Origin of the sequence: Bacillus massiliglaciei (genome assembly GCF_900098925.1) — a bacterium.
Taxonomy (GTDB): Bacteria; Bacillota; Bacilli; order Bacillales; family DSM-1321; genus Peribacillus; species Peribacillus massiliglaciei.
The window spans coordinates 323,950-439,292 of sequence record NZ_LT622358.1 but is presented as its reverse complement, the minus strand read 5'-3'; the positions used below and the strand labels follow the sequence as shown (position 1 = coordinate 439,292).

96 protein-coding genes, 10 pseudogenes, 2 riboswitches and 1 other annotated feature (1 of these 109 running past the window's edge) are annotated in these 115,343 nt (G+C 37.3%); of the genes and pseudogenes, 26 read left to right on the top strand and 80 right to left on the bottom strand.

Features of this window, described 5'->3' with window-relative positions; genetic code table 11:
- Positions 1-31: 31 nt before the first annotated feature.
- The 5 genes from BQ4305_RS10545 to BQ4305_RS10525 form a co-directional block, all read right to left on the bottom strand.
- Complete coding sequence (locus BQ4305_RS10545) at positions 32-1,162, bottom strand: conserved virulence factor C family protein (RefSeq protein WP_110927744.1); 1,131 nt, start codon at positions 1,160-1,162, stop codon at positions 32-34.
- Between the two features lie 84 nt (positions 1,163-1,246).
- Entirely contained in the window at positions 1,247-3,133 is a 1,887-nt protein-coding gene (locus tag BQ4305_RS10540) for an ABC-F family ATP-binding cassette domain-containing protein (RefSeq protein WP_110927743.1), read from the bottom strand.
- Positions 3,130-3,774 (bottom strand): HD domain-containing protein, encoded by a 645-nt coding sequence (locus tag BQ4305_RS10535; protein ID WP_110927742.1) that lies wholly within the window; start codon positions 3,772-3,774, stop codon positions 3,130-3,132. The genes BQ4305_RS10540 and BQ4305_RS10535 overlap by 4 nt, the downstream gene beginning before the upstream one ends.
- Positions 3,775-3,950: 176 nt before the next feature.
- Positions 3,951-4,427, bottom strand: a complete 477-nt coding sequence (locus BQ4305_RS10530; protein ID WP_110927741.1) for a glutathione peroxidase — start codon at positions 4,425-4,427, stop codon at positions 3,951-3,953.
- A 74-nt stretch (positions 4,428-4,501) separates the two neighbouring features.
- On the bottom strand, positions 4,502-5,050 hold the full coding sequence (locus BQ4305_RS10525) for a hypothetical protein (protein WP_110927740.1): 549 nt from the start codon (positions 5,048-5,050) through the stop codon (positions 4,502-4,504).
- A gap of 213 nt (positions 5,051-5,263) precedes the next feature.
- Here BQ4305_RS10525 and metA point away from each other — a divergent pair, with 213 nt between their 5' ends.
- A complete protein-coding gene (gene metA / locus BQ4305_RS10520) occupies positions 5,264-6,172 on the top strand; it encodes a homoserine O-acetyltransferase MetA (protein ID WP_110927739.1) in 909 nt (302 codons plus the stop codon).
- An 81-nt stretch (positions 6,173-6,253) separates the two neighbouring features.
- Here metA and BQ4305_RS10515 read toward each other — a convergent pair whose 3' ends face one another.
- Positions 6,254-6,952, bottom strand: coding sequence for a class I SAM-dependent methyltransferase (locus tag BQ4305_RS10515; protein ID WP_110927738.1), 699 nt, complete (start codon positions 6,950-6,952; stop codon positions 6,254-6,256).
- A gap of 121 nt (positions 6,953-7,073) precedes the next feature.
- A riboswitch (TPP riboswitch) is annotated at positions 7,074-7,178 on the top strand.
- A gap of 71 nt (positions 7,179-7,249) precedes the next feature.
- On the opposite strand from BQ4305_RS10515, the gene BQ4305_RS10510 reads away from it, so the two are divergent.
- Positions 7,250-8,014: a 3-oxoacyl-ACP reductase gene (locus BQ4305_RS10510; protein ID WP_110927737.1), complete on the top strand. Its 765-nt coding sequence runs from the start codon at positions 7,250-7,252 to the stop codon at positions 8,012-8,014.
- Positions 8,015-8,180: 166 nt separating this feature from the next.
- On the opposite strand, the gene ltrA (BQ4305_RS10505) is transcribed toward BQ4305_RS10510, so the two are convergent.
- The 13 genes and pseudogenes from ltrA (BQ4305_RS10505) to istA (BQ4305_RS10440) all read right to left on the bottom strand — a co-directional run bounded on the left by ltrA (BQ4305_RS10505) (position 8,181) and on the right by istA (BQ4305_RS10440) (position 20,804).
- Complete coding sequence (ltrA, locus tag BQ4305_RS10505; RefSeq protein WP_110926455.1) at positions 8,181-9,440, bottom strand: group II intron reverse transcriptase/maturase; 1,260 nt, start codon at positions 9,438-9,440, stop codon at positions 8,181-8,183.
- 158 nt (positions 9,441-9,598) lie between these two features.
- Complete coding sequence (locus BQ4305_RS21450) at positions 9,599-9,769, bottom strand: hypothetical protein (protein WP_199880500.1); 171 nt, start codon at positions 9,767-9,769, stop codon at positions 9,599-9,601.
- 296 nt (positions 9,770-10,065) lie between these two features.
- On the bottom strand, positions 10,066-11,325 hold the full coding sequence (gene ltrA / locus BQ4305_RS10495; RefSeq protein ID WP_110926455.1) for a group II intron reverse transcriptase/maturase: 1,260 nt from the start codon (positions 11,323-11,325) through the stop codon (positions 10,066-10,068).
- A gap of 158 nt (positions 11,326-11,483) precedes the next feature.
- Entirely contained in the window at positions 11,484-11,654 is a 171-nt protein-coding gene (locus BQ4305_RS21445) for a hypothetical protein (protein WP_199880500.1), read from the bottom strand.
- A gap of 292 nt (positions 11,655-11,946) precedes the next feature.
- A complete protein-coding gene (gene mntR / locus BQ4305_RS10485; RefSeq protein ID WP_110927736.1) occupies positions 11,947-12,375 on the bottom strand; it encodes a transcriptional regulator MntR in 429 nt (142 codons plus the stop codon).
- A 106-nt stretch (positions 12,376-12,481) separates the two neighbouring features.
- Positions 12,482-13,693 (bottom strand): annotated as a pseudogene (locus BQ4305_RS10480) (DNA topoisomerase); the annotation flags it as partial.
- Between the two features lie 924 nt (positions 13,694-14,617).
- Positions 14,618-14,803: a hypothetical protein gene (locus tag BQ4305_RS10475; RefSeq protein ID WP_110927734.1), complete on the bottom strand. Its 186-nt coding sequence runs from the start codon at positions 14,801-14,803 to the stop codon at positions 14,618-14,620.
- A 427-nt stretch (positions 14,804-15,230) separates the two neighbouring features.
- Positions 15,231-15,827, bottom strand: a complete 597-nt coding sequence (locus BQ4305_RS10470; RefSeq protein ID WP_110927733.1) for a cupin domain-containing protein — start codon at positions 15,825-15,827, stop codon at positions 15,231-15,233.
- Between the two features lie 119 nt (positions 15,828-15,946).
- A complete protein-coding gene (locus BQ4305_RS10465; protein WP_110927732.1) occupies positions 15,947-16,396 on the bottom strand; it encodes a YhcN/YlaJ family sporulation lipoprotein in 450 nt (149 codons plus the stop codon).
- A gap of 79 nt (positions 16,397-16,475) precedes the next feature.
- On the bottom strand, positions 16,476-16,682 hold the full coding sequence (locus BQ4305_RS10460; RefSeq protein ID WP_031537037.1) for a DUF1657 domain-containing protein: 207 nt from the start codon (positions 16,680-16,682) through the stop codon (positions 16,476-16,478).
- Positions 16,683-16,892: 210 nt separating this feature from the next.
- A complete protein-coding gene (locus BQ4305_RS10455) occupies positions 16,893-17,111 on the bottom strand; it encodes a hypothetical protein (protein ID WP_035416354.1) in 219 nt (72 codons plus the stop codon).
- 1,471 nt (positions 17,112-18,582) lie between these two features.
- The gene (gene istB, locus BQ4305_RS10445; protein WP_110927730.1) at positions 18,583-19,302 is read right to left on the bottom strand and encodes an IS21-like element helper ATPase IstB; all 720 of its coding nucleotides are present in this window, start codon (positions 19,300-19,302) and stop codon (positions 18,583-18,585) included.
- The gene (istA, locus tag BQ4305_RS10440; RefSeq protein ID WP_110927729.1) at positions 19,302-20,804 is read right to left on the bottom strand and encodes an IS21 family transposase; all 1,503 of its coding nucleotides are present in this window, start codon (positions 20,802-20,804) and stop codon (positions 19,302-19,304) included. Before istA (BQ4305_RS10440) ends, istB (BQ4305_RS10445) begins: the two co-directional genes overlap by 1 nt.
- A 339-nt stretch (positions 20,805-21,143) precedes the next feature.
- On the opposite strand from istA (BQ4305_RS10440), the gene BQ4305_RS10435 reads away from it, so the two are divergent.
- A complete protein-coding gene (locus BQ4305_RS10435; protein ID WP_224428600.1) occupies positions 21,144-21,713 on the top strand; it encodes a YitT family protein in 570 nt (189 codons plus the stop codon).
- Between the two features lie 163 nt (positions 21,714-21,876).
- Positions 21,877-22,626: a polysaccharide deacetylase family protein gene (locus BQ4305_RS10430; RefSeq protein WP_110928011.1), complete on the top strand. Its 750-nt coding sequence runs from the start codon at positions 21,877-21,879 to the stop codon at positions 22,624-22,626.
- A gap of 129 nt (positions 22,627-22,755) precedes the next feature.
- Here the strand turns inward: BQ4305_RS10430 and BQ4305_RS10425 are convergent, their stop codons facing one another.
- Positions 22,756-23,199 (bottom strand): cell wall hydrolase, encoded by a 444-nt coding sequence (locus tag BQ4305_RS10425; RefSeq protein ID WP_110927728.1) that lies wholly within the window; start codon positions 23,197-23,199, stop codon positions 22,756-22,758.
- A 265-nt stretch (positions 23,200-23,464) separates the two neighbouring features.
- Between BQ4305_RS10425 and BQ4305_RS10420 the strand changes: the two are divergent.
- A pseudogene (locus tag BQ4305_RS10420) lies at positions 23,465-26,126 on the top strand (Tn3 family transposase); the annotation flags it as partial.
- 45 nt (positions 26,127-26,171) lie between these two features.
- Here BQ4305_RS10420 and istB (BQ4305_RS10415) read toward each other — a convergent pair.
- Both istB (BQ4305_RS10415) and istA (BQ4305_RS10410) read right to left on the bottom strand, forming a co-directional pair.
- Positions 26,172-26,936 carry an IS21-like element IS643 family helper ATPase IstB gene (gene istB / locus BQ4305_RS10415; RefSeq protein ID WP_110927727.1) on the bottom strand — a complete coding sequence of 255 codons (765 nt, stop codon included), beginning with the start codon at positions 26,934-26,936 and terminating at the stop codon, positions 26,172-26,174.
- The gene (gene istA / locus BQ4305_RS10410; RefSeq protein ID WP_110928010.1) at positions 26,936-28,480 is read right to left on the bottom strand and encodes an IS21 family transposase; all 1,545 of its coding nucleotides are present in this window, start codon (positions 28,478-28,480) and stop codon (positions 26,936-26,938) included. Before istA (BQ4305_RS10410) ends, istB (BQ4305_RS10415) begins: the two co-directional genes overlap by 1 nt.
- Before the next feature lie 136 nt (positions 28,481-28,616).
- Between istA (BQ4305_RS10410) and BQ4305_RS22270 the strand changes: the two are divergent.
- Positions 28,617-28,844, top strand: a pseudogene (locus BQ4305_RS22270) (Tn3 family transposase); the annotation flags it as partial.
- Between the two features lie 204 nt (positions 28,845-29,048).
- Here the strand turns inward: BQ4305_RS22270 and BQ4305_RS10400 are convergent.
- The 7 genes from BQ4305_RS10400 to BQ4305_RS10365 all read right to left on the bottom strand — a co-directional run bounded on the left by BQ4305_RS10400 (position 29,049) and on the right by BQ4305_RS10365 (position 36,630).
- Positions 29,049-29,444, bottom strand: a complete 396-nt coding sequence (locus BQ4305_RS10400) for a VOC family protein (RefSeq protein WP_110927726.1) — start codon at positions 29,442-29,444, stop codon at positions 29,049-29,051.
- Between the two features lie 158 nt (positions 29,445-29,602).
- Positions 29,603-30,136, bottom strand: coding sequence for a GNAT family N-acetyltransferase (locus tag BQ4305_RS10395; protein WP_110927725.1), 534 nt, complete (start codon positions 30,134-30,136; stop codon positions 29,603-29,605).
- A 197-nt stretch (positions 30,137-30,333) separates the two neighbouring features.
- Positions 30,334-31,014 (bottom strand): Type 1 glutamine amidotransferase-like domain-containing protein, encoded by a 681-nt coding sequence (locus BQ4305_RS10390; RefSeq protein ID WP_110928009.1) that lies wholly within the window; start codon positions 31,012-31,014, stop codon positions 30,334-30,336.
- Between the two features lie 628 nt (positions 31,015-31,642).
- A complete protein-coding gene (locus BQ4305_RS10385) occupies positions 31,643-32,179 on the bottom strand; it encodes a cupin domain-containing protein (RefSeq protein ID WP_407640155.1) in 537 nt (178 codons plus the stop codon).
- Between the two features lie 169 nt (positions 32,180-32,348).
- Positions 32,349-32,954, bottom strand: coding sequence for a hypothetical protein (locus BQ4305_RS10380; RefSeq protein ID WP_110927724.1), 606 nt, complete (start codon positions 32,952-32,954; stop codon positions 32,349-32,351).
- A gap of 402 nt (positions 32,955-33,356) precedes the next feature.
- On the bottom strand, positions 33,357-34,601 hold the full coding sequence (locus tag BQ4305_RS10370) for a site-specific integrase (RefSeq protein WP_110927722.1): 1,245 nt from the start codon (positions 34,599-34,601) through the stop codon (positions 33,357-33,359).
- Positions 34,579-36,630, bottom strand: a complete 2,052-nt coding sequence (locus BQ4305_RS10365; RefSeq protein WP_199880646.1) for a MerR family transcriptional regulator — start codon at positions 36,628-36,630, stop codon at positions 34,579-34,581. The genes BQ4305_RS10370 and BQ4305_RS10365 overlap by 23 nt, the downstream gene beginning before the upstream one ends.
- Before the next feature lie 248 nt (positions 36,631-36,878).
- Here BQ4305_RS10365 and istA (BQ4305_RS10355) point away from each other — a divergent pair, with 248 nt between their 5' ends.
- Positions 36,879-38,402 carry an IS21 family transposase gene (gene istA / locus BQ4305_RS10355; protein WP_234396927.1) on the top strand — a complete coding sequence of 508 codons (1,524 nt, stop codon included), beginning with the start codon at positions 36,879-36,881 and terminating at the stop codon, positions 38,400-38,402.
- The gene (istB, locus tag BQ4305_RS10350) at positions 38,399-39,157 is read left to right on the top strand and encodes an IS21-like element helper ATPase IstB (protein WP_110927700.1); all 759 of its coding nucleotides are present in this window, start codon (positions 38,399-38,401) and stop codon (positions 39,155-39,157) included. The genes istA (BQ4305_RS10355) and istB (BQ4305_RS10350) overlap by 4 nt, the downstream gene beginning before the upstream one ends.
- A gap of 355 nt (positions 39,158-39,512) precedes the next feature.
- Here the strand turns inward: istB (BQ4305_RS10350) and tnpC (BQ4305_RS10345) are convergent, their stop codons facing one another.
- The 8 genes and pseudogenes from tnpC (BQ4305_RS10345) to BQ4305_RS10310 all read right to left on the bottom strand — a co-directional run.
- Positions 39,513-41,075, bottom strand: coding sequence for an IS66 family transposase (gene tnpC, locus BQ4305_RS10345; protein WP_110927720.1), 1,563 nt, complete (start codon positions 41,073-41,075; stop codon positions 39,513-39,515).
- Between the two features lie 53 nt (positions 41,076-41,128).
- Positions 41,129-41,485 carry an IS66 family insertion sequence element accessory protein TnpB gene (tnpB, locus tag BQ4305_RS10340; RefSeq protein ID WP_061794403.1) on the bottom strand — a complete coding sequence of 119 codons (357 nt, stop codon included), beginning with the start codon at positions 41,483-41,485 and terminating at the stop codon, positions 41,129-41,131.
- Positions 41,482-41,799 carry an IS66 family insertion sequence element accessory protein TnpA gene (tnpA, locus tag BQ4305_RS10335; RefSeq protein WP_061794402.1) on the bottom strand — a complete coding sequence of 106 codons (318 nt, stop codon included), beginning with the start codon at positions 41,797-41,799 and terminating at the stop codon, positions 41,482-41,484. Before tnpA (BQ4305_RS10335) ends, tnpB (BQ4305_RS10340) begins: the two co-directional genes overlap by 4 nt.
- A 36-nt stretch (positions 41,800-41,835) precedes the next feature.
- Complete coding sequence (locus tag BQ4305_RS10330; RefSeq protein ID WP_110927719.1) at positions 41,836-42,366, bottom strand: helix-turn-helix domain-containing protein; 531 nt, start codon at positions 42,364-42,366, stop codon at positions 41,836-41,838.
- A 15-nt stretch (positions 42,367-42,381) separates the two neighbouring features.
- Positions 42,382-43,563, bottom strand: coding sequence for a site-specific integrase (locus BQ4305_RS10325; RefSeq protein ID WP_110927718.1), 1,182 nt, complete (start codon positions 43,561-43,563; stop codon positions 42,382-42,384).
- A complete protein-coding gene (locus BQ4305_RS10320; protein ID WP_186324245.1) occupies positions 43,535-44,470 on the bottom strand; it encodes a tyrosine-type recombinase/integrase in 936 nt (311 codons plus the stop codon). The genes BQ4305_RS10325 and BQ4305_RS10320 overlap by 29 nt, the downstream gene beginning before the upstream one ends.
- A 132-nt stretch (positions 44,471-44,602) precedes the next feature.
- On the bottom strand, positions 44,603-46,762 hold the full coding sequence (locus tag BQ4305_RS10315; protein ID WP_110927716.1) for a type IA DNA topoisomerase: 2,160 nt from the start codon (positions 46,760-46,762) through the stop codon (positions 44,603-44,605).
- A gap of 444 nt (positions 46,763-47,206) precedes the next feature.
- Positions 47,207-47,884, bottom strand: a pseudogene (locus BQ4305_RS10310) (DNA topoisomerase); the annotation flags it as partial.
- A 177-nt stretch (positions 47,885-48,061) separates the two neighbouring features.
- Here BQ4305_RS10310 and BQ4305_RS10305 point away from each other — a divergent pair.
- From BQ4305_RS10305 to BQ4305_RS10290, 4 genes are read left to right on the top strand one after another with little or no spacing between them, the layout of a single operon-like run.
- A complete protein-coding gene (locus BQ4305_RS10305; RefSeq protein WP_110927714.1) occupies positions 48,062-49,345 on the top strand; it encodes a tyrosine-type recombinase/integrase in 1,284 nt (427 codons plus the stop codon).
- Positions 49,338-52,871: a helix-turn-helix domain-containing protein gene (locus BQ4305_RS10300; protein WP_110927713.1), complete on the top strand. Its 3,534-nt coding sequence runs from the start codon at positions 49,338-49,340 to the stop codon at positions 52,869-52,871. Before BQ4305_RS10305 ends, BQ4305_RS10300 begins: the two co-directional genes overlap by 8 nt.
- 16 nt (positions 52,872-52,887) lie before the next feature.
- Positions 52,888-54,537 carry a site-specific integrase gene (locus tag BQ4305_RS10295; protein WP_110927712.1) on the top strand — a complete coding sequence of 550 codons (1,650 nt, stop codon included), beginning with the start codon at positions 52,888-52,890 and terminating at the stop codon, positions 54,535-54,537.
- A complete protein-coding gene (locus tag BQ4305_RS10290; protein WP_110927711.1) occupies positions 54,515-55,228 on the top strand; it encodes a hypothetical protein in 714 nt (237 codons plus the stop codon). The genes BQ4305_RS10295 and BQ4305_RS10290 overlap by 23 nt, the downstream gene beginning before the upstream one ends.
- Before the next feature lie 195 nt (positions 55,229-55,423).
- Here BQ4305_RS10290 and BQ4305_RS10285 read toward each other — a convergent pair.
- The 4 genes and pseudogenes from BQ4305_RS10285 to BQ4305_RS10270 all read right to left on the bottom strand — a co-directional run bounded on the left by BQ4305_RS10285 (position 55,424) and on the right by BQ4305_RS10270 (position 59,341).
- Positions 55,424-56,577, bottom strand: a protein-coding gene (locus tag BQ4305_RS10285) for an IS3 family transposase (RefSeq protein WP_110927710.1) whose coding sequence is annotated in 2 segments (ribosomal slippage) — positions 55,424-56,325 and positions 56,325-56,577 — 1,155 coding nt in all. Because the reading frame shifts where the segments join, the coding sequence is not laid out codon by codon here.
- Between the two features lie 26 nt (positions 56,578-56,603).
- Positions 56,604-56,810 carry a PhzF family phenazine biosynthesis protein gene (locus BQ4305_RS10280; RefSeq protein ID WP_110927709.1) on the bottom strand — a complete coding sequence of 69 codons (207 nt, stop codon included), beginning with the start codon at positions 56,808-56,810 and terminating at the stop codon, positions 56,604-56,606.
- 273 nt (positions 56,811-57,083) lie between these two features.
- Positions 57,084-57,812, bottom strand: a complete 729-nt coding sequence (locus BQ4305_RS10275; protein ID WP_110927708.1) for an MOSC domain-containing protein — start codon at positions 57,810-57,812, stop codon at positions 57,084-57,086.
- Positions 57,813-57,929: 117 nt separating this feature from the next.
- Positions 57,930-59,341: pseudogene (locus tag BQ4305_RS10270) on the bottom strand (aminotransferase-like domain-containing protein).
- Between the two features lie 141 nt (positions 59,342-59,482).
- Between BQ4305_RS10270 and BQ4305_RS10265 the strand changes: the two are divergent.
- Positions 59,483-60,403 carry a DMT family transporter gene (locus tag BQ4305_RS10265; protein WP_110927707.1) on the top strand — a complete coding sequence of 307 codons (921 nt, stop codon included), beginning with the start codon at positions 59,483-59,485 and terminating at the stop codon, positions 60,401-60,403.
- A 150-nt stretch (positions 60,404-60,553) separates the two neighbouring features.
- Here the strand turns inward: BQ4305_RS10265 and BQ4305_RS10260 are convergent, their stop codons facing one another.
- From BQ4305_RS10260 to BQ4305_RS10240, 5 genes are all read right to left on the bottom strand, one after another.
- Positions 60,554-61,087 carry an aminotransferase class V-fold PLP-dependent enzyme gene (locus BQ4305_RS10260; protein ID WP_234396928.1) on the bottom strand — a complete coding sequence of 178 codons (534 nt, stop codon included), beginning with the start codon at positions 61,085-61,087 and terminating at the stop codon, positions 60,554-60,556.
- A 2-nt stretch (positions 61,088-61,089) separates the two neighbouring features.
- Positions 61,090-61,809, bottom strand: a complete 720-nt coding sequence (gene istB, locus BQ4305_RS10255; RefSeq protein ID WP_110927706.1) for an IS21-like element helper ATPase IstB — start codon at positions 61,807-61,809, stop codon at positions 61,090-61,092.
- Entirely contained in the window at positions 61,809-63,311 is a 1,503-nt protein-coding gene (gene istA, locus BQ4305_RS10250; RefSeq protein ID WP_110927705.1) for an IS21 family transposase, read from the bottom strand. Before istA (BQ4305_RS10250) ends, istB (BQ4305_RS10255) begins: the two co-directional genes overlap by 1 nt.
- Before the next feature lie 125 nt (positions 63,312-63,436).
- Positions 63,437-63,946, bottom strand: coding sequence for an aminotransferase class V-fold PLP-dependent enzyme (locus BQ4305_RS10245; protein ID WP_324611574.1), 510 nt, complete (start codon positions 63,944-63,946; stop codon positions 63,437-63,439).
- Between the two features lie 265 nt (positions 63,947-64,211).
- On the bottom strand, positions 64,212-65,171 hold the full coding sequence (locus tag BQ4305_RS10240) for a proline dehydrogenase family protein (protein ID WP_110927704.1): 960 nt from the start codon (positions 65,169-65,171) through the stop codon (positions 64,212-64,214).
- A 120-nt stretch (positions 65,172-65,291) separates the two neighbouring features.
- Here BQ4305_RS10240 and pdxR point away from each other — a divergent pair, with 120 nt between their 5' ends.
- The 3 genes from pdxR to BQ4305_RS10225 all read left to right on the top strand — a co-directional run bounded on the left by pdxR (position 65,292) and on the right by BQ4305_RS10225 (position 68,111).
- Positions 65,292-66,707, top strand: coding sequence for a MocR-like pyridoxine biosynthesis transcription factor PdxR (pdxR, locus tag BQ4305_RS10235; protein ID WP_110927703.1), 1,416 nt, complete (start codon positions 65,292-65,294; stop codon positions 66,705-66,707).
- A gap of 309 nt (positions 66,708-67,016) precedes the next feature.
- Positions 67,017-67,436, top strand: a complete 420-nt coding sequence (locus tag BQ4305_RS10230; protein ID WP_110927702.1) for a hypothetical protein — start codon at positions 67,017-67,019, stop codon at positions 67,434-67,436.
- Between the two features lie 210 nt (positions 67,437-67,646).
- Positions 67,647-68,111 carry a hypothetical protein gene (locus BQ4305_RS10225; protein WP_110927701.1) on the top strand — a complete coding sequence of 155 codons (465 nt, stop codon included), beginning with the start codon at positions 67,647-67,649 and terminating at the stop codon, positions 68,109-68,111.
- A 37-nt stretch (positions 68,112-68,148) separates the two neighbouring features.
- Here the strand turns inward: BQ4305_RS10225 and istB (BQ4305_RS10220) are convergent, their stop codons facing one another.
- From istB (BQ4305_RS10220) to BQ4305_RS10190, 6 genes and pseudogenes are all read right to left on the bottom strand, one after another.
- Positions 68,149-68,913, bottom strand: coding sequence for an IS21-like element helper ATPase IstB (istB, locus tag BQ4305_RS10220; RefSeq protein ID WP_039230572.1), 765 nt, complete (start codon positions 68,911-68,913; stop codon positions 68,149-68,151).
- Positions 68,910-70,481: an IS21 family transposase gene (gene istA, locus BQ4305_RS10215; RefSeq protein ID WP_052725839.1), complete on the bottom strand. Its 1,572-nt coding sequence runs from the start codon at positions 70,479-70,481 to the stop codon at positions 68,910-68,912. The genes istB (BQ4305_RS10220) and istA (BQ4305_RS10215) overlap by 4 nt, the downstream gene beginning before the upstream one ends.
- Positions 70,482-70,773: 292 nt before the next feature.
- A pseudogene (locus BQ4305_RS10210) lies at positions 70,774-72,021 on the bottom strand (Tn3 family transposase); the annotation flags it as partial.
- 144 nt (positions 72,022-72,165) lie between these two features.
- On the bottom strand, positions 72,166-72,924 hold the full coding sequence (gene istB / locus BQ4305_RS10205) for an IS21-like element helper ATPase IstB (protein WP_110927700.1): 759 nt from the start codon (positions 72,922-72,924) through the stop codon (positions 72,166-72,168).
- On the bottom strand, positions 72,921-74,444 hold the full coding sequence (gene istA, locus BQ4305_RS10200) for an IS21 family transposase (protein ID WP_234396927.1): 1,524 nt from the start codon (positions 74,442-74,444) through the stop codon (positions 72,921-72,923). The genes istB (BQ4305_RS10205) and istA (BQ4305_RS10200) overlap by 4 nt, the downstream gene beginning before the upstream one ends.
- A 148-nt stretch (positions 74,445-74,592) precedes the next feature.
- A pseudogene (locus tag BQ4305_RS10190) lies at positions 74,593-76,317 on the bottom strand (DUF4158 domain-containing protein); the annotation flags it as partial.
- Between the two features lie 147 nt (positions 76,318-76,464).
- Between BQ4305_RS10190 and BQ4305_RS10185 the strand changes: the two are divergent.
- Entirely contained in the window at positions 76,465-77,040 is a 576-nt protein-coding gene (locus tag BQ4305_RS10185) for a recombinase family protein (protein ID WP_110927698.1), read from the top strand.
- Positions 77,041-77,194: 154 nt separating this feature from the next.
- Here the strand turns inward: BQ4305_RS10185 and BQ4305_RS10180 are convergent, their stop codons facing one another.
- Positions 77,195-77,362, bottom strand: a complete 168-nt coding sequence (locus BQ4305_RS10180) for a serine protease (RefSeq protein WP_110927697.1) — start codon at positions 77,360-77,362, stop codon at positions 77,195-77,197.
- A gap of 23 nt (positions 77,363-77,385) precedes the next feature.
- A complete protein-coding gene (thiC, locus tag BQ4305_RS10175; protein ID WP_110927696.1) occupies positions 77,386-79,170 on the bottom strand; it encodes a phosphomethylpyrimidine synthase ThiC in 1,785 nt (594 codons plus the stop codon).
- Positions 79,171-79,309: 139 nt separating this feature from the next.
- A riboswitch (TPP riboswitch) is annotated at positions 79,310-79,424 on the bottom strand.
- A 174-nt stretch (positions 79,425-79,598) separates the two neighbouring features.
- Between thiC and BQ4305_RS22265 the strand changes: the two genes are divergently transcribed.
- The 6 genes and pseudogenes from BQ4305_RS22265 to tnpC (BQ4305_RS10150) all read left to right on the top strand — a co-directional run bounded on the left by BQ4305_RS22265 (position 79,599) and on the right by tnpC (BQ4305_RS10150) (position 84,545).
- Positions 79,599-79,928: a hypothetical protein gene (locus BQ4305_RS22265; RefSeq protein WP_110928850.1), complete on the top strand. Its 330-nt coding sequence runs from the start codon at positions 79,599-79,601 to the stop codon at positions 79,926-79,928.
- Positions 79,913-80,761 (top strand): IS3 family transposase, encoded by an 849-nt coding sequence (locus tag BQ4305_RS10170; RefSeq protein ID WP_407640154.1) that lies wholly within the window; start codon positions 79,913-79,915, stop codon positions 80,759-80,761. Before BQ4305_RS22265 ends, BQ4305_RS10170 begins: the two co-directional genes overlap by 16 nt.
- Positions 80,762-80,874: 113 nt before the next feature.
- Positions 80,875-81,514 (top strand): annotated as a pseudogene (bluB, locus tag BQ4305_RS10165) (5,6-dimethylbenzimidazole synthase).
- Between the two features lie 744 nt (positions 81,515-82,258).
- The gene (gene tnpA, locus BQ4305_RS10160) at positions 82,259-82,576 is read left to right on the top strand and encodes an IS66 family insertion sequence element accessory protein TnpA (protein WP_061794402.1); all 318 of its coding nucleotides are present in this window, start codon (positions 82,259-82,261) and stop codon (positions 82,574-82,576) included.
- Entirely contained in the window at positions 82,573-82,929 is a 357-nt protein-coding gene (gene tnpB, locus BQ4305_RS10155; protein WP_061794403.1) for an IS66 family insertion sequence element accessory protein TnpB, read from the top strand. Before tnpA (BQ4305_RS10160) ends, tnpB (BQ4305_RS10155) begins: the two co-directional genes overlap by 4 nt.
- A gap of 53 nt (positions 82,930-82,982) precedes the next feature.
- The gene (tnpC, locus tag BQ4305_RS10150; protein WP_110927694.1) at positions 82,983-84,545 is read left to right on the top strand and encodes an IS66 family transposase; all 1,563 of its coding nucleotides are present in this window, start codon (positions 82,983-82,985) and stop codon (positions 84,543-84,545) included.
- A 378-nt stretch (positions 84,546-84,923) separates the two neighbouring features.
- Here the strand turns inward: tnpC (BQ4305_RS10150) and BQ4305_RS10145 are convergent, their stop codons facing one another.
- From BQ4305_RS10145 to BQ4305_RS10125, 5 genes are all read right to left on the bottom strand, one after another.
- Entirely contained in the window at positions 84,924-85,406 is a 483-nt protein-coding gene (locus BQ4305_RS10145) for a hypothetical protein (RefSeq protein ID WP_110927693.1), read from the bottom strand.
- A 74-nt stretch (positions 85,407-85,480) separates the two neighbouring features.
- Positions 85,481-85,735, bottom strand: coding sequence for a hypothetical protein (locus BQ4305_RS10140; RefSeq protein ID WP_110927692.1), 255 nt, complete (start codon positions 85,733-85,735; stop codon positions 85,481-85,483).
- A gap of 159 nt (positions 85,736-85,894) precedes the next feature.
- Positions 85,895-86,149 carry a hypothetical protein gene (locus BQ4305_RS10135; RefSeq protein WP_110927691.1) on the bottom strand — a complete coding sequence of 85 codons (255 nt, stop codon included), beginning with the start codon at positions 86,147-86,149 and terminating at the stop codon, positions 85,895-85,897.
- A gap of 70 nt (positions 86,150-86,219) precedes the next feature.
- The gene (locus BQ4305_RS10130; RefSeq protein WP_110927690.1) at positions 86,220-87,254 is read right to left on the bottom strand and encodes a DUF4179 domain-containing protein; all 1,035 of its coding nucleotides are present in this window, start codon (positions 87,252-87,254) and stop codon (positions 86,220-86,222) included.
- A complete protein-coding gene (locus tag BQ4305_RS10125) occupies positions 87,254-87,769 on the bottom strand; it encodes a sigma-70 family RNA polymerase sigma factor (RefSeq protein ID WP_110927689.1) in 516 nt (171 codons plus the stop codon). Before BQ4305_RS10125 ends, BQ4305_RS10130 begins: the two co-directional genes overlap by 1 nt.
- Before the next feature lie 346 nt (positions 87,770-88,115).
- Between BQ4305_RS10125 and BQ4305_RS10120 the strand changes: the two are divergent.
- Positions 88,116-88,460 (top strand): annotated as a pseudogene (locus BQ4305_RS10120) (recombinase family protein); the annotation flags it as partial.
- Positions 88,461-89,534: 1,074 nt separating this feature from the next.
- Here BQ4305_RS10120 and BQ4305_RS10110 read toward each other — a convergent pair.
- The 13 genes and pseudogenes from BQ4305_RS10110 to BQ4305_RS10050 form a co-directional block, all read right to left on the bottom strand.
- The gene (locus tag BQ4305_RS10110) at positions 89,535-89,975 is read right to left on the bottom strand and encodes an NUDIX domain-containing protein (RefSeq protein WP_110927688.1); all 441 of its coding nucleotides are present in this window, start codon (positions 89,973-89,975) and stop codon (positions 89,535-89,537) included.
- 264 nt (positions 89,976-90,239) lie between these two features.
- Positions 90,240-93,467 (bottom strand): hypothetical protein, encoded by a 3,228-nt coding sequence (locus BQ4305_RS10105; RefSeq protein WP_110927687.1) that lies wholly within the window; start codon positions 93,465-93,467, stop codon positions 90,240-90,242.
- Positions 93,468-93,571: 104 nt separating this feature from the next.
- On the bottom strand, positions 93,572-95,728 hold the full coding sequence (locus BQ4305_RS10100; RefSeq protein ID WP_110927686.1) for a type IA DNA topoisomerase: 2,157 nt from the start codon (positions 95,726-95,728) through the stop codon (positions 93,572-93,574).
- A gap of 175 nt (positions 95,729-95,903) precedes the next feature.
- Positions 95,904-98,432 (bottom strand): DEAD/DEAH box helicase, encoded by a 2,529-nt coding sequence (locus BQ4305_RS10095; protein ID WP_234396926.1) that lies wholly within the window; start codon positions 98,430-98,432, stop codon positions 95,904-95,906.
- 263 nt (positions 98,433-98,695) lie between these two features.
- Positions 98,696-99,022 (bottom strand): annotated as a pseudogene (locus BQ4305_RS10090) (toprim domain-containing protein); the annotation flags it as partial.
- Positions 99,023-99,206: 184 nt separating this feature from the next.
- Positions 99,207-99,626 (bottom strand): arsenate reductase (thioredoxin), encoded by a 420-nt coding sequence (gene arsC, locus BQ4305_RS10085; protein ID WP_110927683.1) that lies wholly within the window; start codon positions 99,624-99,626, stop codon positions 99,207-99,209.
- Between the two features lie 27 nt (positions 99,627-99,653).
- On the bottom strand, positions 99,654-100,946 hold the full coding sequence (locus BQ4305_RS10080) for an arsenic transporter (RefSeq protein WP_110927682.1): 1,293 nt from the start codon (positions 100,944-100,946) through the stop codon (positions 99,654-99,656).
- 17 nt (positions 100,947-100,963) lie between these two features.
- Positions 100,964-101,308 (bottom strand): ArsR/SmtB family transcription factor, encoded by a 345-nt coding sequence (locus BQ4305_RS10075; protein WP_110927681.1) that lies wholly within the window; start codon positions 101,306-101,308, stop codon positions 100,964-100,966.
- Between the two features lie 177 nt (positions 101,309-101,485).
- Entirely contained in the window at positions 101,486-101,914 is a 429-nt protein-coding gene (locus tag BQ4305_RS10070) for a general stress protein (protein ID WP_110927680.1), read from the bottom strand.
- Positions 101,915-102,106: 192 nt separating this feature from the next.
- Positions 102,107-103,354: a glutamate-5-semialdehyde dehydrogenase gene (locus BQ4305_RS10065; protein ID WP_110927679.1), complete on the bottom strand. Its 1,248-nt coding sequence runs from the start codon at positions 103,352-103,354 to the stop codon at positions 102,107-102,109.
- 20 nt (positions 103,355-103,374) lie between these two features.
- Positions 103,375-104,463, bottom strand: a complete 1,089-nt coding sequence (gene proB, locus BQ4305_RS10060) for a glutamate 5-kinase (RefSeq protein WP_110927678.1) — start codon at positions 104,461-104,463, stop codon at positions 103,375-103,377.
- Between the two features lie 83 nt (positions 104,464-104,546).
- Positions 104,547-104,758, bottom strand: a binding site (T-box leader).
- Between the two features lie 86 nt (positions 104,759-104,844).
- A complete protein-coding gene (locus BQ4305_RS10055; RefSeq protein WP_110927677.1) occupies positions 104,845-105,030 on the bottom strand; it encodes a zinc-finger domain-containing protein in 186 nt (61 codons plus the stop codon).
- 20 nt (positions 105,031-105,050) lie between these two features.
- The gene (locus BQ4305_RS10050; protein WP_110927676.1) at positions 105,051-105,707 is read right to left on the bottom strand and encodes a reverse transcriptase-like protein; all 657 of its coding nucleotides are present in this window, start codon (positions 105,705-105,707) and stop codon (positions 105,051-105,053) included.
- A gap of 303 nt (positions 105,708-106,010) precedes the next feature.
- On the opposite strand from BQ4305_RS10050, the gene BQ4305_RS10045 reads away from it, so the two are divergent.
- Complete coding sequence (locus BQ4305_RS10045) at positions 106,011-106,427, top strand: reverse transcriptase-like protein (protein ID WP_110927675.1); 417 nt, start codon at positions 106,011-106,013, stop codon at positions 106,425-106,427.
- A complete protein-coding gene (locus BQ4305_RS10040; RefSeq protein WP_110927674.1) occupies positions 106,411-107,316 on the top strand; it encodes a DMT family transporter in 906 nt (301 codons plus the stop codon). The genes BQ4305_RS10045 and BQ4305_RS10040 overlap by 17 nt, the downstream gene beginning before the upstream one ends.
- 11 nt (positions 107,317-107,327) lie before the next feature.
- Here the strand turns inward: BQ4305_RS10040 and BQ4305_RS10035 are convergent, their stop codons facing one another.
- The 8 genes from BQ4305_RS10035 to BQ4305_RS10000 form a co-directional block, all read right to left on the bottom strand.
- The gene (locus BQ4305_RS10035; protein ID WP_199880645.1) at positions 107,328-107,612 is read right to left on the bottom strand and encodes a DUF6123 family protein; all 285 of its coding nucleotides are present in this window, start codon (positions 107,610-107,612) and stop codon (positions 107,328-107,330) included.
- A gap of 82 nt (positions 107,613-107,694) precedes the next feature.
- Positions 107,695-108,585: a 5'-3' exonuclease gene (locus tag BQ4305_RS10030; RefSeq protein WP_110927673.1), complete on the bottom strand. Its 891-nt coding sequence runs from the start codon at positions 108,583-108,585 to the stop codon at positions 107,695-107,697.
- A 425-nt stretch (positions 108,586-109,010) separates the two neighbouring features.
- Positions 109,011-109,238, bottom strand: a complete 228-nt coding sequence (locus BQ4305_RS10025; protein WP_110927672.1) for a sulfurtransferase TusA family protein — start codon at positions 109,236-109,238, stop codon at positions 109,011-109,013.
- A 23-nt stretch (positions 109,239-109,261) separates the two neighbouring features.
- Positions 109,262-110,389 carry an MBL fold metallo-hydrolase gene (locus BQ4305_RS10020; RefSeq protein ID WP_110927671.1) on the bottom strand — a complete coding sequence of 376 codons (1,128 nt, stop codon included), beginning with the start codon at positions 110,387-110,389 and terminating at the stop codon, positions 109,262-109,264.
- A 118-nt stretch (positions 110,390-110,507) separates the two neighbouring features.
- Positions 110,508-110,801: a rhodanese-like domain-containing protein gene (locus BQ4305_RS10015; protein WP_110927670.1), complete on the bottom strand. Its 294-nt coding sequence runs from the start codon at positions 110,799-110,801 to the stop codon at positions 110,508-110,510.
- Between the two features lie 209 nt (positions 110,802-111,010).
- Complete coding sequence (locus BQ4305_RS10010; RefSeq protein ID WP_110927669.1) at positions 111,011-111,490, bottom strand: DsrE/DsrF/DrsH-like family protein; 480 nt, start codon at positions 111,488-111,490, stop codon at positions 111,011-111,013.
- Between the two features lie 134 nt (positions 111,491-111,624).
- Positions 111,625-111,888: a metal-sensitive transcriptional regulator gene (locus tag BQ4305_RS10005; protein WP_110927668.1), complete on the bottom strand. Its 264-nt coding sequence runs from the start codon at positions 111,886-111,888 to the stop codon at positions 111,625-111,627.
- A 206-nt stretch (positions 111,889-112,094) separates the two neighbouring features.
- A protein-coding gene (locus BQ4305_RS10000; protein ID WP_199880644.1) for a dynamin family protein crosses the window boundary here: on the bottom strand, positions 112,095-115,343 show its 3' portion. It continues 450 nt past the right edge of the window; the window shows 3,249 of its 3,699 coding nt (coding positions 451-3,699); its start codon lies beyond the right edge, outside the window; its stop codon occupies positions 112,095-112,097.

The window sequence follows — 115,343 nt, the reverse complement described above, 5'->3', positions numbered from 1 at the left end:
CCTGAATGGGCCAGCTCCTTTTTGGCAGTATTTATTCTCCCTGTCTCGCCTCAGTCATTTGTTTCCATACCGAGCCTTTCGCTTCTTCCCCGTTCTCAATTCGGGCAATCGCCATTTTCACCTGGAGGGCAACTTCGAATTCTGGGTCGCTTTCCGCTTCTTTCAAGGCCTCAAGCACACTGCTGTCCCCGGATTCATATAGGAACATCGCAGCTCTCCAACGTACAAGCTTGCTCTTATCCTTCAGCGCCTTGGCCATTTCCTCCTTAGCTGCTTCAAATCCAAGATCCGACAGACAGTCTCCGGCTGTCCGGCGAACAGCGGCGCTCTTATCATTCAATCCCTTATAAAGAGATTCCAATACTCTTTCATCTTCAATCATGCCAAGGTAAACCACAGCCAGCCTGCGAATGGATACTTTAGGGTCAGCCAGCGCTTTCTCCAGCAATGGAATGTCCTCCACTGTTGGATCTTCCATTTGGTCAAGCGCCTGATAGCGTTTTTCCCAGTCCTCTTCTTCCAGCATAGCTGCTGTTAATTTCACGCGGGGTCTTCTGACGGCTGGATCTTTCTTTCCTTCTGTTTCCTTCGCTGCCTTTACCAGCTGCTCCAGACGCTCTTTCGGAAAAGCAGCTGACAATTCCTCACGTACCTCTTTTCCGATATCCTCCATATCACCGTACCGCACGCCATAGTCCTTCCACTTTCGAAGAAGGACAACATTATCCTCTTCTTTTTGAGCTTCAGCCACAGCCTTCACAAAATGTTCAGGCATAGCAAAGCGTTTTTCTGTCATACCGTCATTCAGCTTAATTTGCATCGGTATTCCTTTAAATTGCTGGATCAGAACTGAAACCTCACCGTAATGGTCGAGAAGTTCTGCATTGGAATCCACGTTTTCCGCTTCCTCGCCAAAAGTCTGGCGGATTTTAACTAGGATATCTTTCCAGTCATATTTCGCATTTCTTTCAACAGCCAGGAAATCGGCTACATGATATACCCCTTTCACTCCCTCAACCTCAAGGATATTTCGGATGATTTCAGGGGCGTGCTCTGCCTGTTCCTTTTTATAGTTGTTACTCTTACCGGAAGGAAGTTCCTCCGTAAGATTGATTTTCATTGTATTTGGACTTGGTGTTGGCTCAATCGATTTTATTTTCAAAACGCTCTCTCCTTTTTTTTAGTAAAGGGGTATTTTACCTGAATTCTACCATACAGTCAGGCAAGATTCATGGCCGCGGACTTGTTATTCTTCCTCTTCCAGTTTTTCGGCGAGATACGCCCAGCGTTCCATCATGTGCTCAAGCTGTTCGTTCAGCTCGCTTTCCTCTGTCAGAAGGAGGCGCACCACTTCATAGTCACTGCCTGCAGAAGCCATTTCAGCTGTAATTTGCTTCAGCCTCTCTTCTGCCTGTTCCATCTTCCCTTCAATTTCTTCCCATTCCTTAGTCTCAGCATAAGTCAGCTTCTTCTTTTTTCGTTCCTGGCGCTGTTTGGCCGGCTGAGCTTCCTTGACTGGCGGACTTGCTTCCTCCGTTTTAGCGGCATCAATGTATTCAGAATAGCTGCCAAAGAAAAACTCCAGGCTGCCTTTTTCCTTAAAAGCAATTAACTGTGTGCATACTTTATCAAGGAAATATCGATCATGAGAAACAGTAATGACAACCCCTGGGAAGGTCTCCAGATAATCCTCCAGAACCGTAAGCGTCTGCGTATCCAGATCATTAGTCGGCTCATCCAATAACAGAACATTCGGAGCGGACATTAAGATATTCAAGAGGAAAAGTCTTCGTTTTTCCCCGCCTGAAAGTTTCCTGATCGGTGTGCCGTGGGTGTGAAGCGGGAAGAGAAACCGTTCCAGCATTTGAGCGGCCGAAATATAGGAGCCATCTTTAAGCTGAATGGAGTCTGCTGTTTCCCGGATATATTCAATCATCCTCAAATTCCCGTCCATCTCTGTATTTTCCTGAGTATAATAGCCTATCTTCACGGTCTGCCCGATATCCATGCTCCCGCTGTCGATATCGATACGGCCGGCAAGAATATTCATTAAGGTCGATTTCCCGCTTCCGTTTGGACCGACGATTCCGATTCGGTCACCAGGTTTGAAGAGATATGAAAAAGAATCAATAATTTTTTCTCCGGCAAACGACTTATTTACACCTTTAAGCTCAAACACTTTTTTCCCAAGTCTTGTCCCGTTCATTTCCATTTCAAGACTTTCTTTGCTTTTCTTATCTTTTATATCTCCTTCGAGGTCTTCAAATCGCTTAATCCTTGCCTTTTGCTTGGTGCTTCGCGCCTTGGCCCCAGTTCGAATCCAGGCCAGTTCCTTCTTAAACAGGCTCTCTTTTTTGCCTCTTTCCGCCGATTCGTTTTCTTCTCTCACTGCTTTTGCTTCCAGGTAATCCGCATAATTGCCCTTGTACTCATGAAGACGCGAGTCAGACAGCTCCCAAATTTTGCTGGAAACCCGATCGAGGAAATAGCGGTCATGGGTTACGAACAGGACAGCGCCCTGAAACTTCTGCAAGTAGTCTTCCAGCCAGGAAATGCTGTCAAAATCCAGATGGTTCGTCGGTTCGTCTAAAATAAGCAGGTCAGGGTTCTCAATCAGTGTCTTCGCCAAGGCCGCTCTCTTCTTCTGGCCCCCTGAAAGCGAGCCGATCAATTTACTGAAATCAGGCAGTCCAAGCTTTGTCAAATAGATTTTGGCATTTGCACTTGTATCCCAGGCATTCAGGGCATCCATTTCCTGCTGTTCCTTGATTAGAAGAGCCTGTAGGTCCGAATCTTCAGGGTGTTGCTGAAGCTTGGCCAGTGTGTGCTCATATCTTTTCAGTAAACGGAACACCGGTGTATCTCCGTCAAACAGATAATCCATAATGGTAGACTCGCCGTCCATAGCAGGTTCTTGTTCTAAGTATGAAATGCGGTAGTCGTTTGGATGATCTTTAGTTCCAAAATCCGTTTCTTCTTTGCCTGCAATGATATTCAGAAGCGTGGACTTCCCCGTCCCATTAATGCCGACTATTCCAATCTTTTCTCCTTGCGGGACAGAAAATGAAATCTCTTTGAATAATAGCTTCTCCCCCTGGGTTTTAGTGACATGTTCCATACTGTATACTTTCATAGTTTTACATCCCATTCCTTATAAAATTGCTGTAAGAATTCTTCTATAAATGAATGCCTTTCCCCGGCTATTTTCTTTGCTGTATCCGTATGCAGCATTTCTTCAAGCTTCAGGATTTTTTCATAAAAATGATGGACGGAAGAACTCTTGCCATTTCTGTATTCTTCTTTGGACATCATCTCCCTTACCGGAAGATCAGGATCATACATTGGCTGTCCCTTTTTCCCCCCATAGGCAAATGTCCTGGCAATCCCGATCGCTCCGAGAGCATCCAGCCTGTCTGCATCCTGCACAATCTCAGCCTCTGCTGAAGGAAGTGCTGTGAACCCAGCGCTGAAGGAAATGGTATCTATAATCTCCTGGATCTTTGGAATCATGTCTTCAGAAAGTCCGATTCCCAGATATATGCTTTGAAGTTTAACCTGTCCTGCCTTTTCAGACCCGGCTATCTTGTCATCCGGAATATCATGCAGCAGAGCGGCCATTTCAATGATAAAAGCATCGCCGCGCTGTTCAGCTCCTGCTATATGTAAGGCAAGCTTCCGTACACGATCAATATGGAACCAATCATGTCCGCTTGCATCTGATTGCAATAGTTCCTTTACACGCACTTCGGTTTTTTCAATCCACTCTTTTTTCATCTAATCCCTCCGCAGCTATCCTTTATTCTACCATGGTTCTGTCTGTGCGGAAATTCTCCTGTCTTGGCGGCTTCTTCAGAAAAAAAGCCTGCCGGACTCCCGGCAGACTAAAAAGCAGCTGAATCTCTTATATCTCGGCGGCTCCCAGGCTGTCCTGCTTTTTGGATAAAGACTTTTTAGAGAAGTTTTTTTATGTCCTCTTCCATTTCATAAGGCTTTGTCTGCGGAGCATACCGATTGACGATGTTTCCTTCCCGGTCAATAAGGAACTTCGTGAAATTCCATTTTATTGATTTAGACCCCATCATCCCCGGGGCATTTTCAGATAAATAACGGAAAAGCGGATGTGCCTCCCTGCCTTTCACAAGTACTTTGGCAAACATCGGAAAAGTAACGCCGCGATTGAGCCGGCAATAAGCATCAATTTCTAAATTATCGCCTGGCTCTTGATTCAAAAACTGATTGCACGGAAAGCCCAAAATGACAAGACCTTCATCCATATACCGCTCATACAAGCCCTGGAGATCATCATATTGAGGGGCAAAGCCGCATTTGCTTGCCGTATTTACGATAACGATTACTTTGCCGCGGTATTCATCCAAAGATACAGCCTCACCATTAATTTTATCGACTTTGAACTCGTAGATCGACAAGAAAATCACTCCTCTGTTTTGCTCACTTTAGTTTACATCTCAGCTATCCTGTTTTCCATTCTTAGAATCTGTTTTTATCTGGAGACTATCTTTTCTGTCATTTCCAAAGACTGAATCAAGTATTCGGTCATATCCTCCAGATCGTCCATTTGATCTTCTGTCACCAAACGGCCAAACCTGATAGTCCAAGCCGATGAACAAGATGTTTCGGCCTGATTATTTTGATTTTCAGTCACCGTTAATTCAATCAGCCGCTTTGTTCCCCAAATTCGCTCGAGCTCCTGTTTCATGGCTGAAATCTCTTTTTCGCTTAAACGGATGTTTATCCAAATGGATATTTCAACAGAGCTTCCAGCTTCCTTTTCATTCACTTGGGATGTAAGGAGTTCTGCAGCCAAATTGGCAAGGGAAGCATTTAAGGTCAATGTTCCCCTTATTTTTTTCTCCATTGTCTGCTTCGTCTCATGCTTCAGCTCAAATTCTATTGAATAATTCCTTGATAGTTTTGAAAGATTTACGGTTTCTTCTCGGTCTGTTACTAAAATATCGCCTATTAAATCGCGGTCATAGACGGCCCCTTCTATGACGACTTTCATATTCTCAAATGCTGTTGGATCAAACAATTACCTCTCTCCTCTTTCTTGCAGCACAGCTGCGCCAATTCAATGAGTCCCGGCATGGTTTCTGCCCCTTCTCATTTTACACTTTATCCTCGCTGAAATCGTTCATTTCGTCTCAGGCAGTGTTAAAATTCCCTTTTTCCGGGCTCATGACTTTCATATTTTCAAAAATTCTATATAATAAGACTATTATGTTTACAATGAAGGAGGCCCATCATGCCAATCAGAATTCCTAAAAGACTTCCTGCAAAAGAAATACTGGAGGAGGAAAACATCTTTGTCATGGATGAAGAGCGGGCGGTCTCGCAAGACATCCGTCCCCTCAATATAGTAATCCTGAATTTAATGCCTGAGAAAGAAAAAGCCGAAGCGCAATTGCTGCGTTTTCTTGGAAATACGCCGCTGCAGGTGAATATTACCTTTCTGAGGCTTTCAACACACACTTCCAAAAACACTTCCAAATTGCATTTAGATCAGTTTTACAAATCGTTTGATGAAGTGAAGGATAAAAAATACGATGGCCTGATCATGACAGGAGCACCCATTGAAAAACTTCCTTTTCAAGAGGTAGATTACTGGGAAGAGTTAAAACAGATCATGGATTGGTCCCAGAAAAATGTCACATCCAACCTACATATATGCTGGGGAGCCCAGGCAGCTTTTTACCATCATTATGGCATTGAAAAGTTCGAGCTCCCCCAGAAATGCTTCGGCGTTTTCGAGCACGAAGTCCTTATACCAAATGAAGACCTCGTCCGCGGATTCGATGACTTCTTTTTTGCCCCTCATTCACGGCATACAGACATTGATTATGAAAAGCTAAAGGACCACCCTGAGTTAAAAGTGCTGGCAAAGTCGGAGGAGGCAGGTGTTTTAATGGCCGTGTCAAAAAATGGCCGCAACATCATGATCACCGGCCATTTTGAATATGACGCCTTTACCCTTGGGGAAGAATTTAAGCGTGATCGGCAGCGCGGACTGGATACTGCGCTTCCTTTGAATTATTATCCAAACAATGATCCAGAACAAATACCGATTTATCGCTGGAAGAGCCATTGCAGTCTCATGTTCTCCAACTGGCTGAACTACTATGTATATCAGCTTACTCCATATGAATGGTCCTGATGCAGAAAGCCGGTTTAAAAACCGGCTTTTCAGCTTTCCGCCCCTTCTCACCCACAAATCTGCATGCCAAAGTATATTCCATTATGATCTGTCCAATGCTGTTTGGAAAACAAACAGCCACATAAACGAAACGGCCATCTTCAGTTCCTCTGAAAAGTGACCAAGTTCAGCAAAATTCATTCCTCTTTTCGGCACTCCTTTTTCACCCTTAAGCTTCCAGCCCATCGTATCCGCCAGCTTTTTCAATTCCCAGGCCTGCATTGTATTCATGATCACTTTGTCGCCAAATAATCTGCGGAATGCATGCATCCTCGGTGCAGCAGTCGGTCCTAACAGCCCAATGCAGATGAACCCACCAGGTTTCACAATTCTTTCCATCTCAGCCAATGCGCGTACAGGAACTTCAGTCCATTCTAAAGAATTGACGGCAAGTGCTGCATCAAACATATTTGCTTCAAAAGGAAGCTCCATTAAATTCCCCGCCAAAAAGTTAAGTTCACTGATTTCTGGATCCATCGCTTTTTCCTTCGCAAGCTCTATCATATCTTTAGAAAAATCAATACCGGTTACTTTATATCCCTGTTTCGCCAGCTTCCATGACCCATAGCCATCACCGCAGCCCAAATCAGCTAATTCGATTTCTGGCGGAAGATATGTTTCCAGGAAAGGGATGATTTCTTTTCGGCTTCCGGACTCCCACATATTTCTGGAATTATCCGCCCAGTGTTCCGCCATTTCATCCCATTTCCCCTGCGCTGACACAGTCCATTCTTTATTCATATGTATATCTCCTTTTTATATTAACGGATTTATTATCTTTTAAATTCTGTACTTGTATATCGAGTTATTTTTTTGCAAGCAGTTTTTTTCGCCCGTTCTATCTTCTTCTGTTATACTTTGTTTGTATCACTAGGGGAGCACATTGCGGCTGAGAAGAGTGTTCAAGCTCTGACCCTTTGAACCTGATCCGATTAATATCGGCGGAGGGAAGTGACTGAAATAGAACTCTTTTCGGTATTTCAGGTCACTCATCAGAGTGGCCTTTTTTATTTATTTACATAAAAGGAGATGTATCACGTGGAATTGAAGGATCAAATCGTGTTAGTTACAGGAAGCAGCAAAGGACTTGGAGCCGCTATTGCCAAAGCGTTCGGAAGAGAAGGAGCACGCGTCGTCATCAATTACCTTCACAGTGAACAAGAAGCAAAAGAGGCAGCTGAAAGAATCGGCTCTGAACGGGCAATCGCGATTAAGGCTGACGTTAGAAATCAAGAAGAAATACAAGATTTATTCCGAATAGCGAAAAACCATTTCGGCGAACCGATCACAACTGTAGTGAACAATGCCTTAGTACATTTCAAATTCGATGCTGTAAATAAAAAAAACGCCAATACTATTTCATGGACTGATTATGAGACGCAGTTTGAAGGAAGCGTTAAAGCAGCCCTTCATACCGTTCAGGCAGCTCTTCCCGGCATGACCGAACGAAATTTTGGGCGTATCATTAATATTGGGACGAACCTCTTTCAAAACCCTGTTGTAGCCTATCATGACTACAACACAAGCAAAGCTGCTCTTCTTGGCTTTACTAGAAATATGGCAAGAGAATTAGGTGAAAAGGGAATCACTGTAAATATGGTGTCAGGAGGCTTATTAGAACAGACGGATGCAAGTTCTGCCACGCCGGAAGAGGTTTTCGAGCTCATACGTCAAAGCACACCTCTGAAAAAAGTGACAACACCAGAAGAAGCTGCGGATGCTGTTCTATTTTTTGCATCCCCATGGAGCCGTTCCGTAACCGGACAGAATCTTGTCGTAGACGGCGGACTCGTTATGGATTAAGTAATCATAGAGTACTCTCTCTATACTCTTCTACTAAAAACGGATAATTTCCTTTTTTAAGGCAGCGTTTTTCTTTGATGAATCCCTAATGCATCGAGTAGGAGGGGGTGATTAACCCCCGACCTCTCACACCACCGTACGTACCGTTCGGTATACGGCGGTTCCATTAAGTTTGACGCAGAAATTCATATCGATTATATAAACTTTTCAACCCTCGGTGACTCCAATACAAGTTATTGAGGGTTTTGTGTAAGATTGGACTACAGGCTATTCTCCAATATTTCTTTCTGGAGTTTCCCCATTCATATGCCTTTTGGTCAGGGACACCTAGACCTTTGAGTTTTCTTACTCTTGTCCTCGGTTTCTTCCATTGTTTCCATTCAAGCATACGGAGTCTCCGTCTAATCCACTCATCAAATTCTTTAAATTTACTTGGTGTATCAGCCAATGCAAAATATCCACACCATCCCGTTAGATATTGATTTAGTTTCTCGATTCTAACTTCCATAGGAATTTGTTTAGAACGGGAGGTTAACTCCCGTATTTTAGCCTTAAGCCTTTTAATACTTTCATTGGCTATTCGAACCTTCGGTTTCTTATTGACCGTAAAGCTAAAGCCAAGAAACTTTCGTTTCCACGGGCGATCAACTGCTGACTTTTCTCTATTTACTTTGAGCTTTAATTTCTGCTCAATAAAGCATGTAATTGAGTTCATCACTCGTTCTCCAGCTTTCTTCGATTTCATGTAAATATTACAATCATCGGCGTAGCGGACAAACTTGTGACCTCTCCTTTCTAACTCTTTATCAAGTTTATCCAAAAGGATATTCGAAAGAAGGGGGCTCAGTGGACCTCCTTGTGGTGTTCCTTCTTCTGCATCATAGACTACACCATTCATCATAATTCCTGCTTGGAGATATTTCCGTATAAGTTTCAAGACCAGCCGGTCTTGGATTCTACTTGCTAATATCCCCATTAACTTATCATGATTGACTCTATCAAAGAATTTCTCCAAGTCCATGTCAATCACCCATCTATAACCTTCACTTATATATTCCCTTGCTTTACGAACCGCATCATGACCTCTTCTATTTGGTCTAAACCCATAACTATGTTCTGAGAAGGTTGGGTCAAGAAGTGGGGTTAGAACTTGGGCGATAGCCTGTTGAATGAACCGGTCTGTCACGGTAGGTATTCCTAGTAATCTTACTCCACCGTTCGGTTTCGGGATTTCGACTCGACGGACTGGGTTAGGTTGATAGGTACCTTCCCTTAATGAATCACAAAGAGTTTCCCAGTTCTCATAGAGATGTCTTCGTAGGGATTTTACGGACATTCCATCTATGCCGTGACTCCCTTTGTTCTTCTCCACACGTTTAAGTGCTTCTATTAAGTTTTCCCGTGACAGAATCAGATCCATTAACATGTGATATTTCCTTTCGACGTGAACGTAGAAATCTAATTATGTTATTCCTGCTCCACCCTCATGAAGTCCCCTGTGGAATTCACCACTTCCTCCTTCAAGTAAGTCCTTTCGGATTGTCTGCTTCTATACAGGAATTATATGCCTAGTTCTCGTTCTTCCTAATAGTTCAGTCCTTCCCATTCCATCTCGAGTTGGAATGGTACTATGACCTCGGCTGACTTCTGATTGTTCAGCTGTCCATCGCTGGATAGGTTACCAAGGGAACTTGGCGTTCCAATCAGACCTCCCCGGGTAAGAGTACAGTCTTTCCCTCCATCTATCTGCTTCATTTACTCTGTACCACCTTCGGCAGTAAGGACTTCGTTTTGTTGTGCAAACTCATCCAATGGTACCTAGCCTTATATGAAGTTCGTGTTCCTCAGACCGGAGGTTTGCCGCTCGCTTCCTTCAGATTCTGCGTCACCACAGACACCCTTGCGTTAAGCTAACCATTACTACTGCCTTCATGGTTCGGGACTCTCACCCTATAGACTGCACCCATGCCGGGCNGCATCGAGTAGGAGGGGGTGATTAACCCCCGACCTCTCACACCACCGTACGTACCGTTCGGTATACGGCGGTTCCATTAAGTTTGACGCAGAAATTCATATCGATTATATAAACTTTTCAACCCTCGGTGACTCCAATACAAGTTATTGAGGGTTTTGTGTAAGATTGGACTACAGGCTATTCTCCAATATTTCTTTCTGGAGTTTCCCCATTCATATGCCTTTTGGTCAGGGACACCTAGACCTTTGAGTTTTCTTACTCTTGTCCTCGGTTTCTTCCATTGTTTCCATTCAAGCATACGGAGTCTCCGTCTAATCCACTCATCAAATTCTTTAAATTTACTTGGTGTATCAGCCAATGCAAAATATCCACACCATCCCGTTAGATATTGATTTAGTTTCTCGATTCTAACTTCCATAGGAATTTGTTTAGAACGGGAGGTTAACTCCCGTATTTTAGCCTTAAGCCTTTTAATACTTTCATTGGCTATTCGAACCTTCGGTTTCTTATTGACCGTAAAGCTAAAGCCAAGAAACTTTCGTTTCCACGGGCGATCAACTGCTGACTTTTCTCTATTTACTTTGAGCTTTAATTTCTGCTCAATAAAGCATGTAATTGAGTTCATCACTCGTTCTCCAGCTTTCTTCGATTTCATGTAAATATTACAATCATCGGCGTAGCGGACAAACTTGTGACCTCTCCTTTCTAACTCTTTATCAAGTTTATCCAAAAGGATATTCGAAAGAAGGGGGCTCAGTGGACCTCCTTGTGGTGTTCCTTCTTCTGCATCATAGACTACACCATTCATCATAATTCCTGCTTGGAGATATTTCCGTATAAGTTTCAAGACCAGCCGGTCTTGGATTCTACTTGCTAATATCCCCATTAACTTATCATGATTGACTCTATCAAAGAATTTCTCCAAGTCCATGTCAATCACCCATCTATAACCTTCACTTATATATTCCCTTGCTTTACGAACCGCATCATGACCTCTTCTATTTGGTCTAAACCCATAACTATGTTCTGAGAAGGTTGGGTCAAGAAGTGGGGTTAGAACTTGGGCGATAGCCTGTTGAATGAACCGGTCTGTCACGGTAGGTATTCCTAGTAATCTTACTCCACCGTTCGGTTTCGGGATTTCGACTCGACGGACTGGGTTAGGTTGATAGGTACCTTCCCTTAATGAATCACAAAGAGTTTCCCAGTTCTCATAGAGATGTCTTCGTAGGGATTTTACGGACATTCCATCTATGCCGTGACTCCCTTTGTTCTTCTCCACACGTTTAAGTGCTTCTATTAAGTTTTCCCGTGACAGAATCAGATCCATTAACATGTGATATTTCCTTTCGACGTGAACGTAGAAATCTAATTATGTTATTCCTGCTCCACCCTCATGAAGTCCCCTGTGGAATTCACCACTTCCTCCTTCAAGTAAGTCCTTTCGGATTGTCTGCTTCTATACAGGAATTATATGCCTAGTTCTCGTTCTTCCTAATAGTTCAGTCCTTCCCATTCCATCTCGAGTTGGAATGGTACTATGACCTCGGCTGACTTCTGATTGTTCAGCTGTCCATCGCTGGATAGGTTACCAAGGGAACTTGGCGTTCCAATCAGACCTCCCCGGGTAAGAGTACAGTCTTTCCCTCCATCTATCTGCTTCATTTACTCTGTACCACCTTCGGCAGTAAGGACTTCGTTTTGTTGTGCAAACTCATCCAATGGTACCTAGCCTTATATGAAGTTCGTGTTCCTCAGACCGGAGGTTTGCCGCTCGCTTCCTTCAGATTCTGCGTCACCACAGACACCCTTGCGTTAAGCTAACCATTACTACTGCCTTCATGGTTCGGGACTCTCACCCTATAGACTGCACCCATGCCGGGCGCACACAAAAAAATAAGCCGCTGGCAGCGGCTTATTTTTCAAATGATATCTTTGTCCATCGAGCTCGCAAACTTTATTTCCCGCTCTCCTCATTTCTTTTCTGGACAGCTCTTAATTCTGCTACGCGTTCTGATGACTCTTCAAAGTATTCTACTAAATCACCAATCCTGTCAATGGCATTCCAGCTTAGATGATGTTCAATCCCTTCAACATCCCGGTAAATATTATCTTCTTCGACGCCGATCACCCGCAGCATCTGTTCCAGAAGTTCATGGCGGTATACAAGCCTTTTCCCAATTTTTTTGCCATTAGGTGTCAGTACCAGCCCGCGGTATTTTTCGTAAATCAGATATTTTTCCTGATCCAATTTTTGAACCATCTTTGTGACGGAAGATGGATGCACAGAAAGATTCTCTGCAATATCTGAAACCCTGGCATACCCTTTTTCTTCTATCAATAAATAGATTTGCTCTATGTAATCCTCCATACTAGGTGTAGGCATTGAATATCCTCCCATTCAAACACTATCTTAAAAATCTTACTATATAAGGAGTCCCGAAACAAGCAAATCCTGATTCGGGACGAAAAACCGCAGTCATTTTTTACGGTTACCGGGCTTCTTTTTTCAAAGAAGGAAAATCAAAGTTTAATTTTTTCTCCATTTCAGACCATTTCAAGGCAGCATCAAATGCATTTTCGCCTTTTTTGAAACCTTTGATGACCGCTGATTGTCCTTCTGACAAAATTTTCTTTACGTTAGCGGCGCTGATTTTCTGGCCTAGTATTTTCTTAGAAATTGTGAACTGGCATTTTGTTTTTTGGTAGCCGGCACAGCCGTAGAATGTACCTTTATCAATGACTTTGTCACCGCATAACTTACAGCTGCCAAGGGAGGCAGCACTTCTTCTCTTCCTCTTGCCGGTTCCCTGTACAGATTCGATATCCATGCCGCTGAAATCCCAGCGGGCAGCATGATCAACTGTATCTGTAATAATCTTGGAGGACATTTTTTTGACTGCTTCCATAAAAACGGCTGGTTTTGCCTGTCCTTTGCCTATTTCATGAAGACGCTGTTCCCACTTTGCCGTCATTTCTGGCGATGCCAAAATTTTATCGCCAATTGCATGAATCAGGATTTTCCCTTTATCTGTCGCATACACCTGGTTTCTTTTGACTTCGATATATTTCCGGTCTTTCAGCATCGTAATGATTCCTGCTCTTGTTGCCTCAGTTCCAAGTCCTTCCGTTTTACTCAGAATTTTTTCAAGCTCATCATTATCTAAATGTTTGCCTGCTGTTTTCATGAGAGTGATCAATTGCCCTTCCGTATAACGCTTAGGCGGCTGAGTTTGCCCCTCCTTCACTTTGACCTTAGAGACCTTGCCTGACTCACCTTCCTGTAAATTCGGAAGCAGAACATCCTCTTCTTCTGAATCTTTTTGGAAAATCACTTTTCTCCAGCCTTCTTGAATCAGCTGTTTCCCTTTCGACACGAATTCTGCCCGTTTATCCACTAATGTCAGAATGGTCGTATAATCAAATACAGCCTTTTCATAGTGTGCCGCAATGAGGCGCCGGATGATGAGATCATAGATTTTCCGTTCATCTTCCGGCAGACGTTCCGGATCCTTCACTTGCTCAGTAGGGATGATGGCATAGTGATCGGTCACTTTCTTGTCATTTACAAATCGCTTATTGTTTATAATGGAAGACTGCGGAACTGGAAGCAAAGATTCATAGGCTGGCAGCGCGCTTAATTTTTTCAGGATATCAGGAAATGTCTCCGCTTCCCCCTTCGTAACATGGCTTGAATCCGATCTGTATCTACTAAAAAGTGGACTTAATGAAAGTGGACTTAATGAAATCGGTTTTAAAGCTAATAACTAATAGGAATAAACTTATTATATTACATTTAGTAAATTAGCATCTATAAATGTTTATTTCTTTATAAAGATTGTTTTAATAGGGGAGATTAGTTTAGCAGTTAAGGGGACAGAAAAGAAGAATGTTGTTGTTGATGCAGTATGAAATTAAAATCGGTGAAAAGATGTTGTTTCATTGGATAAATAAAGATGGTTGAATAATAACTGATATACAAAATAAGGGAGTTTCACAAATATTTGTCTAGATGATCGCATTATGAATGTCCGACTTACAGCTAATGCCCATGATACTGGTAGTTCTCCCGATGTTAACCTCACTTGAACATAACTAACCTCCATAAAAAAACCTAGACCTCCTTATGAATTACTCATGAAGTGTTATTATAACTATTTTAATTTTAAGTGATCTTCTTACATGGGTTTAGACAAAAAGGAGAGTTTTACATAAACTCCGTACTGAAACAAAGCCAGATACGTAAAACAAAAATTACAGAATCTTTACCCTTTTGGATTTCTAATTGCCAAAAGAATTTTGAGTTAAAAAAATGAGAGAGAAGAAAAACGACTGTTCAAAAATGTGGCAGTCGTTATTTTGGTTGTGCTTTCTTTAAATCTTAAAGCAATCTTTTGGAAAGAAGGCTAAAAATACAGCCTTCTTTTTGTTTCTTGGTAGTTTTTTCTAGTTGCATCATTGTATATTTTACCCATTATACCCACATTTTAACATTTGTATTTTTTAATTGAATTTGAGCATAATAATCAGTTTTTATTCTTTTGGGTTGGATACATTATTAACCGAACCACAAAAAAGACAAATGCAAGCGTTATAGTTGACGAATAAAAAGAACTAATAAGCAAAAATTATTTCTTATCATTATTTGAATTTACCTTTTTAGAAATTACTTTATATTGGAAGTCAGGTGGTAAGCATTCTCTAATAAAATGGTCAAATGCTTGTTTAGATTCAAACACGAGTTCACCAATGATTTTATTTTCAATTTCAAGTTCTTTTCCTTTAGCATCAAAAAGTTTTACTTTAAACATCATTTCAGTAACTCCCTATTCGTACCATTACCTTTATTTTATCATATCTATCCTAATTTCTTTGAAATTATCAGTATAAATACTCAAGTCGTTTGACAGACATAAACAGTCCATTTAGGGCTTAATTTAGATTAAAATAAGGCTTTGTTCACATGAGAAAATAAGGTTTAAATCTATGTATTGTCAAATTAATAATCACTTGCTTAATTATCCATTTCGGATATATGCAATCCTAGTTGGAATTTGTACATCCATTTCAAAATAAAAATAAAAAAACAGTAAAAACCGTTTAAGTTCTTACTGTTTTTTGGGTGATTACACCAAATCAATTATTTAATATCGATAACACCCCTTCAGATAAAAAATCTAAAGAGGTAAAACGGTGCAACTTTTTTATAAACGGTTAAACTTTATTTTAAATCTACATCAGTTAAAAACCTCTATTTCCTTCGCCATAATGATGAGCTTCTTCTGCAGCCATTGCTTCTTCTTTAGTGACATGAACAGTACCAAACGGATGATTAGGTGGAGCATATATTGAATAAAGTTTTAATGGAGTATTGCCAGTATTGATTAAATTATGCCATGTTCCAGCCGGTATCATAATAGCAGAGTCATCAAATACTCTTCTCTCGAAATTCAAATTATCCGGGCTATTCCCCATTCGTACAATTCCTTGACCTTGTTCAAGACGTAAGAATTGATCCACGTCTGAGTGCATTTCCAACCCAATATCTTCACCAACATTAATACTCATTAAAGTAACTTGAAGATATTTTCCGGTCCATAAAGCAGTACGGAATGCATTATTGTGCTTTGATGCTTCATTGATATTGACCACAAATGGGTTCTGTCCATAATCTGTTAACAAAAAATTATCGCTGCCATTTGGGGAGCGAAAAGAATCAAATTTGTTTATCTGCTCTATCCCATTAGGAGAAGTAAAGTAATCAGACTGTCTTCCATAGTTATACACAGGTATATTAACATAATAAGGATACTGATATACATATGGGTTGTAGTACATTTTTCTCAATCCCTTCACAGTTCATCAAATTATCCTATGTACTATAGGAGGAATGTGTACTTGACTTATGTAACTTTAAAGAAAGAAACATTTTCGTTTTTCCTTCATCAAAGGTAAAATTACCTTCTGAGCGTTCCTACCCTATGCATCTTCTTATCTGTGTTGCCTTTTTGAAGTTTTTGTTCTAATTGTTCCAATTCCCAAAACATTTTTTTATCTGTTGAAACAATTATTTCATGGTTTGGGTACATTTTTTCCAAGTCGGACTTTACTGACTTTTCAATTTTCTTTAATCGAAAGCGATCAAAATTATCAACTTTTATTGCTACAAAAAGCTCTTTATCTGTATTCACAGCCTTTACATCTGAAATTTCTTCTTTGGTAATAATCTTTTCTTTAGCCCTATTGGCAACAGATTGACCGATGGGTTTACTCGTATGTACTTGTGAAATACCTAAATGATTGTTATCCTCATCTAACTGATTTTGGTTATCGTTACATCCTGTTCCAAACCCGATCACGGCTAAAATGGAAAGAAAAATTTTTATTTTGGTTATTTTGTCTTTCATGAAACCATCTCCGTTTTTCCCATTATTTAAAGGAATTAAAAAAGGTTGGTTGGGAGGCCAACCTTTTTTATCTTACTCATTATTGTTGTTTGTATTGAGGTTCTTCTTGTTCAATTTGTTGAACGCGTGGTTCAAGGCTGTTAATAACAGATTGGGTTTGTTTAGCAGCATCTTGGTAAAGTTGCTTTGCCTGTTGATTATCTGTACCAAGAGCAAATGTTTCGAAACTTGCTTGTGCACTTTTTAATCCTGCTAGAGCTGTCTTAACATCATTTATTACTGTCATGATGAATCCTCCTTGAATTTTTTGACCTTTTTAGATTACCCGAATCAGAATTTTCTTATGTGGTGAATTTTTTGGGAATATAGTTATAAAATTACTTTTGGTGAATAGCACCATTTTTTCTGTAGTAACCTCGTTTCCAAATCCCCATCAGTTCTTCTATTTGGCGACGATTATAGGTTTGCGATGTATAATCTTTTTGGGTAATATGTCTCATCTCAAATTTTTTCCACCGTTCCCTTTACTGAACTTAATTAAACACAATAAATATAGAAAACCGCCTGCAACCTCATTTGATGCTTGTTTTAATGCTTCTGAAGCAAGAGTAGTATTAGCAGCAGATTGTTCAATCGCTGAAGTTATCATATCTTTTACTATAGAAGAGGCTGCCTCTGCTTGTTTTAATTTATTAGTATCAATTTGATTAGCCATGCTACTTCCTCCTGTTTGTGGTTTAGTACAAAGATAGAATGCCTCGAATAAAATGTTTTATCCTCAATTCTAAATAGCAATTATTCCTTTGGATAGACAATTATTGAGATTCCTTTCGTTTTAAAATTAAGCCAAAATATTACTAAAATAAATCTTCTGTAGCTTTGAAATAAAGTTGCAATACTAATAAAAAAGACGCGATATTTTTAAGAAAGTCGCGACGTTTATAAAAAAGATGCGATGTTCTAGCCCTTAACAAAGCACCAATTACAGATTTAAGCCTGATTTAAAATCCCTTTTCATGAATTCAGAACCGCAATATTATTACGATCCATCTCGGGAAAATAATCAGGTTGAAAATTTAGACCAAAGGATTTGGGGTATAAGGCCATTTTCTTTAGACCATTTTTTAGGCCTTTTCCCTTTAGACCATTTTTTGGATCTCCCTTCTTTTGGAGACCATATTGGTGGGGAAGCCCATTTCTAGGCGGTTTATTAGGTGGTTTGTTGGCTGGTACGTTATTGAGCCCATTTTGGTATGGTTATCCTTATTTTTATTATCCGTATTATCCGTATATCTTTTTTTAGCATCATGACTCTGTATAAATTAAAATCATCACTAATACAACATGTATTATAAACAGGTATTTTGAAGTATAAAATTGAGAATAGGAGTTTGGAGTCCAGATTGGAGCTGACACCACTTCACGGGGTAGCGTCAGGATTTTCACAATTTACAACGTTAAGAATACAATCGTTGTTATATCAAGGGGTATGAGGTTTATATCAATATGGTCTAATCTATTGGGACTTAACCGATTTTACGTAAAATAAAGCTTACTAGTGTCTCGTAAGACTTGTCTCAAAAGTCTTATCGTTGTTAAATCCTTCGTTTTTAACAATGAAAACAGCTTAACGTTGTAAATCCGCATTTTCGGGACGCTACCCCTTCACGAGCTTAGAGCTAATGGTTTAGTTACCGGTTATAAAAACGGTTAGTTCATAAAACGAACAACAGTTCGGTTTATCTCTCCATTAAAGAGATTATTATACTTAATAAACAAGGAAATGGGACCTCATTGAGAAGTCCCATTTTGTTTGGGAAAAATGATCCTGTATAGGTAATCTTCACAGATAGACGTTAGTAATTTATTTTTAGAATAGAATATGTGTCTTTGTGATAAGAGTGCAATTCTCATTAATTTAAATAATTTAACTTGCCTATAAAGGAAATAAACATAAATGATTTTAGTTTTGCACGAATTATTTCGTCAGCTCAAGGAAACTTACCTTATTACACAATAAATAAAAAAACGGAGTGAACTAAAAAGGGATTTAGATATATGGGATCAAGGGAGTAATAGTAACTTTACTGAAGTTTAAATTATTTTTTACTTATGGGATTTCGGAGTGTATTTGGCAAGCAAAAAATGAATGAAACGGCAGATAAAAATGCAACCACTTGCCAACGTTAACTTTTAAGTATAGATTCCTTGTAGCGATGACTTTCACCATTGAATACCACTAAATGAGAATGGTGGATCAGCCGGTCAATGACAGCCTCGGTAAGGATCGGATCGCCAAAGACATGGTTCCATTGGCCAAATTGAAGATTGGTTGTCATGATGATGCTCCTTGCTTCATAACACATTGAAATGACTTGAAATAAAAGCTCACCTCCCTCTTTGTGCAAAGGGATATAACCTAATTCATCAAGAATCAGTAGATCCAGTTTCTCTATTTGCTTGAACAGTTTTCCCAGGGTCCCTTTCTCATTTGCTTCCAGAAGCCTGTTTACCAAGCCTGCCACCGTATAGAATTTTACCGACTTGCCAAATCTATGTATGGCATTCAAACCTATCAGTGTCGCAAGATAGGTTTTCCCGACTCCGACCCCGCCATAAAAAATCGCATTCTCCTGCATTCCAGTGAATTCACCGTTCAGAAGGTTCTCCTTTGTCATTCCTGCCGGAATTTGAATTTGGCTCCAGTCAAAGGGCTTTCCATTCACCTTTGGCAAAGTTGCCTGAGTTAGAAGAAGATTGGTCTTGCGCTCTTCACGTTGCTGAATTTCCGCTTCGAACAGCTTGAGTAAGTACTCCTGGTTGGTTGATGCGTCCACTTCGTGAAAGTGTCTCTTAATCCAGCTTAGCTTCAGCCGTTTGGCATAGGATTGGATTTCGCTGTTCATTATGCATCCACCCCTTTGTGGAGCTTGTCATAATGTGTTAGGCCCCGCGTCACTTCGGGCAGTTCAGGAAGCGTCATCTTTGGCTTTATCTCGTCTCGCATCCCACGGCCATTGATAAGTTGATAGAATACCTGTTTGATAGCCTCCACGGAGGGATGCCCATGTTCGGATGCGATAACCAATGCCTTCGTGATAGCACTGAATTCATGATCTTTTAAAATGACGGATAAGAGCCTTAACGCCTCCGGCTTTTCGGCAACCGTGCACGATTCGAAGTAATTCTTCCATTCTTCCGGCAACTGGCCATAAAAACTGGTGTATTTGAGTGCCGTAGGGCGTTTGGCCATTAAGTTCAGGTATGGCTGCCATTTCATCGATTTTCTGTACTGGCCATACAGCCGGGAATGACTAACGACCAGCTCATTTTCATCATTTAAAATATCCACTTTGTCATATGAGATTCTTGCCAGGACCTTGCTTAGCGCGTATCTTGGCGAAGTTGAATAGAGATTGAGATCAAGCTTAATATAACCATATTTATCGGCCTTCAGAGTTTCGTATCTGACACATTCATACTCTTTTGGAGGGAGGAGAAGGAAAGCTTTCCTGTCATCCTCAAATAGCTGTGATATCATCCATTCCTTTTGGTAATGCTTCCTTTCCCTGTCACGTTCAGCTTTTCCCCAAAGTTCTTTATTCAGCTCATCGAGCTCTATTACATGGAGGCCGGGAAGAAGGAAGTTATTCCTGACATACTTCACCATCGCTTCGACATGGCCTTTCTCATTACCGCTATTCGGATTACAGAATTCAGGCTCAAAACCATAATGAAGAACGAAGTTCTGGAATTCGTCGGTTAAGTGCCGTTTGCCGTTTGGCAATACCTTTTTCACGGCAGGGGAAAGGTTGTCAAACCGGATTGTTTTTGGCACTCCTCCCATATGGTGAAACATCCGTTTCATCCCTTCAAGGAAACACTCCTTGTTTTGGGAAGGAAAGGCTTGAAAATAAAATGAGTTGCTAAAAGGGAATGACATGACCAAGTATGGCAATACAATTTCCTCTCCGCCATATTCAAACGGAGCTTCCCCAAAATCCACCTGCGCGGTTCCCGGCACTGCTTCTAGCGGAAGTGCTGCCTCATCTGCCACGTTCTGGAATTCTTTTTTCCTTAAAGATACATACTCACGGACAGTACGATCGGAACCTTTAAACTCATGATGTTCCTTTAGCAGTTCCCACAATCTTTTGGCTGTACGGCGGAATTTCTTTTTCTTCTTAAAGTCCTCCTTGATCCACTCATCCAATATTGCTTTTACTGGACCTAGCACGGGTGAAATCCTTACTTGTCTTTTCTTAGGTTTTTCGTTGAAATCCTCCATATCTGCATACTTCTTAACTGTCCGTGGATCTTTCCCCATCTTCTTAGCTACTTCTGCATATCCATTATCTTTATTGTTTACTTCATGTCTGATATAATTAATTTCGGCCACTGCCAACATCTCCTTAAATACCTCCTGCACGACTTTGTCCCAACAGGAAGTGTATGAGTTTTTGAGGATGTTGACAAGTGGTTTTTTTAATTTGTGCAGGCCCCTCGGGGCCTGCACAAATTAAATGCCATAGCCTACATTTCTATAGTGCCATAAACAATTTCGGAGCATTAAAGTACCTAAAGAATTACTTTCTTTAGGTACTTTAATGCCTTTTAAGAAAGGGGGAAAGTGGAGGCGATTATCCCCTAATAAATGAAGTATTCCCTAATATATTTAATTTTTCCTCTGCATTCTTATTCTTAACCTTAAAACCCCGACATATTATTAGATTAAAAATGAGACAAGGTGATTGTTATTTTTCAGAAATTAATAGCTACTCTTATTGGAAGTCTGTTATTAGGAGTTGGTGTGAATGGGTTTCTAGTTCCTCATCATTTAATAGATGGTGGAATCCTTGGGATCGCACTATTACTTCATTATTTTTTTAAATTTCCAACTGGTATTATAATGGTGGGGTTAAGTATCCCTATTTGTATATTTTCCTCAATAAATAAAAAAGAGTATTTTTTTAGTAGTTTGCAAGGCTTATTGGTTTCGTCCTTATTTATTGATTTACTTGTTCCTCTTCGTTCTCAATTTTTTATTCCCCAACTTGCAAGCGCACTAATTGGAGGTGCAATAATTGGAGTTGGTGTTGGTCTAATGCTGCGATATAAGACAAGCACTGGAGGAACTGACTTACTAGCTGAAATTATTTCTGAAACTTTTTCGTTAAATATTGCACTTGTAATCATACTGATAGATGGAATTATTGTGTTGGCATGTCTGGCTTTATTAAAATTAGATACCTTCATTTATTCATGTATAGCTATTACCTCTGTGGGTTTAATAACATCCTTAATTAAAGGAAAATAATTTTTTATTGAGAGTCCCAACAACAAACGTGGAAACATACGCTAAGCAATATCGACATGAAGAAAGCCGATTTTTCCTACGCTGTAGTTAATGGGATGGGAATAATAAGCCTATAAGATTAGTGTTATGATTGTTTTTTTTTAATTACATAAGTCTATTGTTGATGGGTATTTTAAAATTATTAGTTTATATTGCGGAGGAGTTTTATGAGGAAAAAAATTCGCTAATACTAATAGTGTTTTTAAGTACTTTCATTTTAACAATTACGGATCTTATTGGACCATTTAATACTATTGGCTCTGGTACAGCAGCCTTAAAGGAGAAAAATGATGAACTTTACAAAGAAATTAAAGTGTATAGAGAGGAACATAAAATTGAACCGATTGATGCAAAAGTCGATAGAGTGTGGAAGGCAATTCCTGGATACAATGGATTGGATGTAGATATTGAATCTAGTTATAAAAAAATGAAATCAGATGGTAATTTTCACAAAAACAAAGTTGTTTATAAGGAAAAACCTCCAAATGTCCATTTAGAAAATCTAGCACCCATCCCGATTTATAAAGGAAATCCAGAAAAGCCTATGGTGGCGTTATTAATAAATGTTGCTTGGGGTAATGAGTACATTCCAACGATCCTTACCACACTAAAGGAATCCAAGGTCAAGGCGACATTTTTTTTCGATGGTAGCTGGGTTAAAAAGAATCCTGACCTAGCTAAGATGATCTATCGGGAAGGCCATGAAATTGGAAATCATGCTTATAGTCATCCAGATCTTAAGAAGCGATCTAAAAGTGATACCATACAAGAGTTAGAAAAGACGAATGCTCTCATTGAAGAAACCATTGGCATAAAACCGAAGTGGTTCGCACCTCCCAGCGGTTTGACAAACCCTCTGAGGATCTTCCAGTAAGAAGATCCTTTTTTGCTGCTTACTCAATTAATGTACCTTTTAGTTAAGTTAGTATTTTACAATCTTTCTTAGGTAAATACGGTTACTAAAAAGTTTATTTTAGTTTTTATAAATATTCGAATCTTTTCCTCAACGAGGACTATAAACGCTTTCACATGTTCCAGGCGCTGGTTCATAAAAACAATGTTGTTTAAATTGACCAGTAAAAGGTTGGTCATACCATGTTGGAGGACACGGACCATATGGATTAAAGTACCAAAGAGCATATTTCGCTGGGTGATCTCTCCAATATTCCAAATTCTTTCTTGCTAATCTTCTTTCAGATTCTCTTGCTCTTTGATAAAATACATTACCTTTTTGAACAGCTTCAAAAGAGTAATTTCCTCCTTGTACGTGAAAAATGACATCTCTAATTGTTCTTAATTCCTTAAAGTCAGCACAATCTGCTACAACACGGTTAACAATGACATTTCCAACATATAGCATTCCTTGTGGTCCTTCGCCTTCAGCTTCTGCTCTCATCATCCTTGCCATTAAATCGACGTCTGCATTTCGGTAAGCTACTCTTGTCATTTTTCCACCTCAAAAATACAGTATGAAAAAAAGAATGCATTTATGTCCTTGTTTATAAAATAAGAATACTTGGTTTTTAGGCCCAGTACCAGCGTTGCTGTAACCAGGGGCAAAGTAATAATTAAAGATGATAAAGTTAGCTTTTTTTATATGCCAAAATTCTATAAAATTTTATTGAAAGTACCATAAGGGGAGGCTCAATAATATGAAGCAAACTTGGGAGTTAGAGGAACTCATTGAACATTTTACAGTTATTCCATAAGAGATACGTTTAATTGGAAATAAATATGGAAGTACACGACTTGGATTTGCTGTTTCCCTAAAATTTTTTCAATACCAGGGTCGTTTTCCAAAAGGAAGGCAGGAAATAAATCAAGATATTATTGAATACGTTGCAAAGCAAGTAGGAGTACCTGCAGATTCCTTTCAAGAATATGATTGGAATGGACGCTCTATAAAATATCACCGTGCTCAAATCCGGGAATTTATGGGGTTTCGAGAGAGTACATCTGAAGATATGGGACAAATAAAGTTATGGCTACAAACGAACATTTTACCTCAAGAAATGCAAATGGACCGGGTTCGAGAACATGTCCTTCACCACCTCAGACAACAACAGCTTATTCCTCCGACTCATTACCAACTAGAACGAAATATTAAATCAGCTATTCGTCAATATGAAGAACATATTTCACACACCATTTTCATGCAGCTTTCAGAACATTCCAAAACCCAATTAGATGCCTTTATACGCACCTGCTCCCATACAGAACTATTAGAAGAGAATGAAACCATTCTTAGTTTTCGAGAACTTGTATCTGATCCTGGAAGAATCGGATTAGATAGTTTATTACAAGAAATCGCAAAGCTACGAACCGTAAGGAATATACAACTTCCTTATGACTTGTTTAATGGGATACCACCTAAAATGATCCGATCATATAGACAACGTGCCGTCTCTGAAGATATTCGAGAATTACGCAGGCATCCCGATTCTATCCGATACACGGTATTAGCAGCTTTCTTCTGGTGTAGAGGAAGAGAAATAACGGATAATTTAGTGGAACTTATTATTCAGATTGTTAATCGTATTGGAGCTCGTGCAGAACGAAAAGTCGAAAAAGAGTTTTTACGCGATTTCCGTAAGGTAAGTGGCAAGACAAACCTCTTATTTCGTATGGCTGAAAAGGCAGTGGAACAACCGGATGGGATTGTACGTGATGTTTTATTTCATGTTGTCGGGGAAGATACTTTAAAAGATATTATTAAAGAAATGAAGTATACTGGTCCAACCTATAAACAAAAGGTATATACCGTGATGAGATCATCCTATGGTACTCACTATCGAAGGATGGTTCCAGCTTTATTGGATGTCCTAGAGTTTCGCTCCAATAATGATGTACACCGTCCTGTTATAGAAGCCATCGAATTACTTAAACAATATAAGCTCACCAATCAGTATACATACAACGAAACAGATTACATACCAATAGAAGGAATTGTAAAGCCCGGCTGGATTGATACCGTGATTGATAAAGAAACAAATCGTGTGAACCGAGTGAATTATGAAATTTGTGTTCTTCAGGCCTTACGAGATCGGTTGCGTTGCAAGGAAGTATGGGGTGTAGGGGCCGATCGGTATAGGAATCCGGAGGAAGATTTACCAAAGGACTTTGAACAAAATAGAGAAAAACATTACGATGCGCTTCGGAAACCCCTTGAGGCACAAACACTTATTCAAGAACTAAAAACGAACATGAATACAGCTTTAGAGAAGTTAGATAAAAGCGTAAAGAACGATTCTAAAGTACGTATTTTAAATAAGGGAAATGGTTGGATTTCTGTATCATCTTTACAAGCACAAGCTGAACCCGTTAACCTCAATCTTGTAAAAGCAGAGGTCATGAAGCGTTGGCCAATGACGAATCTGTTAGATATTTTAAAAGAAGCTGATTTACGAGTCCACCTGACAGATATGTTTCAAACGTTGGGAAATAGAGAAATTCTTGATAAGGAAACACTTCAACGAAGACTCATCCTCTGTCTATATGGGTTGGGAACAAATACTGGTTTAAAACGGATCGCTGCAGGTGAACATGGAGAAAGTTATAAAGATTTACTGTATGTTCGACGTAAGTAAGTTTATCCATAAAGAAAATTTACGGAATGCTATATCAAAGGTAACTGATGCTATTTTGGCTACTCGTGTAACTGAAATATGGGGAGAGGGAACAACGGCATGTGCATCTGATAGCAAAAAGTTTGGAGCTTGGGATCAGAACTTATTGACGGAGTGGCACATTCGATACAGGGGGCGTGGAGTTATGATTTATTGGCATGTAGAAAAGAATTCTACATGCATTTATTCCCAACTCAAATCTTGTTCTTCTTCAGAAGTAGCATCTATGATTGAAGGATTACTTCGTCATTGTACAAATATGGAAATTGAAAAGAACTATGTGGATACACATGGACAAAGTGAAGTGGCCTTCGCCTTTTGTCATTTACTAGGTTTTCAACTCATGCCCCGATTTAAAGCGATTCATTCACAAAAACTATACCGTCCAGATGTAGGAATGCAAGAATTATATCCAAATTTACAGCCTGTGTTAACTCTACCAATCAATTGGAGCATAATTGAACAGCAATATGATCAAATGATTAAGTATGCGACAGCTTTACGGTTAGGTACGGCTGAAACGGAGGCAGTTCTCAAACGGTTTACTCGTAATAGTGGGCACCCAACATATCGAGCACTTGCTGAACTGGGGAAAGCACTCAAAACCATTTTTCTGTGTGAATATTTATCATCGGAAGAAATAAGAAGAGAGATTCATGAGGGATTAAATGTGGTTGAAAACTGGAACTCTGCTAATAGCTTCATTTTTTATGGAAAAGGAGGAGAAATTCAAACGAATCGTATGGAGGTGTAGACGTCAAGTCGAATTTTACACTTTTTGCTCGTTTCCTTTTTACACTTCTGCTGAAAAGATACTTTTTCTATTCTTCATACGATGACTTTCCTCATTTTCTCCACCATGTATGACTTCCACACGATGAAGTAACCGATCTAAAATAGCCGTTGTAATACCTTGATCCCCAATCAAATTACCCCATTCATCTGGACTTTTATTAGAGGTCAGGATTATCGAACTTCGTTCGTATAAATGGTTAATCAAATGAAAGAATAGGTTCGCTTCTCTCTGATCCATGGCCATGTACATCAAATCATCGATAATCACTAAGTCAGCGCTTCTCATCCGTTTGAGTTGGACTTTTGATTTATTTAGATATTCTTCCGTCTTTAAGAGCTGTACAAGTTCTCCCATTGTAGCGAAGTAGACATTGAACCCTCTGTTAACAGCTTCGAGTCCTAGTCCAATCGCGATGTATGTTTTTCCGATACCAGGAGGGCCTAGTAGAATTAAATTGTACTGCTGCTCCAGCCAGCTTAGCTCTCTAAGTTGTGATAGTTGCCTTGCTGTAAGAACGTTTTGACCTTTGAGCTCAAACTCATCTAATGATTTCACGAAAGGGAAGCGCGCCCACTTCATTCTTTTTTCAAGGCTTTTCGCTTCACGTTTTGCTAGTTCATACCTTGTAATAGATTCTAAGAACTCTAAGTAGGTCCAGGAAGTTTTTTCAGCTTCGCGAAGAAGCTGAGGCAGCTCCTCCGCGGTTTCAGATAAGCGCAATTGACGAAATTGATCCTGTATTTCTTTTACAGTATGGTTCATTAAGTCCTACCTCCTAAAATACTGGTATACGCAGTAAGAGATCGGGTAGAAACCTTAATATTAGAATGTTTTGCTGAACCTGTATTTAATAACTCTACTTCAGTTACCTGCTCATGAGTCATTGTGTCAATATGATGGGCTATATCACGAAAATCGTTTGCACTAAACATCTTTTCTGTCATACACTTAGTCATCACACTATCAATGAGCGCTGGATATTGTTCAATCACCTGTTGAATGATTGCGAACTGGTCTCGACGATACCTTGGATATCTTTGGCTGATCTCATTAAAATAAGTTGCTGCTTGTGTTTGATCTTCAAAAAAGGAAATTAAACGTTTTTTAAACTCTTCAATACCTTTTGAGCGATCACGAGTATGATTGCGATTTTGTATGAGCTTTCCTTTTTCAAGACTGATACGATGCTCGGCAATAATTTCACCTTCTGCTTGCCTTCGGATCACGAGCGTTTGCTGTTCATCACCCTCAACTTTAATCAATACCTTATTCTCAGAATTTGTTTGATAAGTCCCCAGTGGGACTGAATAACGGTTGGACTTATAACGAATCGTATTGTCCTTGCTTACACTTCTTGTTATACTTTGGTTATTGGTACTTTCATATGAGAGTAACGAAGAGACTGGCTGTAAGTGTTGCTTTTCCAGGAGGAACACTTCGGCTGGTCTTTTTTTCGTTGTTTGATGAACCTGTTGATTTCCAGTACGTTGGAGCCACTGTAATGATCGATCGTTCCAATCCTCTATGTTGCTGAATACTCGACTGTCTGCGAAGTTGCCTTTTATGTATTTCACTACGTTTTCAATCATGCCTTTAGATTCCGGATCCGCTCTTCTGCACAAGTGAACTTTAAACTTACGTTCATTTACATAACTTTGAAACTCTCCTGTTAAAAGCAGCTGCCCTGCATTCTCACTTACTGAGATTAAGTGGTCCTGATCATAGACAATTTCTTCTGTTCGTCCGCCATAAAACTGGAATGCATTTTCATGACATCGGATCGCGTCTCTTGTCGTAAAAGGACGTGCCTGCCATTCCATATATTTGTGTCTAGAGTGGGCGAGTACAAAGGCAATGAAGTACAATTTAATCTCTTTGTTTTCAGTTGTCTTCTGTTTTGTTTCTCCCCAATCCACCTGTAACTGTTTCCCCATTGGTTGCTCAGGTACAGCTTCATACTGACGTACGATAACCTTCTTCTCGATCTGGTAGAATTCGCGGATACCTTTCACATAAGATCTAACTGTACTTCCACCGACCTCAAGGTCGGGATACCTTTCTAGAAGCCAATCATGAATTTGCGCACCGCTTAGATGAGGATATTCTTCTAGCCAGGCAAGGATCCAGTCTTTATAGTTATCTAATTTTTTCTTCCTCCCAATAGGCTGTTCAGTGTACGCTCTTGCTTCATCAAAGGTCATCTCTAAATATTTATAGACAGTTGGTCTTGAAATCTTAAGTTCCTTAGCAATTTGTGCTACTTTAAATTTTCTTTTATGTAGTTCTTGAATCTTTACGTATAACACTAACTTCTCCTCCAAATTCCTAACCTCCAGTAAAATAACATCACCAACTATTTTACTAAAGAATGAGGTTGATAGAGCAAAAGTGTAAAATCTAATCAAGCGAAAACTGTCAACTTTATTCTAGCGTTTACAGGAGGACCAAGAGATTGCTGTACTAGCTCTTCACCTTCTACAAAACTGTTTGGTATTAATCAATACATTGATGATTCAAGAAGTGCTACTGGAACAAAACAAATCTTTACTACAAAAGCTGATACCGGAGGACTTTAGAGCCTTAACACCACTTATCTATGCACATGTGAATCCATACGGGACATTCAAGTTAAATATGCATGAGCGTCTAAAAATCCAGAGAACTTCTTGAAACCTCTACAAATATAAGCCTTCCTAGTGGTATAGAGGGGAGCCAGGATAGTGGTGGTCCACCCTTATTCTATTAGGGGTAGCGTCAGGAAAACTCTGTTAAAACGTTAAGGAAATTACAATATTAAAAGTCCAATTTCTCAGTATTAAATTGGGAAATTGGACTTTTTTCGTTACTCCAGAAATGCACCTTATTATTAAATAGTTAAGGTGCTACAAGCTCGACTTTTATTCTATCCGGGTCTTCAAAGTAAACAGCATAATGATCATTTCCCTCAGCAAATGGATGCTGGTCTGTATAAAGAATATTAATTCCTTTATCTTTTAATTTCATAGTCATATCATCGACGTGTTGGCGTGAACCTGCGTGAAATGCTAAATGATTTATACCTACTCTGCATCTAAGATATGGAACGTCCAGAAACCGTTCTTCTGTTTGTACAAAAACTAGGTAAGTATTTCCTATTTTCCAACTTTGTCCACTTTTCCATCCTTGAAAAGGACTGTATCCTAATTCTTCAAGAAACCAACTCCAAAAATCAATCGATTTTTTTAAATTAGATACATTTATTTCAATATGATGAAGTAACCCTTTTGCCACAAAGCCTCACCCTTTATCTAACATTAGAATACCCGTTTATTTAATATAACAGAACTGCACAAACAGCTCATCGATCTTCAACGAAAGCGCCCTTTTCGAATAACAAAGAAGCTTCTATTAACTGGTATTGTTGAAAAATTTATTTACATGGTTCTTACTTATTTAAATTCGACTTTCAAAAGTCCATATACATCAACATCTTCAAAATTATTTAAAAGAAGTCTATTTTGTCTAAGTGTTCCCTCTTTCTTTAACCCAGCTTTCTCTAAAACCATTATTGAAGCTTTGTTTCTAGAAATAGCAGATGCCCAAATTTTGTTTAATTTGAGTTCGTTAAATCCAAAATTTATCATCCGTTTTACAGCTTCAGTTGCAAAACCGTTTCCCCAAAAATCTCTGCCAATCCAATAGCCAAGTTCACCTTTACTATTGTTTTTATCAACTCTAATTGTTATTGTACCTATTAGTTCATTGGTATTCTTTGATACTATTGCTAAAGGGTACTCAACACCTTCTTTTAGTAATTCTGGTTGGGTATCGATCCAAGCTTCAGCATATTCCAATAGATAAGGGTGAGGAAGACCTAGAATACTCGCCACCTCTTCATTATTTGCTAATTTTTGAACTCTAAATGAGTCTTCTTTGTTGAAAGGTTGTAAATATAGACGTTCAGTTTCTAATTTTAATAACATTACTTAACACCTCTTAATTTAGCTTCCTAATTAACTTATATAATATCACAATGAAATTTCCGTTATTTACATTTTTTAACTTAAAGTTCAATTACAAAAAGACGCAATTATTAAAGAATTGTGCCCGATAATTGAATAATGAGAAATGTAAAATAGGAAAAAAATAGGTAGTTCAAGTAGCTAAAGATTATTTACAATTAAGCATTAATTTTTTGTTTTACCAATTTGTTTTCTTTAACTTGAAGTAACCATGACTTCGATGGATCACCTATCAGTTCAGTAGTGTTATCTGTAAAATACAAAGCACTGTCGTCTTCTAAAGCGATTGTATCCTCAGTTCTATTACCATTTAATAAAATTGAATGCAAAGCCTCAGCTCTATCTCTTTGATTATAGTGAGGACAAAAAATTTTATTAATAATTTGCCACCCAGAACTTTCTATGTATCCTTCTCCTTCATAATTTGAACGAATTCCACTCTTAAACCAACAGATAGCACCTGCACTAATACCCGCAATTAAAGTTCCGGAATTGAGTGCTTCTTCTAACTTATGGTCGATTTTGTACTTTTTCCAATGCTTCATCATATTAACGTAGTTACCACCACCGAGGTACATAAGATCAGAGGATCTGAATAACTCGATTATTTGACTTTCATTTGGATTTTCATTTATACAACGTAGTACTTCAACTTGACAACTCAATTGTTTCTCAAACGTGTCTTTAAACTCTTTTATATAACCTTCATCATCGTTACTTGCTGTAGGTATGAATAGAACCTTAGGATTTACTTTACCGACCAATTCTACAATCCTCTTATTTATATGAAAATTGTCAAAATGTTTTACAAAACCTCCACCTATTACAACTAACCTCATAACCAAATGGCACCACCAAAAAATTTTATTGTTTTAAATTCTGTTCTAATGTCATTCTTAAACCTTATATCGATTTTAATATAAATATCCAATTTTTAAGATCCTTATTCAATAAAGTCCCTTAAGGAGATTCGATTCACATTCTAATATTTCCTTCTCTTGTTCAAGAATCTGGCCCGATTATGGAATAAAATAATTTTTATAAAATAGACTTTTTTATATAATTACCGTAACAAAAACGTTCATATAAGAAGTAAAGCCCAGAAATTAAGCATTTCGAGGCTTTTTTTGCAAAGTTTAATGGTTAATAGGTGATGGTTTATTTTAAAAGGAAAATAATCAATTGCAATAGGACAAGCACCGTTTCGTTAAAGGCGCCCATTTCTGTATGTTAAAGAAAATGATGAAGTCATTTTCCCTATAGGGCTATTCAAGTATTCGAATCAATTTAGGATTAATTAGTTGAATACTTATATAAAAAACAAAACTATGTGTTTAAAAGTAGCTTTATTATTTAATTTTTTAATGATTTGACACGTGAAAATAGCAAAATACATTTCAAAAAATGAGCAGTGATAGGCTACTACTGCTCTTCAGATAAGTTATAGTGTACTTTCTGCAAGCGATTTTAGTTCGCCATAAAACAACGACCAGAAGCCATGGCATCAGCTTTCGTTACGTGAACGGTACCATGTGGATGCTGAGGCGGCGCATAAATAGAGTAAAGTTTTAGCGGGATATTACCTGTATTGGTTACATTATGCCATTTACCAGCAGGTACCATAATGGCAAAGTTTTCATAGACTTTTTCTGCAAAATCTAAATTATCTTTACGATCCCCCATTTGAACAATCCCTTGACCTTGTTCAATACGCAAGAATTGATCAACTGTGGGGTGAATTTCTAAACCGATATCTTCTCCAACATTGATACTCATCAAGGTAACTTGCAAATGTCTTCCTGTCCATAAAACGGTACGATACGTATTGTTTTGCTTCGTAGCCTCCTGTATATTAACGATAAACGGTTCTGGTCCATAATCTTTTAATTCAATTTTATCTTTGCTCTTAAATGATTTTAAAAAGGCCAATCGTTTAGCATGCTCCATTTCATCTGTGGAAGCACGTAGGAATACATCACCAACCGGTGAATTTTGCAAAAGCAAATAATCATTTCGATATTCTTCATAATTCGCTAATTCCGTTTCATAAGCTTTTTGCAGTCCTTCACGATAATTTCGAAAAGATACTTTCTCGATTTGGTACACTCTATTGATACATTATTATACTAACATTCAAATAAATGCAGATCGGAGTATACAGATTTAATTGTTCTTAACTTTCATCATCCAAATCCCCGAACAGTTCTGGAAATTCGTCTTCCAATTCTAACGAAGCAGCAGACTCTTTTCTATGCTCACTCATTTTAATAAGATTACTACTAATTCCTTTTCTTCTTCTTACACTTGGATTGGTACTCTCAATAATTATCTTTTCGTAATTTTTAACCTCCTGTTTCTTTTCGTTCAATTCATGTTTTATCTTTTCTATTTTTTGTGTTAGTTCATCAATTTTTTTGTCTTTTTTCATTAGTTGATCAGAAAGCTTATTGTTTTCTTCAATATTTTTAATAAATACTTCTTTAATATGATATAAAGCATCTCTTAAACCTTTTTCATCGTTTAAAAATCGATCTATTATTAAATCAAAATTCGGATATGGTATTTCATCGAAACCTACATTATTATGACTGGTAATTACCTTTCTATTTAGGGTTTCAATAGTTTCTTCCATGCGCCTTTTCCAAGTTTTTCGACTAATTCCTGTTTCCTTTTGCAACCCTAAATATGTGATAGAACCAGTATGTTTATTTGAGTATTCCAATAGTAATTTTTTTAACTCTTCATCGCTATAAGACTCTGTTTTCATAATACTATTCAATAACCTCCCTATCTTCCGGCAGCAAAGAATCAACCATAGCTTTTTGCCGTATTAGGCGATTAATAAGATTTGCCTTGCTTAATATCTGTTCATGATCTAGCATTGAATAGGATTCTGTGGCAAAATTAAATTTCATATTTTTATAAAGATTTAATAGAGACTTTAATTCTGTTTCTAATTGCTGTTCTAAATGATCCGAACCGGACAATAACCACTTCAATCCCTCATCAGGGTTTTTTGGGTAATAAAAAAAGTCATCACAATATCTACATTCACCAGCACAATTGTCAAAAGCCCCAAATTTGCAATATCCATGTTTTACCTCTTTTCGGAGAGGAAAATCCTCCGGTTTATAGATTCGTGATTCATTAATTTTATCTTTTACACCAAATATTCCCTCTCCTAAACTTTCTCAAGCCTATGAATTCTGGCTTTTGTTGAAATAATATAAACATAAGATTCAACAAAGTATTCCAAATGTCCCCAATAATTTCGTTGAGTACCTAATCGTGTGTGTCCTGCCATTTTAGCAATAGTTAATGGATTAACCCCCTGTAACATCATATTACACATCGAAAAATGTCGTGTATCAGCAGGTGTTATATAATTACGGAAAATCTTAATGATTTCACCTTTTTCATTTCTTTTAACAAAGCGATAGAAATCAGTTTTATTCCAACCAATGATTTCTTTGTATAAGGACATCAAGTGCCAATATAACGTATCTGGATGGTACATATCCTCCCTTTTAGTTGTGCTATCAGCTTGAAAGAAACGTGACTGTATCCGAAATGAAAGTAAGTAGTTTCCAATTAATTCAGGAGGAACTGTTTGCTTATACTCTTGAATGGAGTCATAAATATTTTTATTTATACGTATAACATTAGTCACGCTTATTTCACTATAGGATTTTGCCTCTTGTTTACTTCTTGGAACTTTTAAAAAGTAATAACCACCTTGCTCGTAGCAACAATCCCATTCAAGTAAACAAAATTCTTTAGGTCTCATTGGAATAATACCTGTAACCTTCCACCATAATATTATAGGAAAATACTTTGATTTCTGAAGTGGGGTTGCTTGATTTTCAAATTCCATCATAAAATAATGAAATTCAATGATTACTTCATAGTTAGGTAAATCTCTATTTTTCGAATCCATATTTTTAATCTTTAAGTCATATAAATCACGATAAGTATGCTCTATAAATGAAAGAAATTTACTAGTATAATCATTAAATCTATAACGGCTATTCATTGTTTTTGACATAGCATATTCTTCATAGGCATCTACATTTTTTTTCTTAAATCCACCAGAAACTACAATTGCTTGTTTAACATTTGTATTAATTGATTGAATATGGTTTATGGAAAATTTAGTATCTATTAATATTAATAAAAAACATTTTAAAGCAACCTTTAATTCTGGATATAGGTCAATATCGAACTTTAAATACCTACGCATTCCCGTAAAATCAACAATACACCAATAATCACTCTCAAAACTATCTGTAAGCAGGATACCCTGATCTTTATTTGTTTGTAACATACCTAAATATTTAGATATGTCGTTTCTATCAAATTTATGATTTTCAGTGATTTGGATATTTAATGCTCCACTTAATTCCTTAACCCTTTTCTGAACTATCAATTTGTTTCACCTCTTTATCTTTAAGAATAGCTCCATATAATTTTTTAATTCTTTTGCGGTCAATAAAGGTCTCTACATATTCTTTACCTCTTTCAACAATAGCCTCATTCATTAATAGAAACATTTGTTTTAGAAAATGCTTTTCTCGTTCTTTATCCCATTCAAATTCACTATTGTAAATATTATAAAGACTCGTCTCAATCTGTTCAGATATAGAAAGTAATAAATATTCCGTTGGTATTAAGTTCTCACAACCAATACAAGAGGTTCGTTTAGGACTTTTACATTCTGGATATGTTAAACATTGAGCGTAAGCCATCTTTGCTGGCATTTCTCCACGGAATATTTTTACAATTAATCTTTTTAAATCCTCTTTAGGTAGTTTTGAAAGCCTAAGTGCTAAAGATTCCTTTTTAATTCTTTCTGCAAGTAAAAAGGATGAATACGTTTCTAAATCATTTACTTTATACTTTTCACTTAAAGATTTAATTAAAGAGGTTCTATCCTCCAGTTTTTGTTCATTTTGGTGCAACACAAGATTTATCATGGTATTATAAACCCAACCAAAATGGCCCCTTTCACATATATTAAAGGCCATACTATCAAGAGTACCTTGTGGGCTAGAAAATTTTATATAAACTTCGGTTGTGTCTTCATTTAAGTGGCTTCGTAAAATTTGAGCTGCCTCATAGGATAAATGTGCATCCCCTTCTGATTCAGAAACATGGTGGAAAAAGTAGGTAATCAATGTTCTATTCATTTTGACACTATGGAATCCAGATAGTTCAGGTTTTTTTTCAAAAAACATTTTATTAATTCCATTTGCTCTAACAGAAGTAAGCATTAATTTATCATTGTATTTTCTACGGTGTAACTCAGTAATACTGATTGCTGTTGCAAACGGTTCAACTAAACTATCCAAACAAAGAAATTGCCCAAGCGCCCCGGTTTTCGAAACCTTCATTTGACCAACTTTTATATGAACTTGATTTACAATCAATCTTGCCTCTTCTTTCCTTAATCTATTATTCTCAAAAAATGTTAAATCTTTGATTGGTAAATCAATAAAATCAATGGTTGGTAAACCGTAAATAATATCCCCACTTCTCCACGCATTCATTAAGTGCATAATGACATATACCCATGTCTGTGCATATGTTTTATATTTAATCGCTTTCTCTATGTGCATCTCTACGTCTATAACATGATCATAATATTTATTAAAAATTTCAAGGGAATATATATCAGTATCTGTATTTGGATCATTAAACGTTGCGTATCGATTAAAAAAGTTACAATCCTCAATATTTTCAGAGCAATACTGAACAAAACCTATAAAGTATTGTTTAACATATTTAGGTTGATTCTCATTATTTAAGAAACTCTCAATATCTTCATCTGTCATTTCTTTTATACTCTTTGGTAAATGTTTAATTAAAGCCTTTAAAGTTTTTACATAATAAGCAGTTTTTTTTGAAAGGGTCTCTGCTCTTGCCTCACTTTCAGCTAACTTTTGACAAGCATATTCCGTGTATAATTTGACTGTTTGGGCTAATTTTAAGGGGATGGAAATCTTTTTAACTTCAAACTTATACTTGTTGACTGCATCAATAGTAGTAAATTCACCGGGAGTTTGAGGGATAAACCTGTCATTTTCAAGTTTTTGTTTGTACTGAAGAACCTCAGATTCTAGCACAATCCAATATTCAATATTGTTAAAACCGTTTGTAACTTTTTTGGCAGATTTCATATGTTTTTTTATAATTTCTCTTGCTCTTTGAACGCTTCTTGTTTCGAGCAATTTCATAACATCTTCCGGAAAAATATATCCTGTTGGTAACGGAATTCTTTCTTGTGTATAGATTTCTTTTATCCTGTCTATTTCTGATCTATTGATAAGATAACCCTCTGAGTTTGACCTTAGTATGCAATCATTAATAATTCCCTTTTTTATATAATTTCTTATTGTATCTTTATTACATCCTATTATTTGGGATACTTCATCTATATTTGCATATTTTTCTTTCATTTCTAGCATATCTTTAAAATAATCTACTACTTCTGATGCTAAAACTATATAGGTGTCCTTAACATACTTTTTATGGCTTTTTAATACGTTATTCCTAATTATGTATTTGATAATTTAATATTGAGCCACTTTTGAAGGGTTCGATCACATAAAAAATGAGCCACATGATTTCCAATTTTGATAACCTCTCTTATGATTGAAAGTGACCAAACTATCACTTTTAGAGAGAGGCACAAAGGATGATCGATATGGCTCAATTTTATAATATCAAATTCTTACATGAGGTAGAAGGACTATCACAAAGACAAATAGCTAAAAAGCTTGGTATTTCAAGGAATACAGTAAGTAAGTATTTAAAAGAACAGGAAGCTCCAACAACCATACAACGCCAAAGAATCTATGGTGGTACTAAAGATTATTCTGAAGAAACAAAACGGGTATTACCAATAATTGACCAATGGTTAGAGGATGACCTCAACCGATGGGGTAAGCAGAAACATACGGCTACCAATATATATAACAGATTAGTTAATGAATATGACTTTGAAGGTTCGGAATCTAATATACGAAAAATAGTAAGGAAACGCAGAAAAAAGCTTCAGGAAGTCTTCATTCCTCTTGATTTTCAACTCGGCCACCAATTCCAATTCGACTGGGGAGAGGCGGACATCATTCTACAGGGTCGAAAGAAACGTATTTACCTCTTTTGCATTCAGCTTTCCGCAAGTCGTGTAAGGTTTGTGAGAGCTTATCTTCATGAAAAACAGGAAGCTTTCCTTGATGGATTTGTTCATGCGTTTGAATTTTTTGGAGGAGTTCCAACTGAAGGTCTATTTGATAATTTAAAAACAGCTGTGGTAAAAATCCTTCAAGGTAGAGACCGATTGGAACAGGAATCATTTCTTGCCTTACAAACACATTATCTATTCAAATCTGAGTTCTGCAATGTCAGATCTGGAAATGAAAAAGGACGTGTAGAGGGATTGGTAGGCTATGTAAGAAGAAATGCCTTTGTACCTGAGCCGGAGGTTCAGACACTAGATGAATTGAATGATTATTTACAAGATTGGTGTTTTAACGAGGCAGAACGCAAAACCGTTCCTTATACCAAAGAAACAATCGCTGATATGTGGGCTAAAGAAAAGGAATATCTTCACCCACTTCCTGAACAACGGTTTGAAGCCTGTAAGCTAGTCTCTTGTCAGGTAAACAAGACTTCACTAATCTCAATCGAAACCAATCAGTATTCTGTCCCATGTGGTTATGTCGGCCAAGCTGTATGGGCAAAAATTTTTGTCGACCGAGTGATCGTTGTGGCTCAAAACCAAGTGATCGCAGAACATTTACGTTCAAATGAACGAAATCAAATGATTACTGTATTGGACCATTATCTAGAAGCGTTGATAAAAAAGCCTCGTGCGATACGTGATGCACATGCTTTCCAAGCTTCTGACATTCCAGCTGTGTTCAGGCGTTTTCATCGGAAGATGAGAGAACAAGAAGGAGCCATTGGAGATCGAAAGTTCATACGACTTCTCCTCCTTCATCGTGAAATTGGAATGGAAAAGTTAACACAGGCCTTGAGTGAGGCTGAGGAAGCACAAGTTTTTCGTTATGAAGTTGTGCATGAAATCATCCAAAGGCTAACGAATAACCATTTGAAGTCTCACGAGCTCTCTAAAGAGAAGACACCTACAAATCTGCTAGACTATAAAGTTAAAAAGTCAAATGTAGCTCAATATGAACAACTAACTGGAGGTCAGACAAAATGAATGCAGAAATCATGCTAGATCATATTGTAAAGCAACTTAGAATGCCGACAATCGGAAGACAGTATCGCTCTCTCGCTAGAGAAGCGGAGGAAAGAAACCTAAGTTATGAAGAATACCTATTGGCATTACTAGAAACAGAATTAGAAACAAGAGAAGAAAATCAGAGACAGAGGAGACTTAAGCAAGCTGCGTTCCCTGTCCAGAAAACATTAGATACCTATGATTTCAGCTTAATGCCAAGCTTGAATCGAAACCGCTTTATCACCATGGCTAAGGGTGAATTCGTAGACAAAAAGGAAAATCTAATATTTTTGGGGAATAGTGGTACTGGTAAAACTCACTTGGCAATCGCTCTTGGGGTAGAAATGATTCAAAATGGTTATAAAACTAAGTTTATTACAGCATCGGCGTTAGTAGAAGAATTACTTATGGCCAACGAGGAGCATAAGCTTGGGGCATTTGAGAAGAAGTGGCTCAAATTTGATTTGATCATTGTTGATGAGTTAGGGTATGTCCCCTTCTCCAAAATTGGAGCAGAGTTATTGTTCCAATTCTTTTCAAGTCGTTATGAACGCGCGAGCGTTATTGTTACAACTAATCTAGAATTCTCGGAATGGACAAACATATTTGGCGACGATAAAATGACCGCTGCATTACTTGATCGCCTTACGCACCGATCGCACATCCACCTACTTAACGGAGAATCCTATAGATTCCGTCAAAGTATGCAACATCGGGAAGTTGTCGAAGGGTAACAACGGCGGGCGAGGTGTTTGGGTGTCTTGCCCCTCTCCGGGGCAAGGCACCCAAACACCCAACTACTCCCAAATATGGGAGTTAACAGACACTAAGTGGCTCACTTTTAAAGTGATCGCTCTGGCTCAATATAATATTGACAAAAACATAATTAGTCCCCTTACTGTCTCCGGATGAAGTTTGTATTTTTCAGCTATCTGTTTTACGGTTACATATCCCTCTGGTATGACATTTTTATTTTCGTAATCCTCTATATCTGATATTGGAATAAGATATCCCTCGGTTTGATTTCTAATAAGTAAGCGTAAAATAATCCCCACCTTTTGATAAGATGAGGATGCTGATAAGATTGATTTACTTCACCGGTACCCTGCATTGATCGGGCAGTGAAACCGACCATGGAAGCATCTTTTGGATGACTTCGTCATTGTTCACATCCACAGTGGGAAGCTGCTGAAATAGGTAGAGAAGGTATTCGTAGGGATTTAGCCCGTTTTCCTTCGCTGTCTCCACTATGCTGTACACGATCGCACTCCCTCGTGCGCCTCGTGGTGTATTTGAAAAGAGCCAGTTTTTCCTGCCGATTACAAACGGCTTGATAGCTCGCTCACTCCGGTTATTGTCGATCTCCAATCGGCCATCTTGTAAGAAAGCCTCTAATAATTCCCACTGGTTGAGACCATAAGTGATTGCTTCGCCCAATTTCGATTTTGGTGCCACTTGAGGCTGTTTCGTTTGAAGCCATGCCAAAAAGAGGTCCAGGACCGGCTTGCTTTTTTCAAGCCGTACCTCGTACCGTTTTTCGGAGGATTCTTTTTTGATTGCCCGTTCAATGGCATACAGCTGGTTACAGAACTGCAAGCCTTCGGCAGAGGCAGTCTGTTTCCCTTTTGCTGAAGGTGGCGCCGCTTTTAATGCCTCGTCGAATTTGCGACGGGCGTGTGCCCAACAGCCAACCAAGATTACATCCGGGACTTTCAGGTAACCCGAATAGCCATCCACTTGAAGATAACCACTGAAGGTTTCCAAAAAGTGTTTGGCGTGCTCACCTTTGCGTGAAGGCTGATAGTCGTACAGGACAATCGGGGGACCGTCGGTCCCTGTCCGATATAGCCAAACATAGGATTTGGCTGTCGCATCGCGGCCTGGTTCGCGCAAGACTTGAAGTGTGGTTTCGTCGGCATGGGCAATGGGCTGTTTGACCAATTCCTGATGCATGCGATCATACAATATGGAAAGCCACTTTTCCGCACCATACAAAACCCAGTTCGCCATCGTTTGGCGTGACAGGTTCACGCCGAGACGTTGGAAGTACTTTTCCTGCCGGTACAAAGGCAGACCTTCCACATATTTTTGTGTGATGATATGCGCCATGATCGACGGGGAAGCCAGACTTTTCGGGAAGACCGAAGGAAGCATGGGTGCCGTGACGATTGGCGTTTCTGTGCCATGTTGCTCACAGTGGCGGCAGGCGTAGACGAAGCGTTTATGCTCGATCACTTTCACCTTTGCCGGTTCTATGGCCAGTTCCTTCCGGACCTCGACGCTCATTTCGTGTAGTCCGTGACCGCAACACGAACAAGCCTGGTCCGCATCGGCCAATCGATACTCGATTGTTTCCGTCGGCAGGCTGCTTAGGGATGTTTCACGCTGACCTCGCTTTTTCTTACGGCGATACGTGATTGTTTCGTGTATGGGCTCCGATACAGTTGGATCGGCTAGTTGTTCGGCTTCGTTAAACAACAGAAGCGCTAATTGGTCGTCATCCGTCTTTTCGCTGGAAGAGCCGAATCGTTTTTGTTGGCTAAGGCGGAATTGTTCTTCATACCACTTGATTTTAGCCGTCAGCTCTTCCACCTGTGCCTGAAGCGACTCAATTGTTGGTTCAGCTGGTGGAGTTTGTACGTTCGTTTTCATACTAAGCAATATTCGACAAATATGCACAAACTCCTTCTTTCCGATTGAAAATATCACACAATCCTTTGCGATTGCACGGCGGGGTGTGCCTGCTTTTGAGAGAGGGACAATCCATCCAGCAGCCAGCGTAATTGTTTTCTCGTAACGGCCATCGGGATGGCATTGTTTCCAGACGGCCACTGGAAGGTTCCTCTCTCAAGGCGCCGATAATGAAGCCAGAAACCATTGTGGTCCCATTGCAGGATTTTCAATTTATCGCGTGAGCGATTGCAGAAAACAAACAAGCAGTGGCTGAATGGATTGAGTTCAAAGGTTTCCTGTACAATGGCAGCCAATCCATCAATCGATTTTCGCAGATCGGTGGGCCCTTGTGCCAGGTACACCTTATCGATTGTTACTTCGTCAATCATTTTCCTGTCAATGCCTTCAAGACTTGACGCAACAGCGCCTCGCTAAAGCCTTCGTTGACTTCGATCGTGACACCGCCGGCCCGAAGTCGGATTGGTGTCGGGGAAGACGACCAAGTCTCAGCCGGGGTGACGTCCAATGTCATCCACTGAACAGGTGAAGGTGTAACCGGCGTGGAGTTTTGGAATTTTTTCATCCAATAGCAGAACTGGTGGTAGGGTAGGTCTTTGTTTCGACAAAAAGCTCTTTTCGATAATCCGCTAGAAGCGAAATCTTCAAAACGCTCCTTCCATTGTTGTTCGAGCGTTGGGTTCATAAAAAAACCTCCTTCAAGCTTGTAAACTTAAGGAGATTATCTCATGGTTGTTTTTAAGGTTGTAGGTGGGCACAGTTTTACGCTTACTCTAATAATAGCATTAGGAAATACTTTTCTTGGGCCATATGTGTGAATCGTTAATTTTGATAAGGATAATCGTTCACATGCTTCATTTAAAGTTAAAAAACCATTTCTTTCAATGTGTTCTTTTATATACTCGTCAAAAATATCCTTATGCACAATATAATTATTATTTTCATCTCTACTAAATTTTTTAATTTTTCCATTCCGCAAATCACTTCTAATCTTCTCATTAGTACACCCTGAGATTTCCGCCATTTCGCTAATTGATAAAAAGTCTTTTTTAGCATCTTCTATTTTCTTAATTTTTTCTTTATAAGCCTCTATATCCGTAACTGGTATTCGGTAGCCCTTTTGCTTTGAATTAATAAAACTGTTTGGGAACTCGTCCTTTTTTATTAGTTGTTGTACTGTGGCTCTACTTATCGAAAGCAATTTAGAAGCTTCAGTAACAGAAATATATAAATTTTGATCATTAAGTTCCATGCTTACCACCTTCTTTTATTCTTGTTGCTTATATATTTCATCTATCTTTTTTTCTAACTTTTCTTTAATTCGTTTTGTACTAGCTAGATATGGTTTTACCGAGTCAAAACCTTTGTCCCCTCTTGGAAAACTTACATCATATAAATTATCAGCTTCTTCAGCCAATAAGTTGGAAAATATCCCCCTGCCGATATGACTAGCCCATCTTTCAGCTTCAAGTGCTAAAGCATTATTTCTATCCGCCATATTATTCGAATCTCTGAGATACTGTAGAAATATTTTCTTTGTTTTATTAAAATGGTAATAGTAATTGTTACCTGTCATGGCTAATCCTTTTTGATTAGGAAATAGTGGGCTTTCTCCATTTAATTTCATAACTTCTGTTAAATTTTTCATATGTTTTTCATAAAATAAAGTTGACCAATCCTTAAATCCAAAAACGATTTGCCTTCTTTTACTTTTAATATAGCTAGACCCCGATGTATTAATAATGTCCTTTCTCAAGTTTCGATCCTCCGAGAGATCCACGATAAAACCATATTCTCCTTTATCCCCTATAAGCTGTAAATCTTTTATTCTAAGATTACATATCTCTCCGGTTCGGAGTCCACCAAAGAATTGCAAATAAAGTGCAAACGCAATTTTACTATCCGTTTGATAGGCAATTTCTAAAAAGGTTAGTATATATTCATCAGGTAATTTATGAAGTCTTGGTTTCGGACTACTGTAAAAGTATTGAACATCTTTAATTTTCAAGCTATGGTCAATGATCTTTTTTTCATTTAGAAAATCAAAGAACTTTTCTATATATTTCTCGTGTTTCTTGACCGTATTTTTAGGTGTCCTTTTATAAGAAAGCTCAGATAAAAAATTTATTACATGGTCTGATTTTAATTCTATAAGACTTTTAACTTTATTACTCTTATCGCTTATTAAAAAATTTAAAAACATCGCTATAGTATTTGCCGGTGCTTTCATAGTATTGTACTGGGCGTTTTTCCAATTATCTAATATAAATTCTGTTGAAAGAGGATGAATTACTTCAACGTTTGTGTCTTCATTTTTAATTTTTATACACGCATATTGTTTTTCTATTGGCTCACCTGTTGAAGTTTCTGCATATTGGGCCATTATTGCACGTACAACAAATTTCACATTAGGTTTTATACTAACAATCTTTCTTTGGTTTCTCCCCACCGTTCCCCCACCCTAAATTAATATATCTGGTTTCAAAGGATTGAAGTTCTAAGTTCCCTTTTAAATTAGAACATAAAAACTCGTAAATTTTTTCTGTATATGATTCAGTTGTATATCTAGCAATTTTAGATATACAAGATATTTCAAATGGTTCATTTTGTGCTAATACTAACAAGTTAAAAATCCCCATACGTCTTAACATTTGAGGTGAAACCGTATAATTAATATTAGCTATCGAACTGTATTTCCGAAACATTTTGTTAATTGCATCCCTTGTCATTGGGCCTTTTTGTCCAATTAATAGTTTCTTACTTTGATAAATGGGTCTAAATTCTAAGTAATCTTTTATCATTTTAATAAGAGGTTCAGTTATGCTAATTTTTCTTATAGGAGTGGGGAATTTTCCACTTTTTAAAATTTTAAATTGTATATAACCTTGTGATGGATCAGTAATTTCTATATCATCCAGTTCAATATTAATAAGTTCAGAAATTCTGCAACAAGTTCCGAATAATAAGTGAAATATAAGAATATCCCTCTTATTTTGACCTTCTAATATTGTTTGCCGTAGTCTATCAAATTCATTAATACTCATCATTCTCATTGTCCTGTTGTTTGTTTTAATTTTGATTATTTCATTTGGCTCAATTACTAATGGAGATTCTTCAATATGATACAAATATTTGTTATACCGAGTGACACTCTTAATTTTCCTCAAAACAGTATTTTCACTATATTTGGAATATAAAAATATTGTGTATTCAGTTAGCACTTCTTCTGTTATTTTGGGGTCCAGTTCCTTACTTTTTAACCAATCGCAAAACTGAGCAATGTCAAATTCATAGCTCTTAATCGTATTTTTTGACAGACCTTGTCTTTCTAATTCATTGATAAATTTTTCGATCATGTGTGCGCCTACTCCATTTCTTTTATTTACCTTAATTCTATAAAATTCTACATAACTTGTATACATAATTTTTATTAAGTTTAATAAAAAGATGGGTTTCTTTACTAACCCATCTCTCTATCTATACTAATACTATTTATTGAACTCCATCTTCCAACTAAAATATTCGTTATCAGAATTTTTCTCATAACGTAAATTAGCATCAAACTTATTACCTTTTTTACTCGTTAGTCCTTTAACCAAAACGACTCCATTTTTTAAAAGGTTTTTAACCATTGTTTTTGTGGGCTTCTTTTTCATTGATGCTAAATATTTATCATTTTTCCAAATGACAAATTTACACCCATTTTTCCAGTTGCTACAACCAAACCCTTTTTGTCCTTCAATAATTCCATGCCCGCAAAGAGGACATTTACCAAGAACCTCAATTGACCTCTTTTCGTTTGATACTTCGTTAATAATGATATCATTTTCATTTTTTATTGTATTAACAGCCTCTGTTGTAAAATCGAAAATTAAGTTTAAGAAACTTTCTTTTGTAAATTTTTGTTTTTCAATATCAGACAATGTTTTTTCCAATCTACCAGTAAATTCTAAATCAAATAAATCCTTTACTGGAAATGTTTCAACTAACTTTCTTCCCAGATCCGTACAAATTAAATTTTTATTTTGAGTAGCAATATAACCGACATCTTTTAGTTTTTTTATTGTTTCAGCTCTTGTAGCTGGAGTACCAATGCTATAACCACTTAAAATAGCAGCCATCATTTCTTCACTGTCTTCATCCTCTTTGTCTTTACCCTTGCCGCATGTTTCCATTACTCTTAATAATGTTTTTTCAGTATGGTATTTTGGTGGTTTCGTTACATGAGAAGTCAATTTGTGGTCTTCAATACTTACGACCTCATTTATATTAACTAAAGGTAGAATAGTATCCTTCGATTCGATTTTCTCAACCTTTTTCCATCCTTCAACTAATTGAACCTTCCCTTTAGATAAAAATTCTCCCTCTACATTATTTATAGTTGTTTTTAGAGTAGTCTCTTCATATTCCGCTATAGGCATAAATTGCATTAAGAACCTATTTTTCACAGCACTATATACAATCATTTCATCGTTAGTCAATGCTTTAGGGATTAAATACGTTGGAATAATGGCACTGTGACTTTCAACCTTCTTATTATTAAACACCCTTTTTGTTCTTGTAAATCTTAGTTCACTTTCATAAGGCAGTCCTTTTTTTAGAGCATTTAAAACATTTTCTGCCCGTTCAACAAGACTCTCATCCAAAAAATTGCTAGAAGTCCGGGGATAGGTGATTAGTTTTTTCTCATACAATGATTGTGAAATCCGCAAAACTTTGTCCGAAGTCCAGCCCTGATATTTGTTCGTAATAAACCCTTGAAGATTGGATAAATTAAATAAATAAGGGGGATATTCAATTTTTTTCTCAACATTTTTTTCGGATACGGCGCCCTCTTTTCCAGACAAAAGGGAATGAATATCCATTAGAACTTGTTTATCTTTAAATTTATCCTCATTGTTAAGATAATAAATCCCTTCATATTCACTACCTGATCGGGTTGCAAATAATGCTTTTAGTTTAAAATAATCTTCTGGAACGAAATTTTCTATTTCTTTATCTCTGTCATAAATAATTTTTAAAGTTGGTAGCAAAACCCTTCCAATATTAAGCGCTTGTCCTTTACCCTTTTGATATTTTAATGTTGCCATAGAAGTAAGATTAATTCCTATTGTCCAGTCCGCCCATTGTCTACCTATACCTGCATCTCTTAAAGGCATCATCTCATCGTTGGATATTATATTTTTTAGACTCTTTAGTATTTCATTCGGTGTCCACTCATTTAATAGTAATCGATAAACCTTTTTACCATGTTTTATCATATATAAGATCGTATCTCCAATAATTTGTCCCTCTCTATCATAGTCACACGCAGATATAAGATTAGTAACATCATTTCTTTTAATTAGACTATAAATGATATTCAATTGTTTTTTTGCACCTAAATCTTCTTTATCTCGATTTTTTTGATTTGATTTCACTTTATATCTAAATTTATCTGGAATGAAAGGAAAGTTTTCTATTCTCCATTTTGCCATTTTCTCATCATAATCTTTTGCATCAAATAACTGTAAAAGGTGACCAAAAGCCCATGTGATAATATAATCGCTGCCCTCAAAATAACCATCCTGCCTACTTTTTATTTTAAGTGCATCTGCTATATTCTTAGCTACAGAAGGCTTCTCTGTTAGTATTAGTGTTTTGCCCATCTTGATGTTATTCTCCCTTCTTAACAAGAATAATGAATAATTGTTTATCCACTCAAGTTCTAAAAATACAATGAGGAAATTAGTTAAAACTTTAATTTCGTTTAAAACATAATAACTATTAATCTATAATTTTTGAACTCATAATTAATATTTTAATTTTTTTCTGTTTTCAATCTGAGGATTATTTTTAGTGAAAGAACCAAATAAAAAAAGAATATATTGAAATTTAGAAGTTTTGATATAGAGGTTTTGGAAAAGCTGATGTGCTATTCGTCTACTACAAGTTTAATTCTTATTATGTATGAATAGCTATTGTATAAAATTTAAATTGCCCCAAATAATCTAAATACCTGTAATTTTTTCTCCTTTTAAATACTAATTACCTCATTATGTCCACAACATATGGACACGCTACAAACTGCTATAATTCAGCCTTTTTCATATTCAATTAATTATGTCCATATCCATTTTTGTATATAAGGTTCGTGGGTAAGAAACAATCCCTTTTTGATATAAGCTCTGTGTTAGATCCAGCGTCTTCTTTGGAGAAAACTTGTACATTTTATTCGCTGTGGCCTGAAGGGAAGATAGATTGAATAAAAGAGGCGGCTGATACTCTTTCCGCTCCGTTTTCAAATCCTTTACTTCTGCTGGTTTGCCTTTACAGAAAGCGGCAATCTTTTCTGCCATTTCTGCCGTCTTGACCCTTGATTCTTTTTCCTTTTCCCATTTACCCTGATATTTCTTTCCTTCAAAATTAAAGTCTGCCACCACTTCCCAAAATGTTTCAGGCTTGAATTGATCAATTTCATTTTCCCGCTTTACAATCAAAGCAAGGGTCGGGGTCTGAACCCTCCCTGCAGAAAAAACGTCAGAGGCTCCTTTCTGTTTCAAAAGAATGCTGTACACTCTGGAGGCATTCATTCCGACCACCCAATCCGCACAGGCTCTTGTATAAGCCTCGTAAAACAATGGTCTCGTTTTCTCCTCATCTATCAGATTTTGGAATCCTTCCTGAATGGCTTTCGGGGTCAATGAGGAAATCCATAAACGCTTCATCGGCTTTTTAACGCCGCTCATATGAATGATGTTTCGGATGATTAATTCGCCTTCCCGTCCTGCTTATCTCTATTAATATGCACATAAAATAAATGCACTTAATTAAAGTAAAAAATAGACTTATAACTCTAATTATATCAAGTAAAATTAATATTTTCACATTTTATTATATTGTACATAATTCTTATAATTGGTAAAATCAATTTATACTATATCTTCCATAAAGGTTTACAACTAAAAATGCACATAAATATAATTTGTTATTGGGGAGGGATCTATATAGAAAATCAAATAGATAATTTAGTTTATTTTGAAAGAGGACAATCCATTAAATTTTGTACTGTCCCTGTATGGATTGATTATGTTTTTCTCAGTAATGGAGAAGTGAAACAAAAGCACTTTGCAACCATTGGCCTTAAAGATAAAACGTTAGATGTCCATATTATTCATCCCATTTCGCAATTTATTTTTGATAATTGGAAGAATCGTAAGTTCCATACACAACGAAAACATGCAAATAATGTTGTAAAGTTTCTTAATTATTTATTAGCAAATAAAAAAACATTAAAAATTAATACACTCAAAGAACTAGAAATTTTTCATGGTACACAATATCTTAATGACCTTTCAATGGAAGGGGTAAGTAGACAAACCGTTAAAAATGCAGAAAGAACTCTTACACATTTTTATTTTTGGTTAACAAAACTAGATGGTATTAATTCAATCTCAAAAGATTTGTTCGTTAGAAAGCAGTCACAATTTTCTTCATATCATGAATCGCCCTTTAAACCATTATATCCAGCTAGATCACCAAAAAGAATTGAACATACTTTACCGATTGGGTATATTCCCCTTCTTTTAGAAGTAGCAATTGCCGTAGCTAAACCTATAGCATTAGGAATATATTTTCAGATATTTGGGGGTCTACGTATTTCCGAAGTAGTAAATATAAAAAGAACCCAAATAGTCAGAAGAATGCGAGACGGAGATTTTGTTTTAAAATTAAATAAACAGAACTTTCGGACCGACCTTAAAGAAGATGCCTCCGTTAAAAAAGTAAGAACCCAACGTGTTATGCAAATTAATGATTGGGGGCATAGCTTATTTAAAGATCATATTAATCTCTATAAACCCTTGGATGAAAGTGATGCTTTATTTGTCAATAGAGATGGAAAAGCATTATCTCAAAGAAGTTATAGACAATACTTCCAGAAAGTAAAAGACTCTTTTATCAGTCAATTGGAAAACTACGGAGATAGTGAGCAAAAGCTTTTAGCTTCACATCTCAAATATATGAAATGGTCAACCCATATTGGTCGTGGTACATTTACAAACATTATTGCTGAAGATGCTGAGAACCCTTATGAAATAGCACATCTTCGTGGTGATTCAAATATCACTTCTGCGTTAACTTATATGGTTTCAACTGAAAGAATACACAAAAAAATAGAACAAAAGGTTTCACAAATGCATCAAACTTATATTCCAAGGTTAATACAGGAGGGTAACAAGAATATTGAATAACTTCCGTAAAAGTACTGACAACTGTTTAGGTGCTAAAGAGACAGCACAAAGATTGGGATATGCCTCAAGTGATAGTATTCACCATATGATTAATACAAAAGTATTTCCTAATGCATTTATATTCAAGAATAGATTCTGGATTCCTATTAGTGATATTGAGGTGTTTGAAAAATATACAGATAAAGATAATTATTTAGACACCAAAGAAGCTGCATTAAGACTTGGTTATAAGTCTAGTGATTCGATTGTTAGCTTAATTAAAGAAGGCATCTTCCCAAACGCTTTTAGATTTTATGAAAAATGGAGGATACCTATTAGTGAGATAAAAGCATTTGAGCAATTAAAAGCTAAATTAAATACTAATTGTTTAGACACAAAGCAAGCTGCACTAAGACTAGGGTACAAGTCAGGAAATTCAATTATTGAGATGGTAAAAGCAAATAGATTTCCAAACGCTTTTAAGTCTCTAGGGCAATGGTGGGTTCCTCTTAGCGATATTGAATCTTTCGAGAAATTTGTTTGTCCACCTAATAGCCTTGATACTAAAGAGACAGGGATGAAATTAGGTCTTAGGAAGAATTCCATCATTCAGTTATTACAAGAAGGGAAATTCCCTAATGCAGTTAAAGTCCTGAATAAATGGCGTATTCCTCTTAATGATATTGAAGCTTACAGAAATTTAAAGCAATTTGATGGTTCCTTAAGCACAACGGAAGCAGCGATACAACTCGGATACAGTTCAAGTTCTAATATTAACTATTTGATTAAAGCAAAAAGATTTCCTAATGCTTTTTCTTTAGAAGGGAAATGGCGAATTCCTGTGAGTGATATTGAAGCCTTTAAACACGCTGTAAATACAGAGAATTCCCTGAGCACTATAGAAGTGGCAAAAAAACTAGGATACAAATCAAGTGCCTCCATTATTGATTTAATTAAAAAAAATAACTTCCCAAACGCTTTCACAGTATTGGGGAAATATAGGATTCCTCTTAGTGATGTTGAGGCGCATGAACAACAAACAACACTTTACAACTGTTTAACCTCGGAAGAAACAGCAATAAGACTAGGGTACAAATCAGGTCAACACATCGGCGATTTAATCCGAAAAGATAAATTCCCTAATGCTTTTAAATTTAATAGAAAATGGAGAATTCCTGTTAGCGATATTGAAGCTTTCGAACAACTTTCTAATACAGAGAATTGTTTGGACACTATAGAAGCGTCGAAAATGTTAGGATTCAAAGCAATTTCTTCTGTTCGTCTTGCAATAGAGAAAAACAGATTCCCTAACGCATTTAAATCTGCCCATAAATGGTGGATACCTATGAGTGATATTACAGCGTATCTAGATGATAAAGATAACCACTCGCCTAAAAAATATAAACGATCCAAAAAACGACTCAAAAAACGGTCAACTCCAAAGTTACCTTTGGCAAATAATTGTTTAGACATGCAAGAAGCATCAAAAAGGCTCGGTTACAAAACAAACGGAACCGTCATTGAGTTAATTAACAAAGGTAAATTTCCAAACAGTTTTAAAATCTCACGACAATGGTGGATTCCCATAAGCGATATTGATGCTTATGAAAAATCAATTAAACAGTTTTCACAGAAATACTTAAATACTAAGGAAGCTAGCTTAAGGTTAGGTTATAGTAGTCCAGGAGTAATCTCCAGGATGATTTCAGAAAAAATTTTCCCAAATGCATTTAAACAAACTGGCCAATGGCATATTCCACTTAAGGATATTGAGGACTTTGAAGTTATACAGAAACAATCAAAAATGAAAATAGATTATTCAGGAAAAACAGGTTTTGAGGAAATAAAAGAATTTATAAAATCAAAAGAGCACAAACAAGAATTACAAGAAACTAAACAATTTTATCTTGATTATTGCTTATTGCAAACCAACAATATATCAGGTTCATCAGGGTATATAAAATCTAGAGTTGGGTTATTTAAACGTTTTTATAAAAGGTTATTTTCTAACATAAATAAAGAGATATATTTACATACAACTGATGAGATAAAGTCTTTTTTAGACACAAATTCCCCCTTTACTCAGCATGAAAAAAAGTTATTGGCTCAATTCATAAAATATACGTACAGTATGAAAAATATCAAACCTAATGAAGAAATTGTTATTTCAAAGAAAAATCGCAAAACAGATAGTAAAGACATATATCCTGCAGAGTTATTTCATAAAATCTATAATTATATTAGGGATACAAAAACTCATACACCAGTTGCAGTTAAAGATAAATATTACGCTCATATGTGGGTTTATACGATTTTGCTGCTTACAGATTTTATAAGAGGACAAGATTTGATTACAAACACTCCAAACATCGACATAGAAAGTCTAAGTATAAACACAATTGATTGGTTTTTAGAAAACGATTTATCAGACTTTCAAACACAGTTGATTATTAATCAATTATATATTCATTTTAGGCATAAACGTACAAGTAAAACGGATGAGCTTTTAACATTTGTTGTAGCACCTGACCTCATTTACCCGTTAGCTACTTCCCTAGTTATTTCTGAATTTCATAGAAAAATGGATGGTAGTGAAATGCTGTTAAATACTTTTTTTCAAGGTAAATACAATGTTATAAAAACTGAAGGAAAGATAAGACATAAAAAGTTTTTTAATTCCGTATCAGAATTTAAAGAATTTCACTTTAGTAGCCAGAAAATGAACAATAGTGTTGGTACTTATCTATTTTACTCTATAACTGAAGAAGACGGTTATGATGGAGAATTGGCACTTCACTTAACACAGACGGCCAGATCGCACAAAAGCCCGGAAACAACCAGTGTATATATCCAAGCTACAAATAAAGATGGGTCGATCAATCGTGTCTCGTACAATCTTTTTAGAAGAGGACATTTTGGCTGGCTATATAACTATCTTATCTTATATGCCTCTCAATATAACCAGATTAATAATACTATGGAAGAACGGACTAAACTTATTGAAAATATCAGACAGGAAATGTCTCCAACTGCTTTAGAAAACCTTTCTAAATTTATAGAGAATTATTTAACCCTTGTTCCTTTAAATAACAAAGCTAAAAACATGGATGATTATTTAACGGATATTTATCAAAAAAGGCAATCAGTTATTTCGAAATTAATAGATTATTCATATGATGAAATCAAGGAAATTATTATAAAGCTGTCTAAAGGAAGAATGCCCTCTAAAAATGAACATGCTCAATGCTTTGTACATCCTAATTGTAAATATCCGCAGCTAGCCAATTGTTATTCATGTGAATATGTGATTCCACAGAATTTATTGCTAATTCAACTCACGGAAGAATTAAATCGACTATTAGATAATATAGAATCTTACACAAATGAATTACTTATTATGAAAGATACCAAGTTTTTGTTACATTGCCTATTAATTTGGAAAGAAGCACGTCTAACTCATGGTGAAGAGACAGTAAATGCTTTTATTCCAACGGAGGAAACTTGGAGGAGAATAGAAAATCTAGCGCACAAACTTCACATTGAATAATCAAAGGAGCAAACAAATGGAGTTAAGAACAAAAATTGGATCTATTAATAACGATGCAATAATAGAGAAAAAAAAGAATGTTGAATATAAAACATTTGACATAAACGAATATAAAGAAATGTTTCAACAATTAGTTGCTACTAACTATATTTTAGGTAGTTTTGAAGATATACATTGGGAGATACCCGAAAAATTGCTAGACTACCCTATTATTCTTTCTTTTGACATAGAAATTCATTACGATCTGAACAAAACTCTTAAAGGTTATACAATTCTGAGGTTAATATCTGGAAGGTCCCCCCTGACAATCTATAATGAATTAGCAGTATTAAAGAAGGTTATTCTTGCAACAAATGGTTTTCAGGACATAAAGGCATTTGAATCTTTATTAGAAATTCAAAGTACTAACTATTCCTATCAAGGCCATCGAATATCAACGGACGTAAAGCGTTTCTTGTCTTTTCACAAGGTCGAGAACCATGAAAAAATTGAGGACATTTGCAATAATTTTTCTTCAAAGAAATTAACTAGTAGAGAATTACCCTTATTTGAGGATATTATGATTTTTGATGACATTATTAATGATTACTTCAGAAATTACTCTTCTGATGAAACATTTAAATTCTTACCAATAATGATTTGGTGGTTACTCACGAATGTTCTACCTATGAGGCCGTCAGAATTTTTATTGATAGAAAAGGATTGCTTAAAAGTTATAGATAATTTTCGTAACCCCTATCGAATTTCAGTACCGAGAATTAAAAATGAGTCTAGTTCTCCTGGCTTCGTAATCAGGCATGATTTAATTGAAATTGACAAGAGTACGTATGATTTTTTATCACGGTCAATCAAAAAAATAAAATTATTAGATATTGATTCAGAATATCTTTTCCCTGTTGAGTTGCTAACAATGTTTAGAAAAATTAGATCAAAGAAAAAAAACAGCAGAATGAACAGGAGAGATCTTGACTATTTAAAAAAGGAGTTTTATGAAAAGGTTGTAGAAGGAATTTACGGCCAATATGGTCTTGAAAGGATAAAGTCAGGAGATACAAGGCATTTTGCAATAATAAATATGTGCCTACAAGGATTTAACATGCTCTCCATTGCTAGAATGGCCGGTCACGATGAAATAAGAAGTCAGTATAGTTATTTTTCACATGCTGAACATTTTGCACAATCCTATGTGTATCGCTTGGCTCAAAGGAAAATTGAAACCAAAGTAAGTAACAATATTGGCAATGGAATCATCGGCTGGCGACGATTCATTTATGATAAAGGAAAATCTAAAACAATTAATGGCGAGGAAAATATTGTCGGTAGAGTACAATACGGTACTTGTATGGAACAAAAGGACGTTTTTCCTAATAGTTGTATTGAATATTGTGAGTTTTGCTCCAACTATAGATTCAACCCTTCAATTAATGAACATCAGGAAGCTATTAAATGGTTATTAGATTCATCAAAAACCTTAGAAATAAAGATTCGGGAATCTATAGAACTAATGAAAGAAATCTCTACGAACCTTGCTAATTCGCTTAGAAGTGCAAATGATGATACATTAAAAACTACATCTAGAAGCTTATTAACGTACATGGATATGAAGGCAACAGTTGACTCTCGACTCATGGAGGCGAAGATATTTGGTAACGAAGAAAAATTCTAACAGACGTGGAAAGCCACAAGACTGGACAGATGACCAACTTAAAGAAATGGCATTAGAGGTAAAATATAAAAACCAAAGTAAAAATTTAACTCCTTCTTTCTTACAACAAGAAACGGGAGTAGGAAGAAATACTTGGACCCGTCGAATGAAGGAGTTTATCGAGGAATTAAATAACCCAATGTTACCTACCATTAATTTAGATGAAACTGGTGAGGTTACCTTACCAAACATTGATTTAATTTTTAAAAAATACGGGAAAGATAAGCAGGGATTGAAAAATGAACTACTCAATGTTGAGGTATTAATTTATGATTTGTATACTGAATTAAAACAATATAAAGCAAAAGAAGAATTATATCAAAAAGCAATTAATGATGCTCAATCCCTAAAAGAAGAAGTGGCTAAACAAAAAAAGAGAGCAGAACATTACGAACAACTTTATGACTCCCTTGCTGTTTCAAGTGTTTTTCCTCATTTACAAAAAGAAAAAAAATCAAAATTAAATGAATTAGGGATCAAAGATAATTTAATTGATTGTAACATTAATAGAGAAAAAAGTTTGGATTTAGGAAATTTATCCTCACATTTCCCAAAAGTAACAGATGCTACCATTGCTAATAAAGAAGAATTGGAAAAAAATAAAAAACGAGATAAAAACATGAAAGAATTGTTAAATAAATTTGATTTATAATTTCTACCCTTTTGTGAAAATGAAAAATTATTAGGTGACATTAATTAGAAAACCAGACTTTATTGGTATTAGGTCAATAAAGTAGACACAATTTTTTAGATTTATTTCACCTACCGCGCTTACGCTTGGTGGCCTCTTCCTTCAAGTACAGAATGCATTCTGTACTTGAAGGAAGAGGAAAAGTTGAGTTTTGGCTTAATTCGCAATCTTATCAAAGTACATACGTTCGTAATCGGATGGGGAAAAATAACCATTTGCAGAGTGTATTCTTTTTGAGTTATAGAATATCTCGATATATTCATAGATTTCCTTTTTCGCTTGTTCTCTAGTCTTGTATTTAGTCAAATAAATTAGTTCTTTCTTCAATACACTGTGAAAAGATTCAATACAAGCGTTGTCGTAACAGTTTCCTTTTCTGCTCATGCTTACATCGATCTTGTAGGCGGCTAATTGCTTTTGGTAATCTTTCGAACAATATTGGCTTCCACAGTCTGAATGATGAAGAACAGATCCGAGCGGCCGTTGCTGGCGATTATAAGCCCGGTCCAAAGCGTTGATAACCAAGTCTTTTGTCATTGTTTTATCGACGGACCAGCCTACAATTTTACGGGAAAACAAATCCATTACACTCGCCAGATAAAGCCATCCTTCTGATGTGGGAACATAAGTGATATCAGCCACCCACACTTTATTTGGCTCATCAACTTTAAACTCTTGATTGAGCTTGTTTTCATAGACTGGGAGTGTGTGTTTTGAGTTCGTCGTCGCTTTATATTTTTTTACAGTCTTTGATCGAAGATCCTCTTCTTTCATGATTCGAGCTACTGTTTTTTGACAAACCGGTATCCCTTTTTTCTCTAGGTCTTTCGCTATCTTCGGACTTCCATAAAGTCCTCTGGATTCCAAATAGGATTTATGAACATGCTTAACCAGGGTCTTATGGCGTTTGGTTTTTTCACTTTCAGGGCGGTCCACCCATTTATGATATCCGCTTCGTGAAACATTCATAACGTTGCACATCTTCTCCACACGGAACTTGAAGCGATTCTCGAAGATAAATGAGAAAATTACCGATGGTCTTTCGCGAAGAAGTGCATAGCCTTTTTTAAGATGGCATTCTCCTCTTCCAAATCACGGAGACGTTTTTGCATGGCTTTTAATTGTTGGTTTTCCGTCATGTTTGGAAGGGCAGCTTCTATAAACTCTTCACCGTATTTCTTTTTCCAATTGTAAATAGTATTTGGGTTGATATCCAGATCCCTGGCCGTCTGGGCAACTGATTTGTTTTGTTCAATCATCATTTGGACTGTGCTTCTTTTGAAATCTTCATCAAATGTTTGTCTGCTCATTTGGACACCTCTTATTATTAGTTATTTTAATAATAAACTGTGTCTACTTTTGAGTCTAACATCATAGTTCCATTTTCTTTTGAAATAAAAGTTGTAATAGGTTGATTGAGTTCTTTTGCTAAAGATTTCATCCACTCTTCTGATCTTTGCTCTTTCAAAAAAACTATTGCTGCAGGATTTCCCTTAAATTTTTTCTTAGTAAAAGCATTAATAAAATAAAATTGGCTATTCATAAACGACGCCCCCCTCTAAATCAGCAACATTTATACTCTCTAACATATAAAAAAGAAATCGATCCTATGCTTGTAAAGAGCCCTTCGTATATAACGGAAAAAGTAAATTATCAACTAAGAAGCACCTAGTTTAAGCTCAAATCTTCAAGAATGAGCCCTTTTATGGAATAACCAATATTTTGTTTAATTACTATAATCACTTAATTCTTCTGTTAGTTTAAGATTTACTAAGTCAATAGAATGGTCATTAGTTTAGGGGAATTTCACAAAATTTTAATCAAGAAGAAGGACTTCATCACCCACATGAATTTCACCTGTTTTTATCACAGAAGTATAAACGCCAAAATGATTATTTCTTTCTTTTACAACCTTTTTAAGCAAAGTCGAATCTCGTTCTGCATTATCAGGATTAACAGTAATAATCATGCACCTTTCACAATGCCTTTTTAATTGAATTTCCACCTCTCTCCCTATTTTCATTCGTCTTCCAAACCACTTTTCTTCTATAAAAGGAACTTTTTCCTTTAATGATATTAGTAAATTTGGGCGAAAACGGCGATAATCGACCTCTGCTTTTCCCCATATTTCTTCCAATTTTTCTAATGAAGCATCAGTTACCAGTTGAATGTGTTCTTCTTCAATTGCCCCCAAAGGCACGTGAGAAGGCGTATATTTTACAAGAGAAATTTTCCGTTTCGATTTGTGTTCTATCTCTCTATTAAGGTCTTCATCTCCCCAATCAACAACATCACCTTCAGGTGTAGTTATTTCGACTCTGGGTAATTCTTCCATTAACTCTTCACCTATAAATCTAGCTTTATATCGAACCATTTCCGGGAATTGTGTTATTGTTAAAAACTTCCCTGTTCTTGTTTCATCTAAAAAAGCATGGCTACGGTCACCATACAAACCATATTCCATTACTTTAGATTTTTTTACACTCTCTCCGTGAAAAGATTTTACAGGATGGCGAATAATTTCCTTAATATGACCTATTAACATTTCATTCTCTCCTTATTTAGAGATTTGCTTAACAAAAGTATATCAAATAAACAATCATTTTAAGTTATACTGGCATATAAGTTAAAAAGCGCATCCACCTATTGTAGAAACGCATATTTACCTATTTTTGATAATTTCCCCCAATTTAGTAATACCTTCATTGATTTCTTCCAACGAAGCAAACGCATAAGACAGTCGGATAAACTGCCCCGATTGTTCAGCGTAGATACTTCCTGGATTAAGAAGAACTTCCTTCGCCAAAGCTTTTTGAAATAAATTACGTATTTGAAAATCAGATTTTATTTTAATCCAGATGAAGAAACCACCTTTTGGTATCTTCCATGTAGCATATTGAATTAAATGTTTTTCCAATGCTCCCACTGCAGTACGTCTTCGGATCTTAAGTTGCTCTCTAACAGTAATGAGATGATGTTCGTATAAACCACTTGATAACCATTCAGCTGCAACTTCTTGGGATAGCGTACTTGATCCATAATCCGATTGCATTTTTAAATCAGCTAATCGGTCAATTACAGAATCTGATCCAACGACCCACCCAATCCTTAAACCAGGACTTAACGATTTTGATAAGCTGCCTAGATATAGTACATTTCCATGATGATCATTTGCTTTTAATGGTGCTGGCGGGGGCGAGTCTATCCATAAATCTCGATATACGTCATCCTCGATGACAGGTAGCTGCTCTTTCACACAGTATTGAATAAGTTCTTTCCGCCTTTTTTCCTGCATTAACGTTCCAGTCGGATTGTGAAAAGTTGGAATAGTGTACAAGATAGCACTCTTGCCTTTTTCCTTTGGTTGATAGATCGAACTCGGAACAAGCCCTTCCTCGTCCATCAGCAAGCCTCTCAACTCCATTCCCACTGATTGAAATACTGACAACGAATAGAGGTATGATGGTTTTTCTAAAAAGACAGTTGATCCCTTTTGCAAAAGACCGATTGAAATAAGATGCAAGGCTTGAAGTGCCCCTGAAACCACAAGAATAGACGAGGGAGATGCGTTAATCCCCGTTTTTTTCAAATAATCGCTAATAGCATGTCTTAGTTTAAGATTGCCTTTTGGTTCTTCATATCCGAACGGTTCTAAATGGTCTGAAACCTTTCGAACAACAGATTTCATTTTTTCCAAAGGGAATATATCTGGTGAAAGTTCTCCTTTACTTAACTGAATGAGGTCTTTTTTGATTCTGCTTCATTTATTTCTTGCACAGTTGCAACACTGGCTTTATGAACACCTAAAGTAATATTCTCATTCCAATTAGTTGATGATTGATTGCCCATTAAGGTCCAAGTGTTATTTATGACAACCGTTCCCACCCCTGATTTCCCTTCGATCAACCCATCTGCCATTAACTCTTCTAACGCTGATATGACTGTACTTCTATTTACATCAAATGTTTTGGCAAGTTCTCGTTGGCTGGGTATTCGACTCCCTATTGCCCACTCCCCCTTTGCAATTTTTTCTTTTACATAATAAACGATTTTCCTATATTTTGGTTTTCTCATTTGTAAACTCCTTCAACCATCATTCTTAAATTGGTTGGTTTTTGAATATTTAACTGGTTGAAGACATTTTATCAGATTCAGATTAAGATGGGTATCATCAATTAAATTGGTTGGTTTAAAAATGAAATAGGATGTGGTTATATGCAAAAAAAAATTCATTTAAAACTTATTGCCGCACATTTATTGACCATTGTGTTATGGGCTTCTGCATTTCCAGGTATTCGGGTAGCACTTACTGCTTATTCACCTGAACATTTATCACTTTTACGATTGTTAGTTGGATCGATTGTCTTGTTTATTGTTGCTGTCATTTTAAAAATCCGTCTACCAGAAGTGAAGGATATTCCAATCATTCTGTTATTAGGCTTTCTGGGCTTTTCTGTGTATCAAATAGCTTTAAATTACGGAGAACAAACAATAAGTGCTGGTGTAGCTAGTTTACTTGTTTCTACGACCCCCATTTTTACAGCTTTTCTAGCATTAGCTTTTTTTCGTGAGAAGTTTGGACTACAAGGATGGATAGGTGCTCTTATAGGATTTACAGGAGTAGCATTTATTTCATTAGGTGGATCAAATGAAAATCTTTCATTTAATGTAGGAGTTATAATGATTTTAGTAGCTTCACTCTCAGAGAGTATTTACTTTGTTTTCCAACAATCGTATTTAAAGAAGTATGGGTTTGTCACGTTTACCGTGTATGCAATTTGGGCTGGGACATTATTTATGCTCGTATTTGCTTCAGGACTTGGACAAGCGATTATCCAGGCTCCTATTAATATAACAATGGCGGTTGTCTATTTAGGAATCTTCCCAACAGTTATTCCTTATTTCACTTTAGCTTATATCACATCACGTACAGGTGCATCAGAAGCGACAAGTTCTCTCTATTTAACCCCGGCTTTCGCTTTTATTATTGCATGGGTTTGGCTAGATGAGCTCCCTACTTCTTTCGCAATAATCGGAGGGATAATTACGTTGTTGGGTGTGTTCGTTTCAAACGTAAAGAATCGAAACTCAGTTAAACATGATTTGAAAATGATTGTAGATAAACATAATTATTAGGAAAGAAACTTCCATTGTAATTTCTTTAGAAAAACAGCTTGGATATGAAAAATAGCAAACAGTAATAAAAACATATCTTTTTTACTAATGCCCCCTTTCATAATAAACAAAACAGACCTTTTTGTGAGGTCTGTTTGAGTAAATCCTGTCTTAATCCCCATTTGCTAAGATTGCCAGCTCATCTATTGCATATTTTATGTCATCATTATTGTTATAGAAATGAGGGGCAATTCTTATGACATCTTTTCTTGCAGAAACAATAATTTTTTTGTCTCTTAACATACCTTCCACTTTTGATGCATTTTCTACATAAAAAGATATCAGACTCGTTCTTTCATCAGTAGAAAATGGACCTATGAGATTCAATCCTTTTCCTTTTCCATAATGTATGGAGAATTGGGTCAGCTCTTTTAAATAGGTTTCAATTGTACCTATCCCAACCTCAAGTAGCAATTTTAGTGCCTCATAAGCTGCATAGATACTTATAAAAGAAGGCGTACCCGTTTCAAAACGACGTGTCCCTACTGCAAAAACAGGATTATAAATGTCAAATGATGATGCTGGTTCTTGCCCTAGCCATCCAGTAACTCTTGGTTTTAATTGTTCTGCCAGTTCTTTTTTTATATTGTATTTGGCAAGCAAAAAATGAATGAAACGGCAGATAAAAATGCAACCACTTGCCAACGTTAACTTTTAAGTATAGATTCCTTGTAGCGATGACTTTCACCATTGAATACCACTAAATGAGAATGGTGGATCAGCCGGTCAATGACAGCCTCGGTAAGGATTGGATCGCCAAAGACATGGTTCCATTGGCCAAATTGAAGATTGGTTGTCATGATGATGCTCCTTGCTTCATAACACATTGAAATGACTTGAAATAAAAGCTCACCTCCCTCTTTGTGCAAAGGGATATAACCTAATTCATCAAGAATCAGTAGATCCAGTTTCTCTATTTGCTTGAACAGTTTTCCCAGGGTCCCTTTCTCATTTGCTTCCAGAAGCCTGTTTACCAAGCCTGCCACCGTATAGAATTTTACCGACTTGCCAAATCTATGTATGGCATTCAAACCTATCAGTGTCGCAAGATAGGTTTTCCCGACTCCGACCCCGCCATAAAAAATCGCATTCTCCTGCATTCCAGTGAATTCACCGTTCAGAAGGTTCTCCTTTGTCATTCCTGCCGGAATTTGAATTTGGCTCCAGTCAAAGGGCTTTCCATTCACCTTTGGCAAAGTTGCCTGAGTTAGAAGAAGATTGGTCTTGCGCTCTTCACGTTGCTGAATTTCCGCTTCGAACAGCTTGAGTAAGTACTCCTGGTTGGTTGATGCGTCCACTTCGTGAAAGTGTTCCTTAATCCAGCTTAGCTTCAGCCGTTTGGCATAGGATTGGATTTCGCTGTTCATTATGCATCCACCCCTTTGTGGAGCTTGTCATAATGTGTTAGGCCCCGCGTCACTTCGGGCAGTTCAGGAAGCGTCATCTTTGGCTTTATCTCGTCTCGCATCCCACGGCCATTGATAAGTTGATAGAATACCTGTTTGATAGCCTCCACGGAGGGATGCCCATGTTCGGATGCGATAACCAATGCCTTCGTGATAGCACTGAATTCATGATCTTTTAAAATGACGGATAAGAGCCTTAACGCCTCCGGCTTTTCGGCAACCGTGCACGATTCGAAGTAATTCTTCCATTCTTCCGGCAACTGGCCATAAAAACTGGTGTATTTGAGTGCCGTAGGGCGTTTGGCCATTAAGTTCAGGTATGGCTGCCATTTCATCGATTTTCTGTACTGGCCATACAGCCGGGAATGACTAACGACCAGCTCATTTTCATCATTTAAAATATCCACTTTGTCATATGAGATTCTTGCCAGGACCTTGCTTAGCGCGTATCTTGGCGAAGTTGAATAGAGATTGAGATCAAGCTTAATATAACCATATTTATCGGCTTTCAGAGTTTCGTATCTGACACATTCATACTCTTTTGGAGGGAGGAGAAGGAAAGCTTTCCTGTCATCCTCAAATAGCTGTGATATCATCCATTCCTTTTGGTAATGCTTCCTTTCCCTGTCACGTTCAGCTTTTCCCCAAAGTTCTTTATTCAGCTCATCGAGCTCTATTACATGGAGGCCGGGAAGAAGGAAGTTATTCCTGACATACTTCACCATCGCTTCGACATGGCCTTTCTCATTACCGCTATTCGGATTACAGAATTCAGGCTCAAAACCATAATGAAGAACGAAGTTCTGGAATTCGTCGGTTAAGTGCCGTTTGCCGTTTGGCAATACCTTTTTCACGGCAGGGGAAAGGTTGTCAAACCGGATTGTTTTTGGCACTCCTCCCATATGGTGAAACATCCGTTTCATCCCTTCAAGGAAACACTCCTTGTTTTGGGAAGGAAAGGCTTGAAAATAAAATGAGTTGCTAAAAGGGAATGACATGACCAAGTATGGCAATACAATTTCCTCTCCGCCATATTCAAACGGAGCTTCCCCAAAATCCACCTGCGCGGTTCCCGGCACTGCTTCTAGCGGAAGAGCTGCCTCATCTGCCTCGTTCTGGAATTCTTTTTTCCTTAAAGATACATACTCACGGACAGTACGATCGGAACCTTTAAACTCATGATGTTCCTTTAGCAGTTCCCACAATCTTTTGGCTGTACGGCGGAATTTCTTTTTCTTCTTAAAGTCCTCCTTGATCCACTCATCCAATATTGCTTTTACTGGACCTAGCACGGGTGAAATCCTTACTTGTCTTTTCTTAGGTTTTTCGTTGAAATCCTCCATATCTGCATACTTCTTAACTGTCCGTGGATCTTTCCCCATCTTCTTAGCTACTTCTGCATATCCATTATCTTTATTGTTTACTTCATGTCTGATATAATTAATTTCGGCCACTGCCAACATCTCCTTAAATACCTCCTGCACGACTTGGTCCCAACAGGAAGTGTATGAGTTTTTGAGGATGTTGACAAGTGGTTTTTTTAATTTGTGCAGGCCCCGAGGGGCCTGCACAAATTAAATGCCATAGCCTACATTTCTATAGTGCCATAAACATTTATATACAAAAACGATACGCCAGGAATTCCTAACATGTATTTACGAGATCCCGTTGTTAGTATATCAATATCCATCTCTTTCACATCAATTGGAATATGTCCAGCTGATTGGTAAGCATCGACGAATAAAAGAGAGCCTTTTCTATGTGCGATATCAGCAATCTCTCTAACGTTTTGCTTATATCCGTTGTAATAATTCACATGTGGAATACATGTAAGAAACGTATCAGTTGTTATTTCTTTTTCATATTGTTCCAGAGGGATTTCCCCGTTTAAAGAACGAATCATGGAGATATTGTCTTTAAACGGTTCTTGTGCAAACCATATATGACCAACAGTAGGAAAATCTATATCCGTAAACATGATTTTATTTTTAACTTTTTGAAAAGGGAGGGAAGTCGCAATAGTAGAAATAGCATCAGAAACAGAACATAGTATAGCAACCTCATCTGTTTCGGCTCCAATAAGTTTAGCAAATTTCATACGAGTCTCATCCACTTTATTTATCGCTTCATTCCAATTACTACCCGACAGAAGTAAACTTTGTGATATTCCTCAATAGCTTTTGAAACAGGCTTTGCCAATGCACCTTGGGAACAGCTAGATAGATGTGTATGAGTAGCTAATATAGGAAATAACGAACGATAAAAATCATGGTTCAATTCTTTTCCCTCCTTTTCTTACATCAAACATCATTACGAATATTCTGTATGTGAATATGATACTGTAGATAAGCACCATTTACCTTTTAATATGAACTCCTTTCCCCTGTTAAAGATGGATCTATCATATCTGTTACGGCACGGAATAGATTTTCCGGGTATTCGGCTATTCGATGGCACAAATATAAATACCACTCTTGTCCGTAAGTCAAGTATACTTTACAGTTGTGCTCTTTGCTTTTTAAATCTTTTATCAAATCCGGACGTATTCCATAGAGCATTTCGATTTCTACAGTGGGATGATTAAGAAGCTGGCGTTGTTCCATTTCCTGAATAAGAATTTCATCATGTGTGGCAATGGATACTGGATGGTTCGCTTCTACTAATTGTTCTACATATTTTAGATAACGGTTATTTAACTCCTTTGTTCTTGCCATAGCAATTTCAGCAGATTCTTGATAAGCACCTTTAACAATTCGTATTCTCCCGGGATAATGAATGAGTTCCTTAATATCATCGCTGGATCGGTATAAATGTGCTTGCAGCGTTATCCCTACATTTGGATATTGCTCAGTCGCCTTTTTATATATATCAAGAATGTCATCCGTTTTTGATGATTCTTCCATACTGATCATAAGTGTTATCCCGTATTGATTTGCTTTCTCAGCTATCTCCTGTAAATGAATATAAGCTGTGTCTGGATTCACAGACAATCCAATATGTGAGAGATCAAGCGAAACAGTTTGATTCATAGACATAGAACCCATTTCTTTTATAAGATTCAAAAACTCGTCTTTGGCTTTTATACAATCCTTTAAGTCTTCTGTATTTTCTCCTATATATTCAAGTGAAATAAAATACCCTTTTGAAATTAGCTCATTTGCTATCTCGATTCCTTCTTGTTTATTTTCTCCTGTCACAAACCGTTTGGCAGCCTTCAATAATAATGGATATAGTTCATTGGATTGTTGAATATAAGATTTAATATGTTGATTTCGTGCAATCGATTTAAGTGCTTGAGCGACCTGGGATTCATGGGTTTTCATTATTATCATACATCTCCTTTTCACTATTTGAATCCACTTTATCATGATAAAATGGTTTATATGAGTACCACTTATTATGTTTTTTGATGGTTCCACTTTTATTAAGGAGAATATGCAAATATGCTTTGGATACCCATTGATCGGTCGCTGGATATACCTTTAATTAAACAAGTTAATCAGACAATACGGGAACGAATTTTAAATGGACAGCTAAAACCGGATGAAAAACTACCATCTACCCGGGAGCTATCTTCTGATTTAAAAGTCTCTAGGAATGTCATTTTAGAAGCATATGATCAACTATTAGCCGAGGGGTTTTTAGTTTCCCGAAGGGGTTCGGGGACATACGTTGCTGCAGGAGCTTTTTTAGAACAACATAAAAAAGCAACCTCATTGCACTCTTTTGCTAGGGATGAAAAAGGCAAAAAAGACGATGACATTATTAACTTTCGTTCAGGAATACCAGCATTGGATTTATTCCCACGTAAAACCTGGGCAAAGTTATCTTATACCATATGGAATGAGACACTTCCTTCTGCGTTTGGATATGATTTTCCTGAGGGTCGTCCAGAATTAAGACAGGTTTTATCACAATATTTACTGAAAACTAGGGGCGTTGACTGTCATCCAGATCAAATCGTGATTACTTCAGGTGCAACTCAAGCTATGACACTTGTTTCTAAATTACTTTTATCTCCGGATGATATGGTGATAATGGAAGATCCAATCACCAATGATATTCAAACGATATTTAAAACAACAGGCGCTCGGCTTTATCCCGTGCCTGTTGATGAAAATGGGATGAAGACATCGTTACTGCCATTAAATAAAAACCCAAGATTCGTCTTTGTTACTCCTTCCCACCAGTTTCCTTTAGGAGGAACGTTACCAATTCAGCGAAGGATTCAATTGATTCATTACGCAAGACAAACAAATTGTTATATAGTCGAAGATGATTATGACAGTGAGTTTCGATATGAAGGCACACCTGTTAGTTCATTACAGGGATTAGAACCGGAACGAGTGTTATATATTGGATCGTTTAGTAAAATCTTATCGCCTGCCCTTAGAATGGGATATTTGATTCTTCCTTTACAACTTATTGAACAATGCAGGAAGCTAAAATGGTTTTCGGATCTACATACGCCTTCTATAGACCAACTTGTCCTTGCTCGTTTTATAAAAGAAGGCCATTTGGATCGGCATATTTCTAAGATGAAGAAGATTTATAAAAACCGTAGAGATTTGCTTATCCATTGTTTAAATACGACATTTTCGAATAAGATTAATATTTTGGGTGACTCCACAGGCTTACACCTCATTGTTGAATTTAAGGAACAACATTTTTCAAAAGAATTACTTGAAGAAATTGAACAATTTGGAGTTAAAATTTATCCAGTTGAAGATCATACAATTGAAAAAGGAACATATCCTAATCAAATTATTTTGGGTTATGGACATTTAAACAATGACGAAATTGAAGAAGGCATAACTAGACTATGTCAAGCAATAAATAAGGTAATACTAAAAAAATAATAGTTCAATTTGGGTATTTTTGCATATCCCCCCGAAAAGGTTTATTATGAAAAACCCCCCCTAAGATGTAAAAGATTCAGGTGGGATTTCGTAATATTTGATTGAGGGATAGATCTACTGTCTTTAAAATTTTGTTCATCGATTTTCTTTCACAATCGCGCCCGATCGTTATTAAAGAAAAGCACTTTTCACTTTAAGCATTTCACAATCTTGTCTTTTTGAATTAAGCACTATTTGATTTAAAAAATTAACCCTATGAATTGTTAATTAAATAAAGGGGAAAATACCAAAGGATTGGAGGCGAATACGGTGAAGAGACTTCTCACTATAATTATTACTTTTATTGTATTGTTTGTATCAGCAATTCCAACGTCAGCTCAACAGTTTGATTATCCAGATAACAAAGATAAGTCTTTTGTTAGTGAAGATGAATTTTATCAACAATTGAAAAAAGATGTATATAAAGAATATGATGATGCTACTTATAGTATAAGACGAAAAATAACTTATAAAGAAACCCCAGATGCAGTTATGACTTTTGAAAAGAAAACAGGAAGATATATGTGTCAATCAAAACAAGAACTTTCTCCTGCTATACATCCAGAACGACAAGTATATTTCTTCGCTTCTTTTGTACAGACCAAGGATGAAGAGTTTTGGAAACATACAGTTATTGATGCAGAAACCAAACGGCAACTTGAAGGTGGAGACTCTTATCATCATTATTAATGATCCTTATAAATAAGTCTTCTAAAACCACTAATAGTATATTGGTGGTTTTACAATGAATTACCCTGCATCGTTAGTCGAATCAAGAAAAAGGATTGCCTTGTAGCAACCCTCTTGTTCAACATAAGCCACCCCGCTAGTTAAAAAGTGGGAATAGTTGTGGGAAATAAAGGAATAATATAAGCGACTAATCAATGGAGGAACAACAATATGAGAAGAATATCATTTCTACTGTTTACAATAATATTATCCTTTACAGCTTACACATCTAATGTAAATGCTAAATTAACAGAAGAAGCAGTAATACAAACTATCACAAATGATTTTATAAAATCACATAAAATTCAAGTAGACGGCTATAATTACATTTCAAATATGGAATTCACACCTGATAAAGATAATTTAACTGCTGAACAAAAATCCTTATCAAATATTTTATTGAAAATCGCTAAATCACAAATTGGAGGCGATTGGTCTCCAGTATTTTACCTTAATAAAGAAAATAAAAACGGATATGTATTAGAGAAAAAACTAAGTGGGATAAATAATTTATATTCACTGTCTTTTGATGATGAAAAGCAGAATTGGAACATAACAAATAAGATTAATAAAAATGGTACTGACTTAGTTGATTTAGGTCTTCTACAAAGTGCAAATGAGTTTAAAAAGGGGTAAGTGTGACCGTCAAGCAAAAAGACACAATTTCTGCTTGTTAATTTGAAACACTTTCTTGCCCAAATATGGTTGATCTATGTTTCATTCGATAGCTATCTTCATTTAAATGAATGATTTCAACACGATGTAAAATTCTATCTAAGATAGCGGTTGTTATTGCTTGATCTCCTAATAATTCACCCCATTCTTTTGGGCCTTTGTTCGATGTCAAAATAATAGAGGATTGATTATATAGGTCATTAATTAAATGGAAAAACATATTTGCCTCTTGCTTATCCATTGCCATGAACATTAAGTCATCAATAATTACTAAATCTGCATCTCGTATTCTTTTCATTCTTGTTTGTGATTTACGAGTAATCTCTTCTGTTTTTAGGACATGAATAAGTTCACCCATGGTCGTAAAGATGACCTTATATCCTTGATTTAAAGCTTCAATGCCCAATCCTATAGAGATATGAGTTTTACCACTTCCTGGTGGGCCCAATAAAATTATATTGTATAACTGTTCAATCCACGTTAGATCTTTTAATCTATTTAAATGTTTATTACTTAAGGATTTTTGTTCTTTTAAATTAAACTCCTCTAATGTTTTATGAAAAGGGAAGGTAGCCCATTTATACCTTCTCTCCAGTTGCTTTTCTTCTCTTCGAGTTTGTTCATACTTAGCTACATCCAGGAGGAACTGAGTAAAGGTGGAATCCTTTATCTCAGCTTCTCTTATTAATGTAGGAAGATGATTTGCTGTCTCTGTAAGTCTTAAAGATTTCATTAATTCCTGTAACTGACTTAGTTGGCTCATTTAGATTCACCTTCCAAAATAGCCGTATATGTATCAACTTCTCTTTTTTGGGCTTCTGTCTCCAATATCCAATTAGAAATATGACTTATAGATGGTACACTCTCAGCGTTATCGATTATGAGTGTATCACTAGTTTGTCGATAGCGTTTTAAGTACGAAACGACATCGCTAAAGTCTGTTGCACTATAAAGATTTCTTTTCCTACATTCCTTTAATGCTGATGATAAAATCTCCGGGTCGTTTGCTTTTGTCTCTTTCAAGATCATTTGTAATTGGTCTCTAGTGTACCGAGGGTACTTCTCTTTTATAATTTGTAGATATTCAAAAGCCAGTTCCTTATCCTTAAACTGTTGTGCAACTGTATCCATAAATGCTGCTATGCCCTTTGATCGATCACGACTATGTTTCCTATCCTTCACCAATATTCCTCTTCCGTCAGGAATATTATGCTTAGCGATAATCTCACCTGTCTGGTGGTTATAAATGATCAATTCTTTTTCTTCGGTTTCCTTAATACAAACCGTTTCATATTTACCAAACGTCCCCAATGGAAGGGAATAGCGATTAGATAAATAGCGAATAGTATTGTCCTTATGGACACTTCTTGATATACTATTTTCATAGTTATATTTTATATCTAGATTTTTGATGACTGGTCGTAAGTGTTGTCTTTCCAGGGAAAACACGTCGACTGGTCTCTTTTTTGTTGTATTATGAATTTTATAATTCCCAGTTCTATTGAGCCATTCCCAACCTTGTTCATTCCAAGAATCAATGTTATGAAAGACTCGATGTTTGGCGAAATTATGTTTAATAAAACCAACTACATTTTCTATTTTTCCTTTACTCTCTGGATCCGCCTTACGGCAAACGTGAAGAGTAAGATTCCTAGATTCTTTATACTGCTGGAACTCTTGCGTTAGAATTAAATCTCCATGATTCTCACTAACAACTATCAAACTATCTTGGTCATATACCAATTCACTTGGAATTCCCCCGAACCAATTAAACGCATTTTCATGTGCTTTTATTACATCCTGCGTAGTAAAAGGCCTATCAAGCCATTCCTTATATTTATATCTAGAATTAGATAATACAAAAGCTATAAAGTTTAATTTCACTTCTGTGTTATCAACTGCCTTTTGTTTCGTATGACCAAAATCTACTTGGATTTGCTCACCCATAGGAGTATCAGGTATTGCTTCATATATTCGTGGTGAAGATTCCTTATTAATATGATATTGCTTTCGTAATTCTCTTACATAGGACCGAACGGTACTTTCTCCCACTTCTAAATCCTCGTACTTTTCTTTTAACCAATCCTCCACTTGAGCAGCGGACATATCCGGATGTTCCCTCAACCAGGAAAGGATTATCTTTTTATAAGGATCTAACTTTTTGCTTCTTGTCTGGATTGATTCCACCCATTCAGCCATATCAGAAGGTGACCTTTTTAAATTACGATAAACTGTAGATCTGGATATTCCTAACTTTTTTGCAACCTGTGTCTTACTAAAACCCTTTTTGATTAATTGATGTATTTCCATGTACATTTCCCACTTATCCACCTTTTCCTGCCCTCCATTGAATCGTTTACTGATATAAACATTTTACAATGGAAGGAGTATGATTTTATTAATATTTTTGGGAAAAGTGTTTCATTTTATCTAGCAAAAACTGTCTACTCTAGTTTAGCAGTCACAGTAAGCGAATTTAAGCTTATCCCTTTGTTATTGAACAAAATGTTTTTAAGTGTATTCCTTTACAATATCCATTTATCTTACTAGGGGTACCGTCAGGAAAATGCGGATTTACAACGATAAGCCCGTTTCCAAGACAATTCCCCCAATTTTAACAACGCTAAGTAAGTTTCAGTGGTCTTAGAGAATCTAATGAGACCACTTTCTCTGAATTAAAATGGTATTCTCCTAGTAAATTGATATGTTCCCAGCCTAAAGGTGACATATGATGCAATAAGTTTTCATTAAAACTACCTGTCCGTTTTTGATATTCAACCGCTTTTGTTAGATGTAGAGTATTCCAGATACTTATGGCATTGATGATTATGTTTAAGGCACTGGCCCTTTGCAATTGATGCTGTATGGTTCGTTCCCTAAGCTCTCCTTGCTTTCCGAAGAAAATAGCTCTTGCCAGTCCATTCATGGCTTCTCCTTTATTCAATCCTTTTTGTATTTTTCTTCTTAAAGATTCATCCGAAATGTAATTAAGAATAAAGATTGTTTTTTCTATACGTCCCATCTCACGTAGGGCTGTAGCTAAGCTGTTTTGTCTTGAATAAGATCCTAATTTCCCCATAATCAAGGATGCTGAGACTGTCCCTTCTCTTATTGAATGAGCTAACCGTAAAACATCCTCATAATTTTCTTTAATGACTTTTGTGTTTATTTGCCCACGTAAAATAGCTTCTAGTTTTGGATACTCACCTGCTTTATCTATTGTAAATAATTTTGAGTCCGATAGATCTCTTATCCTTGGTGCAAATTTAAATCCTAATAAATGGGTCAATCCGAAAATTTGGTCTGTGTAACCGGCTGTGTCTGTATAATGTTCCTCTATGTTTAGATCAGTCTCATGATGCAATAAACCGTCCAAAACATGAATGGCATCCCTTGAATTAGTATGAATGATCTTTGTGTAATAAGAAGAAAATTGATCACTCGTAAACCGATAGATGGTGGTGCCTTTTCCTGTTCCGTAATGAGGGTTTGCATCTGCATGTAGTGACGAAACACCTAGCTGCATTCTCATACCATCTGACGAAGATGTTGTACCGTCGCCCCAATAGGAAGACAATTGTAATTTGTGATGAAAATTTACTAATACGGCTTGAGCTTTATTCATTGCGTCTTCATACATGCGCCATTGAGAAACATTGGCTAGTTGCTTATATGTAAGTCCAGGTGTTGCTTCAGCCATCTTACTCAATCCAATATTCATTCCCATTCCTAATAGGGCAGCCATGATAATAATTGTTTCTTCTTTATCTGGCTTTCGACTATTTGAAGCATGAGTAAATTGCTCATGAAATCCTGTTATATAAGCAACATCCATGAGTAAATCGGTTAATTTTATTCTTGGGAGCTGTTTTTGTCAATATTATATTGAGCCAGAGCGATCACTTTAAAAGTGAGCCACTTAGTGTCTGTTAACTCCCATATTTGGGAGTAGTTGGGTGTTTGGGTGCCTTGCCCCGGAGAGGGGCAAGACACCCAAACACCTCGCCCGCCGTTGTTACCCTTCGACAACTTCCCGATGTTGCATACTTTGACGGAATCTATAGGATTCTCCGTTAAGTAGGTGGATGTGCGATCGGTGCGTAAGGCGATCAAGTAATGCAGCGGTCATTTTATCGTCGCCAAATATGTTTGTCCATTCCGAGAATTCTAGATTAGTTGTAACAATAACGCTCGCGCGTTCATAACGACTTGAAAAGAATTGGAACAATAACTCTGCTCCAATTTTGGAGAAGGGGACATACCCTAACTCATCAACAATGATCAAATCAAATTTGAGCCACTTCTTCTCAAATGCCCCAAGCTTATGCTCCTCGTTGGCCATAAGTAATTCTTCTACTAACGCCGATGCTGTAATAAACTTAGTTTTATAACCATTTTGAATCATTTCTACCCCAAGAGCGATTGCCAAGTGAGTTTTACCAGTACCACTATTCCCCAAAAATATTAGATTTTCCTTTTTGTCTACGAATTCACCCTTAGCCATGGTGATAAAGCGGTTTCGATTCAAGCTTGGCATTAAGCTGAAATCATAGGTATCTAATGTTTTCTGGACAGGGAACGCAGCTTGCTTAAGTCTCCTCTGTCTCTGATTTTCTTCTCTTGTTTCTAATTCTGTTTCTAGTAATGCCAATAGGTATTCTTCATAACTTAGGTTTCTTTCCTCCGCTTCTCTAGCGAGAGAGCGATACTGTCTTCCGATTGTCGGCATTCTAAGTTGCTTTACAATATGATCTAGCATGATTTCTGCATTCATTTTGTCTGACCTCCAGTTAGTTGTTCATATTGAGCTACATTTGACTTTTTAACTTTATAGTCTAGCAGATTTGTAGGTGTCTTCTCTTTAGAGAGCTCGTGAGACTTCAAATGGTTATTCGTTAGCCTTTGGATGATTTCATGCACAACTTCATAACGAAAAACTTGTGCTTCCTCAGCCTCACTCAAGGCCTGTGTTAACTTTTCCATTCCAATTTCACGATGAAGGAGGAGAAGTCGTATGAACTTTCGATCTCCAATGGCTCCTTCTTGTTCTCTCATCTTCCGATGAAAACGCCTGAACACAGCTGGAATGTCAGAAGCTTGGAAAGCATGTGCATCACGTATCGCACGAGGCTTTTTTATCAACGCTTCTAGATAATGGTCCAATACAGTAATCATTTGATTTCGTTCATTTGAACGTAAATGTTCTGCGATCACTTGGTTTTGAGCCACAACGATCACTCGGTCGACAAAAATTTTTGCCCATACAGCTTGGCCGACATAACCACATGGGACAGAATACTGATTGGTTTCGATTGAGATTAGTGAAGTCTTGTTTACCTGACAAGAGACTAGCTTACAGGCTTCAAACCGTTGTTCAGGAAGTGGGTGAAGATATTCCTTTTCTTTAGCCCACATATCAGCGATTGTTTCTTTGGTATAAGGAACGGTTTTGCGTTCTGCCTCGTTAAAACACCAATCTTGTAAATAATCATTCAATTCATCTAGTGTCTGAACCTCCGGCTCAGGTACAAAGGCATTTCTTCTTACATAGCCTACCAATCCCTCTACACGTCCTTTTTCATTTCCAGATCTGACATTGCAGAACTCAGATTTGAATAGATAATGTGTTTGTAAGGCAAGAAATGATTCCTGTTCCAATCGGTCTCTACCTTGAAGGATTTTTACCACAGCTGTTTTTAAATTATCAAATAGACCTTCAGTTGGAACTCCTCCAAAAAATTCAAACGCATGAACAAATCCATCAAGGAAAGCTTCCTGTTTTTCATGAAGATAAGCTCTCACAAACCTTACACGACTTGCGGAAAGCTGAATGCAAAAGAGGTAAATACGTTTCTTTCGACCCTGTAGAATGATGTCCGCCTCTCCCCAGTCGAATTGGAATTGGTGGCCGAGTTGAAAATCAAGAGGAATGAAGACTTCCTGAAGCTTTTTTCTGCGTTTCCTTACTATTTTTCGTATATTAGATTCCGAACCTTCAAAGTCATATTCATTAACTAATCTGTTATATATATTGGTAGCCGTATGTTTCTGCTTACCCCATCGGTTGAGGTCATCCTCTAACCATTGGTCAATTATTGGTAATACCCGTTTTGTTTCTTCAGAATAATCTTTAGTACCACCATAGATTCTTTGGCGTTGTATGGTTGTTGGAGCTTCCTGTTCTTTTAAATACTTACTTACTGTATTCCTTGAAATACCAAGCTTTTTAGCTATTTGTCTTTGTGATAGTCCTTCTACCTCATGTAAGAATTTGATATTATAAAATTGAGCCATATCGATCATCCTTTGTGCCTCTCTCTAAAAGTGATAGTTTGGTCACTTTCAATCATAAGAGAGGTTATCAAAATTGGAAATCATGTGGCTCATTTTTTATGTGATCGAACCCTTCAAAAGTGGCTCAATATTAAATTATCAAATACAGGAGCATCTGATAAAGGCTTGCACTAAATTTCTTTGCTTCTTCTGGAACATCTTTTTCTAAGCGTGAAATTGATAACTTTCTTTTTTCAAGAGAAACCCCATCTAATTTGTTAGAATTGGCAGATAACCACGTTAATCTTTCATTAAGACTGCTGCTTCTCTCTGTCATATAGTCTTCGAATGATAAACTAACTGATAGCCTCGTATTTCCCTTCGTTTGATTCCATGTATCCTCTGAAAACAAATATTCCTCAAAATCTCTATATTGTCTACTGCCCATAATGGAAACATCACCAGCCCGAACATGCTCCCTTAGTTCTGTTAAGACGGCCATTTCATAATAATGACGGTTGATTGTACCGTCATCCTCATATAAGTGTTTTTTCCAACGCTTTGAGATAAAGTCCACAGGTGAGTCATCAGGTACTTTTCGTTTTCCAGATTCGTTCATTCCTCGGATAATCTCTACAGCTTGTAAAAGTGCTTCATTTGACTTTGTAGAATGAAATTCCAATACCCTTAATAGCGTTGGCGTATATTTTCTAAGTGAATAAAATCGTTTTTGCAGTAAGTCTAAATAATCATAGTCGGCTGGACGTGCAAGCTCCTGAGCTTCTTCCACCGAAGAAACAAAGGAAGTCCATTCAATGACGGATTGTAAAACCTCAAAAACGTCTAATTTTTCCTCTTTTGCTTTGATTAAAGCTTGTCCGATGTTCGTAAAGTGTATAACCTTCTCATTCAGCTTTTTACCGTTTTGTTTCTGAATTTCTTCTTGAGCCTTACGGCCTTTTGATAACAGACTGAGTATTTGTCTGTCATGAATTTCAAAAGCTTTATCCGTTAACTCCTGAGTAAGATGTAATAAATAGACGGTTAATATCGAATATCGTTTATTTTCCTGAAAGTCACGGAATGCATAAGGCTCATATCTTGAACCTAATCGAGATAGCTGTAACAGGCGATTGCGATGCAAATGACTAATTTGTACCGTTTCTAATTCCATACCTCGTATGTATTCGAGTCGTTCTATTACTTTTAGAAATGTTTCGGGTGAAGGATGACCTGGTGGTTCCTTTAACCAACCCAATATCGTTTTATTAGATTCGGATGGATGCTGCGAAGTGATGATTTCCTCTAGCCTTTCTTTTTGCTTATGTGTCAAAGATTGACTAACCGTATTAAATAGCTTCTTTTCAGCCATTGTTCTTGCCTCCCACACCATTCTTTCAAGGGTAGTGATAGCAGGCAGTATGATTCTGTTTTTTCTTAGATAATCTATGCATTCTTGTAGTAGATGAATAGCATCACCATTTTCCAAAGCTAATTGATGAAGGTGCTTAAATGCCATTCGATATTCTTTAAGAGTAAAAGTTACAAGGTCATATTCACTACGAATTTCTTTCAAATGATCCCAAAGTGTATTTTCTCTTTGAGGATAAAGACTAAGCGAAGATGGAGTAGCACAAATTTGTTTCGATATATAATGTATGACAGAATCTGGGATGCCTTTGATATGAGTGTATGGCCAACCGGGATACCGAAGAACGGCTAATTGAACAGCAAACCCTAAACGGTTTTCCTCTCTTCTTCGCTTATTAATAATTTCTAAATCCTGTTTGGAAAAAGTGTAGTAGGTTCCCAATATCCATTCATCTTCAGGAATTTGCATTAGAGCTAGTCTCTGATCTGGTGTAAGCAATTCTCTACCTCTCGCAATTTTCATACAGTATCATCTCATTTCTGTAATTATTCAGTTAATTAGTTCAATTATATATCAATAGAGTGTACTCTATTGATACAAGTGTAGTAGACTGATAAAATCATAGCTAAGAGCGTCTCATAAGACTTGTCTCAAAAATGAGGTGAAAGTATGCAAAAAATTGGATATGTTCGAGTTAGTTCTGTTGGTCAAAATCCTTCAAGGCAATTTCAACAACTTAACGAAAACGGAATAGATATTATTTTTGAAGAAAAAGTTTCTGGAGCAACAAAGGATCGTGAGCAACTTCAAAAAATGTTAGAGGGTTTACGAGAAGGTGACATTATTTATGTTACAGACTTAACTCGGATCACTCGAAGTACGCAAGATTTATTTGAATTAATTGATTTAATACGAAATAAAAAGGCAAGCTTAAAATCACTTAAGGATACATGGCTAGATTTATCAGAAGATAATCCATACAGCCAATTCTTAATTACGGTAATGGCTGGTGTTAACCAATTAGAGCGAGACCTTATTCGAATGCGTCAGCGTGAAGGGATTGAGCTCGCAAAGAAAGAAGGGAAGTTTAAAGGACGGTTAAAGAAATATCATAAAAATCACGCAGGAATGAATTATGCAGTAAAGCTATATAAAGAAGGAAATATGACTGTAAATCAAATTTGTGAAATTACAAATGTGTCTAGAGCTTCATTGTATAGAAAGTTATCAGAAGCAAACAAATAATCTTTTTTATTCCATTAAAGGGCTAGTATTGTGAAAAAAAATATCTATAGAAATGTTCTTTTATTTAAGTAATTGAAGATAAAGAAACCTTGCCTCTTTTAAAGAGATAGGTATTAGGGCAAGGTTTCTTTTAGCATTTTTTAGCTTTCCACTGCTAATAGTATAAAACATTTACTTTATTACACTTGATACATGTTTCATAATATTGATTTCCTTTAAAATGATGATCACAATTTTGTTGAATCTCTTTTAAGCGTTTTTCCAAAAAAGCAAGGTGAGTTTTTAATTGATTAATCTCCTCTTCAATTATTTGGAACTTCAACGTAAACCTCCTAACTACAAGAATTATTGATATAATTTACCACCAGATTCCTTAAACTCTTCAGCTTTTTCCTTCATTCCTTTTTCTATTGCTTCTTTTGTATCAAGCTTGTTTTCTTTCGCGTAATTACGAATATCTTGAGAGATCCTCATGCTACAAAATTTCGGTCCACACATTGAGCAGAAATGTGCTGTTTTTGCACCTTCTGCAGGTAACGTCTCATCATGATATTCTAAAGCGCGTTCAGGATCCAATGATAAATTAAACTGATCTCTCCAACGGAATTCGAAACGAGCTTTTGATAAGGCATCATCTCTTTTGTGTGCGCCTGGATGCCCTTTGGCTAAATCAGCAGCATGTGCAGCTATTTTATAAGTTATAACACCTTCACGTACATCATCTCGGTTTGGTAAACCTAAATGTTCTTTTGGTGTAACATAACATAGCATAGCCGTACCATACCAACCAATCATGGCTGCACCAATCGCAGATGTAATATGATCATAGCCAGGAGCTATGTCAGTTGTAAGTGGCCCTAGAGTATAGAAAGGCGCTTCCTTACAAACCTCAAGTTGTTTGTCCATGTTTTCTTTAATAAGGTGCATAGGTACGTGACCTGGACCTTCAACCATTACCTGTACATCATGCTCCCAAGCAATTTTTGTTAGTTCTCCAAGAGTTTCTAATTCTGCAAATTGTGCTTCATCATTAGCATCAGCAATTGAACCAGGACGTAGACCATCTCCTAAAGAGAATGCAACATCATAAGTTTTCATAATCTCACAGATTTCTTCAAAATGAGTATATAAAAAGCTTTCTTTGTGGTGGTGAAGACACCATTGTGCCATAATAGATCCACCCCGGGATACAATACCTGTTAAACGTTTTGCTGTTAACGGAACATATCGCAAAAGAACACCAGCATGAATGGTGAAGTAATCCACGCCTTGCTCGGCTTGCTCAATCAAAGTATCACGGTAAACCTCCCATGTGAGGTCTTCGGCAACACCATTTACTTTTTCAAGTGCTTGGTAGATAGGAACGGTTCCTACAGGAACAGCAGAATTGCGAATTATCCATTCCCTTGTTGTATGAATGTTTTTACCTGTTGATAGGTCCATAATATTATCAGCACCCCAACGTGTGGCCCATGTCATTTTTTCGACCTCTTCTTCGATGGAGGATGAAACAGCAGAATTCCCAATATTTGCGTTGATTTTAACATGGAAATTACGTCCTATGATCATAGGCTCTGCCTCTGGATGATTGATATTAGAAGGGATAATTGCTCGACCTCTTGCAACTTCTTCACGCACAAATTCAGGTTTCATATTTTCCCTTAATGCGATAAATTCCATCTCAGGAGTGATGATGCCCTTCCTTGCATAATGAAGCTGTGTGACATTTCCACCTTTTTTTGCACGTAAGGGTTTACGCTTTAAACCCGGGAACATATTATGATTAGCACGAGGGTCATTCTCATCCTTATATCCATTGTCTTCAGCCTTAACTTCTCTTCCTTCATATTCCTCAACATCTCCTCGTTCATGAATCCATGTGCTTCGAAGAGGAGGAAGACCTTTTGTAATATCAACTGGATAATTAGTATCCGTATAAGGTCCGCTTGTATCATAGACACGAACTGGTGGATTTTCTTCTTCACCAAAGGCGCCCGTTGTAGGACTTAGTTCAATTTCACGCATTGGTACCTTGATATCGGGTCTTGAGCCTTCAACATAAACTTTTTTACTACCTGAAAAACTAGACATGATGGAAATGCTTTTTTCGTTTAATGAAGTTGTTGACATAGAGTAAATCTCTCCCCTTTTTAAAATTAAAGGACGAGATCTAGAACAATAAAAGAGGAATTAAAGAAATGAATTAAATAAAAAAGCCGAATCCAAAAAGGATGGACCGGCTTTGTATGTAGAAGTTTATTCAATACATGATTATTTTTTCTAACTTCCCCACGCTAGTATGATCTAGATCAGGTCCAAAGGGTCAAGAAACTTTAACGTGTTTCTCTCTCAGCCCAACTTATTGGACTCCCCTAGTTATTTCTATTCAATTTGGTTTTAGTATACATGAGTTTTAAGTAAAATAAAAGGAGCAATAAAAAAATATAAAAAACCATTTAATTAAGAGACGGACTAGACTAACCTAAATTAATGAGACACTATAAAACACCTTCGAAATGGTACACTTAAACAAAGTACTAATTCGGAGGTGTTTTTGCATGGGCAAAAATGTATATTCAAATGAAGTTAAGTGGGCAGTTGTGAAAGATAAAATGAGTGGTCAGTTTTCGAACCGTGAAATCATGGAGAAGTATGAGATTAAAAATGTATCTCAAATCAAAACGTGGATGAAATGGTATCGAGATAATCAGGTTCATCGATTTGATCAACCAATAGGAAAACAATATTCCTATGGTCATGGACCAGACAGTTCGAGTCCTGAAGAGAAAAAAGAACGTCAATTGAATCATTTAAAACAGGAAAATGAAATCTTAAAAAAGTATTTGGAGATCGAAAAGGAGTTGAAAAAGAAATCGTTCTCCAATTAGTTCAGAATTTACGAAAGAAATATACAGTATCAGCTATTTTATCAGCTTTAAATGTTCCTAGATCCACCTATTATCGCTGGGCAAATGCGCAACCAGTTGAGTTGTCTAAGGAAGAAGAAGCGATTATTTACCTTTGCGAAAAAACTAAATACCGATATGGTCATCGAAAAATCAAGGAGCTTTTAAAACGTGACTACCATATCAAATTGAGCTGCAATACTGTTCAACGAATCATGCAGAAATATCACCTTCAATGTAAAGTAAAACAAAAGAGAAGGTGGAAGTCTCAAGGAGAATCTGTCGTTGTCGCACCAAACTTATTACAGCGAGAGTTTCACGCAAGCAAACCTAACCATAAGTGGGTAACAGATATTACCTACATCCAATATGGGCCAGACACTTTATATTTATCAACGATCATGGACTTGTTTAATAATCAAATTGTTGCCTATAAACTTTATACTCATCAACAAATTCCTTTGGTGATTGATACCTTGAATGAAGCACTAGAAAAGCGAGGAAACCCTAAAGGAGTCATTATCCATTCAGATCAAGGAAGTGTCTATTCTTCTTATGCTTATCAGAATCGGATTAAAGAAAAGAATTTAGTTGGTAGTATGTCACGCAGGGGAAACTGTTGGGATAACGCAGTGATTGAGTCTTTCCACTCGAACCTTAAATCAGAAGAATTTCAGTTTGTTAAATTCCATTCTTTGTCGCTAGAAGAAGTAAAGGAACGTGTCGATCAATTTATGAGTTATTATAATGAAGAGCGTATCCAAGAAAAATTAGGCTACCACACACCAATAGAGTTTGGTGATATGGCAGCCTAAGAAGGTGTTTTATTACTGTCTCAAATGAATAGGTCAGTCTAGACAGCAACAGGTTTTATTGTTAATATATGAATAAACAATAACATTTTAATTTTTAACGAGAGAGGGAAAATATGTTTACTAAGGAAGAAAAAGAAGCAATATATAAAGTTATTTATCATAGAAGAGACATCCGAAGTTTTTTGTCAACTCCTATCCCAGAAAATACAATACATAAAATACTAAATGCTGCTCATCATGCACCCTCAGTAGGGTTTATGCAACCATGGAATTTTATTTTAGTTTCTTCAAATGAAATTAAAGAAAAGTTAGCATGGGCAGCGGATAAGGAAAGAAGAGCATTGGCTATTCATTATGAAGGAGAAAAAGAAACGAAATTCCTTAGTTTAAAAGTTGAAGGTCTAAAAGAATCTCCTTTAACTATATGTGTAACTTGTGATCCAACAAGAGGAGGTTCGCATATTAGGACGAAATTCAATTCCTGAAACGGATGCTTTATCAACTGCTTGTGCCATTCAAAATATGTGGTTAGCAGCTAGTGCTGAAGGGCTTGCAATGGGCTGGGTAAGTTTTTATAAAAAGAATGATATTAGAGACATTTTAGAAATACCACCACATATTGAGCCTATTGCTCTTATTTCTATTGGTTACACTGATGATTATCCAGAAAAACCCATTCTAGAATTAGCTGATTGGGAAAAAAGGCGTTCTTTAGACAACCTTATTTTCCAAAATAAATGGGGGGAAAATTAAAAAATCTTATTAAAGTGCTCTTTAGTTTAACAAACGAAATAAAAAAAACGATTCCGCACAACGTTTAGGAACCGTTTTTTTATGTTGTAATTTGCTTATCGTTGTAAATCCGCATTTTCCTGACGCTACCCCTACTAAGCGTTCCTCAATAATATGGCCCTTTTCTGGAACAATTTTATTGACATTAAACATCTAATTTTTGGTTTTGTTTTCCATAGTGGCCCCTGAAATCCAGAATCGTTTACGTACCCCAACAAAACGCAAATAGTTGCTAAGTCGTTGCAATGCCTTCAATTAACCATAAAAAATAATCCATCCTTGAGCTTGGCCGCTTATGATGGATTATTTCCCCACTTAGGCTGCCCCCCCTAAAGGGAGCCTATTATTGACCCTTTTGGTGTTACCAGCACCGAACAGTCCTTTTTAATGTCAATTGTTTCTTAAAAAATATTATACTTAAGTCCTCTTTATTTCTTCAAGGAGTCTTTATTAATTTTAAGTATTAAATTCCTTGAAATTAAGTTAATCAAAATGAACTCTTTTTTCTTATACGAATACCCTGCATTTTGATTAGGGTTTTCTGTGGTATAGCTTGAAGAAGCTTCCTAGGAAGCCGGTGCCTAAAAGGCTTGATAAACTATATATTTTAATATATAAGTAAGCGTAAAACTGTGCCCACCTACAACCTTAAAAACAACCATGAGATAATCTCCTTAAGTTTACAAGCTTGAAGGAGGTTTTTTTATGAACCCAACGCTCGAACAACAATGGAAGGAGCGTTTTGAAGATTTCGCTTCTAGCGGATTATCGAAAAGAGCTTTTTGTCGAAACAAAGACCTACCCTACCACCAGTTCTGCTATTGGATGAAAAAATTCCAAAACTCCACGCCGGTTACACCTTCACCTGTTCAGTGGATGACATTGGACGTCACCCCGGCTGAGACTTGGTCGTCTTCCCCGACACCAATCCGACTTCGGGCCGGCGGTGTCACGATCGAAGTCAACGAAGGCTTTAGCGAGGCGCTGTTGCGTCAAGTCTTGAAGGCATTGACAGGAAAATGATTGACGAAGTAACAATCGATAAGGTGTACCTGGCACAAGGGCCCACCGATCTGCGAAAATCGATTGATGGATTGGCTGCCATTGTACAGGAAACCTTTGAACTCAATCCATTCAGCCACTGCTTGTTTGTTTTCTGCAATCGCTCACGCGATAAATTGAAAATCCTGCAATGGGACCACAATGGTTTCTGGCTTCATTATCGGCGCCTTGAGAGAGGAACCTTCCAGTGGCCGTCTGGAAACAATGCCATCCCGATGGCCGTTACGAGAAAACAATTACGCTGGCTGCTGGATGGATTGTCCCTCTCTCAAAAGCAGGCACACCCCGCCGTGCAATCGCAAAGGATTGTGTGATATTTTCAATCGGAAAGAAGGAGTTTGTGCATATTTGTCGAATATTGCTTAGTATGAAAACGAACGTACAAACTCCACCAGCTGAACCAACAATTGAGTCGCTTCAGGCACAGGTGGAAGAGCTGACGGCTAAAATCAAGTGGTATGAAGAACAATTCCGCCTTAGCCAACAAAAACGATTCGGCTCTTCCAGCGAAAAGACGGATGACGACCAATTAGCGCTTCTGTTGTTTAACGAAGCCGAACAACTAGCCGATCCAACTGTATCGGAGCCCATACACGAAACAATCACGTATCGCCGTAAGAAAAAGCGAGGTCAGCGTGAAACATCCCTAAGCAGCCTGCCGACGGAAACAATCGAGTATCGATTGGCCGATGCGGACCAGGCTTGTTCGTGTTGCGGTCACGGACTACACGAAATGAGCGTCGAGGTCCGGAAGGAACTGGCCATAGAACCGGCAAAGGTGAAAGTGATCGAGCATAAACGCTTCGTCTACGCCTGCCGCCACTGTGAGCAACATGGCACAGAAACGCCAATCGTCACGGCACCCATGCTTCCTTCGGTCTTCCCGAAAAGTCTGGCTTCCCCGTCGATCATGGCGCATATCATCACACAAAAATATGTGGAAGGTCTGCCTTTGTACCGGCAGGAAAAGTACATCCAACGTCTCGGCGTGAACCTGTCACGCCAAACGATGGCGAACTGGGTTTTGTATGGTGCGGAAAAGTGGCTTTCCATATTGTATGATCGCATGCATCAGGAATTGGTCAAACAGCCCATTGCCCATGCCGACGAAACCACACTTCAAGTCTTGCGCGAACCAGGCCGCGATGCGACAGCCAAATCCTATGTTTGGCTATATCGGACAGGGACCGACGGTCCCCCGATTGTCCTGTACGACTATCAGCCTTCACGCAAAGGTGAGCACGCCAAACACTTTTTGGAAACCTTCAGTGGTTATCTTCAAGTGGATGGCTATTCGGGTTACCTGAAAGTCCCGGATGTAATCTTGGTTGGCTGTTGGGCACACGCCCGTCGCAAATTCGACGAGGCATTAAAAGCGGCGCCACCTTCAGCAAAAGGGAAACAGACTGCCTCTGCCGAAGGCTTGCAGTTCTGTAACCAGCTGTATGCCATTGAACGGGCAATCAAAAAAGAATCCTCCGAAAAACGGTACGAGGTACGGCTTGAAAAAAGCAAGCCGGTCCTGGACCTCTTTTTGGCATGGCTTCAAACGAAACAGCCTCAAGTGGCACCAAAATCGAAATTGGGCGAAGCAATCACTTATGGTCTCAACCAGTGGGAATTATTAGAGGCTTTCTTACAAGATGGCCGATTGGAGATCGACAATAACCGGAGTGAGCGAGCTATCAAGCCGTTTGTAATCGGCAGGAAAAACTGGCTCTTTTCAAATACACCACGAGGCGCACGAGGGAGTGCGATCGTGTACAGCATAGTGGAGACAGCGAAGGAAAACGGGCTAAATCCCTACGAATACCTTCTCTACCTATTTCAGCAGCTTCCCACTGTGGATGTGAACAATGACGAAGTCATCCAAAAGATGCTTCCATGGTCGGTTTCACTGCCCGATCAATGCAGGGTACCGGTGAAGTAAATCAATCTTATCAGCATCCTCATCTTATCAAAAGGTGGGGATTATTTTACGCTTACATATATAAATATTAATCTTAATTCACCTTAAAAGTAAATGGGGGAAGATTTCCCTAACACCGGCTTATGATTTAGGTGAAATTCATGCTTAATACTATTATAATATATACGGGCATTATAAACATAAACAAGATAAAACAAAGAAGCTAATAAACTAAACCACTTATTCAATGTTATATTTAGCATTTTCGTTCTCCTTAAAAACTTAAAATACTTGCAATAGTATTATAGGTTATTTATTGTATTTTTTCTTCAATTAAACTGCACCGTATTTCAATAAGAAAAAGCGACCCTCCGTTGTTGAAGCATCGGATCAGTTACTTTAATAAGAATTCAATCTATTCCCCTGATTTTTGGACTGGATAATGTAACCACCTTCAGATTGAGATTTATAGTGTTCGACAAAAAATTCCTTCGTATTAATTAAATCGTGGAAAACAGATGGGATTGTGCAATTCTCCCAGTTCAAATTTTCTACTTTAAGGGGGAAATTATCTTCGTTTGGATTTGGGGTATGAATAAAAACTGCATCTTTACTCGCGTCATCATCATCAATGTGAATCCAAGCTTGGTATGGTTTTTCAAAGGTTTCAAGCTTTTTTAATACATTTTTATATAAAGCTATATGTGCCTCAATGTGCTTTCTACGCATCCTCAGACTACCATTTCCATATCCAGAAAAATCGAGATGGTTATGCCATAAGTCAAACCACGACTCGTTATTAAAGTTCAATTTACAATTTTCCAGTGATACTTCTTTCCATAAATTACGAAAATATCGCCTTTTCCCACGTAACTTTTTCAATATATTCCTCCAATTAAAGTTTATATGTTTTTTAAGCTATCCTGACCGTTCGTTAAAGAAAGCAGGAATAACAATTATCCCCGTTTTTTAAAATCATCCATATTCCAATTAACCTTTGGATTAACTGTATCCATAAATTCCTTAATTTGTTCTTTTGTTAAATCCTTTTCTCCAGTCTTGTTGTTACAATATGATTTGAGTTCCCAAGTATCATCGTAAGGTTTTTCAGGATTCTTCCATTTCATTCCGAATGTATAATCAGAATCACCAATTTGAACCTGTACTGATAATATATTATCTCGATGCAGAATAAAATTTCTCATTTCCATTTTCACTTCACCTCTAAACATATTCTACCAGATATTTACTATCCTTTTTCAAACTATCCTACTTCTTTAGCTCCACAAGAAAAAAGATCGCCGCAGCGATCCCATCTTTAACTCTTGCACTCGTTACTTGAATAAGCACTATCTCTTTTTTTAATGTAATTACTTATTAGGAACATCCTTTATAAAAACTCTAAATTCTTTTTTCCTTCCTCGTCTTTTAATACCCAAAATATACATACTTTTTTTCTTATCATGTACAATTCTGATTTTATAACATCCATATTTAGTAAGCACGATTTTACTAATTACATCTAAAAATTCCTCTTTTGTGCCTTCAAATGACAGTATCTCATAACCATAGCCGCCATAACCTGGACTTCTAGTAATGTAAAATACCGTATAAGATTTCTTCATAGATTCACCCTACATTAAATTTTCCATGTCTTATTGTGTTCCAAATTGGATTCTTCTTGTTTTATTTCATTTAATTTATTATCTTGTCATCTTTACTATATATTGTAATGTGGTAGGGATCGTTTTTAACTTTTGATTTCATTTCTTCTGATTTAAGAAAGTCATCAATGACTTTTTCAAGCTGTTGAGCAAAAGCTTTTGCATTTTCATCTGAACTAGGTAAAGTGATAAACGCCTGAATTTCTGGTTCTGGATGGATAGAATATCCAACCATTCTAACTTTGTACTCCTTCTTCCCTAATATGTCATCCTCAACAATATCAAGAATTTCTCTCCACCTTTTATCTTGTTCCTTTTTTTTCATGTCTATTTTCTTTATGTTTAATGGAATAGGATCGATTTTATTTGTTTGAAGAACATCATTAATCACTTGCTTCATCTCATCGATCCTAGTCTCTGTATTAGGGATCTCTATTTCAATTGTTTTTGGATTATAACGCAGCTGTAGTGACAATACGTTGTAATCGCGTTTTTTTAACTCTTTCGTAATTGCAGGCTGGTATATATCATATTCCCGTGCAAATTCTATACTTTGCTTCTCCTTCTTCTCATCCACATCAATCTCGCGTTCCTTATATCTAGTCACTTTTATTGTATAGGCATCATAATTTTTAGATTGTAAAATGTCCTTCGCAATATCTTCTACATCATCTTTAACAGAATCAAAGTACTTTTCCGAACCTTCGATTGATATATATATTTCCTTTTCGGGAAATGAAACTCCTGCTCTACTGGTGTTGTAACCTTTTGCTCTTAGTTCTTCTGAAATGACTTTAACTATATCATCCTTAGATTCAAAAATTTGTCCCAAATAAGGAATTTTGGACACGATCTTTGCCATCGCTGGAGAAACGAATGCTGAACCTATTAAAAGGCTAAATAAAAGAACGGCTGCGCTGCAAGTGTAGAGCACTTTCTTACTAAGACCTCGTTGACTCTTTTTACCTCTTTTAAGACCATGTTCAATTGCTTGATCCAATTTGTCTTCAGGGATTTTTATTTTGTCCACCTCTTTTTTAACGTTGTTGGATAAATAATCGTTCATCAGATACACTCCTCTTTTAAATCCGATTTCAATTGATTAATGGCTCTATGCAATCGAGTTTTGACAGTTCCTTCAGGACATTTCAATATTTCAGCAATTTGTTTAATAGAAAGGTCCTTGTAATATCTAAAAATTATCACTGTTTTATATTGCACTTCTAATCGCTCAATTGCTTCTAATAAGTCCAATTTTTCTTCAATTCGAAGATTCTGATCCTTGTGAATTCCATCAACATCACTAAATGGAATCGCACGGTTATTTTTCTTAATAAAATCTAGAGCCGTATTAATTAAAATTCTTGATATCCAAGTAGAAAAATAATGAGGCTCTTTTAGTTGTTTGATTGATATAAAAGCTTTGTAAATCGTATCTTGTACAATATCAAGGGCATCATCTTCATTTTTTACGTATAAATAGGCCATACGAAAGAGTTTGTTCTTTTCATCTTGAATTAACTCTTGAAATGCCTGTTCGTTTCCTCTTTTTGCCTTTTTTATTTTTTTCTCGATTGACATAGACTCACCTCTTTTTTTCTAACCGTTAGACAATCCATACTACTAAAACGTTTCAAAAAAAATAAAATAATCCTTAATGTAAATAAAACAAACTTAATTTAAATATTTAGATGTTTCTATAGAAACACGACCGATCATATTATGAGTAAAATTATACATAGGCATTAATTTATATAAACAAGTAATTTTACGATGATTAACTGTCAAAAAGCATACTTTATGACACGTTAGAAAACAGTTATTATTACGTGTGTCATAAAGTGTGTTTTTTAGTTTTGAAATATTTCGATTTATTAATATACTTTTTGACATAGATTGATAGGTTTATAGAAAGGAGCTACTAATTTTGAAAATTGGATATGCTCGTGTTTCAGCTAAGGATCAAAATCCAGAACGGCAGCTTAAAAAATTTCGTGATCTTGGAATTGAGGAACGATATATCTTTATTGACAAGCAAAGTGGAAAGGATTTTAACCGACCGCAGTATCAGGGGATGCTTTTAATCATCCGAGAAGGAGATTTATTATACCTTGATGCGTTGGACCGATTAGGTAGGGATTATGATGGTATCAATCGGGAATGGAAGTATATTACTCGGGAACTGAACGCAGATATTGTAGTCCTAGAAAATGAGACACTTTTTGATAGTAGGAAATTTCGAACTATGGGTGATCTTGGGAAATTAATGGAAGTGAATATTGCCATCCAATTGAGCCAACGTTGCCATTATTCTGAGCCATCGATGACAAGAAAATGAGCCAGTAATGACAGAGGTGATCCACTTGCTGGAAAACATCACTGTTACCACAGCGTTAGCTGCTTGCCCTTGACCGCCGTGCCACTTCTTAGTGATTGCTGGAAGGGGTCGGGGCCCCGCCAGCAGAACTTAGAAGTGATTGTCCGTGGTACGCTGTTTGTGCGGATGGAGCCCTAAAGGCTGTTTTTTCTCCATACGCCATAAAAGACACTACCACGGACACAAACAAGGTCAAGGGTGGTGGGAGTGGTGCTCTATTAGCATCAAATATTCCGGCTCTCTCTATGGCAATGGTGGCTCAAAATTATGTCACAAGTGGATCAAAAACATGGCAGAGGTGGTATTATCTAATGTCTTTATTCAGAAGACCAATTTTTAAGTCTACTTTCCTACGTTGCCGAGCAAGAACGCAAAAAAAATAAGCAACGTCAGGCTGAAGGTATTGAAGTAGCAAAGAAAAACGGCGTAAGATTCGGACGACGCAAGTATGAAATTAATGAGAAATTTATTCAAGTATATGGTGAGTGGAAATCTGGATTAATCACTGCTACGGAAGGAATGAAGCGTCTTGATTTAAAGCCAAATACTTTTTACCGACGTGTAAAATAGTATGAAAAGCAAAGAAAGATGTGAAGATCTTGGTGGAAAAGAGCTTCTTACAACAGTTCAGGACATTTTAGTCATTGGATCGAACGACTAAGCAAACGGGTAGTCAGTACAAATCTGACTATCCATTTTGAATGCAATTTAGCGTTTAAAAAGGGTGCAATTTATCTCTTAAAATCACAAGCTAATAATATCAAGGAGGCAAAAACTTATCAATAGGGTGTACCTTATTGATAATAAAAGACTGAACGTTAAAAACCGATCAGTCCATAAATAAATATCTTACTCCACTGTAGCCCCTGATTACGGAATATTGTAAAATGCTTAAAGAGTTGCAAAAATGGCCCCTCAATTATTTTACTAAAGGAATCCTTTAATTTAACAAGATAGATAGGTGACAGTTTAACGAATAAATGCTGCTTCTTTATTTGCAAGAGCATCCTTCAGCCATCGAGGGTGCATCGTTAACAAATCTTGTGGTAAAGCATCTTGTTTAAAGAATTGAATATCAAGTGACTCTGAAGAATTGCATCGAAGCTCTCCATCCTTAATTTCAGCTAAGAAACAGGTTGTGATAAAGTGAATAACCTTACCATTTGGATAAGTAAAAACCTGAGAATTTGGATCAGAATAAACACCTATAAGCTTTATAATGTTTATTTCTAAGTTAGTTTCCTCCTTAACTTCTCTAATTGCTGCTTCAGCCACTGTTTCCCCTACTTCTACATGACCTGATGGAATTCCCCATAATCCTACATCAGCTCTCTTCTGCAACAAAACGCTATTTTCCTCATCCAAAATTACTATAGCTACTCCTGCTCTGATGTCGTCAATATACTTCATAACATACTACCTCCCTTTAATAATAAAAAAAGTCCGGAGGAAAGATTTCAACGCATAATAAATACGCTGAACCTTTCCCCTCGGACCTTTTATGTCAATAGGTGCCTTTTACAATATGTAAAAGATGTAGCCCTCGGTCTCAAACCTTCTATGTGGAAGTGGAACCCTAGCTACAATTTTCCAGTTCAAATAATAAATATATTTTAAATTGTTTTATGATACCTAATATACAATTGAAAAGAAATTAATTCAATAATTTACAAATTATTTATTTCTTTTTTTAAATTCTCTCAATACCTCTTTTATTGGAGGTGAATTTATTCCTTTAGGTATAATCGGGTTATCATCTGGATGAATACCACTAGACAACCAATTACTCCGATCAATTTTCCAAGCGTCTTTAATATCCAATTCTTTTTTTAGGATTGCTAGTTCTTCATTGAAATTCGGCTTACCGTTATTAACATATCCAGGAATTAAAGAATATTTGTATTCTTTATGTTCTTCTTTTTTTAAGTACATTTCAATATTTTTTAAATTTTGATTACTGTTGGGTGTTAGCAAATGTACCCTTGAAGTAGTGGTAATTGCTTTAGTATGTTGAAAATTCTCGTTAAGCTTAGGCAATCCTGAAGAAATAACAGTTTTATAATGATAAGGATTTCTTTTATCAACCCCTTTGATAATACCGATGTTAATCAAATTATCCCCGTCTTTATTCATTGGATTATCTATCATCTCAATCCACTGTTTAAAAATTTCTTCACCAGCTTCTTTATTCTCAAACATTAGTGTAATATACATCTCTTCTTTAGAATTAATTAAAAATCCTACACCACGCCATTTTGCTTGATCCCATAACGGTATATTTACTAGTGAAACTACTTCCATGTTGCTATGATTAAGAGACATAAACTCTTCCACAAATTCTATTTCTCTATCTTCTTTTTTAGTTTCAAATGGAGACTGACTACCTCTCAGCTTTTCAATATGAGTGTTGTTCTCTAAAAAAGTATAACATTCCATGTCATCTTTTTTAAAATGGTCTATGGTAAATGGCAATACACCAAAAAAATCCCTAACAGCTATAAGACTTCCAGTAAAATTAATTGCTCTATCTATTGCTTCGTCACTTTGAATTAAATTCGATAATTGTTTTTCATGATTTTTAAAAATTAAAATCCGTGATGTTACATCAACAATGATATCCAAAGTAAATTTCTTAGTAACGATTTGCAATTCATTTGCATTCACAATTTTATCAGGGTTAATGACCTGAATATCATAAAAACCGGAAGATAATTTTTCCGTGTAATCAAAGTGGAGATTAAATCCATCCGATCTCAAACTTCTTACTTTAATGATAAGTTCAGATTTTGTACTAATAAAGCTATCTTGTATTCCCGTAGCTAAGAATGATTCTAGAGCAGCTAAAATGCTCGTTCCTATTTCAGAACAAAGAAAATTATTTTCAGTCTGAACGACTATTTTCGTTCCTAATATTTTTGAATGTAATTCGAGCTGGTCTTCATTACCTAAACTAACTTTTCTAGATATCTGCTTATTAATTGGCTGATGATAACTCTGAATCATAAAATCATGATAGGAATTTATATCATTATTAAAATTTGATTCCAATAACTCCTCATCAACATAACCTAACATGTACTTTAAGAAAGTAGCCGAAATGGTTAAACCATTATCTTCTAGTATATTAGGTAACCAACATATCTCATTTAATCTATTTTTATTTAACTTAAAAAAATGAGCCCCTAAACCAAAATCGAACAAATAGTTATCTTCCTCTAATTTTTCATTTTCGTACCCTGCCATTGCCGTCAAAATATCATTCAATTTTTTCCACTCTAATGCTTGCGGCAATCTCCCTAATTTATTTTCTAGATTCTTTAATGCAGAAGAACTTGCTAGCAGTATCGGCGAAAAATTTCCATAGTTGCTGTATTCATTAAATGCCAATAGAAACGCATTTAAATGATACCCTCTGGCAGCCCAATTTAAATCTACTTTTTCAAAAGCAATCCCCAACAAATATAGAGCACGGAAAAAGTCACTTTTGCTATCTTCTTTATATAACTTAGTAACTGCTCTTCCTATATATTTAATTGCTTTGTACGGCTTCTCCTTAATCTCATCATAACCTCTATCCAAAAGAAGTCTAGATGCTTCTAATTCTTGTTTATACTTACTTAATTGGCCAATCATCAATTCAAATAGCTCGTTATAGTTCTCTGATTGCTTAATCATCGATATTTCAGAACACATTTTAAAAATTTGTCCTAAGTCTAAGTTCATATTTTTTATATCTGAATTTAGAATATTTATTAACTTTTTAACCTGCTCGCTTACACTTTCCCCCAACATTATTTGGATAAAAACAAAGCGTACTTTTGCAGAGTGAGCAGCATTTGGTCTTTCTTCATCATTAATCATTCTCGAAAATTCCATTTTCAATATTTCGGTATGTTTTTCCCAATTTTCATTTTTATCAATAGTCGTAAGGTTAAACCATAAATTTGTTAGCTTATCCAAATCATTAAAGTTTGAACTTCCTAAAACTAAAGACTCATATTCCTTATATTTTTTGTAAAATTCATCGTAATCTTCTGTCCACCAAAAAGATGTCCAAGCCCATTCATAAATACAATTCTTCAAATGGTATTCGTTACCATACTTTTTCGCTAGTTTTTCAGCTCTATAAAACTTACCATATACATCTGTTGAGTTTAACTCAATCTCTCTACTAATTATTGCTGCTTTTAGTGCTTTTTCAACTAAATCATAGTTCAATAGGTTTTTTGAAATACAATCATCAATAGATGCTTCCAATTCATCTAACTTTAATTTTTTATTGTAATCATTCGGTCCAATTCTTTTTTCTTCAAGTAATGACTGTGAGAGATCAAATGCTTCAACAAAAATCTTACTGCAATTGCTATTGAATATTTTATCAATAAACCATTGTTTATCTAAGATACGAACATCGATTTCGTATTCCTCTGTTAATTCATCTTCAAGAGCAGCTCGCTTCTTATCTGGAATATATTGATTGCTCATAAAATAGATTCTTTTGTAGTCCCGATTAGTTGATGCAATATTTTTAATGTCAGACTTTACCTTTGCCCGCCATTCTTTTTTTGCGCTGAAGGCAAATCCCCATCTTTCGGACGCAGAATTACTATTTAAACCTGAAAACCATTTAAAAGATGTTTGTTCCGTAACAGGATATGTTTCAGAATCTACCTTACTATCGCCTCCGCCTGTTGGACCAGTTTGTGAAATTAAGTTTGGACATATCTCCTTTTCTGCAATTCTTTTACAAAGTTGCTCGAAAGCTTTTTCTTGGCTTCTGTTAGTTAACGTTTCTAAGTAATAGCTTACATATCCTTCATCTAACTGGCTTGTCTTGATAACAAATGAATCTGAAAATTCTTCTGGTCTCAATTTCTTTAAAAATTCCTTAGAACTTCTCACCTTTAATCAGCAGCTCCTTTTATACATTCTCCATTATGGCCAGCAGGAATTGATGCCCTCCTTCTTATGAAAAATTCCCCAATCCAAATAAAGAATCAACGAATTTACTTATTAAACTCCATCTTCCAGCTGAAAAATTCGTTATCTTGATTCTTTTCATATCTCATATTTGCATCGAACTTATTTCCTTTTTTGCTTGTTAATCCTTTCACTGTCACTACTCCATTTTTCAAAAGCGATTTTACCATCGTTTTTGTCGGCTTTTTCTTCATGGAAGCCAGAAATTTATCATTCTTCCAAATGACAAATTTACACCCATTTTTCCAATTGCTGCAGCCATATCCTTTTTGTCCTTCGATAACTCCACTTCCGCAAAGAGGACAATTTCCCATTACTTCGATTTGCTTCTTTTCCCTCGTCACTTCATTGATGATTACTTGTTGTTCATTTTTAATTTTTTCAACAGCATTAGTCGTAAAATCAAAAATTGTATTTAGAAAATCTTGCTTGGTAAATTTTTGTTTTTCGATATCAGATAATGTTTTTTCTAATCTGCCTGTAAATTCTAAATCAAATAATTCCTTTATCGGGAAGGTTTCGACCAATCTAATACCTAGTTCAGTGCAAAGTAAATTTTTGTTCTGAACTGTAATATAGCCTACATCATTTAATTTTTTGATTGTTTCAGCTCTAGTAGCCGGAGTTCCGATACTGAAACCACTTAGAATGGCAGCCATCATTTCTTCGCTTTCCTGATCATCATGTCCTTTACCACATGTTTCCATCACTCTTAGTAATGTTTTTTCTGTATGGTGTTTAGGTGGCTTCGTAATGTGAGAGGTCAGTTTATGATCTATAATGCTAACCATATCATTTATATTTACAAGGGGTAAAATTGTATCCTTTGATTCAATTTTCTCCACCTTTTTCCACCCATCAACAAGTTGTACTTTTCCCTTAGAAATAAATACTCCTTTTATTTCACTGTTATTAATTTTAGTCATAATCTTTGTTTCTTCATGCTCAGCGACAGGCATGAACTGCATGATAAAACGATTTTTAATAGCCATATAAACTATCTCTTCATCTTTGGTTAAGGACTTTGGTATTAAATATGTCGGTATGATGGCACTGTGGCTTTCCACTTTTGAATTATCAAAAACACGCTTACCTTTCGTAAAATGGATTTCATTCTCATATGGTAATCCTTTTTTTACATTATCTAGTACCCTAGCTGTCTTATCTACTAGACTTTCTTCCAACACAACACTTGCTGTACGGGGGTAAGTAATGTATTTTTTCTCGTATAGTGATTGGGCTACCTTTAATACTTTATCTGAAGTCCATCCCTTGTATTTATTTGTGATATAGCCTTGTAAATTTGAAAGATTAAATAAATAGGGAGGATACTCTCTTTTCCGTTCAACTTGTTTGTCGGTAATGGTTGCTGTTTGGTTGGCTAGGGCTTGTTGAATTAATTCTAGCGTTTCTTTGTTTTTAAATTTATCCTCATTGTCTTCAACATACGTTCCTTCGTACTCTTTTTCATCTTTTGTCTTAAATGTGGCTGATAATTTAAAGTATTCTTCTGGAACAAAGCTCTCTATTGCCTTATCTCGATCATAAATGATTTTTAATGTAGGTAATAATACCCTTCCTATATTTAAGGCCTTCCCTGCGCCTTTCTGATACTTTAACGTTGCCACCGATGTTAAATTAATGCCAATTACCCAATCAGCCCACTGACGGCTAATACCCGCATCCTGAAGTGGCTTCATTTCTGTATTTGGTTTTATGTTTCGGAGCCCTTTTAGCACTTCATCTGGTGTCCATTCGTTTAGCAATAAACGATATACCTTCTTTTGCGTTCTAAGATTATATATAATTGTATCTCCAATAATCTGACCTTCCCGATCAAAATCACAAGCTGAAATAATCTGACTAATATCATCCCTTTTTATTAAGTTATAAATTATTTTCAGTTGTTTTTTTGCACCAAAGTCTTCTTTATCTCTATTTCGTGAATCACTTTTTACTTTATATCGAAAATTCGATGGAATAAAGGGGAAATTCTCCAAATTCCATTTGGCCATTTTTTCATCGTAATCTTTTGCATCATACAGTTGTAACAAATGACCAAACGCCCAAGTAATGAAATATCCATTTCCTTCAAAATATCCATCTTTTCTATTTTTAATTTTTAATGCATCGGCAATATTCTTAGCGACTGAAGGTTTTTCTGTAATTATTAAACAAGACAATATTGATACCTCCTAAAGAAATACTAAAAATTACAAATCCCCTAACTATAGTTACTCATAATAATAGCTGAAGCGTAAGAATGAATTCCTACGCTTCAGCTATTATTTCATCTAGGAAAACATATCTAAGTTTGATTTAGCTCACTATAATTGTTTTTAGCAAGCTTTTAATCGCCTAATATGTTTTTACCTTCTCAGTGTACTTTGTTACTATATCATCTACAGAAAGGTTGTGAAGATTTAAGAATTCTTGTATTTTTCTTTCTGATAAATCTTTGATATCAGAACTTTTAAATTCATTAAAGAAATTTTTAACATTCTTTTTTAATGAATTTAATCCCCTTTCTCTCATTACCTCAACCTCAAAATTAAAACCAGCTGCTCGATTTACCTTTTTGGTTGGAATAATCATAACTCTTTTAACCTTGGTTATACCCTCATAATTCCTTTGAAACCAAGCACAAGCATTATTCATTTGACCTGTTTCATCTTTATGAATTTCTACTCTTGATGTATCAACATTACTTTTACATTCTATTAGTAAATATTGATCATCTTTAACTTTCCACAAGTTATCGGGGCCTTCCTTCCATTCCTTATCGGGCCTTTGACTTATAAATCCTAATGCCTTGGCTAAATTATCAAGTTCTTGTTCAAACCTGTCAGCTTTTACTCCGAAGGTTAACTTTGCTAACATATCATCTAGACTTAGTTGTAATTCCTCATTAGATTCGAATTGTCTAATCCAGTCCATGATATTTTCAATTCGTTTCAAGCTAATTGCCGAAATAGACTGAATCTGCATGCCTTCTTTAGGTCTTAATAAATAAGGATTCTTCTTATGGGCTAAGATTTGATATTTATTAGATTCTGTCTTTGAAAGAGGGTAAATATATCTGGCCATTTCTTGGAAATACCATCCTCTTTCTTCGTCAGTTTTAATATGTTCATCCAATAGTTTTTGAATGATATTTATAGCTCCTTGATAATCTTCCTCCAGATACTTCTTTTCAGCTTGTCTTTCATATTCAAATATTCCAAGGATTTGTTTGTTCTTTACTTCACCAGTCATTTCATCCATTTGTTCTACATAAAACTCTTTCCAACCTTCATCACGTTTTAAAGACTGGTCAATAAGTTCCTCTAAGGCTTGAAGAGGCTCTTTTCCGTCTTTAATGTCTTCCTTTGCATATTCAGCAATTTTCAAACCAATTTCTATTTGAGTCCTTGTTTGATTTGAAAAGAACTTTCTTGTCTTTTTGGAACGAACAAACTTTATTAATTCAGAGCCGGTAAGTACTATGGCGTTGTAGTCTTTCTCCCCACGGACCCCTCGACCAAGCCCTTGCTCAATGATTTGGGCTAGTTTAATGTCAAGTATCTCACTATTTCCTCTACAACTTTCTAAATATCTATCCAATAATGATTCAAAGTACGGTTTTGAATCAATAATCAAAATGCGACATGAATAATCGGGTAAATCAATCCCATCATATCTATTTGCGATGACTAGTGTTTTGTCACACTGTCTATCTTTTAATTTTTGAATTTCTGTTTCAATGGATTCTTTTGTAGCAACTGTGGAGCCATATTTTCCCCAATCTTTTGAATTCTTAAAGCTAGGTACAAGTACAACAGTTCCATATTTTTTATTGTTTACAGGTTTCGCATATCGGTTTACAATTTCTCCTCTATTTAACGTTTGATCAATTAATGATGGTATTAAAATCATTTTTTCTCCTGACCAGTGTTCATTTGGATCCATAAGAGGATTTTCTATTGTTTTGATATTTAAACCTAAACCTTTTATCATAAAAGAATCATCTGTTATTGTAGCAGACATAAATATTCTTCGTTCAGCTCTATAATAAGATTTGAACATTTCTAACGGAGTTCTATAAGGAGAAATTTCTAAACTGGTACCCGAAATAATACATTGACAATCTCTTAGCATATCCTTTAATAATGGCCAAGCATACTTGATATCGCTACTAACACTGTATTTAGATAGGATTTGAGCAACCTCTGTTTGTTTATCCTGCCAGTCCCAATATGGGACCGGTAATATCGAATCGTAGTTCTTTCTTTTGATATCAGCATATGTACCATAACCTTGCTTTTCAAGTTCAAAACCAAAAAGATTTAAAATTTCTTGGTAGGCATTTGAATCACTTTTTAATTTTATATTAAATGCATCTTTTATTTCGTTCATACAAGCATGGGCATCATCCATTAAGATTGTTGAAACATGTTCCCCTCTTTGGCCAACACCAAATCGAGATTTTCCATTAAACAACTTATGTACTGATGTAATTAATATTGCTTTCCCGTCAATAAACTCATCGGGAAGATCATCTTCGGCAATTGCATAGTGAATTCCAAAACTTTCTGCTTGTTGACATGTTTGTTCTACAAGAAATTTATTTGGGCATAGATAGATGGCTGGGCCAGTATCTTCATTTAAACGAGACTGAAGCATCAGCAGCCCTATTAGTGTTTTCCCTTGACCAGTATGCAGCTTCAAAATCAAATCTTGTTCCTTCCGATAATTCTCAAACCAGTCGTCTAAAACAGAAGCTTGCACGGGTCTTAGGGGTCCTTTGTCACTGGCACGATCAAGGGTATTGTATATTTCACTTGGATGAATCTTTTTTTCTACTTTTTTTGTCCCCAATCGCTTTTTAAAATTAACCAAAATAAACACCTCCTGAGATTAACAAAAAAGTTTCCTTTTATAAACAATTTGCCATCAAAAATAATTTTACTGCACTGCAAATGCACAAAATTTCTGAAGGCGTTGATGCAATAAATTTATGATAAAAATGCACATTAATGAAGCTATTATTATTAATTATGTGCAAAATTCTAAATTTGTACATAATTATAATATCTGATGGATACATGTATAACAAGAGAAAGGATAAAATAATTTTTTATGTACACATGTAATTATAGAGATATATCATAATCGCCCGCATGAATAATTTCGTCCACTTCGTTTTTCTTCAGCAGTGTTTTAATGACATTGAACTGTTTCGCCTTTTGCCTTGTTACTTCATATTGAAATTTATCCGGAATCATCGGCAGGGTATCAATCGACCACTTTTTCCATCCGGATGAGTACTTTTCCGGTGCAGCAAGCTGGCACAAATGTCCGACTGCCCATGTAATATATGCTCCGTCAGGGAAAATCCCGTTTGGCATGATTTCTATATATCCCTGCATTTTTTTCTTCTTGAACTGGGCTGCCAAAGTAGCACCTTGATCAGGTTTCTCGGCTATAATTAACTTCATTAGCTTAATCACCTTACATCCTCTTAATGACTTACACTTACCGCTCTATTATTTTATCATATAATCCGCTGCGGAATATAATAGCAAAAGACTTTTAAACAAGCCGGCTCTTCTCCTGTATAAGTTTTGTAGGAGGAGGAGAGGGAACCATAAAAAGCTGCGAACGGATTCGCAGCTTTTGTACTCACTCTCCAGTTTCAGAAAAACGTTTAATTCTTTCGCCAATTTCGTCCCGCACTCGCTGGAACGTCTGCCATTTTTCGGCCTCTGTCCCTTCTGCTTTCGCCGGATCGTCAAATCCCCAATGAGCCCGTTTTACATTAGGCGGTGTTACCGGACATTTGTCTGCGGCATCCCCGCACAGTGTCACAACAAAATCAGCGTGATTGAGGATTACTGGATCAATGAGGTCCGATTTCTGGCCGGAAATATCAATACCTGCCTCATTCATTGCCTTTACGGCCTTAGGATTCAATCCGTGAGCTTCAATCCCCGCACTTTTTACATCCCAGCTTTCACCGAGATATTTTTTTGCCCAACCTTCAGCCATCTGGCTTCTGCAGGAATTTCCGGTGCATAGGAAATAAATCGTTTTTTTAGCCATTGTTTTTCACTCCTTTATTTACAGTGCTTATTTAATAATAAGAAGCCAAATATACAGTCCTGTAAGTGTAATAAATAATGTTGGGATTGTTAAAATGATCCCTGTTTTAAAATAGGTGCCCCAGGAAATCTTAACACCCTTCAATGACAGCACATGCAGCCACAGCAATGTCGCAAGTGATCCGATAGGCGTAATCTTAGGCCCTAAATCCGAACCGATTACATTTGCATAAATCAATGCTTCCCGGATTGCACCGCTCGTATCCGTTCCAGAGATGGCAAGTGCATCAATCATAACCGTCGGCATATTATTCATAACAGATGAAAGGATGGCTGCAATGAAGCCCATTCCGACTGTTGCTGCAAAAAGACCTTGATCCGCAGTATACTGGATAAGGTTCGCCAGCACATCTGTCAGCCCTGCATTTCTTAAACCATATACGACTACATACATACCGATGGAGAAGAAAACAATACTCCACGGTGCTCCTTTTATGACTGTTTTTGTGTTTACAGCCTGACTCCGCCTCGCCATCATAAGAAAGACGATCGCCACTATTCCTGCAATGATGGATACAGGTACTCCGGTAAACTCGCTGCCAAAATAGCCAATCAGCAGAAGGGCCAGCACCACCCAGGAGAAACGGAATAATTTGATATCCCGGATTGCTTCGGCCGGCTTTTTAAGCTGGGAAGGATTATAATTCTTCGGTATGCTTTTACGGAAAAAGAGATATAAAACCAGAATGCTCGCCGCCAAAGAAAAGAGATTCGGTACAATCATCCGGGAAGCAAACTCAGCAAATCCAATCCCAAAATAATCTGCGGAAACGATATTCACTAAATTGCTGACCACTAATGGAAGTGAGGTCGTATCTGCAATGAAACCGCTGGCCATGATGAATGGAAACACCATCTTTTCACTAAAATTCAGATTTCTGACCATTGCCAGTACAATCGGTGTCAAAATCAAGGCGGCTCCGTCGTTCGCAAAGAGAGCTGCCACAAGAGCACCTAAAATGCTGACATAAATGAACATCCGCACTCCGTTCCCTTTTGCAGCCCTGGCCATATGCAGAGCAGCCCATTCAAAGAATCCAGTTTCATCGAGAATAAGAGAAATAATAATAATGGCAATGAATGCTAACGTCGCATTCCATACGATTGATGTCACATCCAGGACATCGTGAAAATGGACAACACCGGCAGCAAGAGCAATCAAGGCCCCTCCGCAGGCTGACCATCCAATTGACAAGCCCTTAGGCTGCCAGATTACAAGCGCAAGTGTTACTAAAAAGATAATACTGGCTACTATAACCAATGAAGGTCTCCTCCTTGTTAATCACAGCAAATTCGCTTGCCCTGCCTCTCCAGATCTTCAAGTCTTTCTCGCTGGCTTGGCAGGTGTTCGATAATTTCCCTGATGAACAAATAATAAGGGGAAGAATGATTCAAAGAATAGAAAATCCACTGGCCCCTCCTTGATTCACTGATAAGGCCGGAATCTTTTAATTTGCGTAAATGCTGGCTTATTGCCGGCTGGCTCATTTCAAACAATCCTACTAATTCACAAACACAGCATTCATTTTCAGACATTATTTTAACCATCGTCAGCCTCGTCTTATCCCCCAGCAGTTTAAGAACATTCGCAGCTGTATCGATTTCCATCACTTGTTTGCCCATTCAACCACCTTCTTTCATCAGCAAATAATTATTTGCTTATGTATTTCCTGTCTTATTCTATAAGAATATGCTTATATATGCAATTGAAGTTTTTACTATTAAAGGCGCGAATGAAAAAAGCTGTACCCTATTGGATACAGACTTTTCTTTAAATCTATTTTAGACAATGGAACTGCCTCATTTTTCAATCGCGATTAAGATTTTTCCATTTTTGATATCATCTACATATTGGCTCGCTTCTTCCTCTGTTAAGCCCAGGTCCATCAAAGGCTTGCTGAGTCCGGCACCTGATGCTGCACCGGCTGCTGCGCCTCCAACTGTAGCCAGAAGCGGACCCGCTGCTAAAATCGGACCGATTCCCGGAATCGCCAGTGCGCTGACGCCTACTAAAAATCCAGTTAATCCCAGTACACCGCCGGCTGCTGCACCGGCGACCGCTCCATCTGTTGCAGAAGGATTCACTTCTTCTTCCTCCCCAATCAACCCATGCGGATTTTTAGCCAATACAGAAATTTGATCCTTTGAATAGCCTTGCTGAATCAGCTCTTCGTATGCTCTTTTGGCCGAAGTTTCATCATCATAAACTCTAATGGTATGGTTCGTCATGATATCGTACTCCTTTTAGGTATTTATCTATACAATACCCTTTGAACGCAGTAATAATCACCCAGATAAATACCATTTTTTCAAAAGCCGCATCTATCAAGAGAATGATCTGATCTGCTCAATTAGTCAGAGATCATGGACTGACCGAAAAAGCACATAATGCAAACACTGCTGGGCAAGCTATTCATAGCCTTAATTCCGAATCTGCCCGTTGCCATAGATAAAATACTTACTTGATGTAAGTGCCGATAAGCCCATCGGTCCCCTCGCATGAAGTTTCTGTGTAGAAATTCCAATTTCGGCTCCATAGCCAAATTCAAATCCATCTGTAAATCTGGTGGAGGCGTTATGATAAACCGCTGCAGCATCGACTCCATTTTGGAAAAGATCGGCATGGTTTTTATTTTCTGTAATAATCGATTCAGAATGTTTTGTGCCGTAACGATTAATATGCGCTATGGCTTCCCGGACACTTTTCACTATTTTCACGCTTAATGTCAAAGTTAAATATTCAGCTGCCCAATCCGCTTCATCAGCAAGAGCAATTCGTGAATCAGCAGAAGCCACAGTCTGATCTCCCCGTAATTCAATTCCCTTAGCAATCAATGTACTGAGCAGCTGTGTGCCGTGTGTTTGATACCAATTCTCTTCTATCAAGAGGCTTTCAATAGCATTGCAGACGGAAGGACGCTGGGTTTTGGCATTCAAGATGATTCTTTCAGCCATTTCGTACTGTCCCGTTTCATCAATAAAAATATGGCAGTTTCCTGCGCCCGTCTCGAGAACAGGCACAGTCGATTCTTTAATGACCGTTTCGATTAATTTTTTTCCGCCGCGGGGGATCAGAACATCCAGATACTCATTCAGATGGAAGAGTGCTTTGGCCGTTTCCCTGCTCGTATCCTCTATCAGCTGAACAGCATCTGTCGGAAGCTCGGAATGTTGAAGGGCCTTTTGAATGGAATGAACCAGTGCCCTGTTTGAAAATTGAGCAGAAGAACTGCCTCTAAGGATTACAGCGTTGCCGGTTTTCAGCGAAAGCGTTGCCGCATCGACTGTTACATTCGGCCTAGCTTCATAAATCATCCCGATAACCCCGATTGGCACCCTTTTCTTCTGAATGATCAGGCCATTCTCTTTGCGGATTTCCTCCAGTTCTTCTCCGATCGGATCTTTCAAATCTGTAAGTAATAATATAGCATCAGCCATAGCCTGAATTCTTTCCTCATTAATCATAATCCTGTCCAATATGGATTCTGACAGACCCTTTGTTTTGCCAACTTTCAGATCCTTCATATTTTCTTCGATTAAAACATTCCTGTCGATCAGCAATTGGGCCGAAATTTTTTTCAGCGCTTCATTCTTTTGTTCTGTGTTACAGCCTGATAATACATAACTGGCTGTCTTTGCCAACTTTCCTTTTTCCATCACTTCATTCATTTTCAGCACCCCTTGGCTATTTATGCTTTCACCCATTTATCACGATGAATCACCGCAATAGATGAAAGAACGGTTTCATTTGTCTGTTTCCCCATAGATTTTTTCAGTTCTTCCGCACTGCACAGGATTTCACCTTTACCTAAAAAGCCAGAAGGACCGTACACTTCTACAACATTTCCTTTGGTGAACGTTCCTTTGATATTCCGGATACCTGCCGGCAGGAGGCTGCTTCCCTGATGAAGCAGTGCATGCTCCGCTCCCGAATCAATAAACAGTTTCCCTGCTACTTCAGAATGAAGCGCAATCCATTGTTTTTGGCTGTTGATGGACGCTAAATGCTCATTGCCGATATAGGTTCCGTCTCCGTTCCCCTCCAACACATCCAAAAGTTTTCTGTCCCCTTTACCTTTACCAATAAAAACCTTCACACCAAGCCCAAGTGCAGTCTCAGCTGCTAAAAGCTTTGATTTCATTCCTCCGGTCCCTAGATTCGAACCCGTTCCTCCAGCAGCCAGGAGCATCTCCTCTGTAATGGTTTCAATGCGGCCGATTCGATTGGCATCAGGATTCGTTTGGGGGTTAGAGTCATACATGCCATTAATGTCTGTCATAATGATTAGCTGATCCGCGTGTACGAGACCGCTGACCAAGGCTGAAAGCATATCATTGTCTCCAAATGTCAATTCAGCCACAGACACGCTGTCATTTTCATTGATGATCGGAACAATTCCCCTTTCGAGAAGCTCCATGATCGTCGCATACGCATTCTTATAACGGTCCTTTTTTGAAAAATCACTCCTTGTCAGAAGGATTTGAGCAGGAATCAGGCCGCATTTCCCAAATTCTTCGATATACGACTGAATAAGGAAACTTTGCCCGACAGCTGCCGCCGCCTGTTTTCCCTTCAAAGTTACCGGCCTTGCGGGGTACCCAAGCTTCCGGAATCCAGTTGCGACAGCACCAGAAGAAACAAGCAAAACCTCATGGCCTTCTTCACGGACAGCAGCGATGGCCCTTACATGTTCAAGGAACTTTTCCCGATCGATTTCACCTTTCTTGTTTGTTAAAGAACTGCTCCCAATTTTCACAACAATCCGCTTTCTTTCCATTCCCCATACTCCCCCAATCGGTTATCGGCATTGATTTCTGCAAAAAAACCTATATAAAAAAAGAAAAACCCTTTTCATCCTAAAAAAAGGACGAAAAGGGTTAGTTTCCGTGGTACCACCTTCATTGAATGCTTGTTACAGCATCCCGCTCGGCCTGTTAACGCCAGGTTGACGCCCATTTTTAACGGGACTCCGAAAGCAGGTTCTGCGCTTTGTCTGTTACGGGTCTTTCAGCTTTCAACCCGCTCTCTGAAACAGCAAACTTCGCATACTAATCTTTCATCAACGTTCATTTTTTTATTAGTATGCAAAATAAAAAGAGTTATGTCAATAACCAAAAATTCTTTTTCATTCGTTTTTAACAAAAGATCGCTGACAGCCTTAATTGTTTTTTAAAGCATTCCCTAATTCTTTCAATTTTGCTCCCACCGTACATTCAGAAATGCAAAACTGATGGGCATAGGTTTTCCCTTTTTCTTTTCTAAAATGTTTTTTCACGAAACAGCCCTGGCAGTAATGATCCAGGACTTCCTCAACCTCCTTAAACACTCTTCTTCGATCTTCCATATCCCTTCTCCTTTTTCTATTCAAATAATTTCAAGACGGCTCAGAATTTCTTCCCCTTTCAGCGCCTGGCTGGCCAGCTGATGGGCCTCTTGATTCCCTTTCCGATCGACCGATATATAGTCTGCCTTAATGCTCAGCTGATCCAATTTCTGCTCAATCCTGTCTATCCACTTATTTAAGGTCTCTTCCAGACAGGGCCATTCGCCGGACAGCTGATTGAGAACAACCAACGAGTCGCCTTTGAATTGGCAGCGCTGATGGCGGACTCCTAATTCTTCAAGCTGCTTAACTCCTTCGAAAAAAGCTGCATATTCTGCTTCATTATTAGATTCCAGATTCTCGTACCGTGCGTTAGCCCGGATTCTGTACTGTTTGTTCCCCATCTGATAATACAAGGCAATGCCGGTCCCTGCCATGCCTTCTTCTTTCCGATATCCTCCGTCAAAAAAGACCGTGACATTTTTGGGCTCATCTTCAATTTCAATGATTAGTTTTTTCAGTTCCTTTTTTGTCCAGGAAGCTCCCTGTTCATCTATGTATGCCACATTTTTTAAGCGTCCAGACTTTTCAAGGTCCTCTGTGACAGTAAGGGCATCCTCAGCTTCCATCCAGCCGGAGGTAAACTCCGCAGAAGGTTTTTTCGGCAGCCGGTAAGACCATTCCATCATCACTTTCATTTGGCACAACTCCTTGTTTATCTAGTTATAGAGGGAAAGGCATTCAGATATTCCACTTTTATTTTTTTCTTCGGTCTTTCTCTCATCTTCCCCCATTTGATTCCCCTCCATGCAAAAAACAAACCTGATGAAGTGACATGAGGCTTATCCTTAGACTATGGTATTTTCCTGTCTCCATACATAAATCAATGGCGGCCATTCATAAAATGACCGACTTTTCTGTTATACTATTTAAGAGCAATCTTTCATTTACACTGAATAATATCTTAACACAATGTCCTGTTGTTAACGAGGGGGAGCCATATGATTGAAGTATACATAGATGGCGCAAGTGCTGGGAATCCCGGCATAAGCGGTGCTGGGATTTTTATTAATAACAATGGTTCTGTCGAAAGACATTCGATTCCGCTGGGCATCATGGAAAACCATGAAGCAGAATATCACGCCCTGCTCCATGCCCTGAAGATCTGCATTGAAAAACAATATCTGACCGTTTCATTCCGCACAGACTCTCAAGCTATTAGTTCAGCGATCGAAAAGGAATTCGCCAAAAACAAAAAATATGCTCCGCTGCTTGAGGAGGCATTAAAGCTTGCAGATGAACTGGAGTTGTTTTTTCTGAAGTGGATTCCAAGCAAGGAGAATAAATCAGCTGATGAATTGGCCCGACGTGCCATTTGGTCTATAAAGGAGAAGCAGGATCATGAGAAAAACAGCTGACCTTACCTTACTCTCCGTTTCGCTTGTCTGGGGTGCTACATTTGTAACCGTGCAGAATGCAATCGCCTTCCTGGAACCTATGAGTTTTAATGCCATCCGGTTTTTCATTGCATTTTTGCTCCTGCTCCTGATTCATCTCTGTTTTTTCAGAAAAGAAAAAAGGACAAATTCTTGGAAACTCTTTGCTGCCGGATTTAAGATTGGGATTTGGCTGTATTTAGGCTATACGTTCCAAACCATTGGCCTAGAATATACGACGCCATCCAAAGCCGGCTTTATCACCGGCTTAAGCGTGGTCCTTGTACCTGTATTTTCGATGGTATTTCTAAAAAATCGCCTGACGAAAAATACTGTAATTGGCGTGACAGCTGCCATCATCGGCTTGTATTTGATGACAGTAAGCGGGAAAACGGCCGTTAACATCGGAGATTTCCTAGTTTTCTTATGCGCTGTCAGTTTTGCCATGCAAATTATCACTACAGCGAAATATGCGGCTGAATTCAAAGCTCTTCCCCTGACGATTGTGCAATTGCTCACCGTTTCTCTGCTTTCAGCAGGATCCGGCCTGATTTGGGAGGATTTTACGGCTGTTTTCAAGGCTGACATCATTTTTCAATCAGATGTGATCAGCGGCCTGCTTATTACATCAGTCCTGGCAACAGCTTTTGCATTTTTGGCTCAGACATATTTCCAGGCCTATACTACTCCATCAAGAGTCGCGATTATCTTTGCCATGGAACCCGTTTTTGCAGCCATCACATCATACATATGGATTGGAGAAGTTATGACAGTTCAGGCAGTGATTGGATGTACCTTTATCCTGTTCGGTATGCTTGCTGCTGAACTTCCTTCCAGAAAAGAAATCAATAAAAAAACGGAATTCAGCTGAATTCCGTTTTTTTATGTCAGTAATCCCTGTTTCCTGGCAAACGTTTCTGCCTGTTTATAGGATTTTATATTATGACGTTTCAGGTTTTCCAGAAGGGCGATGTAAAAACTGCCGTCAAAATTCTTTTGGGCCTTTAACGTTAATTCTATCGCAGCGTTTACCAGCGAATCATCCGCTTCTGTATACCGCTTGCCGAAATAGATGAAGCCTATCGAATCTTCCCCAAAGGAAAAACCTTTGCTTTCTAGAAAATGAACATATTCTTCAACCGTCCGTGCCAATGTCATCCGCTCCATACCTGTCATCTTTCCTATATTTTATCCTATATCCGCAAAAATGCCTATCATTTTCTGTAATCCTTTTTGCAGACAAACCTTCTCAAATGATGCGAGTGACTCCTTTTAATTCATGTTTCAAAGCCATGTGTTTCACTTTCTCTGTGTCATATTTGAATAAGGCATCGTCGAGAAGACAGCTGACAGGCACATCACATTTAATTTCAGCAAGCTGTCTTGAAAGATGAAGCATCTCCAGTGACGATTCAATCTTTGCCTTTTGAGACTTTGTAAGGGAAGAGAGGTTTTCTAATATGCCCTCAATATTTCCATATTGCATCAAGAGCTTTAATGCCGTTTTTTCGCCAATGCCCTTTACGCCCGGATAATTATCCGCTGTATCTCCCATCAAAGCTTTTAAATCGACCATCTGCGCGGGACTGATTCCTTTCCACTCCAAAAAACTTCCTGGATTATGAATCTCATAATTGCCATACCCCTTTTTCAGGAGAATAACTGAGATCTTGTCCTCAAGCAGCTGGAGCATATCTTGGTCTCCTGTCAGTATTCCTACCCGGCTTTCCAAGGAGGAGGCACGGGCAATTGTTCCGATGCAGTCATCAGCTTCAAAACCGGGAACACCTATATTTGGTATATCGAAAGCAGAAACGGCTTCCTTGGCTAGATCGAACTGCGGCTGCATTTCAACCGGAGCTTCTCCGCGATTCGCTTTATACCCTTCAAATAATTCATTTCTGAACGTTTTGCTGCCCATATCCCAGCAGACGGCAACATGGCTGGGCTCGAAATGCCTGGATGCCATAAGCAAATGTTTTAAGAAGCCCTGAACAGCATTCGTTGGTACTCCTTTTGAATTGATCATGAACTGACCTGTCACAGCCGTTGCATAGAAAGCTCTGAAAAGAAGAGCCATACCGTCAACCAGCAGAAAAGAAGGTTCAGTTTCTGTATCGATTTGATTTATATTTATCATGTATTTCACCTCTAATACTGTCATTTTACCATTAAATCGAGCGGAACCGGTGAGAAAATACAGGAAAAAATAGAGATAGGAGGCATTTCCTTAGCAGCGGATCATAAGTCGCAATGTAAGGAACAAATTGTCTTATAAGGAGAAACTCTAATGTTGAACTTCATTTAAATCACGAAGAATATAGGGAAAAGTCATTTCCGCTGACACCTGTGCGAGTGGTTCTAAACGAGTTAATTAACCGCCATACCGTCAAAAAATGACAAAAGACATTGAGAGCCGAGTCCTCTCAATGTCCTTTTATTGTCAATCTAAAATCTCCATTTTCAAAGGGAATTTTACTTATACTTATGGTTTTTTGTTTCAGGGAAGCTTTCTCGAGGATATGATTCTAAAAATTCTTTGATTCTGTCCCTGCCTAGCTATTTTCATCCTTTTTTAATCCAGAATTTCCATACATCGTTTTCCTCTTCATATTTTAATAGCTCATGGCCTCCTGACTTTGTCCAGGCAGGCATGTCATTTATGGCTCCTTTATCTGTTGTATGGACTTCTAATATTTGACCGGATTCAAGATCACCAATCGCCTTTTTTGTTTTCACGATAGGCATAGGACAGGCAAACCCTTTGGCATCTAATACTTTTGCTGTATTCATTTTTATTCCTCCTAAGATTTTGATTAACGGACTGCACAGCGATTTGGTCCGATTTCCATTTCCCGCTGGGAATCCGGGTCAGGCGACTTTTTCCCCATATTCGTTTCCCGAATTTCTTGATATGCATTTGGCTGCAGCGGCAAGTTTTCTGTCACTATTTTTCTAAATTGATTTTCATCTTCAATCTGGAAGCCATCATTCTTTGCAAATATTGTTTCTAACTTTTCAGCAACACTTCCATCCTCATTCATTTCGTCAACCATCATAAAATGAGCCGGGAGCACGATTAGTTCTCCAGATAATTCTTTGTACCTGGTATAGAGTGTTTCTCGTAAATCTCCCGCCAAGTCTTCTGCATGACCGGCAAGGTCCGGCCTGCCAATTGAATCAATAAACAAGGTATCACCTGACAGTAAAAACTTCTGATCTACCACAAAGGAAACGGACCCAGCTGTATGGCCAGGAGAATCGAAAGCATGAAAGCCAACGGACATATTTCCCATGATGATATCCATGCCGCCTTCTAATGGCTGGAAGTTAAAAGTTACATCTGCAGCATCCTTTGGAGGCAGAAAGTAGGCTGCACCTGTTTGCTCGGCGATCGTCTGTCCTCCAGAAATATGATCGGCATGAAGATGTGTATCAAGCACATACGTTATTTTGGCGCCAGCCTTTTCAGCAAAATCAATATAAGGCTCGGTCATTCGTGCTGCATCGATGAGGGCCGCTTCCCCATTCGAAATAATCATATAGGATAGACATCCCTTTCCAAGCCTTACAAACTGATAAATTTGACCGCCGCCGGTTAAGTCTCCAATTTTTACAGGTTCTAAATATTCACTCCAGGCTTTCATCCCGCCTTTTAAATAGGAAACAGAAAAACCGGCAGCTGAAAGCATATCGGCCACCATGACTGAGGAACCTTCTTTTGCACAAACCACTGCTAATTCTTTGTCTGCGGGGATGTCTTCAACAATGTCATCCACTCCATCTATTAATTCAAAATAAGGGATATTTAAATATTGGAAATTCTGTCCTTCTATTTTCCAGTCTTGAAAGTCGCTGTAATTCCGAACATCCAAGATAAATAGTTGTTCTTGGTTCAGAACCTTTTTCGCAAGCTCTTTAGATGTCATTTCCATTACTGTCATGATATATTACCCCCTTAGGTATCTTTTATCTCAAAATTTTTTAATTAAAAACTGTAATGATATCCTTTACTTTGTGTTTTTTCATCACACTGCCTCCTTCACATCCCGAAAAGTCTACTTAGATCCCCCCTTCCCAAGCGAGCATTCCGCCAGTCATGTTCACGACATTAAATCCGCGGCTTTCCAGAAATTGAGAGGCTCTTCCGCTTCTCCCGCCGGAACGGCACACCATAATATATTCTTTTGTTTTATCTAATTCATTCATCCGAAACTCCAGTAAGCCCAAGGGAATGTTTATAGCGCCCGGAATCTTTCCGGCAGCTGTCTCATCCACTTCCCGCACATCGATGATATTTAAATGTTTTCCTTCATTGATTAATTGTTCTACTTTTTGAGGTGTAATTTCTTTCATCTTCTATTCCTCCTGTATATTTACTTCCAAGTATTTATCCCGTCTTATTTGCTAATTTTAAGTTGAGCAGAGATAACGGACTTATTTTATGTTCTGATTATGCAGAGGGGTATACTTAACCTCTCTATTCGCACGAACGTTCATACTTTATTTTCAATTCTGCAATCGATATTTTTCTATATCTTTTAGCCTGTATATAAAAGGAAGAATTAAATAAATAAGTTAACATGGCCTTCCTGTGCATCTGCTAAATAGGCTGCAACTCCTGCATACTCAATGTTCTCTAAAAATTCTTCCTTTTGGAGCCCCAATAAATCCATTGTCATCGTACAAGCTACTAGTTTTACATCCTGCTCTTGAGCCATTTCAATCAGCTGAGGTAATGATAATGCATTGTGCTTCTTCATGACACCCTTGATCATTTTAGGACCTAATCCAGCAAAGTTCATTTTTGAAAGTCCCATTTTATCAGCGCCTCTTGGCATCATTTTCTCAAACATTTTTTCTATAAACCCTTTCTTTACTGGAGAACTTTCATCCTTGCGAAGAGCATTTAATCCCCAAAATGTATGAAAAATTGTTACTTCATGATCATAGGCAGCTGCCCCATTTGCAATGATATATGCTGCCATTGCTTTATCATACTCCCCGCTAAATAAAATTATCGTCGTTTTTTTGGTTTCGGCCACTTTAATTCCCTCCTATCACAATAGCTTTATACCCCATTAGGTATATTTAAGAACAAAAAAAATAATCGTCCCTTTCACTCAAAATTACCCCATTGGGTATAATAGTATCAAAATAAAAAAGGCTGTCAACCCTTTTAACGGCTTTTTACTAAAAGGGTAACGGCCTCTTTTACTAACTCTTCCATACTTTTTCCTTCTTCATTATCTGCTTTTTGGACACATTCCACTAAATTTGAGCTTACAATGACTCCGATTGTCCGATCGATGGCACTTCTGGTGGCAGATAATTGAGTAATGACTTCTTTGCAATCCTTATTATCTTCCATCATTTTCAGAATTCCTCTCAACTGTCCCTCAATCCGTTTTACTCTATTTTTCATCTGATCATTATATTCCACTTTCGCACCTCTTAACCAAAAGTTCTTCTTTACGAATCTTTATAAGCTCCATATTATACACGCAGGGGTATAAAGTCAATCTAGTACACCCATAAATCGGCTTGCTGTACATCGTTATAAAAAAATCTAATGAAAAAAACCGCAATAGACAGATTAATAACCCCATCTGTCTATTCGGCTTTTTCTTTCTTTATTTCAGTAACTTGTTACTCACCGTTTTCCATTTGCTTAATCTTCTGAAGGATCCCTTCGAGCAAAGCAATATCCACTGTTTCTTCCAAAACAGCCCTCAGTCCTGAGAACATTTCTGCTGTTTGTTCTTTACTGTCTGTCTGAAGGGATACGATTTCATGTTCCAGAAGCTCACTATATGTTGCAAAAAGTCTGTTACCCTGCTCTGTCACGTACTCTACAGCAGGCTCATCCAGCCTTTTTTGCAAGGCCTCCGCCATCTTCACTTTTTCATTTTTTTCAAAAAACGCTTTTGGATTACGGAAAAGGGAGAGCTCTTTTTTGAAATCTCCTGCACCTAAATTTGAAAAGGCTCTGGTGAATTCTGGTGTTTCTCTCGTTTTCGCTTCATATTCCTGAAGGGAAATGCTTTTCTTCACCTTTTTCATTTGCTGAATGATTGCCGCTTGTTTTTCCTTAATAAGTTTCTGGACATACATTTCGGCCCGAAGAGAGGTTGCTCTCATCTCCTGTGCAAGATCAAAACCAAGTGCTTCAAGCAAATTCGCAGCAGCTTTTTTCAAAACTTCTTTGTGATCCTGTCCATCATCCTTTATGACTGCAGGATTAAATGATTCCTTGAAGAAATCCGTAAAACGTAAAAATACCCGCTGTTTGCTGTAGAAAGCCAGCTCATCGATTTCCTTTTTCAAGCGCTGCTTTTCTGTATCAGCTGTAATCCCTGAAAGGATTGTATGAATCTCTTCCGATTCTTTTTCAAGGGAAAGAAGGGCTTTTTGCCTTGCACTTCCATCCTGTTTGGAAGTCTCGATTACTTCCGTCAGTAATTCTTCTGTACGCTTAATAGCAGCTTGTGCCGATTGTATGGCCAAATCGGTCAAATCATGTTCAATAAAGCGGTCAAATTGCGCCTGGAAAGCATTGATGCCGCTGTCAGACAGAAAAGCATGCTTGAAATTGCCTGGATGAAGCTTTTCTGCGAGCGCTCCCTTACTGCTGAGCGGAAACAGTTTAGGGAAACGGATACTGAAACCGTTCAGCTGACTTTCCACATAATCCAGCACTTCCTCTAATTCCTCTTCGGTTTGTGCCAAATCGACAGCATTAACGATAAAGAACATTTTATCCATCGCAAATGAATCCTTGACCCTGCCAAGCTGAATCAGAAATTCTCTGTCGGCTTTTGAGAATGGGTGATTGTAATACGTCACAAACAGAATGGCATCCGAATTTTTGATATATTCAAAGGCAGCCCCTGTATGGCGGGCATTAATCGAATCTGCTCCCGGTGTATCAACAAGGACCATTCCCTGTTTAGTCATCGGGCAATCATAATACAATTCTATTAAATCAACGAGACATGACTTCGATTCCTCTGCAGCAAAACTTCTGAAGCCGTCCAGGTCTACAGTTATTATCTGGCCAAGCTGTTCTTTATAAGCCGGCATCCCTCTGTAGAAAGCATCCAGGAACGATAAATGGGTCTTTCCTTCTTCTCTGCCGTCTGCTTTTGCTGTAATCTCTCCGGCAAGAGAGTGTGCTTCCTCAAGAGTTGCTGCACGCTTTCCAAATGCCTTGAGGGCAATTGAAACGTCGGCAAGCAGCATTTCTGCTGTTTTTAATCTTACATCAGCCGTTCCATGGGCATGTTCCTCATTCGCTGCCAAGATTCTATTAATCGCGGCAGTTGTAGGGTTCGGCGAGACCGGAAGTACATTGGCACCCATCAGTGCATTGGCAAAGGAAGATTTTCCTGCACTGAATGCACCGAATAGAGCAACGGTAAAAGTCTGCTTCTCCAGTCTGTGCGCTTTTTCTTTTAATTCCTTCTGCAGAGAATGGAATCCCCTGAGAGGTTCAATCAGCCTTCCAGTCTCCAGAAGGGCAGCTGCAGTACGGTTCAATTTTTCTTTCCCGCCGACAGCAGTCTGTCCGGAAGTCTTAGGCTGAGTCTTAACAATCTCTTTTTCTTCTCTATTTGTCTTCCGTACAGTTTCCCTGCCGGCATCCTGCTCTCCGGTTATATTGTCCATCGTTTTAACAGTTACGAGATGTTCTTCCTTTTCCCAGGCATCCAGTAAAGCTCCGATCTGTTCTGGATTCAAGCCTTGCCTGTTCCCAGACAGCAGAGATTCCAGCTCTTCCCTTCGCGCTTTCACTTGATTGCTCATCTCATCAGATGCGGCCAGCGCTTTTTCAAACTTTTCATATTTCTCTTTCTCAGTGCCGATTGACTGAAGCTGCTCCTCGGATTTGCGATCCATTAACAGAAAGAGTGCTTTTATGAATTCATCCGCCATCATCCTTGCCTTTCTTTTAATGGCATCGGATACATCTTTTGTGTAGTTAAGCACATATTCACCTGTTATCGAAACTTGAGCTTTCGTGATGCCCCTGATGAACTCCTCAGTCAGATTTAATTCAAAATTCTGAGCTGACTGTTCCAAGGACGGATCATGCACTTCCGCTTCAGCCAAAACTTTCACTGCCCATTCTTTTAAATGCCATTCCAGCTGGGTTTTCGCTTTTTCCTGCAGATCAGCCAAGAAAGCTTCCTTCCTTGCTTCCCGCTCCGCATCCGTTTTCTTTTTCGCAAAAAATACACCCATTTTAAAATCTGGCTGTCTAGATTCCAAGTATTCTCTGGCCAGATCCCGTGTGGATGCAGGCATCAAATACGCATTATCAAGGATCGCTTCCAGTTCTTTCTCCACAAGACCTGTCACCTTTTCCCTTTTATCAGTCAAGGATTTCTCCAAACTGTTTAAGGAGTCGAGCTCTTCGTTCATTTCTGTTAATTCTTCCTGTGTGAGGTCTGTAAGGAGCGCTAAATCGTCCGAATGCTCTTCTTCAAGGTTTCCCCTAAGCCACTCTACATGCTTTTCAACCAGAAGCTTTGCTGACGTCAGATACGATTCATTTTCCGTTTTCTTGCCCGCTAATTCTATGATAAAACGTTTTACTGCGGCAATTTCATTTCCTTCACGTTCAAGATCCCGAACGGAAGTATAAAAAATGCCGTCAGGAAAAACACTCCAATTGGCAAAAGCATTGGAAACGGACATTTTGAAATCTTCAAAGCTCAGCTCATTCGGATCATGCTTATCAATCATATTAATCACTAAATAGGTAGGCTTCCCTGCTTCGATTAATTCCTTTGTAAATAGAAAGTTAACCTCTGACTGTACATGGTTATAATCCATGACATAAAAGACAGCGTCTGCCAGATGAAGCGCCGATTCTGTTGATACCCTGTGGGCATC

Excerpts from the sequence above, each read along its gene's own strand:
- tnpB (WP_061794403.1), top strand. The coding sequence starts at position 82,573 with ATGATTGACGAAGTAACAATCGATAAGGTGTACCTGGCACAAGGGCCC.
- BQ4305_RS10040 (WP_110927674.1), top strand. The coding sequence starts at position 106,411 with ATGAGAAAAACAGCTGACCTTACCTTACTCTCCGTTTCGCTTGTCTGG.
- tnpC (WP_110927694.1), top strand. The coding sequence starts at position 82,983 with ATGAAAACGAACGTACAAACTCCACCAGCTGAACCAACAATTGAGTCG.
- istB (WP_110927700.1), top strand. The coding sequence starts at position 38,399 with ATGAATGCAGAAATCATGCTAGATCATATTGTAAAGCAACTTAGAATG.
- tnpA (WP_061794402.1), top strand. The coding sequence starts at position 82,259 with ATGAACCCAACGCTCGAACAACAATGGAAGGAGCGTTTTGAAGATTTC.
- BQ4305_RS10065 (WP_110927679.1), bottom strand. The coding sequence starts at position 103,354 with ATGAATGAAGTGATGGAAAAAGGAAAGTTGGCAAAGACAGCCAGTTAT.
- BQ4305_RS10240 (WP_110927704.1), bottom strand. The coding sequence starts at position 65,171 with ATGAAAACCCATGAATCCCAGGTCGCTCAAGCACTTAAATCGATTGCA.
- istB (WP_110927700.1), bottom strand. The coding sequence starts at position 72,924 with ATGAATGCAGAAATCATGCTAGATCATATTGTAAAGCAACTTAGAATG.
- BQ4305_RS10425 (WP_110927728.1), bottom strand. The coding sequence starts at position 23,199 with ATGACAAGAGTAGCTTACCGAAATGCAGACGTCGATTTAATGGCAAGG.
- BQ4305_RS10515 (WP_110927738.1), bottom strand. The coding sequence starts at position 6,952 with ATGAATAAAGAATGGACTGTGTCAGCGCAGGGGAAATGGGATGAAATG.
- tnpB (WP_061794403.1), bottom strand. The coding sequence starts at position 41,485 with ATGATTGACGAAGTAACAATCGATAAGGTGTACCTGGCACAAGGGCCC.
- tnpA (WP_061794402.1), bottom strand. The coding sequence starts at position 41,799 with ATGAACCCAACGCTCGAACAACAATGGAAGGAGCGTTTTGAAGATTTC.
- BQ4305_RS10320 (WP_186324245.1), bottom strand. The coding sequence starts at position 44,470 with ATGATCGAAAAATTTATCAATGAATTAGAAAGACAAGGTCTGTCAAAA.
- thiC (WP_110927696.1), bottom strand. The coding sequence starts at position 79,170 with ATGTCAACAACTTCATTAAACGAAAAAAGCATTTCCATCATGTCTAGT.
- BQ4305_RS10125 (WP_110927689.1), bottom strand. The coding sequence starts at position 87,769 with ATGTCAATCGAGAAAAAAATAAAAAAGGCAAAAAGAGGAAACGAACAG.
- istB (WP_110927727.1), bottom strand. The coding sequence starts at position 26,936 with ATGAACCATACTGTAAAAGAAATACAGGATCAATTTCGTCAATTGCGC.
- ltrA (WP_110926455.1), bottom strand. The coding sequence starts at position 9,440 with ATGTTAATGGATCTGATTCTGTCACGGGAAAACTTAATAGAAGCACTT.
- BQ4305_RS10470 (WP_110927733.1), bottom strand. The coding sequence starts at position 15,827 with ATGTACTACAACCCATATGTATATCAGTATCCTTATTATGTTAATATA.
- BQ4305_RS10465 (WP_110927732.1), bottom strand. The coding sequence starts at position 16,396 with ATGAAAGACAAAATAACCAAAATAAAAATTTTTCTTTCCATTTTAGCC.
- BQ4305_RS10455 (WP_035416354.1), bottom strand. The coding sequence starts at position 17,111 with ATGGCTAATCAAATTGATACTAATAAATTAAAACAAGCAGAGGCAGCC.
- BQ4305_RS22265 (WP_110928850.1), top strand. The coding sequence starts at position 79,599 with ATGGGCAAAAATGTATATTCAAATGAAGTTAAGTGGGCAGTTGTGAAA.
- istA (WP_234396927.1), top strand. The coding sequence starts at position 36,879 with ATGGCTCAATTTTATAATATCAAATTCTTACATGAGGTAGAAGGACTA.
- BQ4305_RS10330 (WP_110927719.1), bottom strand. The coding sequence starts at position 42,366 with ATGGAACTTAATGATCAAAATTTATATATTTCTGTTACTGAAGCTTCT.
- BQ4305_RS10315 (WP_110927716.1), bottom strand. The coding sequence starts at position 46,762 with ATGGGCAAAACACTAATACTAACAGAGAAGCCTTCTGTAGCTAAGAAT.
- BQ4305_RS10275 (WP_110927708.1), bottom strand. The coding sequence starts at position 57,812 with ATGTTAATAGGTCATATTAAGGAAATTATTCGCCATCCTGTAAAATCT.
- istB (WP_039230572.1), bottom strand. The coding sequence starts at position 68,913 with ATGAGCCAACTAAGTCAGTTACAGGAATTAATGAAATCTTTAAGACTT.
- BQ4305_RS10055 (WP_110927677.1), bottom strand. The coding sequence starts at position 105,030 with ATGGAAGATCGAAGAAGAGTGTTTAAGGAGGTTGAGGAAGTCCTGGAT.
- istB (WP_110927730.1), bottom strand. The coding sequence starts at position 19,302 with ATGAACAGCGAAATCCAATCCTATGCCAAACGGCTGAAGCTAAGCTGG.
- BQ4305_RS10050 (WP_110927676.1), bottom strand. The coding sequence starts at position 105,707 with ATGAAAGTGATGATGGAATGGTCTTACCGGCTGCCGAAAAAACCTTCT.
- BQ4305_RS10075 (WP_110927681.1), bottom strand. The coding sequence starts at position 101,308 with ATGGGCAAACAAGTGATGGAAATCGATACAGCTGCGAATGTTCTTAAA.
- metA (WP_110927739.1), top strand. The coding sequence starts at position 5,264 with ATGCCAATCAGAATTCCTAAAAGACTTCCTGCAAAAGAAATACTGGAG.
- istB (WP_110927706.1), bottom strand. The coding sequence starts at position 61,809 with ATGAACAGCGAAATCCAATCCTATGCCAAACGGCTGAAGCTAAGCTGG.
- BQ4305_RS10475 (WP_110927734.1), bottom strand. The coding sequence starts at position 14,803 with ATGATGTTTAAAGTAAAACTTTTTGATGCTAAAGGAAAAGAACTTGAA.
- BQ4305_RS10540 (WP_110927743.1), bottom strand. The coding sequence starts at position 3,133 with ATGAAAGTATACAGTATGGAACATGTCACTAAAACCCAGGGGGAGAAG.
- BQ4305_RS10280 (WP_110927709.1), bottom strand. The coding sequence starts at position 56,810 with ATGAATAGCCAATTTTATTTTATTAATGCTTTTACTAAGAAAAAATTT.
- BQ4305_RS10390 (WP_110928009.1), bottom strand. The coding sequence starts at position 31,014 with ATGAGGTTAGTTGTAATAGGTGGAGGTTTTGTAAAACATTTTGACAAT.
- BQ4305_RS10225 (WP_110927701.1), top strand. The coding sequence starts at position 67,647 with ATGAGAAGAATATCATTTCTACTGTTTACAATAATATTATCCTTTACA.
- BQ4305_RS10395 (WP_110927725.1), bottom strand. The coding sequence starts at position 30,136 with ATGTTATTAAAATTAGAAACTGAACGTCTATATTTACAACCTTTCAAC.
- istA (WP_110927729.1), bottom strand. The coding sequence starts at position 20,804 with ATGTTGGCAGTGGCCGAAATTAATTATATCAGACATGAAGTAAACAAT.
- BQ4305_RS10020 (WP_110927671.1), bottom strand. The coding sequence starts at position 110,389 with ATGACAGTAATGGAAATGACATCTAAAGAGCTTGCGAAAAAGGTTCTG.
- BQ4305_RS10185 (WP_110927698.1), top strand. The coding sequence starts at position 76,465 with ATGCAAAAAATTGGATATGTTCGAGTTAGTTCTGTTGGTCAAAATCCT.
- BQ4305_RS10045 (WP_110927675.1), top strand. The coding sequence starts at position 106,011 with ATGATTGAAGTATACATAGATGGCGCAAGTGCTGGGAATCCCGGCATA.
- BQ4305_RS10535 (WP_110927742.1), bottom strand. The coding sequence starts at position 3,774 with ATGAAAAAAGAGTGGATTGAAAAAACCGAAGTGCGTGTAAAGGAACTA.
- BQ4305_RS10130 (WP_110927690.1), bottom strand. The coding sequence starts at position 87,254 with ATGAACGATTATTTATCCAACAACGTTAAAAAAGAGGTGGACAAAATA.
- BQ4305_RS10365 (WP_199880646.1), bottom strand. The coding sequence starts at position 36,630 with ATGAAAGAAAAATATGCAAATATAGATGAAGTATCCCAAATAATAGGA.
- BQ4305_RS10035 (WP_199880645.1), bottom strand. The coding sequence starts at position 107,612 with ATGGAGCGGATGACATTGGCACGGACGGTTGAAGAATATGTTCATTTT.
- BQ4305_RS21445 (WP_199880500.1), bottom strand. The coding sequence starts at position 11,654 with ATGAAGCAGATAGATGGAGGGAAAGACTGTACTCTTACCCGGGGAGGT.
- tnpC (WP_110927720.1), bottom strand. The coding sequence starts at position 41,075 with ATGAAAACGAACGTACAAACTCCACCAGCTGAACCAACAATTGAGTCG.
- BQ4305_RS10140 (WP_110927692.1), bottom strand. The coding sequence starts at position 85,735 with ATGGAAATGAGAAATTTTATTCTGCATCGAGATAATATATTATCAGTA.
- BQ4305_RS10070 (WP_110927680.1), bottom strand. The coding sequence starts at position 101,914 with ATGACGAACCATACCATTAGAGTTTATGATGATGAAACTTCGGCCAAA.
- istA (WP_110927705.1), bottom strand. The coding sequence starts at position 63,311 with ATGTTGGCAGTGGCCGAAATTAATTATATCAGACATGAAGTAAACAAT.
- BQ4305_RS10025 (WP_110927672.1), bottom strand. The coding sequence starts at position 109,238 with ATGAATACAGCAAAAGTATTAGATGCCAAAGGGTTTGCCTGTCCTATG.
- BQ4305_RS10015 (WP_110927670.1), bottom strand. The coding sequence starts at position 110,801 with ATGAAAGAAATTACACCTCAAAAAGTAGAACAATTAATCAATGAAGGA.
- BQ4305_RS10135 (WP_110927691.1), bottom strand. The coding sequence starts at position 86,149 with ATGAAGAAATCTTATACGGTATTTTACATTACTAGAAGTCCAGGTTAT.
- proB (WP_110927678.1), bottom strand. The coding sequence starts at position 104,463 with ATGGAAAGAAAGCGGATTGTTGTGAAAATTGGGAGCAGTTCTTTAACA.
- BQ4305_RS10110 (WP_110927688.1), bottom strand. The coding sequence starts at position 89,975 with ATGAAGTATATTGACGACATCAGAGCAGGAGTAGCTATAGTAATTTTG.
- istA (WP_234396927.1), bottom strand. The coding sequence starts at position 74,444 with ATGGCTCAATTTTATAATATCAAATTCTTACATGAGGTAGAAGGACTA.
- BQ4305_RS10295 (WP_110927712.1), top strand. The coding sequence starts at position 52,888 with ATGGAGTTAAGAACAAAAATTGGATCTATTAATAACGATGCAATAATA.
- BQ4305_RS10430 (WP_110928011.1), top strand. The coding sequence starts at position 21,877 with ATGGGTATTTTAAAATTATTAGTTTATATTGCGGAGGAGTTTTATGAG.
- BQ4305_RS10030 (WP_110927673.1), bottom strand. The coding sequence starts at position 108,585 with ATGATAAATATAAATCAAATCGATACAGAAACTGAACCTTCTTTTCTG.
- BQ4305_RS10305 (WP_110927714.1), top strand. The coding sequence starts at position 48,062 with ATGCACATAAATATAATTTGTTATTGGGGAGGGATCTATATAGAAAAT.
- ltrA (WP_110926455.1), bottom strand. The coding sequence starts at position 11,325 with ATGTTAATGGATCTGATTCTGTCACGGGAAAACTTAATAGAAGCACTT.
- BQ4305_RS10245 (WP_324611574.1), bottom strand. The coding sequence starts at position 63,946 with ATGAAATTTGCTAAACTTATTGGAGCCGAAACAGATGAGGTTGCTATA.
- arsC (WP_110927683.1), bottom strand. The coding sequence starts at position 99,626 with ATGGCTAAAAAAACGATTTATTTCCTATGCACCGGAAATTCCTGCAGA.
- BQ4305_RS10265 (WP_110927707.1), top strand. The coding sequence starts at position 59,483 with ATGCAAAAAAAAATTCATTTAAAACTTATTGCCGCACATTTATTGACC.
- mntR (WP_110927736.1), bottom strand. The coding sequence starts at position 12,375 with ATGCCTACACCTAGTATGGAGGATTACATAGAGCAAATCTATTTATTG.
- BQ4305_RS21450 (WP_199880500.1), bottom strand. The coding sequence starts at position 9,769 with ATGAAGCAGATAGATGGAGGGAAAGACTGTACTCTTACCCGGGGAGGT.
- BQ4305_RS10460 (WP_031537037.1), bottom strand. The coding sequence starts at position 16,682 with ATGACAGTAATAAATGATGTTAAGACAGCTCTAGCAGGATTAAAAAGT.
- pdxR (WP_110927703.1), top strand. The coding sequence starts at position 65,292 with ATGCTTTGGATACCCATTGATCGGTCGCTGGATATACCTTTAATTAAA.